The sequence below is a fragment of the Pseudomonas alloputida genome (assembly GCF_021283545.2).
Taxonomy (GTDB): Bacteria; Pseudomonadota; Gammaproteobacteria; order Pseudomonadales; family Pseudomonadaceae; genus Aquipseudomonas; species Aquipseudomonas alloputida.
Genome location: NZ_CP128540.1, coordinates 5,663,718 through 5,777,540, shown reverse-complemented (window position 1 = coordinate 5,777,540; position 113,823 = coordinate 5,663,718). Strand labels below are relative to the sequence as shown.

The window sequence follows — 113,823 nt, the reverse complement described above, 5'->3', positions numbered from 1 at the left end:
CCGGCAACAATCGCTCGGTGTGCCTTTCATCATCCGCGCATTTACCTGCTTGGCTTTGCTGACCACTCCAGTCTAGACTGCGCATGTTCTTGTCGGGGTGCCTTGAAGCAAAGGCTGAGATCGCAGAGGTGCGGATCCCGTTGAACCTGATCAGGTTAGCGCCTGCGTAGGGAACAAGATTGCTCGCCTTCCCGGGGAGCCTCTTGTGCCAGGTCCGGGATTGTCACAGCTGCATACAGCTTCAGGCACCCCCATGTCCGGCACTGCACCCAAAGAGGGTGCGTCCGCGCGTTTCAGGTTCACCCCGACATTCCACTGCTAGGAAGCCGTCAGGAGAGCCTGTGATGACCAAACAAGAAAAAGCGATCAACCTCAGCGAATCGGCACAAGTCGATCAGCAGTCCGTGCAACCGTTCCCGCGTTCGCGCAAGGTGTATGTCGAAGGCTCGCGCCCGGACATCCGTGTCCCCATGCGTGAAATCAGCCTGGATGACACCCCGACCGATTTCGGCGGCGAGTCCAACGCCCCGGTGCTGGTGTATGACACGTCTGGCCCGTACACCGACCCCGACGTGATCATCGACGTGCGCAAAGGCCTGCCCGATGTGCGTTCGGCGTGGATCGAAGCCCGCGGTGACACCGAGCGCCTGGAAGGCCTGAGCTCCGACTTCGGTCAGCAGCGCCTGAACGATGCAGAGCTGGCCAAGCTGCGTTTTGCCCATGTGCGCAACCCGCGCCGGGCCAAGGCCGGCGCCAACGTCTCGCAGATGCACTATGCCCGTCAGGGCATCATCACCGCCGAAATGGAATACGTGGCCATCCGCGAAAACATGAAGCTACAGGAGGCCCGCGCTGCCGGCCTGCTGAATGAGCAACATGCCGGCCACAGCTTCGGTGCCAACATCCCGAAAGAAATCACCCCTGAATTCGTCCGCCAGGAAATCGCCCGTGGCCGCGCGATCATTCCGGCCAACATCAACCACCCGGAAGTAGAGCCGATGATCATCGGCCGCAACTTCCTAGTGAAGATCAACGGCAACATCGGCAACAGCGCCCTGGGTTCCTCGATCGAGGAAGAGGTGGCCAAGCTGACCTGGGGCATCCGCTGGGGCTCGGACACGGTCATGGACCTGTCCACCGGCAAGCACATCCACGAAACCCGCGAGTGGATCATTCGCAACTCGCCGGTGCCGATCGGTACCGTGCCGATCTACCAGGCCCTGGAAAAGGTCAACGGCGTGGCAGAGGACCTGACCTGGGAACTGTTCCGCGACACCCTGATCGAGCAGGCCGAACAGGGCGTGGACTACTTCACCATTCACGCCGGTGTGTTGCTGCGCTATGTGCCCCTGACCGCCAAGCGGGTCACCGGCATCGTCAGCCGCGGTGGCTCGATCATGGCCAAGTGGTGCCTGGCGCACCACAAGGAAAACTTCCTGTACACCCACTTCGACGAAATCTGCGAAATCATGAAGGCCTACGACGTCAGCTTCTCGCTGGGCGACGGCCTGCGCCCTGGCTCGATTGCCGACGCCAACGACGCCGCGCAATTCGGTGAGCTGGAAACCCTCGGCGAGCTGACCAAGATTGCCTGGAAGCACGACGTGCAATGCATGATCGAAGGCCCCGGCCACGTGCCGATGCAATTGATCAAAGAGAACATGGACAAGCAGCTGGAGTGCTGCGACGAGGCGCCGTTCTACACCCTCGGCCCACTGACCACCGACATCGCGCCGGGTTACGACCACATCACCTCGGGCATTGGTGCGGCAATGATCGGCTGGTTCGGTTGCGCCATGCTCTGCTACGTCACGCCGAAGGAGCACCTGGGCCTGCCGAACAAGGACGACGTCAAGACCGGCATCATCACCTACAAGATCGCCGCGCATGCCGCCGACCTTGCCAAGGGCCACCCGGGTGCACAGATTCGCGACAATGCCCTGTCCAAGGCGCGTTTCGAGTTCCGTTGGGAAGACCAGTTCAACCTGGGCCTCGACCCGGACACCGCCCGTGCTTTCCACGACGAGACCCTGCCGAAGGAATCGGCCAAGGTCGCGCACTTCTGCTCAATGTGCGGGCCGAAGTTCTGCTCGATGAAGATCACCCAGGAAGTGCGTGAGTACGCTGCCAAGATCGAGGCCGTGGATGTGACGGTCGAGCAAGGCATGCGTGAGCAGGCCGAGCGGTTCCGCCAGGAAGGCAGCCAGCTGTACCACAAAGTCTAAACCGCAGCACCTTACCCTGTGGGAGCGGGCTTGCCCGCGAAGCAAGCACTGCGGTGCATGGCACCGGCTTTGCCGGTGTTCGCGGGCAAGCCCGCTCCCACAGGGTGGTGTATGCCACTTAACATCACTCCTGCGGACATGACCATGACATCACCCAGCCAGTTCTCTCCCGACCATCCAATCCCCATCCAGCAGCGCATTTTCGGTGCTCGCGACCTGTTTTCACTGTGGTTTTCCCTCGGCATCGGCCTGATGGTGCTGCAGGTCGGCGCCATGCTGGCGCCAGGCCTAGGCCTTGCTGGCGCCGTGCTGGCCATCGCCCTGGGCACCGGTGTCGGTGTGCTGTTGCTGGGTGCGGCGGGGGTTATCGGCAGCGACACCGGCCTGTCCGCCATGGGCACCCTGAAACTCAGCCTGGGCAGCCATGGCGCGCGCTTGCCGGCGCTGCTCAACTTGCTGCAACTGGTGGGTTGGGGCGCTTTCGAGATTATCGTCATGCGCGATGCTGCCAGCTTGCTGGGTGCGCGAGCGTTCGGTGAGGAAAGTGCCTGGAACAGCCCCATGCTCTGGACGCTGTGCTTCGGTGCCCTGGCCACCCTGCTGGCTGTCAGCGGGCCACTGGCCTTCGTGCGCAAGGTACTGCGCGCCTGGGGCATCTGGTTGTTGCTGGGCGCTTGCCTGTGGCTGACCTGGAACCTGTTCGCCAAGGCCGACCTGGCGGAGCTGTGGAACCGTGCCGGGGATGGTTCGATGTCGCTGGCGGTTGGCTTCGATATCGTCATCGCCATGCCGCTGTCCTGGCTGCCGCTGATCGCGGACTACTCGCGCTTTGCCCGCAATGGCAGGCATGTGTTCGGCGGTACGGTAGTGGGCTACTTCATCGGCAACACCTGGCTGATGAGCCTGGGCGTGGCGTACACGCTGGCGTTCGCCGCCAGTGGCGAAGTCAATGCCTTGCTGCTGGCCCTGGCGGGCGCCGGCATGGGGATTCCGCTGCTGCTTATTCTGCTGGACGAGTCGGAAAAGGCCTTCGCCGACATCCACTCGGCGGCGGTTTCCACCGGTGTGCTGCTACCGCTGAAGGTCGAGCACCTGGCGTTGGCCATCGGCGTGTTGTGCACCCTGATCGCCCTGTTGGCGCCACTGGCACAGTACGAAAACTTCCTGTTGCTGATCGGTTCGGTGTTCGCACCGCTGTTCGGCGTGGTGCTGATGGACCACTACGTGGTCCGTCGACGCCGTCTGCCAGCACAGGTCAATGGCTTGCACTGGCAGGCGTTGGTGGCCTGGTTTACCGGAGTGGTGGCCTATCACCTGATTGCCGCCAAGGCGCCCGAACTGGGCGCCACCCTGCCCGCATTGCTGCTGGCAGGCGTGCTGCATGGGCTGCTAAGCCTCAGCCGCGGCCGGGAAACAGTTCAGGCTTGAGTACGCCATTCAGGCGCGGGTAGGGGATCTTCAGTTCCACGTGGCCCATGGAATAGGGCGCGATGGCATAGACCTCATACTTGACCACTACCGCGCCGTACGTCAGGGCGACGTGCGGCGATTTCTTGAACGGCCAGGTCTTGACGAACTCGGCATCCTTGTCCATTCCCACGCTCATCAGCCAGGCACGGTGCGATTCTTCGACGGTTTTCCAGAAGGTGTCTTCCTGGCCGGGCACCAGCATGTCCTGCAGGGTCAGCACCTTGTCCAGTTTGCGTGAATAGTTGATGAAGCCGCGCCCGGGCATGCCGTGGGCGCCACCGCTGTCCAGGTAGCTGGACAACTCGATGATCACCAGTCCGTCATGCTGCTCGCGTACCTTGGCTTGCAAGTAGCTGCTGTTACGTTTGTCGGCACTGGCCAGATATTGCTGTTCGTAGGCCTGCAGGGTGGCTGGTGCGGTGCCATGCTGATTGTCTTCGGTCAGTTGCAGCAGGCGTTTTTCGACGATGCCGTCGAGCTTGGGCAGGGCCGGGAAGTGGATCATGTCGATGTTCACCAGCGGGCAGTCGCTCTCGCTGCAGCCGGGTTTGACATGCTCCCAGGCGTCGCGCTTGACCTCGAGCGGGGCCCGGTAGTTGGGCGTGAACAGGCTCTGGCAGGCGCCCAGAGCGAGTGCCAGCACGGCCACGGAAGTCAGTTTGACAAGTGTCATGATGATCCTTGCAGAACAGGGAAAAGTCGGCCTTTGACCGTCTGCGCGGCCTTCAGTTCGCCACTAAGCTAACAGAGTGAAGGTCTGCTGTCCCGAGTGCGCCAGCGGTTGCTGGAAAGGGGTGAAACCAACAGGCGTGCGGAGTAGGATGGCGCGAAGCAGTATTCGAGGTAATGAGGATTTCCATGTCAGACGCGTTGAACGCTGTGCCCAAGGGCTTCGAAATCATCGAGCGGGCCAATTGCTTCCAGGGCTTTTACAAGCTCGACAAGTTACGCCTGCGCCACGAGCTATTTGCCGGGGGCATGGGGCGCGAGATCAGTCGCGAACTGTTTGTGCGCCACGATGCGGTATGCGTGCTGCCGTACGACCCAGCGCGCGATGAAGTGGTGCTGATCGAACAGTTCCGCGTGGGCGCCCTGGACAAGGTCGCCAACCCCTGGCTGATCGAGATGGTTGCCGGGCTGATCGACAAAGACGAGCAGCCCGAGGAAGTCGCCCATCGCGAGGCTGAAGAAGAAGCCGGCCTGACCTTCAGCGCCCTGTGGCCGATGACCCGCTACTTCCCGTCGCCTGGCGGCAGTGACGAATACGTTCATCTGTTCCTCGGCCGTTGCAGCAGCGAGGGCGCGGGAGGGCTGCATGGCCTGGAGGAAGAGGGCGAAGACATTCGCGTACGCGTGTGGGCGTTCGAGGATGCCCTGCAGGCGGTGCGCGACGGGCGCATCTGCAATGCGGCCACCATCATTGGCCTGCAATGGCTGGCGCTGAACCGTGACGAAGTAAGAGGTATGTGGAAGTGAACCTGCTGCGCGAGCGCTATCGAGTTGACCTGGTCGGGCTGCAGGCAGCCTGCGAGGCCAACTATGCCCGGCTGATGCGCTTGTTGCCCGACATGCGCACCACCCAGAGCTCGCGCCGCATCGGCATGACCCAGGGTGACCAGATGCTTGGCGTGCTGGTGCTCGACGTGGTGCTGGCCTGCCCGTATACCACCACCCTGCATGTGCGCCAGGAACACAGCCTGCCGTGGTTGCCAGTGCCACACCTGGAAGTGCAGGTGTATCACGATGCGCGCATGGCCGAAGTGGTCAGCGCCGAACACACCCGGCGCCTGCGCAGCATCTACCCGTATCCGAACGATGCCATGCACCAGCCGGACGAAAAGGCCCAGCTCAACCTGTTCCTGGGTGAATGGCTCAGCCACTGCCTGGCCTGCGGCCACGAACTGGCAAGTGTTCGCTGAATTGTGACGTGAGTCGGTTGCGGGTGTTTGCTCGTCACCGTCGCACAGCCATAATTCCCGCTGAATCCATTCGAGGAGATGGCCGTTGTCGCCGCCAGACCAATCCCGCCCCGTGCATGTGGTGCAACTGACCGATGCCCACCTGTTCGCCGACCCGGCTGGCAGCATGCTGGGCCTCAAGACCCGAGACAGCCTGCGCCACGTGTTGGCCCAGGTGCGGCGCGAGCAGCCGCTTGTCGACTTGCTGCTGTGCACGGGCGACCTGTCCCAGGATGCCAGCGTGGCATCCTATGAAGCGTTTCGGGAGCTGACCGCACCGTTTGCCGTACCCACTCGCTGGCTGCCGGGCAACCATGACGAGGCTCAGGTGATGGCGCAGGTGGCGCCTGAACTGGTGCAGGCGGTGACTGATATCGGCGCGTGGCGGGTGGTCATGCTCAACACCGCCGTGCAGGGTGCTACCCACGGGTTTCTGCAAGATGACCAGCTGGCCGTACTGGAAGCCGCCTTGAAAGAGGCCGGCGAGCGGCATTGCCTGGTGTGCTTCCACCATCAGCCAGTGGACATCGGCTGCGCCTGGATCGCGCCGATCGGCTTGCGCAATGCCCAGGCGCTGTTCGATATCGTTGAAGGATATCCACAGGTACGGGCTTTGCTATGGGGGCATGTGCATCAGGAATGGGATGAGGTTCGAGAGGGGCGGCGCCTGTTGGCCACGCCGTCGACCTGCATTCAGTTCGCGGCGCGCAGCGAAGACTTCCAGGTGAGCGAAGAGCATCCGGGGTACCGCTGGTTGCGCCTGCATGCCGACGGGCGGCTGGAGACCGGGGTGGAGCGGGCGCTGGATTTCGAGGTGCAGCTCGACTTCGACAGCCCAGGGTATTGAGCAGGCCACGTCAGCCTGCCGGAAATGTATTGCGAAATCCGTGGCACTGCGTCAAAACCCGGCGAACGCGCTACACTGCGCGTCCCTGCGCCCGCATTACCAGGCGCGAAGCCACAGATTCCGGGGGCAGCATGTCGGGTTCCATCCTCTATATCCATGGCTTCAACAGCTCGCCGCTTTCGACCAAGGCGCGTCAGCTGGAGGCAGTCATGCAGCAGCTCGGCCTGGCCGACCAGTTGCGAGTGCCGGCCCTGCACCACCATCCACGGCAAGCCATGGTCCAGCTCGAAGCGGCCATCGCCGAACTGGGTGCGCCACTGCTGGTGGGCAGTTCGCTCGGCGGCTACTATGCCACCCATCTGGCCGAGCGCCATGGCCTCAAGGCCCTGCTGGTCAACCCGGCGGTAACCCCGCACAAGCATTTCGACGGTTACCTGGGCACCCAGCGCAATCATTACAGCGGTGAAACCTGGGAGCTGACCCACGATCACGTGCAGGCCCTGGCCGAGCTGGAAGTCGCGGCCCCGGCCGATGCCGACCGCTATCAAGTGTGGCTGCAGACCGCCGATGAAACCCTGGACTATCGACACGCCGAGCGCTATTACCGTGCTTGTGCCCTGCGTATCCAGGCCGGTGGCGACCACAGCTTCCAGGGCTTCGCCGAGCGCCTGCCGGCACTGCTGGCGTTCGCCGGCATTGCCCGTGGGCAGTATGCGGCGCTCGATTTTTCTGTATTTTGACTTTTTTGCATTCACCAGACTGACGACGAGACCCTATGGCCAATCCCAGCGCTAGCGCCTATAACGCAGACGCCATCGAAGTCCTCTCGGGCCTTGATCCGGTCCGCAAGCGGCCGGGCATGTACACCGATACCAGCCGCCCCAACCACCTGGCCCAGGAAGTCATCGACAACAGTGTCGACGAAGCACTGGCCGGCCACGCGCGTTCGGTGCAGGTCATCCTGCATGCCGACCATTCGCTGGAAGTCAGCGACGACGGCCGCGGCATGCCGGTGGACATCCATCCGGAAGAGGGCGTGTCCGGGGTCGAGCTGATCCTTACCAAGCTGCACGCCGGCGGTAAGTTCTCCAACAAGAACTATCAGTTTTCCGGCGGCTTGCACGGGGTGGGCATCTCGGTGGTCAATGCCTTGTCGACCCAGGTGCGCGTGCGCGTCAAACGTGACGGCAATGAATACCAGATGACCTTTGCCGATGGCTTCAAGGCCAGCGAGCTGGAAGTGGTCGGCTCGGTCGGCAAGCGCAACACCGGCACCAGCGTGTACTTCAGCCCTGACCCGAAGTACTTCGATTCGCCCAAGTTCTCCATCAGCCGCCTCAAGCACGTGCTCAAGGCCAAGGCGGTACTGTGCCCGGGGCTGCTGGTCAGTTTCGAGGACAAGGCCAGCGGCGAAAAGGTGGAATGGCACTATGAGGATGGTCTGCGCTCCTACCTGGTCGACTCGGTCAACGAATTCCAGCGCCTGCCCGACGAGCCGTTCTGTGGCAGCCTGGCGGGTAACAAGGAAGCGGTTGACTGGGCTTTGCTGTGGCTGCCCGAAGGCGGCGACAGCATTCAGGAAAGCTACGTCAACCTGATCCCCACCGCCCAGGGCGGCACCCACGTCAACGGCCTGCGCCAGGGCCTGCTGGATGCCATGCGTGAGTTTTGCGAGTTCCGCAACTTGCTGCCACGCGGGGTAAAGCTGGCGCCGGAAGACGTTTGGGAGCGCATCACCTTCGTACTGTCGATGAAGATGCAGGACCCGCAGTTCTCCGGGCAGACCAAAGAGCGCCTGTCATCACGCGAGGCGGCCGCGTTCGTCTCCGGTGTGGTCAAGGATGCTTTCAGCCTGTGGCTCAACGCCCACCCCGAGCTGGGCATGCAACTGGCAGAACTCGCCATCAGCAACGCCGGTCGCCGCCTCAAGGCCAGCAAGAAGGTCGAGCGCAAGCGCATCACCCAGGGCCCGGCATTGCCCGGCAAGCTGGCCGATTGTGCAGGCCAGGACCCGATGCGTGCCGAGTTGTTCCTCGTCGAGGGTGACTCGGCCGGTGGTTCGGCCAAGCAGGCGCGGGACAAGGAATTCCAGGCCATCCTGCCGCTGCGCGGCAAGATCCTCAACACCTGGGAAGTGGACGGGGGCGAAGTCCTGGCCAGCCAGGAAGTGCACAACATTGCCGTGGCCATTGGCGTCGATCCGGGTGCAACCGACCTTGCGCAGCTGCGCTATGGCAAGATCTGCATCCTCGCCGACGCTGACTCCGATGGTCTGCACATCGCCACATTGCTGTGTGCGCTGTTCGTTCAACACTTCCGGACACTGGTCGAGGCTGGGCATGTTTACGTGGCCATGCCGCCCCTGTACCGCATCGACCTGGGCAAGGAAATCTACTACGCCCTCGACGAAGCCGAGCGTGACGGCATCCTCGACCGCCTGGTGGCCGAGAAGAAGCGCGGCAAGCCGCAGGTAACACGCTTCAAGGGCCTGGGCGAGATGAACCCGCCGCAGTTGCGCGAAACCACCATGGACCCGAACACCCGGCGCCTGGTGCAGCTGACCCTGGACGACGTAGAGGCCACCTGCGAGCTGATGGACAAGCTGCTGGCCAAGAAGCGCGCCGGTGACCGCAAGAGTTGGCTGGAAACCAAAGGCAACCTGGCCGAGGTCATGGTTTGATTCGGCAAGTACTTGCCGTTTGCCTGGCGCTGGTTGCCCTGCCTTGCCTGGCGGGCAACTGGCCAGAGCTGAAGATGACAGCCGAGCACCCGATCGACGGTATGCGCGGTGGCAACCTGTCGGGGCTGGTGGAATGCCGGGGCGGGTTGTGGGGCGTGTCCGATCGTGACGACGACCGTATCTACCGCTTCGATCAGCAGAACCCCACCTGGCGCGCGCAGCCGCTTACCTTCACCCCGCCGGCTGTCCCGGAAAGCGGCCTGCCATGGGGGTTGAAGTCGCGCAACTGGGCGGCATCGTACATTCGCGGTGGCGAGCTGGATTTCGAAGGTATCACCTGTGATCAGGCGGGTAACCTCTATCTGGTCAGCGAGGCGCATGCCGCGGTGCTGCAATTGCCGCTGGAAGGCGAGCCGGACTGGTTGCGGATCGACTCGGCCATGGTGCGCCAGGCCCGGGCAAGCGGCATGCTGCTGAACTTCAATGCCCTGTTCGAAGGTTTGGCGATCAACCCGGCGGGTGACCGCCTGTGGCTGGCTGCCGAGCGTGAGCGCCGTGGCCTGGTGGCCATCGAGCGCCAGCAGTCGGTCTGGACCTGCGGGCGTGGTTGCGTGCTGCTGAGCGAGGCGGGGGTCGAAATGCAACCCGCGCAGATGCCCAATGCCAGGGCCCTGTCGCGCGACTTCGCTGACCTGGCCTGGTTCGAAGGCAAGCTGTTTACCCTCGAACGTAACGCCTACCGGGTGTGCCGACGTGATATCGACAGTGGCAAGGTCGAGCGTTGCTGGTCGTTCGCTGCTGATGCGCTGGTCGAGTCACGGCGCTACGCGCAGCCGTTTGGCCTGGCCGAAGCACTGGTGATCGATGCCAAGGGCGCCTGGATTGGCCTGGACAACAACAACGGCGCCCGTGCCGACGGTGAAACCCGGCCGGTCGTCTGGCGCTTCGACGCACCGGAAGGCGGCTGGAGCGCCAAACCATGAGCCAGGCGCCGGGCAAGCGCGCGGGCAAGTTACTGATGATCGTCGCCTGGGCGGCGGCGCTGTTTCTTGCCACGCGCTTTTTCGGCCAGTGGGAAGACAGCCAGCGTAACCCCAACCGCCAGGTGCAATCCGAGCATGGTCAAGGCTTTATCGAAGTGCGCCTGCTGAGTAATGGCCAGGGCCACTTCGTGGTGGATGGTGCCATCAACGGCCAGGTGGTGCACTTCATGCTCGACACCGGCGCCACCGACGTGGCGATCCCGGAGGCGTTGGCTCATGAACTGAGCCTGGAGCGCGGTAGCCCGGTGCTACTGAGCACCGCCAACGGCCGCACCGAAGGTTACCGCACGCGCCTGACCAGCCTGCAACTGGGCGATATCCGCCTGCAGAACGTACGCGCCATCGTGGTGCCGGGCCTGGATGGGTCCACCGTACTGCTGGGCATGAGTGCCCTGCAACAACTTGAATTTACCCAGCGCGGTGGCACCATGCTGCTGCGCCAGAACCTGAAATAATGACGAGGCCCGCATGAGCGACTCACTGGAACTCAGCCTGGACGGCGTCGAACGCCGCTCGCTGGCTGACTTCACCGAACAGGCCTACCTCAACTACTCCATGTACGTGATCATGGATCGTGCCTTGCCGCATATCGGCGACGGCCTGAAGCCGGTGCAGCGACGCATCGTCTACGCCATGAGCGAGTTGGGGCTCGATGCCGATGCCAAGCACAAGAAGTCGGCACGTACCGTCGGTGACGTGCTCGGCAAGTTCCATCCCCATGGCGATTTGGCCTGCTACGAGGCCATGGTGCTGATGGCGCAGCCGTTCAGCTACCGCTATACCCTGGTCGATGGCCAGGGCAACTGGGGTGCGCCGGATGATCCGAAGTCGTTCGCCGCCATGCGCTACACCGAGGCGCGGCTGTCGCGCTACGCTGAAGTGCTGCTCAGCGAAGTCGGCCAGGGCACCGTGGACTGGGTGCCGAACTTTGATGGCACGTTGCAGGAACCGGCCGTGCTGCCCGCGCGCCTGCCCAACATCCTGCTCAACGGTACCACCGGTATCGCCGTGGGCATGGCCACCGACGTACCGCCGCACAACCTGCGAGAGGTGGCCAGTGCCTGTGTGCGACTGCTCGATGAGCCCAAGGCAACCATCGAGCAGTTGTGCGAGCACATTCAGGGGCCGGATTACCCGACCGAGGCAGAGATCGTCACGCCGCGGGCTGAAATTCTCAAGATGTACGAAAGCGGCCGCGGCTCGATCCGCATGCGTGCCGTGTACCGCGTCGAGGATGGCGATATCGTCGTCACTGCGCTGCCGCACCAGGTCTCCGGGGCCAAAGTGCTGGAGCAGATTGCCGCACAGATGCAGGCCAAGAAGCTGCCGATGGTCGCCGACCTGCGCGACGAGTCGGACCACGAGAACCCGTGCCGTATTGTCATCATCCCGCGATCCAACCGCGTCGATGTCGACGAGCTGATGCAGCACCTGTTCGCTACCACCGACCTGGAAAGCACCTATCGGGTCAACGTGAATATCATCGGCCTGGACGGCCGGCCGCAGTTGAAAAACCTGCGAACCCTATTGGTGGAGTGGCTGGAGTTCCGCACCAATACCGTTCGTCGCCGCCTGCAGCATCGTCTGGATAAGGTCGAGAAGCGTCTGCACCTGTTGGACGGTTTGCTCACTGCATTCCTCAACCTGGATGAAGTGATCCACATCATCCGTACCGAGGAATATCCCAAGCAGGCCCTGATCGAACGTTTCGAGCTGACCGAGATACAGGCCGACTACATCCTCGAGACCCGCCTGCGGCAGTTGGCGCGCCTGGAAGAGATGAAGATCCGCGGTGAGCAGGATGAGTTGCTGAAGGAGCAAGCCAAGCTGCAGGCCTTGCTGGGGAGCGAGGCCAAACTGCGCAAGCTGGTGCGCAGCGAGCTGATCAAGGATGCCGAAACCTATGGCGATGATCGTCGCTCGCCGATCGTAGCGCGTGCCGAAGCCAAGGCGCTGTCGGAAAACGAGCTTATGCCGACCGAGCCCGTCACCGTGGTGCTGTCGGAGAAGGGCTGGGTGCGCTGCGCCAAGGGCCACGATATCGACGCCACTGGCCTTTCCTACAAGGCCGGCGACGGCTTCAAGGCTGCTGCGGCCGGGCGTTCAAACCAGTTTGCCGTGCTTATCGATTCCACCGGTCGCAGCTACTCGCTGGCCGCCCACAGCCTGCCATCGGCGCGTGGCCAGGGCGAGCCGCTGACTGGCCGTCTGACGCCGCCACCGGGGGCGACTTTCGAATGTGTGTTGTTGCCTGACGACGATGCGCTGTACGTGGTGGCTTCGGATGCCGGTTACGGCTTCGTGGTCAAGGGTGAAGACCTGCAGGCCAAGAACAAGGCCGGCAAAGGCCTGCTCAGCTTGCCCAACGGGGCCAAGGTCATGACCCCGCGCCCGGTGGCCGATCGCGAGCAGGACTGGTTGGCGGCGGTGACCACCGAAGGCCGCCTGCTGGTGTTCAAGGTCAGCGACTTGCCACAGCTGGGTAAAGGCAAGGGCAACAAGATCATTGGCGTGCCGGGTGACCGGGTGGCCAGCCGTGAAGAATTTGTTACCGATCTGGCCGTGATTCCCGAAGGCGCGACCCTTGTATTGCAGGCCGGCAAGCGTACCCTGTCTTTGAAGGCGGACGACCTGGAGCACTACAAGGGCGAGCGCGGTCGGCGCGGCAGCAAGCTGCCACGCGGGTTCCAGCGCGTCGATGGGTTGCAGGTGGAAGTGCCGACATAACCGGTTGTAATGTCTGGAACGGCAATTTCAACGCCGTTTCGGGCAGAAATGCTGGAGTCGGACGGTTATTTCGCGGATGATATGCCCCTTGCGGTGCCGGCGTGGCCGTGTGCCCGTTTGAATCTACATGTATCACTGCGGTGTGCCTTGTGGCAGCCGCCTGGATGGGATGATGAAATTTCTGCGCCTTCCATTTGCGCTGTTGATGACTGGCCTGCTGGGCCTTGGCGGGTGCACCATGCATCAGCCGGTTGCCCTGTATCAGCTCGACAGTGGTGATCCTGGCCAGCCGTCGCAGAGTGCGGGCATGGCCGTGGTACTCGGCCCTGTATCGGTGGCCGATTACCTTCAGCGTGAGACATTCCTGCAGCGTCAACCTGATGGCAGCCTGAGCGCGGCGACCGACGGTCGTTGGGCTGGCAGCCTTTCATCGGATATCGACCAGCTGCTGGTGCGTCAACTGGCCTGGCGTCTGGACAGCCAACGCGTAGTACTGGCCCCGGCGACCGCAGGCTTCAGCCCGGACGTGCAAGTGCTGTTGTCGATCACACGCCTGGATTCTGGCAAGAACCAGCCGGCCATCCTGGATGCCCAGTGGCGTCTGCTTGACCGCCGTGGCCATGTGCGTGACAACCGTATCATCCACCTCGAGCAGCAGCACGAGGGCAGTGAGTCGTCGCAGGTGCAGGCTCAGGGCCAACTGTTGCAGAAGCTGGCCGAACAGCTGAGCACGGCGGTGAAGCCGCTGGCCAACCAGCCGGCGATTGCCGAAGAGGCACCGAAAAAGCCCGCTGCACCGACTCAGGTGAAGAAGGGGCCGGAGAAACCCAAAATCCCGATGGCCTCGCCGATTCGCACCGATATGGAAGTTTATCGGTTCTGATCAAACGGCCAGATACGACAAAGCCCGCATTCGCTGCGGGCTTTTTTGTATCTGCCGGTCTTCGTAGGAGCGGGTTTGCGCTATTGGCTGGATCTTGCGCCAGGCAGGTGATCGCAAGGAAACCAGCCTGGCTCAAGACATGCGCTGTAGATGTCGCGTCTACCTGTCAGGCGCGGTGCTCATGCATGCGCGCCAGTTGCCGTTCCAGCATTGACGGGTAGGGCTCCATAAGTCGCTCCACACAGCAGGCGCCTTCGGGGCTGGCGATCGGGCGAATACGCGCACGCTGGCGAATGAGGGCGTCATCGTTGATCTGCCGCTCTACCAGCAACAGGTTACGGCTGTGCTGCGACAGTGCCAGGGCATCCTGGACCTTCTCGGCCATCAACAGGTCAACCAGTTCCAGCCCATGCAGGTCGTTGCCCAAGACCAGGCCTAGCTGCAGTTGCAGGGTAATGCCGCTGTCAGCTACCTCGATCTGCAGGGCGTGGCCCAGGGCGCGCAACAGTTCGCCACAGCAAATGGCGTTGGTCAGGTAGTCCTCGCCACACTCGCGGCTGTGGAACAGCACCAGGGTGCTGCCGTCGTTCAGCGTGTGCGTTTCGCCGTCGTAGAGCGAGGCCGCGTGCTCCAGGCAATCACGGTAGCGCTCGGTCAGCTCGGCCAGGCGTGTGCGTGGCAGGCGACGCAGTTGCTCCTGCGAGCCCAGCTGCACGGCAAGCACAGCGCTGTACTGCGGCTCGTCGGACTCGACCTCTGCGGCGGCTTTGGGGGCAGTGTCGTCGTCCAGCAGGCCGGCGAAGGCTTCGTCGTCATCCTCGTCTTCCAGGGCAACCTTGGCGCGCGGTGCGGCCTTGGGTGCCGGGGCCGCTGCGTGCAGGTCGTCGAACTGCTCGTCGTCGTCTTCCTCGGGCTCCGGCTCCGGGGGCGGAGGCGGGGCCAGGCGTGCATGCAGCTGGCGGGCGATGTCGCCAATCTCGTCCTGGCGGTCGGTGGCCGGGGTATAGGGCTGCGGGTCGCGCAGCCATACCCGCAGTTGCAGCAGTGGCAGGGTGATGAAGCGACCCTGACGCAAGCTGAGGGCCAAGGCCAGGGTAAGCAGGATGGCGGCCAGAATGCCCATGCTCTGCAGGCTGATCAGCATCGGCTGCTGGAACTGGCTCATGTCCAGGCTTATGCGCAGCTGCCCGGCCGTCACGTCCTGGAACGTGATTTTGGTCTGGTACAGGCCTTCGGCCTCGCCCAGCAGGCTATTGCGCGGGCGCTGGCCGGCTTCGGCGAGGATACGGTTATCCACGCTGTAGATTGCCGCATGGGCCACCAGCGGGTTTTTAACCAGGTTGCCCAGTAGCACGTTGAGACTGAGGATGTCGTTGGACACCAGCAGCTCGGTGGCCGATGTTGCAGTCTGGGTGGTCAGGCTCTGGCCCAAGGCATCGGCCTGCTCATGCATGGCCTGCTTGAACTGCAGGCCCATCACGCAGGCGTAGATCACCAGCGCCAGCGCCACCAGGAAAATGTTGGTGCAGGCGATGCGCAGTGCCAGCGGCACACGACGTTGACTCAGGGCGCGATAGATCATCAGGAAGAAATTGTCTGGTTTGACTGGCGTGGGCCGGTTCACAGAGCTCGGCTCTTAATGGCATGAAAGTGGGGGGAGTATAGCGAGCCGGGTTTTGTCGGCAAAGTATCGTTGGCGCCCGATGGTCATGGAAAATCGGTAGAATGCGCATTTTTCATCGAAGTCGGAGCCAGGTTGTGCGCGAAATCGTCCTGATCAACATCACCGGTGAGGACCGTCCCGGTCTCACTGCGGCTATCACCGGCGTCCTGCTGCAGGGCGGTGTGAGTATCCTCGACATCGGCCTGGCGGTCATGCACGGCACCTTGTCGTTTGGCATCCTGGTCGACATCCCGGACAACGAAGTGGCTACCGCGCTGTTGCAAAGCGTGCAGGCCAAAGCCCACGAACTGAACCTGCAGGCCCGTTACACGCCGATTTCCGAGGCGGACTACCAGCATTGGGCCGATGGGCATGGCGAAGCGCGACACATCGTTACCCTGCTCAGCCGCAAGATCACACCCGAGCAGCTGCAGCGGGTGAGTGCGGTGATCAGCCAGTACGGCCTGACCATCGAGCGTATCGAGCGCCTGTCGGCCCGGGTGGCACTGGATGCCGAAATCGACAAGGGCAAGGCAGCCGTCGAGATCTCCGTGCGTGGCGTGCCGAGCGATGCCCAGGCCCTGCGTGCCGACTTCTTTGCCCTGGCTGAAGAGCTGAGCGTCGACATCGCCTTCCAGAAGGACGATCTGTTCCGCCGCAACCGCCGCCTGGCGGTGTTCGACATGGACTCCACGCTGATCGAGGCCGAAGTCATCGACGAACTGGCCAAGGCGGCGGGTGTGGGGGAGCAGGTGGCGGCGATCACCGAGCGCGCCATGCGCGGTGAACTGGACTTCCGCGCCAGCTTCAAAGAGCGCATGGCACTGCTCAAGGGCCTGGATGTGGGGGTGCTGGACGAGATCGGGGCATCGCTGCGCCTGACCGAGGGTGCCGAGAACCTGTTTGCCGAGCTCAAGCGCCTGGGATACAAGACCGCGATTCTGTCCGGTGGCTTTACCTATTTCGCTCGTCAGGTGCAGGCGCGCCTGGGTATCGACTATGTGTTCGCCAACGAACTTGAAGTGGTCGATGGCAAGGTGACGGGCGTGGCTGTTGAGCCGATTGTCGATGCCCAGCGCAAGGCCGATTTGTTGAAGAAGCTGGCCAGCGACGAAGGCTTGCAACTGGAGCAGACCATCGCCGTGGGCGATGGCGCCAATGACCTGCCGATGCTGTCGCTGGCTGGGTTGGGCGTGGCGTTTCGTGCCAAGCCGCTGGTGCGCCAGTCGGCCAAGCAGGCGATTTCCACCTTGGGGCTGGACGGGGTGCTGTACCTGCTGGGCCTGCGTGATCGCGACGCCCGCGGCTGATCCGTGAATCCGGGGCCGCAAGGCGGCCCAACGAAAAAGGCCCTGCATATGCAGGGCCTTTTCATATGGCTCGAATCAAGCCTGCGCAGGCGCCGCCAGCTGCTGCCCCATGCGAACTGCAGAGCCTGCACCCAGGCTCTCAGCCCATTTCACCTGCTCTGGCCCGAACAGCACGATGGCGGTCGAACCCAGCTTGAAGCGGCCTAGTTCGGCACCTTTCTCCAGGTGGATCGGCGTGCGGCTGGCTTCGTCGTAACGGAAGGTCTTCAGCTCACGTTTGGGCGGCGTGACCAGCCCGGCCCATACCGTTTCGATCGAGGCGACGATCATCGCGCCGACCAGTACCACAGCCATTGGCCCACGCTCTGTATCGAACAGGCAGACCACGCGCTCGTTGCGAGCGAACAGCTCGGGAACATTCTCTGCGGTGGTCTGGTTGACCGAGAACAGGCGGCCCGGCACATAGACCATTTCGCGCAGGGTGCCGGCCAGCGGCATGTGCACGCGGTGGTAGTCCTTGGGCGACAGGTAGATGGTGGCAAACTCGCCGCCCATGAACGGCGCGGCCATGGCCGGATCACCGCCCAGCAGCTCTTGCGCGCTGAAACCGTGGCCTTTGGCCTGGAAGATACGGCCGTGCTCGATCGGACCGAGCTGGCTGACCGCACCGTCGGCCGGGCACAGGATGGCGCCCGGGGTTTCGTCCAGCGGACGGGCACCAGGTTTCAGGGCGCGGGTGAAGAACGCATTGAAGTGCTCGTAAGCACTCAGGTCTTCGACCAGAGCCTCGCTCATGTTGACCTGGTAGCGCTTGGCGAACCATGCGGTGAAGGCGTTCTTGAACCAGCGCACGCGGCACTCGGCGATGCAGCCGGCCAGCCGCGACAGCAGGTGGTGCGGCAGCAGGTACTGGCTGATGATGAACAGACGGGATTTCATGCAGGTTCCTTAGACTTCTACAGGCGTGTCCGGGTGGTTGCCCCATTCACTCCACGAGCCGGCGTAGGCCTTGACGCGTGGGTAGCCGAGGGCCTTGGCCACCAGGTAAGTGAAACCGGAGCGGCGGTGGGTCTGGCAGTGGGTGATCACCTCCTTGTCAGGGGTGATGCCCAGTTGCTCGAGGACTTGTTTGATGTCCTGGCGAATGCGCAGGTGGTCGTTGAGATCCATGCCGGCGGTCCACTCGAAGTTGATCGCGCCGGGGATGTGGCCGCCTTTGGCTGCCAGCACTTTTTCGCCGCTGAATTCCTGCGGGCCGCGTGCGTCCCAGATGACCAGGTCATCGGCGCCCAGGCGGCTTTGCAGGTACTCGCGGGTGGCAGTGGGTGCGCTGTCTATGTGCAGGTGCACCGGGGCGTTGCCAATGGCAGGCACTTCGGTGGACAGTTTGTCTGCCGGCCAGGCCTGGATACCGCCATTGAGGTAGTGGTAGTGCTTGTGGCCGATGACATCGAGCAGCCAGATGAAGCGCCCGGCCCAGCCGCCGCCTTCATCGTCGTACACCACATACACGGCATCGGCGCGGTGGCCGAGTTCGCTGAACAGTTTTTCGAGCTCGCCCAGGGCTGGCAGCAGGCCGGGCGCCGGGGGCTGGCCGAGCTGGGTGCGCTTGCCTTCGACAAAGCGCGCGCCGGGGATATGCCCGCTGACATAGCGGTTGGCGCTGCTCAGGTCGACCAGGATCAGTTGCGGCGAATCCAGGCGTGGCAGCAGGTCTGCAGCTTCGATCACCAGGGGCAGGCCGGAAAAGTCGGTCATCCACGGTCTCCAGTGTGGAAAGAGGGGCGATTGTAGCGCAAGGCTCAACCCTTGCGGTTGGTAAACACCGACAAGGCCCGCTCGATGCATTGCGCGGTCTTGCCGAAGGCTTGCACGCTGATATCGGCCAAAGGCCGGCAGCCCTGGTCGGCCACCAGCAGCATCAGCACCTGGTCGTTGGCTGCCAGCGAGCGAAGTAGTACATGTTCGCTGCGGAACAAGGTGCGCAGCGGGGCGGGCAACAGCGCCGAGAACTGGCTGTGGTTTTCCGGTGTGATGCGCAGCTGCCCGGCCTGACTCAGCAGCTTTTGCAGCAGCTTGTTCTGCGATACCTGCAGGGCCAGGGCACCGGCCTCTTTGGGCAGGCCGGCAATTTGCTGCACGCGCAGGTAGTCGCTGGCCTTGTCCAGGCTGAGCAGCATGATGCGTTGCATGCCGCAGGCCAGCAGGGCTTCTTGGGCCTGGGTGGCCAGGTGCACGGCGTTGGTGAACGGGCTGGGTTGGGCCAGCAGGTGCTGGCACAATGTGCGCCAGCGTGCCAGGTCGTCGCTGCTGGGCGGTGGCGGGGCCAGCATGTCCGGGTGAGGGCGGCGTTGGTGCCACGGCCAGATCAAGGCCTCGGCCGGGTGGAACAGGGCGTGCCGGGCGTGGCGGCGGGCGCTGGCGGCCGCCTGCTGGTGCACCTGCTGCTGCACGTCTTCCAGCGAGGTTTGCAGGTACAGCGCGGTCAGTAGTTGCCAGCGCAGCAGGTGCGGGTTGTCCCAGCCGACCTGTGCCGCCAGGGCCAGGTTGTTGGCCAGCAGTACGGTATTGGCCGGCTGGTTGAACCAGCGCCGCAGGCCGGGCTCGGCGTCCATGCGGTGTTGCTGGCTGAGCAGGTCTTCGTCGCGGGCGATATTCAGCACCTGGGCCAGTTGCTCGCGCTCTTCCAGCAGCAGGCGATAACCCTGGGTGACCCACTGGGGCAGGCGCCAATACTCGGCCATGGTCTGGCACAGCGCCATGATGCGCACGCCAAACAGTTCTTCCTCGACGTGGGCGGCGTCTTCACCTTTGTGGATAACCCGCAGCTCCCAGGTGTCGAGCAGCTTGGGGTAGGCCAGTGCCAGTGGCCAGAGTGGCGACAGGAACAGCAGGCTGCCCCAGTGAATCTCTTGCCACAGCCGTGCCAGGCGGCTGGCGAACAGTCCGCTGGCTTGCTGTGCCGCATGCTGGCTGATCATCTGGAACTGGCACAGTACCGGCGGAATTTCCTCCACGGGCAGCGCCGGCAGGCGTTTGAGAAGCTGCTCGCTGCGCTCCAGGCCCAGGCGGTTGAGAGCAACCTCCAGGCTTTCGGCGGGTTCGGCGAGGCTGGCATTGGTGGGGTGATTGGCTTCGCGCATCACTGACAGCACCAGTGCCGGGCTATCCTGCATCAGTTCGGCGATATCGCGCAGCGAGCGGCGGCTATCGTGGATGGCAGCCATGACCCGGTCGTAGCTGTGCTTCGGCACGGGGATGCGAACACTCTCGAGCAGCTTTACCCAGGCCTCTAGCGTACGCGGGGCCTGAGTGGGCACCTTGGTTTCAATTGGCATTTTGACATCAGTCCGAACTGGCTTTTCGCATTGAGTGGCTATAGTCTGGCGCAGTTCTGCCGATAAGTAGAAGAAGAGTTTTAAAGCTCCCGTCTCTTACCCTGACCACGACAGCAAGTGCTTTGAACCTATGGCTAAAATTATCGGCATCATCGTCGTATTCGCGAGCGTGCTCGGCGGCTACGTGCTCTCCCACGGCAAGATCGCAGCGCTGATCCAGCCGTTCGAAGTACTGATCATCGGCGGTGCGGCCTTTGGTGCATTCCTGCAGGCCAACCCTGGCCACATGACCATGCACGTCATCAAGAAGTCGATGAAGATGTTCGGCTCACGCTTCAGCCATGCCTTCTACCTGGAGGTGCTGGGCCTCGTTTACGAAATCCTCAACAAGAGCCGTCGCGAAGGCATGATGGCCATCGAGGCCGACATCGAGGACGCCGCTGCCAGCCCGATCTTCGCCAAGTACCCGACGGTACTGGCCGATGAGCGCATGACCGCGTTCGTCTGCGATTACCTGCGCATCATGTCCACCGGCAACATGGCCCCGCACGAGCTCGAGGGCCTGTTCGACATGGAACTGCTGAGCATGAAGGAAGAGCTGGAGCACCCGTCCCACGCGGTGACCGGCATCGCCGACGGTATGCCGGGGTTCGGTATCGTTGCGGCGGTACTGGGTATCGTGGTGACCATGGCCTCGCTGGGCGATGGCGATCAGGCGGCCATCGGCATGCACGTAGGTGCGGCGCTGGTGGGTACCTTCTTCGGTATTCTGGCGGCTTACGGGTTCTTCGGCCCTTTGGCCAAGTGCCTGGAGCACGATGCCAAGGAAGAACTGAACCTCTACGAATCGATCAAGGCTTCGCTGGTGGCCTCGGCGTCGGGCATGCCACCTTCGCTGGCGGTCGAGTTCGGGCGCAAGGTGCTGTACCCCAAGCACCGCCCAAGCTTCGCCGAACTGGAACAAGCGGTTCGCGGTCGCTGAGTCATGGAGAACAATCAGCCCATCATCGTCAAGCGCGTCAAGCGCTTTGGCGGCGGCCACCATGGTGGCGCCTGGAAAATCGCCTTTGCCGACTTCGCCACGGCGATGATGGCGTTCTTCCTGGTGCTGTGGCTGTTGTCCACGGCCACGCCTGAGCAGAAGATCGCCATTGCCGGCTACTTCCAGGACCCTATTGGTTTCTCCGAGAGTGGCACGCCTTATGTCATCGACCTGGGGGGTTCCCCGGAGATGGCGCCGGACAAAACCATCAATCCGGAAGTGAAGACCGAGCCGACGCAGCAGTCCCCCACTCAGCTGAGCAAGGACCAGGTCGAGACCATGGCCGAGCAGGTCGAGCGCGAGCGTCTGGAGCTGTTGCTGCAGGAACTGCAGAACAAGGTGGAAGAGAACCCGCAGCTGCAGAAGTTCAAGGACCAGATCCTGTTCGAGATCACTCAGGACGGCCTGCGTATCCAGATCATGGATGCCGAGAACCGACCGATGTTCGACATCGGTAGCGCGCGCCTGCAGCCCTACTTCGAAGATATCCTGCTGGCCATGGCTGACACCATCAAGGCGGTGCCGAACAAGGTCAGCATCAGCGGCCATACCGATGCCAAGCCGTATGCCGGCACTGGCGAATACGGTAACTGGGAGCTGTCGGCCAACCGCGCCAACGCCGCGCGGCGTGCCCTGGTGGCGGGGGGTTATCCGGACGGCCAGGTGGCACGGGTGGTGGGGTACGCCTCGTCGTCACTGTTCGACCGCAAGGACCCGTTCAACCCGGTCAACCGCCGTATCGACATCATCGTGCTGACCAAGAAAGCCCAGCGCAATATCGAAGGTGAGCAGGGTGCGCCGGAAACACCGCCAGCTGCGCCAACGGCACCTGCAGCGCCAGCCAGTGGTGCTGCGCCAGGGGCTTCGGCACCGGCTGACCCAGGGGCAACTGAACAGGCACCGATGCAACCGCGCGAGCTGCGCCAGAAGCTGAACATCTTTGAAGATGGCACGCTGAAGATGGATGAAGCCAAGGAACAGTAAGCGGCTTTTGGGGGTGGGCAACTGTGCCACCCACCACCTGAACGCTGGCGCGATCACTGTAGGAGCGGGTTTACCCGCGAAGCCTCCAGCGCGGTGAATGGCACCGGCGTTGCCGGTGTTCGCGGCTAAAGCCGCTACATACGCATCGGTGATTGGGCGCAGGCCGTCGTAGGAGCGGGTTCACCCGCGAAAGGGCCGGACCTGCTGGCCAATTTCCACCCGCCGTTCACCGTTGCAGTCGCCACCGTATTCGCGGGTAAACCCGCTCCTACAAGGGATCGCGGCAACTTTCATTTCGAGCGTTTCAGTAGCTGTCTTCTGCCAGGCTGGCGATGATCGAGCGGTAGCTGTTCATGCGCTGCGGCTTGATGCGCCCCTCTTCCAGTGCCTTGAGCAGCGCGCAGCCCGGTTCGCGGTCATGCTTGCAGTCGCGGAAGCGGCAGGTGCCGAACAGGTCGCGGAACTCGATGAAGCCATCCTCCACGTCGTCGCGGCTGACATGGCCAAGGCCGAACTCGCGAATACCCGGCGAGTCGATCAGGTCCCCGCCATTGGGGAAGTGGTAAAGCCGCGCCGTGGTGGTGGTGTGGGTACCCTGGCCTGACCATTCCGACAAGTCGCCGACGCGGGTGCCAGCGTCTGGCAGCAGGCTGTTGACCAGCGACGACTTGCCCACTCCCGACTGGCCGACGAACACGCTGATATGGCCGTCGAGTTGTTGCTGCAGGCGCTGCATGCCGTCGCCGTGGTGTGCCGAAACTTCCAGCAGCGGGTAGCCCAGTTCGCGGTAGACCTCCAGCAGCGCATGCAGGCCGGGGCCATTCTCGTCGTTGATCAGGTCGGCCTTGTTCAGCAGCAGCAGCGGGCGCAGGCCGGCGTGCTCGGCCGCTACCAGATAGCGGTCGATCAGGTTCGGGTGCGGCTCTGGCGCCGGGGCGAACACGATCACGATCAGGTCGACGTTGGCTGCCACCGGCTTGAGTTGACCATGGTTGTTCGGCCGGCACAGCTCGGTGCTGCGCGGCATCTGCGCCACGATTACGCCGATGCCCTGGTTACCCGCACGCCACACGACACGGTCGCCGGTGACCAGTGCTGGCAGGTTTGCGCGCAAATGGCAGCGGAACACCTGGCCTGCGGTTTCGCCATCCTGCGCTTCAACTTCTACCTGCACGCCGAAGTGCGCGATCACCAGGCCCAGTTGCTCCGGCCCCAGGTCGCCACCTTCCAGTTCCTGCAGTGCATGCTGCTCGCGTTTGGCCGCGCGAGCGGCGCGCTCGCCCTGGATTTTTTCGATCCGCCAGTTTTGGCGGCGATTGAGCTGGCGTTTGGCCATGAAGGTACCGTAAGAGAGGCCCGGCGTGGGGCATTGAAAACGGCAGGCAGTTTAGCACGCCAGCCGCTGGACTATTCTGCTCACCTTTGTGCCGTGAATGGGCGTGCCTTGGCCACTAGGCTAATATGACCGCCTATATGAGGAGCCCCTGCATGCAAAACCCACAGAACCTGATCTGGATCGACCTGGAAATGACCGGCCTGGATCCGGACAGCGACGTCATCATCGAAATGGCCACCATCGTCACCGACAGCGAGCTCAATACCTTGGCCGAAGGGCCGGTGATCGCCATCCACCACAGTGACGAAGTGCTGGCGCGCATGGACGAGTGGAACACCCGCACCCATGGTGCTTCGGGGCTGACCCAGCGCGTACGCGAGAGCAAGGTCAGCATGGCCGAAGCCGAGGCACAGACCATCGCCTTCCTCGAGCAGTGGGTGCCTAAAGGCAAGTCGCCGATCTGCGGCAACAGCATCTGCCAGGATCGTCGTTTCCTCTACCGCCACATGCGCAACCTGGAAAACTACTTCCACTACCGCAACCTGGATGTCTCCACCCTCAAGGAACTGGCCGCGCGCTGGGCGCCGGACGTGCGTGACAGCTTCAAGAAGGGCAATACCCACCTGGCGCTGGACGATATCCGCGAATCGATCGCCGAACTGCGTCACTATCGCGAGCACTTCATCAAGCTGTGAGTCGAAACGGCGCAGATATTGTATCTGCGCCCCCTTTTGGTGCCTTGGGCAACTGGTTAGACTGCGCGCCTTTCCTGCACGGACCCGCACCATGTTGTTGATGCTCTACCTTATCGCCATTACCGCCGAAGCCATGACTGGCGCGCTGTCTGCCGGGCGTCGCGGCATGGACTGGTTTGGCGTGGTGCTGATCGCCTGCGTCACTGCGCTTGGGGGTGGCTCGGTGCGTGATGTGCTGCTCGGGCACTACCCGCTGACCTGGGTGAAGCACCCTGAGTACCTGGTGCTGACCAGTTTTGCGGCGCTGCTGACCATTTTCATTGCGCCAATGATGCGCCGCCTTCGCTCGCTGTTCCTGGTGCTTGATGCCCTGGGGCTGGTGGCGTTTACCCTGATAGGTTGCATGACGGCGCTGGAGATGGGGCAGGGCATGCTGGTGGCGTCGATCAGCGGGGTGATCACTGGGGTGTTTGGCGGGATCCTGCGGGATATCTTCTGCAACGACATCCCGCTGGTGTTCCGCCGTGAGCTGTATGCCAGCGTGTCATTTGCGGCAGCCTGGTTTTATCTGGGTTGCGTGTATTTCAAGGTGCCGGCAGAACAGGCGATGTTGCTCACACTGTTTGGCGGCTTCCTGGTGCGCCTGTTGGCAATCCGCTTCCACTGGGAAATGCCCAAGTTCCACTACAACGACCAGCAGTGACGCAATTTACAAGCGCAACATGGCCCATGTGGGAGCGGGCGTGCCCGCGAACACCGGCGAAGCCGGTGCCATTCCCTGTGTTGCCTGCTTCGCGGGCGCGCCCGCTCCCACAAGGATGGCGCATGCTCTGAGGCTGGTCGCTATTGAGCTCCGTGACGGGCCAGCGCCCACTCCACATGCTCGCGCACCAATTCCGATTCATCGTCACGCCTGGCCTTCAGCGCCTCGATCACCGGAATCGTGGAGGGCGCATTGCCCAACCCCACCGCCAGGTTGCGCAAGAACCGCTCGTACCCCGCCCGCCGCAAAGGCCCGCCCTCGGTCTTGCGCAGGAAGGTGCGTTCATCCCACAGGAACATCGCCGCCAGGTCGGTATTTTCCAGCCCATGCCGTGGCTGGAAATCCTGCTCCTGACTGTGCCTGGCAAAGCGGTTCCAGGGGCAGACGATCTGGCAGTCGTCGCAACCGAACACGCGGTTGCCCATCTTTGCGCGTAACTCGACAGGGATCGCGCCCCTCAGCTCGATGGTCAGGTACGAGATGCAGCGTCGCGCATCCAGCACATAGGGCCCGACAAACGCTTGTGTCGGGCAGATGTCCAGGCAGGCCTGGCAACGCCCGCAGTGCTCGCTGGTGGTGGCTTCGTCCACCGGCAACGGCAGGTCGACGAACAGTTCGGCAAGGAAGAAGTAGCTGCCCGCTTTGCGGTTGAGCAGCAGCGTGTTCTTGCCGATCCAACCCAGCCCGGCCTGTTCGGCCAGGGCTTTTTCCAGTACCGGGGCGCTGTCCACGAAGGCGCGGTAGCCGAACGGGCCGATGGCTTCCTGGATGCGGTCGGCGAGGAACTGCACGCGCTTGCGCACCAGCTTGTGGTAATCCCGGCCAAGCGCGTAGCGTGACACGTAGGCCTTCTCGGGCTGGGCAAGGCGCTGCGCCATCTGCGTGTCGCCGGGCAGGTAGTCCATACGTAGCGAGACCACGCGTACCGTGCCGGGGATCAGTTGGTCGGGATGTGACCTTTTGCTGCCGTGGGCGCCCAGGTATTCCATTTCACCCTGATAACCGGCGTCGAGCCAACGCTGCAGGTGGCGTTCGTGTTCGCCAAGGTCGACCCCGGCGATGCCAACATGGGCAAAACCGAGTTCCTGGCCCCAAATCTTGATCGATTGGGCCAGTTGGGCGAGGTCAGGTGTAGAGGCGGACATGGATGGGCAAGGCAATACGGGCTCAGGTGCGTATAATTCTGCCAGACATTGGAGCCTTTGACCCCATGCCGCAGACCAAACACCCCAGTAATGCCCCACAATTGCTCAGCAGCGTGACGGTTGCCCGCCTGCCGGCACGGCAGGCGCATGCCCACAAAGGCGACTTTGGCCATGTACTGGTGGTCGGGGGCGACCTGGGTACCGGAGGCGCTGTGTTGCTCAGTGCCGAAGCCGCCCTGCGTTGCGGCGCCGGGCTGGTCAGCGTGGCAACCCGGCCCGAGCACGTGTCGGCCAGCCTGGCGCGCCTGCCCGAGGTCATGTGCCTGGGTGTCCGTTCGGCCAACCAACTGATGGGTGTGCTGGAGCGCGCCTCGGTCCTGGTGGTCGGGCCCGGCCTGGGGCAGGCGGCGTGGGGCTGTAGCCTGTTGTCGGCGGTGGCCAACGCCGAGCGGCCGCAAGTGTGGGATGCCGATGCCTTGAATTTGCTGGCGCGAACCCCGCTGGCCCTGCCCAGTGGCAGCATCCTTACTCCGCACCCGGGGGAGGCGGCGCGGCTGCTGGGCATTGCCACTGAGGCCGTACAGGCTGACCGCCCTGGTGCTGCGCGCAAGCTGGCGCGCCGTTATAACAGCGTCTGTGTACTCAAAGGTGCCGGCACCCTGGTGGCAGCCCCGAGCGGGCAGCTGGCGTTGTGCGAGCGCGGGCACCCAGCGATGGCCGGCGCCGGCCTGGGCGATGTGCTGACTGGCGTGCTGGCAGCCCTGTTGGCCCAAGGCCTGGATGCCTGGGGCGCAGCCTGTCTGGGGGTGTGGCTGCACGCCTGTGCCGGCGAGCGCCTTGGGAAAAAAGGTAGAGGCCTGGCGGCCAGTGATCTGGCGCCGGTCATTCGTGAGTTGTTGGAGGAGCATTCTGCGTGTCTGGCTTAAATCTGTTTCTGGCCGATGAAGAGGCCACGGTCAAATTCGGTGCAGCACTGGCTGAGGTGACCGGCGGTCGCGGCGTGATTTTCCTCGAGGGCGACCTGGGCGCGGGTAAAACGACCCTGTCGCGTGGCCTGATCCGCGGTCTGGGCCATACTGGTGCTGTGAAAAGCCCGACGTTCACCGTGGTCGAACCCTATGAAATCGGCGAGGTCCGAGCCTTTCACTTCGACCTGTATCGCCTGGTCGACCCGGAGGAGCTTGAGTTCATGGGCATTCGTGACTATTTCGAGGGCGACCCGCTGTGCCTGTTCGAATGGCCACAAAAGGGTGCGGGCGTTTTGCCAAAGCCTGACCTGACCATTACCATAAGCCCCCAAGCGAGTGGACGCTCGCTGAACCTTTCGCCGCAGGGGGCTCGCGGCGAGGCCTGGTGCGTGGCACTGGCCGAACACTATAAACAGTAAGTGGGGTAGGTATGCGCATACGCGCACTGGTCGCCATCGTTGGGCTGCTGCTGACAACGGTGACCGTTGAGGCTCTGGCCGTCACTCAAGTCAAGAGCATGCGCCTGTGGCGCGCACCGGACAACACGCGGCTGGTCTTCGACCTGTCTGGCCCCGTGCAGCATAGTGTCTTCACCCTGAGCGCACCCGATCGCCTGGTCATCGACATCAATGGCGCAACACTGGCCGCGCCACTGAATGTGGCCACCTCCAACACGCCGATAAGCAGTGTACGTTCGGCTCAGCGTACGCCAACCGACCTTCGGGTTGTGGTCGACCTGAAAAAGTCGGTTACCCCGAAAAGCTTCACCCTGGCGCCCAACGCACAATACGGCAACCGCTTGGTGGTCGACCTGTATGACCAGGAAGCTGACGCTATCGCGGCCAGCGCGCCGCCACCTGCACCGGCCCCGGTACAAACGCCTGCGACCACGCCTGCGGTGCCAGTGACGCCGGCCCAGCCGGCGATCAAGCTACCACCGGTACCCAGTGGCAAGCGTGACATCGTGGTTGCCATCGATGCCGGGCACGGCGGCGAAGACCCTGGCGCTTCCGGCTCGCGTGGCCAGCACGAAAAAGACATCGTGTTGCAGATCGCCAAGGAACTGCAGCGTCAGATCAACAGCGAAAAAGGTTTCCGTGCAGAGCTGACCCGCACCGGCGATTACTTCATCCCGCTGCGCAAGCGTACGGAAATCGCCCGCAAGAAAGGCGCCGACCTGTTCATTTCGATTCACGCCGACGCGGCCCCGTCGCGCGCAGCCTTTGGCGCCTCGGTGTTCGCCCTGTCCGATCGTGGCGCCACCTCCGAGACGGCGCGCTGGCTGGCCGACACGGAAAACCGTTCTGACCTGATCGGTGGTGCGGGTAATGTCAGCCTCGACGACAAGGACCGCATGCTCGCTGGCGTGCTGCTTGATCTGTCGATGACCGCTACGCTCAGCTCCAGCCTCAACGTGGGGCAAAAGGTATTGGGCAACATGGGGCGGGTCACTTCGTTGCACAAGCAGCGCGTGGAACAGGCCGGGTTCATGGTGCTGAAGTCGCCGGATATTCCGTCGATCCTCGTTGAAACCGGGTTCATCTCGAACAACAACGAAGCAGCCAAGCTGGCCTCGTCGAGCCACCAGCAAGCGTTGGCCCGTTCGATCCGCACTGGGGTGCACCAGTACTTCCAGCAGAACCCACCACCTGGCACCTATATCGCCTGGCTGCGTGACACCGGCAAGATCGCCGCCGGCCCGCGTGAACACACCGTACGCCCTGGCGAAACCCTGGCGATGCTCGCCGTGCGTTACCAGGTCAGTGTGGCCAGTCTGCGCAGCATCAACAGCCTGAAGACCGATGAGCTGAAGGTTGGCCAGCGCCTCGATGTACCCGCCACAACCTTGGCCGCGCAATGATGAGTGGCGGTTCGCGAATTCAGCTGCTCAGCCCGCGGCTGGCCAACCAGATTGCCGCCGGCGAGGTTGTCGAGCGGCCGGCGTCTGTGGCCAAGGAACTGCTGGAAAACAGCCTGGACTCCGGTGCCCGGCGCATCGATATCGAAGTCGAGCAGGGCGGCGTCAAACTGCTGAAGGTGCGGGATGATGGCAGCGGCATTTCTGCCGACGACCTGCCGCTGGCCCTGGCTCGACACGCCACCAGCAAGATCCGCGAGCTGGAAGACCTAGAAGGGGTATTGAGCCTGGGCTTCCGTGGCGAGGCCTTGGCCTCGATCAGTTCGGTGGCGCGCCTGACCCTGACCTCGCGTACCGCCAGTGCCAGTGAGGCCTGGCAAGTAGAAACCGAAGGCCGCGACATGACGCCGCGGGTGCAGCCGGCGGCGCACCCGGTCGGTACCTCGGTGGAAGTGCGCGATTTGTTCTTCAATACCCCGGCCAGGCGCAAGTTCCTCAAAGCCGAGAAAACCGAATTCGATCACTTGCAGGAAGTGATCCGGCGGCTGGCGCTGGCCCGTTTCGATGTCGGCTTCCACCTGCGCCACAATGGCAAGAGCATCCTCAGCCTGCACGAGGCCCACGACGAAATCGCCCGTGCACGGCGGGTGGGTGCCATCTGCGGCCCGGGCTTCATGGAGCAGGCACTGCCGATCGACGTCGAGCGCAACGGTCTGCGCCTTTGGGGCTGGGTCGGCCTGCCGACGTTCTCGCGCAGCCAGGCAGACCTGCAGTACTTCTTCGTCAATGGTCGGGCAGTGCGCGACAAACTGGTCGCCCATGCCGTGCGTCAGGCCTACCGGGACGTGCTGTTCAACGGCCGCCACCCCACGTTCGTGCTGTTCCTGGAACTGGAGCCCAACGGCGTCGATGTGAACGTGCACCCAACCAAGCATGAAGTACGGTTCCGCGAAGGGCGCTCGGTGCATGACTTCCTGTATGGCACCTTGCACCGTGCCTTGGCCGATGTACGTCCGGAAGACCAGCTGGCCGCACCTGCTGCCGTACCTGAGCTGGTTCGCCCCACCGGCCAGCAGGCCGGTGAGTTCGGGCCCCAGGGTGAAATGCGCCTGGCCTCGCCGGTGCTTGAACAGCCTCGAGCCCCGCAACAGTCGTTTTCCAATGGTGGCAGCGGCGCCGGTTACCAGTATCAATACACCCCACGTCCCTCGCAGCCGCTGCCGGCCGCAGAGGCACAGGCGGTGTATCGCGAGTTCTATAAGCCGCTGGAAACAGGTGCTGCGCCTGCGACGGCACTGCCCGAAAGCCAGGGCGACATTCCCCCGCTAGGCTATGCCCTGGCGCAGCTCAAGGGTATCTACATCCTGGCCGAGAATGCTGTTGGCCTGGTGCTGGTGGACATGCACGCCGCCCACGAGCGGATAATGTACGAGCGCCTCAAGGTGGCCATGGCCAGCGAGGGCCTGAGCGGCCAGCCGCTGCTGGTGCCGGAGACCCTGGCCCTCAGCCAGCGTGAAGCCGACTGTGCCGAAGAGCATGCACAGTGGTTTCAGCGCCTGGGCTTCGAATTGCAGCGCCTGGGCCCCGAGACCCTGGCGATTCGCCAGATCCCGGCCTTGCTCAAGCAGGCTGAAGCCAACCGCCTGGTGCAGGACGTGCTTGCCGACCTTATGGAGTACGGCACCAGTGATCGCATTCAGGCGCACCTCAATGAGCTGCTCGGCACCATGGCTTGCCACGGTGCCGTGCGCGCCAACCGGCGTCTGGCAATTCCCGAGATGAACGCCCTGCTGCGCGACATGGAAAACACCGAGCGCAGCGGCCAGTGCAACCATGGTCGTCCTACCTGGACCCAGATGGGGCTGGACGATCTGGACAAACTTTTCCTGCGCGGTCGATGAAATGAGCGGCAAGCCCCCTGCAATATTCCTGATGGGTCCGACGGCGGCCGGCAAGACCGACCTTGCCATCGAACTGACCACAGTGCTGCCGTGTGAACTGATCAGCGTCGATTCGGCACTTGTCTACCGTGGCATGGATATCGGTTCGGCCAAGCCGTCGAAAGAAGTCCTCGCTGCCCACCCGCACCGGCTGATCGACATTCTCGACCCGGCCCAGAGCTATTCCGCCGCGCAGTTCCGTGCCGACGCGCTGGAGGCCATGGCCGAGATCACCGCGCGCGGCAAGATCCCGCTGTTGGTCGGCGGCACCATGCTCTATTACAAGGCGTTGATCGATGGCCTGGCCGACATGCCGGCCGCCGATGCGACGGTGCGCGCCGAGCTGGAAGCGCAGGCTGAAGCCCTGGGCCTGGCCGAGCTGCACCGCCAGTTGGCCGAAGTCGACCCGGAGTCCGCGGCACGTATCCACCCCAATGACCCGCAGCGGCTGATCCGGGCATTGGAGGTATACCGGGTGAGCGGCGAGAGCATGACAGCTCATCGTCGGCGTCAATTCGCGGAAAGTCGCGGCGCAGACGCAGGCGCCGGCGGACATTTGCCCTATACTGTCGCCAGTTTGGCGATTGCTCCTACAGATCGTCACATTTTGCATCAGCGAATTGCGTTACGATTTTCGCAGATGCTGGAACAGGGCTTCGTTGACGAGGTCCGATCGCTGCGAGCCAGAAGTGACTTGCACGCCGGGCTGCCGTCTATACGGGCAGTGGGGTATCGGCAAGTCTGGGATTACCTGGATGGCAAGCTGACTGAGAATGAGATGCGTGAACGCGGTATCATCGCTACCCGGCAGCTGGCCAAACGGCAGTTCACCTGGTTGCGTGGCTGGCCTGAAGTGCACTGGCTTGACAGCCTGGCCTGCGACAATCTGTCCCGCACCTTGAAATACCTTGGGGCCATCTCCATATTGAGCTGAGTCCCTGCTGATTGCCGTCTATTCTTGCGAAGGGGCGGCCTAATTTATCGATTTTATTGATTTTCTATTATTTATCCTTACAGGAGTGCGGCATATGTCAAAAGGGCATTCGCTACAAGACCCTTACTTGAACACCTTGAGAAAAGAAAAGGTCCCGGTATCCATTTACCTGGTCAACGGTATCAAACTGCAGGGCTCGATCGAATCGTTCGACCAGTTCGTGGTATTGCTGAAGAACACCGTCAGCCAGATGGTCTACAAGCACGCCATCTCGACCGTAGTTCCGGCCCGTCCGGTCCGCCTGCCAAGCCCGACCGACAGCGAGCACGGCGACAGCGAGCCAGGCAACGCCTGATAGGAGCCTGCATTGTTCTTTGAGCGCCACGGTGGTGGTGAGCGGGCGTTGCTCGTTCACTTGGAAGGTCAGAACCCTGAGGCGCGCGAAGACCCGCAGGAGTTTCAGGAGTTGGCATTGTCGGCCGGTGCCGACATCGTCTCGCTGGTCACGGTGACAAGGCATCAGCCTTCCGCCAAATACCTGATTGGCAGTGGCAAGGTCGAAGAGCTGCACGACCTGGTCCATGCCGAACAGGTAGACCTGGTGATTTTCAATCACACCCTCACGCCCAGTCAGGAGCGCAACCTTGAACGTGTGTTCGAGTGTCGTGTGCTCGACCGTACCGGGCTGATCCTCGATATCTTCGCCCAACGGGCGCGTACCCATGAAGGCAAGCTGCAGGTCGAACTGGCCCAGCTGGAGCACATGAGCACGCGGCTGGTGCGCGGCTGGACTCACCTTGAGCGACAAAAAGGTGGTATCGGCCTGCGCGGCCCGGGTGAAACCCAGCTGGAAACCGACCGCCGCCTGTTGCGGGTGCGTATACGCCAGATCAAGTCGCGCCTGGAGAAAGTGCGCAGCCAGCGTGAGCAGGCGCGTCGCGGGCGCAAGCGCGCGGATATCCCCTCGGTGTCGCTGGTGGGTTATACCAACGCCGGCAAGTCCACGCTGTTCAACGCCCTGACCGAATCCGAGGTGTATGCCGCGGACCAGTTGTTCGCCACCCTCGACCCGACCCTGCGCCGGCTCGAGCTCAACGACCTGGGGCCGATCGTGCTGGCCGACACCGTAGGCTTCATTCGCCACCTGCCGCACAAGCTGGTCGAGGCATTTCGGGCTACGCTCGAAGAGTCGAGCAACTCCGACCTGCTGCTGCATGTGATCGACGCCCATGAGCCAGAGCGCATGGAGCAGATCGAGCAGGTGCTGGCGGTGTTGGGCGAGATTGGTGCCGAGGGGTTGCCGATCCTGGAGGTGTACAACAAACTCGACTTGCTCGAAGATGTCGAGCCACAGATCCAGCGCAATGCCGATGGCAAGCCGGAACGGGTCTGGGTATCGGCACGCGATGGGCGTGGCCTGGAGCTGGTTGGCCAGGCGGTTGCCGAGTTGCTGGGGGATGATCTGTTTGTCGGTACCCTGTGCCTGGAGCAGCGTTTTGCCCGCTTGCGCGCGCAATTCTTTGCCTTGGGTGCCGTGCAGAGTGAAGAGCATGATGAAGAAGGGCGCAGCCTGCTGAGCGTGCGACTGCCCATGGTCGAACTGAATCGCCTGGTCAGCCGCGAAGGCATGGAGCCGCAAGTGTTTGTCCAGCAACACACTTTGCAATAAATGCTCGTCGAGGTCGCCGGGCAGCAGTGACAGGCATTCTGTAGCATTGGACGGCGCGCCGTGGGCGCGTCTTTGCTTTATCAGATGGAGAGCGCTATGGCTTGGAACGAGCCGGGTGGCAACTCGAACAATCAGGATCCCTGGGGCGGCCGCCGCGGTGGCGGTGGCGGCGGTGGTGACAAGAAAGGTCCACCGGATCTGGACGAGGCCTTCCGCAAACTGCAGGACAGCCTGAATGGCATGTTCGGCGGCAGCAAGAAACGTGGCGGCGGTGATCGCAATGTCGGCAAGGGCGGTGGCCTGGGCCTGCTGGGCATCGGCCTGGCGGTGCTGGCTGCAATCTGGCTGTACAGCGCCGTGTATGTGGTCGACGAGCAGGAGCAGGCGGTTGTGCTGCGCTTCGGCAAGTACTATGAGACGGTCGGTCCCGGCCTGAACATCTACTTCCCGCCGATTGATCGCAAGTACATGGAAAACGTCACGCGTGAGCGTGCCTACACCAAGCAGGGCCAGATGCTGACCGAAGACGAGAACATCGTCGAGGTGCCGCTGACCGTCCAGTACAAGATCAGCAACCTGCAGGACTTCGTGCTCAACGTCGACCAGCCTGAGGTGAGCTTGCAGCACGCGACCGACAGCGCCCTGCGCCACGTGGTGGGTTCCACTTCGATGGACCAGGTGTTGACCGAGGGTCGTGAGCAGATGGCCGTGGATATCCGCGAACGCCTGCAGCGCTTCCTCGACAACTACCGCACCGGTATCACCGTTACCCAGGTCAACGTACAGAGCGCGGCGGCCCCGCGTGAAGTGCAGGAAGCCTTCGACGACGTGATCCGCGCCCGCGAAGACGAGCAGCGTGCCCGCAACCAGGCCGAGTCCTATGCCAATGGCGTGGTGCCGGAAGCCCGTGGTCAGGCCCAGCGCATCATCGAGGATGCCAATGGTTACCGCGACGAAGTCATTGCCCGCGCCAAGGGTGAGGCAGACCGCTTCACCAAGCTGCTTGCCGAGTACCGCAAGGCACCTGACGTAACCCGTGAGCGTCTGTATCTGGAGACCATGCAAGAGGTCTACAGCAACTCGAGCAAGGTCATGGTGGCAACCAGGGACGGGCAGAGCAACCTGCTCTACCTGCCGCTGGACAAGATGGTCGAGGGCAGCCGCAAGCCGTCCGTGCCAACCACCAGCGCGTCGCCATCGGCTAACGATGCGGCCGCTCGTGCCGCGCAGGACATGCAACAGCAACAGCAGCCGCTGCGTACTAGGGAGAGCCGCTGATGAGCAATAGATCGCTGATCGCCCTGATCGCCGCCGTGGTCCTGGCCATTGTGGCCTGGAACAGCTTCTACATCGTGTCCCAGACCGAGCGGGCGGTACTGCTGCGTTTCGGTAAAGTGGTCCAGGCGGATGTTCAGCCAGGCCTGCACGTGAAGATTCCGTACGTGAACCAGGTGCGCAGGTTCGACGCCCGGCTGATGACACTCGACGCGCCTACCCAGCGGTTCCTGACCCTGGAAAAGAAAGCGGTGATGGTCGACGCCTACGCCAAGTGGCGCGTCAAGGACGCTGAACGCTTCTACACCGCCACGTCCGGCATGAAGCAGATCGCCGACGAGCGTCTGTCGCGTCGTCTGGAAAGTGGCCTGCGCGACCAGTTCGGTAAACGTACCCTGCACGAAGTGGTTTCCGGTGAACGTGATGCACTGATGGCTGACATCACTGCATCGCTGAATCGCATGGCGAGCAAGGAACTGGGCATCGAGGTGGTCGACGTGCGCGTCAAGGCCATCGACCTGCCGAAGGAAGTCAACCGCAGCGTGTTCGACCGCATGAGCACCGAGCGTGAGCGTGAAGCCCGCGAGCACCGTGCCAAGGGTAACGAGCTGGCTGAGGGTATCCGTGCCGATGCCGACCGTCAGCGCCGTGTGCTGCTGGCCGAGGCTTATCGCGAAGCAGAAGAAACCCGTGGTGATGGCGATGCCCAAGCGGCCGCTATCTATGCCAAGGCTTACAGCCAGGACGCTGATTTCTATGCGTTCCACCGTAGCCTGCAGGCATACCGCGAGAGCTTCTCGAGCAAGAGCGACGTGATGGTCCTGGACCCGAAGAACGAATTCTTCCGTTACCTGGACAAGAGCAGACCGTGATGCTCAGGCCCTGATTTTCATGCAGCGGCACCCCGCCTGGCAGCTAATGCACCAGGCGGGGTGCATCCTGAATGAAAAGGGGTGTATGATGAGGCAGCCGGGAAATTTCCCGGCTTTTTTGCGTCTGCAAGGTTGATTGGCTCAGCGCCGGTTGACGGTTTGGTCAGCTCGCAAGGCAATTTGAGGGTGTCGGGTACGGTGGCTGCGCTGGGATCAGTGCTGCCCGCTGCTGTGCGCGATACCGGCTTTTCTGACGGTTTGCCTGCTGGCAAGCCGCCCGGACCAGAGGGGAAATGGCGTAATGGCAACGGTAGACCGCTGGCTGCTGCCAGATGGCATCGAGGAAGTACTGCCACCTGAGGCTGCGCGCATCGAGATCGCGCGCCGCCAGGTGTTGGACCTGTTCCAGAGTTGGGGCTACGAACTGGTCGTCACCCCGCATATCGAGTACCTGGAGTCGCTGCTTACCGGCGCCGGCCAGGACCTGGATCAGCGCACCTTCAAGGTAGTGGACCCGCAGTCCGGCCGCCTGATGGGCTTCCGCGCCGACTTCACCCCGCAGGTAGCGCGTATCGATGCGCACACACTGCGCCGTGAAGGCCCGAGCCGGCTGTGCTATGCCGGCAGCGTGCTGCACGCTCAGCCACGTGCCTTGTCCACCTCGCGCAGCCCGATCCAGCTGGGTGCCGAACTGTACGGCGATGCCAGCCCTACCAGCGATGTCGAAGTCATCAGCCTGATGCTCGCCACGCTGCAACTGGCCGATGTGCCGGATGTTCACATGGACCTGGGCCATGTCGGCATCTACCGCGGCCTGGCCCGTGCCGCCGGTCTGTCCGGCGCGGTCGAACAGCAGCTGTTCGACGCCATGCAACGCAAGGCTGTCGATGAAGTGCAGGCGCTGACGGCCGACCTGCCGAAAGACCTGGGCAGCATGCTGCGCGCCCTGGTCGAGCTGTGTGGTGGTCGGGAAGTACTGGCTGAAGCCCGCGTGCGCCTCGGTCGCGCCCCGGCCAGCGTGCTGGCGGCGCTGGATGACCTGCTGGCGATCGCTGATCGCCTGGCGTCGCGCTACCCGGACCTGCCGCTGTACTTCGACCTCGGCGAGCTGCGTGGTTACCACTACCACACGGGCGTGGTGTTCGCCGTGTTCGTGCCAGGCGAAGGCCAATCGATCGCCCAGGGCGGTCGCTACGACGATATCGGCGCCGACTTTGGCCGGGCGCGCCCGGCCACTGGTTTCTCCACGGATTTGAAGACCCTGGTCACACTGGGGCGAGCGGAGGTCGTATTGCCAACTGGCGGCATCTGGATGCCGGACAGTGGCGATGCGGCCCTCTGGCAGCAAGTCTGCCAGTTGCGCAACGAGGGCCAGCGTGTGGTTCAGGCTCTGCCTGGCCAGCCGTTGAGTGCTGCTCTCGAGGCGGATTGTGATCGGCAATTGATTCAGCAAGACGGGCGCTGGCAGGTTCTGCCGCTGGCCCAGTGAGTTTCTGCGTCGGCAACAGGCCGGCAACCAAGTTTGCGTGAATGAGGACCAATGTAATGGGTAAGAATGTCGTCGTCCTGGGCACCCAGTGGGGTGATGAGGGCAAAGGCAAGATCGTCGATCTGCTGACCGAACATGCTGCCGCCGTAGTGCGCTACCAGGGTGGCCACAATGCGGGTCACACCCTGGTGATCAACGGTGAAAAGACCGTTCTGCACCTGATTCCGTCCGGCATCCTGCGTGAAGGCGTGCAGTGCCTGATCGGTAACGGCGTGGTCGTTGCCCCGGATGCACTGATGCGTGAAATCACCAAGCTGGAAGAGAAAGGCGTACCGGTGCGCGAGCGCCTGCGCATTTCCCCGGCTGCGCCGCTGATCCTGTCGTACCATGTGGCCCTGGATCAGGCCCGCGAAAAAGCCCGTGGCGAAGCCAAGATCGGCACCACCGGCCGTGGTATCGGCCCAGCTTACGAAGACAAGGTGGCACGTCGCGGCCTGCGCGTGGGTGATCTGTTCCACCGCGAGCGTTTCGCTGCCAAGCTGGGTGAGCTGCTGGATTACCACAACTTCCAGCTGGTGAACTACTACAAAGAGCCAGCCATCGACTTCCAGCAGACGCTGGACGAGTGCATGGCTTACGCCGAACAGCTCAAGCCGATGATGCTCGACGTCACCGCCGAGCTGCACAACCTGCGTCGCGCCGGCAAGGACATCATGTTCGAAGGCGCCCAGGGCTCGCTGCTGGACATCGACCACGGCACCTACCCGTACGTCACCAGCTCCAACACCACTGCCGGTGGTATTTCCACCGGTTCCGGCGTCGGCCCGATGTACCTCGACTACATCCTCGGTATCACCAAGGCCTACACCACTCGCGTGGGTTCCGGTCCGTTCCCGACCGAACTGTTCGACGAGACCGGTGCTACCTTGGCCAAGCGTGGCCACGAGTTCGGTTCCACCACCGGCCGTGCCCGTCGTTGCGGCTGGTTCGATGCCGTGATCCTGCGTCGCGCCATCGACGTCAACAGCATCTCGGGCATCTGCCTGACCAAGCTGGACGTACTGGACGGCCTGGAAACCATCAACATCTGCGTTGGCTACAAGAACGAGAACGGTGCCGTCATCGACGCGCCTTCCGATGCCGACAGCTACATTGGCCTTGAGCCGGTGTACGAAGAGATGCCAGGCTGGAGCGAGTCGACTCTGGGTGTGAAAACCCTGGAAGAGCTGCCGCAAGCTGCGCGTGACTACATCAAGCGCATCGAAGAGCTGGTTGGCGCGCCGATCGACATCATTTCGACCGGCCCGGACCGCAACGAGACCATCGTGCTGCGTCACCCGTTCGCCTGATCTGCCTTCCAGGCTGATCTGACGCCGCGGCCCTGAGAAGGGCCGCGGCGTTTTCATTTGTGGGCATGTCTGTGCTGGCCAATATCCACCGGTAATCCACCGTTGCCGCCGCTACCGTATTCGCGGGTAAACCCGCTCCTATGTGGGCACACAACGATGGTTGGGCGCAGGCCGTTGTAGGAGCGGGTTTACCCGCGAATGGGCCTGCACACGAAACCCCATTGCTAGACCTTGGCGCATTTCCCCGCTGCCTGCGGCACAACCCTTGCTGTAAGAAGTTTCTGTAGATGCCATCAAAATAGTGGCGCCAGAAAACACGAGGGTTACACCGTGTCTGCCATCCTCTCACTGTTACGAAGCCGCCTCTTGCGGCCTGTGTTTGTTGCCCTTGGTATCGCTCTTTTGGTGCAGGTGCTGGTTGCCGTTGCGCTCACCCGAAGCACGGTCACCGCCCTGGAGGCCGACCTTGGCGAACGGCTGGGTAATGACAGCCGCCAACTCGCAAGCGATCTGGAGCAAGCCGGGCAAGATGTGCGCTCTGGGCTCGACGGCCTGTCCAGCAGTACCCGCCAGCGCCTGAGCGCAGGGTTGTCGGAGCGCCTGCAAAGCGAGCAGCAGCAACTACGCAGCACCCTGGAAAAGAACCTCAAGGATTCCGCCAACGACATGGCCGAGCTGCTGGCTTCGGTTGCGCCGCGGGCGATCTGGGACAACGACGTGCCGGTGCTCTCGGATTTCGCACGACGCGCTCAGCGCAACCCGAACGTGCTGTTCGTGATCTATGACGATGCCCAGGGCCAGCACCTGACTCGCTACCTGAACCGGCAGAACCCGATCAACCAGACGCTCATCGAGAAGGGCCAGGGCGAACGAGCGCTGGACAAGGTGCTCGATGCCGCGCGTCGTGATCCGTTGGTGTACTTCGTCGAAGCCTCTATCAACCCCAATGGCGCCGAGATCGGCAAAGTCCTGATGGGGGTTTCTACAGCCGGCATTGACCAGGAGCTCAAGGCGCTCGACCAGCGCTTCAGTGCCCTGATCGCCAGTGGCGAGCAACTGGTTGGCGATAGCCTGGGCGCGGCGGCTGCCGACAGTGGCAAGGCCCTGCGCGAGCGCCTGGAAGTTGCGCAGGCCAGCGCCACCGCGATGCAGGCCAACACTGCACAGACCGTGCGCGATGCGGCTGCCGAGCTGCGCTGGCGGATTGGCCTGGGCCTGGTGGTGGTGGGCCTGGGTGTGCTGCTGGTGGTCGCTTTGGTGTTAGGCCGCCGGGTGCTCAGCAAACTGCGCCTGCTGATCGCAGCGCTCAACGACCTTGCCGCTGGCGAAGGCGACCTGACCAAGCGCGTGACCCTCGACAGCCGCGACGAGATCGGCGACATGGCGTCGGCGGTCAATCGCTTTGTCGACAAGCTGCAGCCCATCGTCCGCGAGGCCGGCGAGGTGGCCCAGCGTACCGGCGTCGAGATCGGCGCCATGGCCCAGCGCAATGCCGGTGCCGATGCCGCGGCGGCGTTGCAGCGTGACGAAGTGGCCGCCAGCCTGCGCGACCTGTCGAGCATGGCTGACGAGGCTCAGGCTGAAAGCCATGCCATGCAGGCGGCGTTGCAGCAGGTGGTGGACATTCGCCAGGCGACGGATGAGAACAGCCGTTCCTCGACGCAACTGGCGAGCCTGATTGAGAACCTTGCCGGGCAGGTTGAAACGGGCTCTCAGGTGATCGAGCGCCTGGCCAAGCAGAGCGAACAGATTGAAGTGGTGCTGACTGTCATCCATGGCATTGCCGAGCAGACCAATCTGCTGGCCCTCAACGCTGCAATCGAAGCCGCGCGCGCTGGTGAAACTGGCCGCGGATTCGCTGTAGTGGCCGATGAGGTGCGGGCGCTGGCGAGCAAGACGCAAAGCTCTACCGGCGACATTCAGGCGCACATTACCGCGCTGCAAAAAGGTGCCAAGGAAGCAGTGGCCACCATCAGTCAGGCTGGACTCAAGGCGAGTGAAGGGTTGTTGGTGCTGCGTGACAACGAGCGTCGCCAGCAGTCGGTGCAGGCTGCGGTGGAGCAGGTGCACGCGGCCATTGGTTTGGCGACTCGCGCTGCCGAACAGCAGGCCCATGGCGCTCAGGCGGTGCGGGGGCGGGTGGAGAACATCCATGCCCAGGCCGAACGCTCGGCTGAGGTGGTGATGCAGACCACGGCCAGTAGCAAGGTGCTGGATGATCTGGCGGCTCAGCTGCGCGCCAGCCTGGGCCAGTTCCGGGCCTGAAGCCTGCGCGGTCCTTTGTGGGCCTTGTGTCGCGAAAGGGCTGCATAGCAGCCCCAGGTTTGTTGCATACACGCGGAAATTGCCGGGGCCGCTATGCGGCCCTTTCGCGACACAAGGCCGCTCCCACACCTGAGCGGTGTTGCTATGCTGTCGGCGACACATGACAAAAGGAGTTGCTCATGTCCGCCCGACTAATCGCTGCCCAGGCCGACCTGAATTTCCTGCACAGTGACAGCGTACGGCTCACTGACCCGATGACCGCCCTGCAAGCCTACTGCGCCATGACCTCGGACGTCCCCGGCTGGCTGGCCCGGGCCTTCCGCATTCGCGACTTTATCTCACGCCGTTTCAATGTCGCCGATATCCACGGCTTCACTCGCGGCGATCCAATGCATGTGCCAGCCGTCGGTGAGCGCCTGGACTTCTTCACTGTCGAGACCATCAGCGACCAGCAGCTGGTGCTGACTTCGCGCGACACGCACTTGGCGGTGATGGTCTGCATGGATGTGTACGGGCAAAGCTTAAGCGTGACCACATCGGTGCTGTGCCTCAATACTTTTGGCCGGTTGTACATGCTGCCGGTCGGCATGGTGCATGGCCTGATCGTAAGGAAAATGCTGGAGAAGCTTTAAGCAGCATCGAAACTGACCAAATCGTCATCATCGTCGAATCTGTAGGAGATTTCCCAAATATTCCTTGATAGGGCGTTTGCTGTTGCAAGGGCTGACATAGGGGTTAGTGTTGTATTGAGCCTGAAGGCGGTCGGTACCGGCCGCCGTTTTACTTCGGGAGCAACCTCAGGATGACGATGTCTGAACATCGTCGTTATCAGCCGAACCTTTACCAGGGAGAGGTAAGCATGGCTTTCGATGCTTATGTTCATATCGCGGAAATCACTGGCGAAGCACTGGATAAGCAGTACGCCAACTGGATCGAAATCATCGGCTACAAGTTCGGTGCCAACCAGAGCACCTCTGCCACCGCAAGCTCCGCGGGCGGCGCATCATCAGGCCGCACCACACTCACCAACTTCACCTTCACTAAGTACCTGGACAGTGCCAGCTGCAAGCTGCTGGAGGCGAGCTGTGCCGGGCAGCACCTGAAGGAAGTGAAGCTCGTGCTGTGTCGTGCGGGTGGCGACAAGCTCAAGTACTACGAAGTCGTCCTGGAAGAAGTGATCATTGCCGATTACGCCCAAAGCGCCAGCGCTGGGGTGCCAGTGGAAGTCGTGCAGCTGAACTACGGGCGCATCAAGACAATCTACACGCGGCAGAAACGCCTCGACGGCAGCGCTGGCGGCAACGTCACGGGCGGATGGGACCGCATCAACAACAAGAAGTATGCGTGAGGTACTACCATGTCCGAGGCGCGCAGCTTCATTAATCCGCATGCGCAGTCGTATGAGTCGCTGAAGGCCGATACGCCCATGAACGCGAATCAGCGGGCCAAGTTTGATGTGCTGAATGCGCATGTCGTCAACACTGTTGTATTCCCTGGCGAGCTGATAATTGTGGGTGACCCAAGCACGCCGTCCTGTACTGCTCATGAGGCATTTCTCATGGGTAAGGCGTTAGGTATACACCTTGACATCGAATTGAACGGCGGTGGGTTTGACGGTTTCCTTCTGGAGAATTTTGAGCTGCTGCAGAGCTTACTGGCCCGTGCTTCCATCGGGGCTGGTACTGCTAGTGACGCTTGGAGTAAGCATCTTGAAGCTATCAAGAAAACGTTAGAGGAGATAGAGCAGCTACATCGAGATTATTTGCTTAAAGGTACGTTGAAAGCTCGTGATGAATTCTACTCGAAGCGCACAGCGCTGTTTTTAAAGTTGGAGGCGCAGCTTGATAGTATGGCTACGTATGGGGTGGGGCTGCGCAATGGGGGTAAAATCAAGCATGCGCTGGATATATCCACCAAAAGATTTCTTCACGGTGGTGAGATTAAAGGGTATGCAGAAAAAATATCTGGCGTAGCGAAGGCGGCTAATTGGATAAAAAAAGGGACGTATTTAGGGATGGCGCTTGATGTGGCGTCAACCGAACTGTCAATTCGTAACGCTTGCGTGCTTGGGCGGGAGGAGGAGTGCAGAAAGGCTGAGTATGTCGAGAGGACTTCGCTAGTTGCGAGCTTGGGGCTAGGAGGAATGGGTGGACATGTCGGGGGCCTATTGGGGCCAATAGCATGTGTTGCTGTAGGTATTCCCACCGGTGGAACGGCAACTTTCGCATGTGCGGTATTGGGGGGAGCGGCTGGAGGTATTGCTGGCGGTGAGTTTGGTGAGGTATTGGGAGAAAGCGTGGGGGAGATTTTGTATGAGGCAGTGCGATGAGTAACTTGCACCTGGCAGTGCTTGGTGTGTTTGTAATTATCTCGCCGTTTTTGATGTTTGGTGTGTGGGTATTCGTTGCGTATCGATATCTGGATCGTATCGAATCAATCTTGTCAAATAGCCGAATGGTGGCTGTGAACAGAGAAATATATTCTCATGCTGGGCTGCTTGGGAAAGTCATGCGGCTAGGATCAATTTCTGCAATGCTGTCTATGAAATATTTTAGCGTTCGAAAGGGCCTATTAGATCGCAATGATGTTGCTAAGGCTCCCGCCGACCTGCAAAGGCTGTTAGTGCGCTTGTGGACTGTACAAATTTTGCTGATTGCACTGATTGTTCTTTTTTTTCTTTGGATAGAGTACTTGAGGTAAGCCCTGGTCAAACAGAATGCAACCCATTGTTTTCTAAACACTCAAGCAGCCACCAGCTGAAACCCCAGTTTCCGGGCTTTGCGAAGCAAAGCCCGGACCTGCCGGTCTTGGCTTCTGGTTCGGAATTCCTCAAGACCTTGTTCAGCATAAGCCTGCTTCTTGGTGAACCGGCTGTACACCAGACGTACCAACTGATGCGCAGTGACTTATGAGAGCGCGAAAATGAGTACCGAAGCATTGACGATAATCGGATCTATCCTGCTCGCTTGTATGGCAATCAGCGTGTGTGTGATGATTTACTTAGCTTGTCGATCTATAGAAGCTATCGAAAAAGCTTTAGCGAAATGCAAGTATATTCAGAATAATAGGGAAAACTTTTCAGCGGCTGGCCTTGCTGGAAAACTAATGCGTACTTGCCTGGCAGCAAATATGCTCATGATTCCAGGGTTGTTTATTCGAAAAGGTGTGGCAGATATTTCAGATCTCGAGGGTTTCCCAAGGTCTATGAAAAGAGTTTTGTTACCCTCTTGGGTGGGGCTTGTAGTATCTACGACCTTGTTCTTTGCTTTCAACTGGCTAGTGAGAGTTTTAAAGTGAACTTGTGATGAAGTCTAGGCACTCAGGCTTGTGCCCAGGCCACATGGCGGCCTGGGCAAGCTTTCAAGCCTTGTTCAAATACATCCGCGTAGTCAGCAAATACACCGGCAACCCCGACACCACAATCAACAACGCCGCATACGGCGCCGCCGCCGCGAACTCGACGTTGGCTGTGTGTGCCCACACCTCGGTGGCCAGGGTGGTCATGCCGGTCGGGCTGAGCAGCAGGGTAGCCGTCAGCTCTTTCATGGCATCCAGGAACACCAGCGCAAAGGCTGCCGCCATGGCCGGGAAGATGATCGGCAAGGTCACCCGGCAGAACGCGGCAAAGCTGCTCGCGCCAAGGGTGCGCGCGGCTTCTTCCAGCGTCGGCGAAGCCTTGTTCAGCGCGGTGCGCACCGGTGATTGCGCCAACGGCAGGAACAGCAGCGCATAGGCCAACAGCAGCAAGGCCGTGGTCTGGTACAGCGCCGGCACGTAGTGCAGGGCGAAGAACACCAACGTCAGGGCAATCACCAGGCCGGGCAGGGCGTGCAGCAGATAGGGCAGACGCTCGGCCCAAATCGCCAGGCGGCCTTTGTAGCGCACCACCAGGAAGCTGATAGGCAGAGCCAGCAGCACACAGAAGCCGGCACCGCCCAGCGACACCGACAGCGAGGTGAACAACGCCTTCGAGATGGCCGCCACCGGGAATGCCGCCGACGAACCCACGCTCAGCCAGTAACCGAGCATCGCCAGCGGAATGCCGCTGCCCAGCACCGCCAGGCCCACGCAGAACAGTTGCGCCAGCACCGCCCAGCCGCGCAGCCGCACCGGTTGCGCACGCCGCGCTACGCCCTGGCCGATGCGTACATGGCGGGCTTTGCCGCGCACCCGCAGTTCCAGCCACAGCATTGCCAGGCACATCGCCAGCAGCACGGCAGACAGCATGGCCGCGTTGGCGTTGCTGAACTCCAGTTCGAACTGCTGGTAGATCGCCGTGGTAAAGGTTTGCAGGCCGAGGATCGACAATGCGCCAAACTCCACCAGCATATGCAGGGCAATCAGTAGCGCACCGCCGAGCATCGACGGCCACAGCAGCGGCAGGGTGACTTTGCTGAACACGCCCCAGCGGCTGCAACCCAGGGTGCGTGCTGACTCCTCCAGCGAGGTGTCGAGGTTGCGCAGGGTCGCGGCAACGGGCAGGAACACCAGCGGGTATTTGGACAGGGCCATGACCATGATCGCGCCGCCCAGGCCTTCAAAGTCCGAACTTAGCGACACCCAGGTGAAGCTGCTGACGAACGACGGCACGGCGAATGGCAGGCACAGCACCACGCCCCACAACCGGCGGCCGGCCAGGTTGCTGCGCTCCAGCAGCCAGGCCAGTGCCAGGCCGACCACCATGCAGGTCAGCGTCACCCCGACCATCAGCAGCAGGGTATTGCGCATCAGCCCCCAGACAAAGGGCCGCCACAGCAGGTGCAAGGCTTCGCGCCAGCCGGCTTCCCAGGCTTTGATGGCGACATAAGCCAGTGGCAGCAAGCTCATTGCCACTAGGAACAGCACAGGCAGCACTACCCAGATGGAAGGGCGCTTGCGGCTCGGTACGAAGCGTACCGGCACCGGTTCGGACAGGGCGGCAGTCATCAGAGCAGGCCGACCTCACGCTCAAGTTCGATGGCTTCCTCGGCATTGCCCAGGTCAGCTGGCGAGATCTTCGGCGGGCGCAGCTCGTCGAACGGTTTCAGGCCGCGGTCAGAAACCATGCCCTTGTGCAGTGGGTACTCGGCGGTGGTCTGGGTGATCACGCGCTGGCCTTCTTCGCTGGCCATCCAGTTGAGCAGGGCCTGGGCTTCTTTCGGGTGTTTGCTGGCCTTGACCACGCCTGCGCCGGAGATAGTGACCAGGTTGCCAGCATCGCCGTCGGCCAGGTAGTAGAGCTTGGTGTCCAGCTTGCCGCGTTCGCGTTCAAGTGCGTACCAGTAGTAGTTGTTAACCAGTACTGCAGCCACTTCACCTTTTTCCACAGCTTTGAGGGCGACCATGTTGTTGGTGTAGGTCTTGCCGAAGGCTTTCAGGCCGGTCAACCATTCTTCAGTGGCTTCGCGCCCGTGCATCTTCAGAATGGCCACGGCCTGCTCCTGGAACGCACCGCTGGTAGGGACGTAGCCGACGCGCCCTTCCCACTCAGGGTTGGCGAAGTCCATCACCGTGGTCGGCAGGTCTTTCTCGTCGACTTTCTTCGGGTTGTACACCACGATGCGCGTACGGGCGGTGATACCCATCCAGGTGCCGTTGGCGCCAACGTACTCCTTGGGCATCATGTTCAGCGTGGCGTCGTCAATATTGGCCAGCAGGCCCAGCTCGCCCAGGTTGTTCAGGGGCGGGGACTCTTCGGTGTAGATGATGTCGGCCGGCGAACGATCACCTTCCTCGATGATCTGGCTGGCCAGCTGGTTGCTGCTGCCTTTGCGGATGTCGATGTGAATGCCGGTCTTGGCCTCATAGGCCTTGGCAATGGCTTCGCCAATTTCCTTGTGCTGACCGTTGTACATGGTCAGCGTGACCGGTGCGTCTGCCATGGCGGCCGGAGCGCCGATGACCAGGCTCAGCACTGCGGCGGCCAGGGTACGCATCAGCGGTTGCGGGCGGATCGTCATGCGGGTACTTCCTCGCTTACGGCTACATATTTGGAAACAATGGTAAACGAAATTGTTTCTCAAGTGGCCGTGTGACGAGAAATTCATGGTCAGACCATGGTGCAAGGGGGGGAGGGGGCACATAAATCGCAGGCAAGAAAAAACCCACTAGCAAGCTAGTGGGTTTTTGTATGGTGCCCAGGAGAAGACTCGAACTTCCACGACCTTGCGGTCACTGATACCTGAAACCAGCGCGTCTACCAATTCCGCCACCTGGGCAAAGCTTTACATCATCTGCAGAAGGCGACTATCGTTCGCTTTCACACAGTAGTAACAGATCCTTGGTCATCTGTTACTTGAAAATATTTGGTGCCCAGGAGAAGACTCGAACTTCCACGACCTTGCGGTCACTGATACCTGAAACCAGCGCGTCTACCAATTCCGCCACCTGGGCACACATTCGAGGTTACTTGATGCTTTACAGCGTCGTTCATCTCTACTACAACTTCGGGGTTGTCCGTCGTTGTGGTGCGCACTATACGGACGCTCCCCAAGGCTGTAAAGCCCCCAATCGAAAAAAAATTCAAAAAATTCAACTTGTTGATTCCACAAGCCTATTTCTGCTGTTTATGCACTGCAGCGGGGGCTGTCCAAGGCAGACATTTCCGGTTTCAATACGCCTATGCCAGAATTCCTATCTATATACCCCAAGGTGAACCCCTTCTGATGGCCGATTGGCAATCCCTCGATCCCGAGGCCGCTCGCGAAGCGGAAAAATACGACAACCCCATTCCCAGCCGTGAGCTGATCCTGCAGCGTCTCGCCGACCGAGGCGAACCTGCTGCCCGCGAGGAGCTGGCAAAAGAGTTCGGTCTGTATGAAGAAGACCAGATCGAAGCCCTGCGCCGCCGCCTGCGTGCCATGGAGCGCGATGGCCAGCTTATCTATACCCGGCGCGGCACTTATGCCCCGGTAGACAAGCTGGACCTGATCTGTGGTCGCGTCTCCGGCCACCGCGACGGCTTCGGCTTCCTTATTCCCGATGACGGCAGCGAAGACCTGTTCCTCAGCCCGTCGCAGATGCGACTGGTGTTCGACGGCGACCGCGGCTTGGCCCGCGTCTCCGGTGTCGACCGCCGTGGCCGCCGTGAAGGCGTGCTGGTCGAAGTCATCTCCCGTGCCCACGAAAGCGTGGTCGGCCGCTATTTCGAAGAAGGCGGCATCGGCTACGTGACCCCGGACAACCCGAAGATCCAGCAGGAAGTGCTGGTGACCGCCGGGCGCAACGGCGGTGCCAAGATCGGCCAGTTCGTCGAGATCAAGATCACCCACTGGCCGACTCCGCGCTTCCAGCCGCAAGGCGATGTGGTCGAAGTCATCGGCAACTACATGGCGCCGGGCATGGAAATCGACGTTGCCCTGCGCAGCTACGACATTCCGCACGTCTGGCCCAATGATGTGGTCAAGGAAGCACGCAAGTTCCGCTCCGAAGTCGAGGAGAAGGACAAAGAGAAGCGTGTCGACCTGCGTCATCTGCCGTTCGTCACCATCGACGGTGAAGACGCCCGCGACTTCGACGATGCCGTTTATTGCGAACCGCTGGGCAAGCTGCGTCTGTTCTCCGGTGGCTGGCGCCTGTACGTGGCCATCGCTGACGTCTCCAGCTATGTGCGTCTGGGCTCTGCCCTGGATGTCGAAGCCCAGCAGCGCGGTAACTCGGTGTACTTCCCCGAGCGCGTGGTGCCGATGCTCCCCGAAGAGCTGTCCAACGGCCTGTGCTCGCTGAACCCGCATGTCGACCGGTTGGCCATGGTCTGTGAAATGACCATGAACAAAGCCGGCCAGATGGTCGACTATCAGTTCTACGAAGGCGTGATCCACTCCCATGCCCGTCTGACCTACAACAAGGTCAGCAGCATGCTCGAGCACTCGCGTACCCGTGAGGGCAAGGCGCTGCGCGAAGAGTACAAGGAGGTCGTGCCGGACCTGAAGAACCTGTACAACCTGTACAAGGTGCTGGTGGAGGCGCGCCACACCCGGGGTGCCATCGACTTCGAGACCCAGGAAACCCGCATCATCTTCGGCGAGGAGCGCAAGATCGCCGAAATCCGCCCGACCGTGCGCAACGACGCCCACAAGCTGATCGAGGAATGCATGCTGGCGGCCAACGTGGCCACCGCCGAGTTCCTGCAGAAGCACGGCGTACCGGCCCTGTACCGCGTGCACGACGGCCCGCCGCCGGAGCGCCTGGAAAAACTGCGCGCCTTCCTCGGCGAGTTGGGCCTTAGCCTGCACAAGGGCAAGGACCCGTCGCCGAAGGACTACCAGGCCCTGCTGGCGAGCATCGCCGGTCGCCCGGACTTCCACCTGATCCAGACGGTGATGCTGCGCTCGCTGAGCCAGGCCGTGTACAGCACCGAGAACAACGGCCACTTCGGCCTGAACTACGAGGCGTACACCCACTTCACCTCGCCGATCCGTCGTTACCCGGACCTGCTGGTGCATCGCGCCATCCGCAGCATCATCCGCTCCAAGGTCGATACCCCGCACGTCAAGCGTGCCGGCGCCATGAGCATTCCCAAGGCGCGTATCTACCCGTACGACGAGAACACCCTGGAGCAACTCGGCGAGCAGTGCTCGATGACCGAGCGCCGGGCCGACGAAGCCACCCGTGACGTGGTCAACTGGCTCAAGTGCGAGTTCATGAAAGACCGCGTGGGCGAGACCTTCCCGGGTGTGATCACTGCGGTGACCGGTTTCGGCCTGTTCGTCGAACTGACCGATATCTATGTAGAGGGCTTGGTGCACGTCAGTGCGTTGCCGGGTGACTACTACCACTTCGACCCGGTACACCATCGCCTGGCCGGCGAGCGCACCGGTCGCAGCTTCCGCTTGGGCGACACCATCGAAGTCAAGGTCATGCGTGTTGATCTGGATGAGCGCAAGATCGACTTCGAAGTGTCGGAAAAGACCCTCGCCGCACCGATCGGCCGCAAGCAGCGTGGCGCCGCACCGGTTGCTGAAAAAGCCGAGCAGCAGCCGGCAACCGAAGCGAAAGCCACGCCCAAGCCGCGCAGCCGCAAAAGCGAAGCGTCCGAAGCGTACTTCCCCAAGGATGCTGTGCAGCGTAACGCAGAAGTGCGTAAAAGCCGCGAGATGAAAAAAGCGCTGATGACCGACGCGCGCAGCAGTGCTGGCAGCAAATCGGAGAAAGGTGGCAAGCCGTCCGGCAAACCGACCAAGCACCGTAAAGGCCCGCCGAAGTCCGGCGCTCCACGCAAAAACAAGAGCAATTCATGAGTCAGCTGGAAAAAATCTACGGCGTACACGCCGTGCAGGCATTGCTGCAGCACCATCCAAAGCGGGTCAAGCAGATCTGGCTGTCGGAAGGGCGCAGCGAGCCACGCCTCGAAACCTTGCTGGCGCTGGCCGCGGAAAACCGCGTGCCGGTCGGCCAGGCCGAGCGCCGTGAGATGGATGCCTGGGTCGAAGGCGTGCACCAAGGCGTTGTAGCCGAGGTCAGTCCGAGCCAGGTGTGGGGCGAGCTGATGCTCGAAGAGCTGCTTGAGCGCACAGAAACGCCGCCGCTGATCCTGGTGCTGGACGGCGTGACCGACCCGCACAACCTCGGCGCTTGTCTGCGTACCGCGGATGCGGCCGGTGCCACGGCAGTGATCGTGCCCAAGGACAAATCCGCAACGTTGACGCCGGTTGTGCGAAAGGTGGCTTGTGGGGCGGCCGAAGTCATTCCGCTGGTGGCTGTGACCAACCTGGCGCGTACGCTTGAGAAGTTGCAGCAGCGTGGCCTGTGGGTAGTGGGTACCGCTGGCGAGGCCGAGCAGGAGATCTACCAGCAAGACCTGACCGGGCCACTGGTGATGATCATGGGGGCGGAAGGCAAGGGCATGCGCCGGCTCACCCGTGAGCATTGCGACTTCCTGGTCAAGTTGCCGATGGCGGGTAGCGTCAGCAGCCTTAACGTGTCGGTGGCGACCGGGGTTTGTCTGTTCGAAGCCGTGCGTCAGCGGCAGGTCAAGCGCTGACTCTCAGCCTGTTCCGGCCTCTTCGCGGGTGAACCCGCTCCTACAGGGTGATTGCGTTCCCCTGTAGGAGCGGGTTCACCCGCGAAAGGGCCCGCAGCCTGTAAATATGTTTCAGGCTGTTCAAATATTCACCAATCACCTTGCTTGTGCGCCCCGGCTTCTCTACAATTGCGCCCCTTGCCGAGCTGGCAGGCGCTCATGTGCCTCCCCTCCGTGCAAGACATACAGTGTCATTCACTCCTTGTCTGACCAGATTCACTGGCAGACTACTAACCCGTAAGGAGCATTCATGCGTCATTACGAAATCATCTTCCTGGTTCACCCGGACCAGAGCGAACAAGTCGGCGGCATGGTTGAGCGTTACACCAAGCTGATCGAAGAAGATGGTGGCAAGATCCACCGCCTGGAAGACTGGGGCCGTCGTCAACTGGCCTACGCAATCAACAATGTTCACAAGGCTCACTACGTGATGCTGAACGTTGAGTGCACCGGCAAGGCCCTGGCCGAGCTGGAAGACAACTTCCGCTACAACGATGCCGTTATCCGTAACCTGGTCATCCGTCGCGACGAAGCCGTTACCGGCCAGTCCGAGATGCTGAAGGCTGAAGAGAACCGCAGCGAGCGCCGTGAGCGTCGCGAGCGTCCTGAGCATGCTGACTCCGCCGAAGGCGACGACAGCAATGACAGCGACTCCAGCGATAACGCTGACGAGTAATCCACGGACCTTTAGAGGAGCCTATTAAATGGCACGTTTCTTCCGTCGTCGTAAATTCTGCCGCTTCACTGCTGAAGACGTGAAAGAGATCGACTTCAAAGATCTCAACACCCTGAAAGCTTACGTATCCGAAACCGGCAAGATCGTTCCAAGCCGTATCACCGGTACCAAAGCTCGTTATCAGCGTCAGCTGGCTACCGCTATCAAGCGCGCCCGCTTCCTGGCCCTGCTGCCCTACACCGACAGCCACGGCCGCTGAGACCGGGTCGTCGACAAGCAGTAAGGGATTAGCATGCGAGCGTTAGCAAGTTTCATCATGCGCGGTCGTGTGCAGGCCACCCTCGTGGTGGTCATCAGCGCGGTACTGCCGCTGCTGTTCTGGTTGAGTGCCGCTGCCGGCAGCCTCGTGCTGCTGCGGCGTGGGTTCAAGGATGCTACATCGGTCATCGCCGGCGGCTTGCTGGCCGGGCTGGCCGTGTGGGTCATGGGTGATCCCATCACCTTTCTGGTGATTGCGGGTGCCTTGGCCCTGGCCGCCATGTTGCGTGCCGAGCACCCCTGGAGCCGGGTGTTGCTCGCCAGTGCCGTGTTCGCCGTGGCTTTCAGCCTCGTGCTTGATCTGGCGCTGGCGCAAACCTTCGATGTGCTGGCCAAGGCGTTTGCCGAAGCCATGCCGAAAATCGAAGGGCAACCGGTGCTCTCCGGTGAGCTGATCCGCCCTGTGCTGGTCGCTTCCACAGCAGTGACGGTGCAATTGTTCAGTGTGCTGGCGTTGATGCTGGCGCGCTATTGGCAGGCAGCGTTGTACAACCCTGGAGGCTTCGGTCGCGAGTTTCGCGAACTGAAGTTGCCGAAACAGACCATGGCGGTCTTGGTGGCAGTGATGGTGGTGGCGCCGTTTATCGGCCCGCAGTTCATCATCCTGGCATCGGCTTCCAGCCTGGTACTGGTGCTGGCCGGCATCGCCTTGATGCACGGGCTGGTGGCACAGGGCCGACTGGCCGGTTTCTGGCTGGTGGGGATGTACGTGACGCTACCGCTGATCATGCAGCTGATTTATCCGTTGCTGATGGTTTTGGCCATTGTCGACAGCCTGATTGATTTTCGCGGTCGCAAGTCCCCTCCGGGGAAAGACTCCGCGAACGGTGAAGGTTAAAAGTTAAGAGGTTTTACCAAATGGAACTGATCCTGCTGGAAAAAGTCGCTAACCTGGGCAACCTGGGCGACAAAGTAAAAGTTAAGGCTGGTTACGGCCGTAACTTCCTGCTGCCATTCGGCAAGGCCACCGTTGCCAACGCCGCCAACCTGGCTGCGTTCGAAGAGCGTCGTGCCGAGCTGGAAAAAGCAGCCGCTGACAAGAAAGCTTCGGCTGAAAGCCGCGCTGCCCAACTGGCCGAGCTGGAAGTGACCATCACTGCCACCGCTGGCGACGAAGGCAAGCTGTTCGGTTCGATCGGCACCCACGACATCGCTGACGCCCTGACCGCCTCCGGCGTTGAAGTGGCCAAGGCTGAAGTTCGTCTGCCGAACGGCACCATCCGTCAGGTTGGCGAATACGACGTAGCCGTGCACCTGCACAGCGACGTTGAAGCCACCGTACGCGTGGTCGTCGTAGCTGCCTAAGCTGCGCTAACTGGCTGGCTCCTTGCGAGTCAGGCGGTTAACATCGGGCACGGTCCTGTTTTCGACAGGCCGTGCCCTTTGTCTTTTTCATCCTCCAGAATTCTTTCGTGGCCATGAACGAGATCACCACCTCCGAACAGCTTGACCTGCAAACCGCAGCCCTGAAGGTACCGCCGCATTCCATCGAGGCCGAACAGGCCGTGCTCGGTGGCCTGATGCTGGACAACAATGCCTGGGAGCGGGTGCTGGACCAGGTGTCGGACGGCGACTTCTACCGGCATGACCACCGGCTGATCTTCCGCGCTGTGCACAAGTTGGCCGACGCCAACCAGCCATTCGACGTGGTGACCCTGCACGAGCAGTTGGACAAGGAAGGCCTGTCCTCGCAAGTCGGCGGCTTGGCTTACCTGGCCGAGCTGGCCAAGAACACCCCTTCGGTGGCCAACATCAAGGCCTACGCCGCGATCATTCGTGAGCGGGCCACGTTGCGCCAGCTGATCAGCATCAGTACCGACATCGCCGACAACGCGTTCAACCCGCAGGGGCGCAACGCTGCCGAGATTCTCGACGATGCCGAACGGCAGATCTTCCAGATCGCCGAGGCGCGGCCTAAAACCGGCGGCCCGGTGGGCGTCAACGAGCTGTTGACCATGGCCATCGACCGCATCGATACGCTGTTCAACTCCGACAGTGACATCACCGGTATCTCCACCGGTTACACCGACCTGGACGAGAAGACCAGCGGGCTGCAGGCAGCCGACCTGATCATCGTCGCGGGTCGTCCGTCGATGGGTAAGACCACCTTCGCCATGAACCTGGTGGAAAACGCCGTTCTGCGTACCGACAAGGCGGTGCTGGTGTTCTCCCTCGAGATGCCAGGTGAGTCGCTGATCATGCGTATGCTTTCGTCCCTGGGGCGTATCGACCAGACCAAGGTCCGTTCCGGCCAGCTGGACGACGACGACTGGCCGCGCCTGACCTCGGCAGTGAACCTGCTCAACGACCGAAAATTGTTCATCGACGATACGGCGGGTATCAGCCCCTCGGAAATGCGCGCGCGTACCCGCCGCCTGGCCCGTGAGCATGGCGAAATCGCCATGATCATGGTCGACTACCTGCAGCTGATGCAGATTCCGGGGTCGGCCGGTGACAACCGTACCAACGAAATTTCCGAGATTTCCCGCTCGCTCAAGGCCCTGGCCAAAGAATTCAACTGCCCGGTCATTGCCCTTTCGCAGCTGAACCGCTCGCTGGAACAGCGCCCGAACAAACGCCCGGTGAACTCCGACTTGCGTGAATCCGGTGCAATCGAGCAGGACGCCGACGTGATCATGTTCGTGTACCGCGACGAGGTGTACCACCCCGAGACCGAGCACAAGGGCGTGGCGGAAATCATCATCGGCAAACAGCGTAACGGCCCCATCGGCTTCGTGCGTTTGGCGTTTATCGGCAAGTACACCCGGTTCGAGAACTTGGCGCCGGGGATGTACAACTTTGATGATGATGAATAACTAATTGCGTTAGCAGGGGCCCTTGTAGGGGCTGCTTTGCAGCCCATCGCGACGCAAGGCCCACATTCGTTTCAACTCGGCCAAGGCGGGCAACGGGCAACCATGGCCTTGCAGTTTTGGCACGTTGCAACAAATGTGGGAGCGGCCTTGCGTCGCGATGCGCCGCGCGGGCGGCGCTCGATTTCACAGGCGCTGAAACTGCTGTGTCGTACACCTGGCGCCCTCACCAAGCCCACCAAACCAACCACCTGACGCCCCCCCCAACTGTCGCTCTCCTCACCAATCCCCACGAATCCAGTCGGATTTGGTCAAAATTTGTGCTATATTCCGCGCCCGCGATTTCCCTGCACACCAGAACCGGTCACTGACATGCAAGCAGCCAAACCACTCTACGACTATCCCAAGTACTGGGCCGAATGCTTCGGACCAGCACCTTTCCTGCCAATGAGCAGGGAGGAGATGGATCTGCTCGGCTGGGATTCCTGCGACATCATCATCGTGACCGGTGATGCCTACGTCGACCATCCGTCGTTCGGCATGGCCATCATTGGCCGTCTGCTGGAAGCCCAAGGCTTCCGCGTGGGCATCATCGCCCAGCCGAACTGGCAGTCGAAAGACGACTTCATGAAGCTCGGCGAACCGAACCTGTTCTTCGGTGTGGCCGCCGGCAACATGGACTCGATGATCAACCGCTACACCGCGGACAAGAAGATCCGTTCCGACGATGCCTACACCCCTGGTGGCCTGGCCGGCAGCCGTCCGGACCGTGCCAGCCTGGTGTATAGCCAGCGCTGCAAGGAGGCCTACAAGCATGTGCCGATCGTGCTCGGCGGCATCGAGGCTTCGCTGCGCCGCATCGCCCACTACGACTACTGGCAGGACAAGGTTCGTCACTCGATCCTGATCGATGCCAGCGCCGACATCCTGCTGTTCGGCAACGCCGAGCGTGCGGTGGTCGAGGTGGCCCAGCGCCTGTCCAACGGGGAGAAGATCGAGACCATCACCGACGTGCGCGGCACCGCCTTCGTGCGCCGCGATACCCCGCAGGGCTGGTACGAGATCGACTCCACCCGTATCGACCGCCCGGGGCGCGTTGACAAGATCATCAACCCGTACGTGAACACCCAGGACACCCAGGCCTGCGCCATCGAGCAGGCCAAGGGCGACCAGGAAGACCCGAACGAAGCCAAGGTGGTGCAGATTCTCGACAGCCCGGCCGTGACCCGGGAAAAGTCGGTGATCCGCCTGCCATCGTTCGAAAAGGTGCGTAACGACCCGGTGCTCTATGCCCATGCCAACCGCGTGCTGCACCTGGAGACCAACCCGGGCAATGCTCGCGCGCTGGTGCAGAAGCACGGTGAAGTGGATGTGTGGTTCAACCCGCCACCCATCCCCATGAGCACCGAGGAAATGGACTACGTGTTCGGCATGCCATACGCCCGTGTGCCGCACCCGGCCTATGGCAAGGAGCGCATCCCGGCCTACGAGATGATCCGTTTCTCGGTGAACATCATGCGTGGCTGCTTCGGTGGCTGTACCTTCTGCTCGATCACCGAGCACGAAGGCCGCATCATCCAGAACCGCTCGCACGAGTCGATCCTGCACGAAATCGAAGAGATGCGTGACAAGGTGCCGGGCTTCACCGGCGTGGTCTCGGACCTTGGCGGGCCGACTGCCAACATGTACCGCATCGCCTGCAAAAGCCCCGAAATCGAGAAGTACTGCCGCAAGCCGTCGTGCGTATTCCCGGGTATCTGCGAAAACCTCAATACCGACCACAGCTCGTTGATCGAGCTTTACCGCAAGGCCCGTGCCTTGCCGGGTGTGAAAAAGATCCTGATTGCTTCCGGCCTGCGCTACGACCTGGCGGTGGAATCGCCGGAGTACGTCAAGGAACTGGTCACCCACCACGTTGGCGGCTACCTGAAGATTGCCCCGGAGCACACCGAGCGTGGCCCCCTGGACAAGATGATGAAGCCGGGTATCGGCACCTACGACCGCTTCAAGCGCATGTTCGAGAAGTTCTCGAAAGAAGCGGGCAAGGAGCAGTACCTGATCCCGTACTTCATTGCCGCGCACCCCGGTACCACCGACGAAGACATGATGAACCTGGCCCTGTGGCTGAAGGGCAACGGCTTCCGCGCCGACCAGGTACAGGCGTTCTACCCGTCGCCAATGGCCTCGGCCACGGCCATGTACCACTCAGGCAAGAACCCGCTGCGCAAGGTGACCTACAAGAGCGAAGGGGTGGAGATCGTCAAGAGCGACGAGCAACGCCGTCTGCACAAGGCGTTCTTGCGCTACCACGACCCGAAGGGCTGGCCGATGCTGCGTGAAGCGCTGCAGCGTATGGGCCGAGCCGACCTGATCGGGCCGGGCAAGCACCAACTGATCCCGCTGCACCAGCCGCAGACCGATACTTATCAGAGCGCGCGCCGGAAGAACTCGACCCCGGCGGGGAGCCACAAGGTGGGCAAGGACCAGAAGATCCTGACCCAGCACACCGGCCTGCCGCCGCGTGGCAGCGATGGCAGCAAGCCGTGGGACAAGCGCGAAAAGGCCAAGGCCGAGGCGTTTGCGCGTAACCAGCAGGCTGCCAAGGAGCGCAAAGAGGCGAGCAAGGGTGGCAAGGGCAACAAGAAGCCGCGTCAGCCTGTCATTCCGCGTTAACTGATCGACTATTGGGGCTGCTTTGCAGCCCATCGCGACACAAGGCCGCTCCCCCATTGCCTTTGTGGGAGCGGCCTTGTGTCGCGAAAGGACCGCGAAGCGGTCCCAAAAGTCTCAGCTTCAGTCAGGCTGCTTGTCGACCCACTTAGGCGCGACCGGCGCCACAAAGCTGTCCATCCCTTCCAGCAGCTCGTCCGGCTGCTGCCCCAGCAGCAACATCGCCCGGTGTTGCGGGCGCACGAAACCTTCTTCGACGATATGGTCGAGGAACCCGCCCAGCTTGTCGTAGAAACCGTTCACATCCAGTAGCCCGAGCGGCTTGGCGTGATAGCCCAGCTGCCCCCAGGTCCACACTTCGAACAGTTCCTCCAGCGTACCCAGCCCACCCGGCAAGGCAATGAATGCATCGCTCAGCTCGGCCATGCGGGCCTTGCGCGCATGCATGCCATCCACCACTTCCAGGCGGGTCAGGCCCTTGTGGCCGACTTCAGCGTCCAGCAGGCTCTGCGGGATGATCCCGACCACTTCGCCACCGGCCGCCATGGCCGCGTCGGCCACCACACCCATCAAGCCGACCGCGCCACCGCCATACACCAGGGTCAAGCCGCGGCGGGCAATGGCCTGGCCCAGCGCGACGGCTGCTTCACGGTAGGCAGGGTTGGCGCCCATGCTGGCGCCGCAGAACACACAAACGGAACGTACGGGCATTGCTCATCTCCTGTCACTGAGGCGCACAGGTTACGGCGCATGCCGGTCACTTCCAAGGCCGGTTCATTCTGGCCGGGAGAATTCGCAGATGGCTCCTGTGGCCCCGTGGGCGTAGGCGGCGAGCAGGCTATTGAGGAAGTTGGAGATGGGCATTTGGTATTGCTCCTAAATGAGAGGTTGTCTCATCGTCCAATAAAAGGGCATGATGTGCCCTTAGATTTGTTGTATACAATCCATTGAACAATTCTACTGGCTGGCCTCTTGACGCCCCCTTGACCCATATCAGCAAGGGGCTGAACGGTTTCAGGCAGTCTCGCAATTGATAAAACCCTGCCAAGGAGATTCATGATGTTTGCGAAAGCTGTAGCGGTATCCCTGCTGACCCTCGCCAGCGCTTCTGTCTTCGCCGCCGAGTGCTCGGTCACTGTCGACTCGACTGACCAGATGTCCTACACCAGCAAGGAATTCACTGTCGACAAGAGCTGCAAGGAATTCACCGTCAAACTGACCCACTCTGGCAACCTGCCGAAGAACGTCATGGGCCACAACCTGGTGATCAGCAAGACTGCCGACATGCAGGCCATTGCCACCGAAGGCATGAGTCAGGGTCTGGATAAGGACTATCTGAAGGCTGACAACGCCGCGATCATCGCCCACACCAAGATGATCGGCGCGCCTGAGAAAGAAACCGAAGTGAAGTTCGACACTTCCAAGCTGGAAGCCGGTGGTGACTACAGCTTCTTCTGCACCTTCCCGGGCCACATCTCGATGATGAAAGGCAAGGTCATCGTCAAGTAATCAAAGGCTGACGGCGAACCCTGCAGGAGCGGGTTCACCCGCGAATGCGTCGGTGGGTTCACCCTCGTATTCGCGGGTGAACCCGCTCCTGCAGGCCACTTATCAAGGAGCGAACGGCAGTTCGCGCTTGTGCTGGGTCTTGCGGTAGGTGGCGACGATGATGTCGAACGCTGCCTGGTCAACCGGCTGCCCATGCAGGAAGGCATCGATCTGCGCGTAGGTCACGCCATGTGACGCCTCGTCCGGCTTGCCCGGCTCCAGGTCTTCCAGGTCGGCCGTTGGCACCTTTTCCACCAGTGACTCCGGCGCACCGAAGCTGCGCGCAATCGCCCGCACCTGATTCTTCACCAGCCCACTCAACGGCGCGAGGTCGCAGGCACCATCACCAAACTTGGTAAAGAAGCCCATTACTGCCTCGGCCGCGTGGTCGGTACCGATCACCAGACCTGCGCGGGCGCCAGCGATGGTGTACTGGGCGACCATCCGGGTGCGTGCCTTGACGTTGCCCACCACGAAGTCCACCAACGTCGGCGAGCCGTTCTTCAACGCCGCCACTTCAGCTGCCAATGCACGCACTGCCGGGGCGATATCCACCGTGTGAACTTCATCTGCCTTGATAACTTCCAGGCATGCCTGGGCGTCATGCTCGTCATGCTGTACCTGGTACGGCAGGCGCACGGCAATGAAGGTGTAGGCCTTGTCGCCGGTCTCGGCGCGCAGCTCGTTGATGGCGCGCTGGGCGAGCAGGGCGGCAGTCAGTGAGTCGACGCCACCGCTGATGCCCAGCACCAAGGTCTTGAGTCGAGCATTGGCCAGACAGTCCTTGATGAACGCCACCCGTCGGGCGACTTCGGCCTCGAGCGCTGCCGCGTCGGCGAACGGCGGCTGTACCTTCAGCGCCTGGGCAATCTCTTGCTGAACCGCTTGCATGGGTTACTCCTTGCTGGGGACTTTGAATACGTGACGCATGTAGGCGACGAAGTTCTCGTCGCGGCACTGGGTCTTGGCGGCTTCGTCAGAGATCTTGGCCACCGGCGCGCCGTTGCAGTCGGTCATTTTAAGCACGATGTTCATGGGGGCCACACCTGGGATGTCGCAGGTCAGGTTGGTGCCGATGCCAAAGCTGACGTTGATGCGTCCGCGCAGGGCGCGGAAAATTTCCAGCGAGCGGGTCAGGTTGAGGCCGTCGGAAAACACCAGCGTCTTGGTCATCGGGTCGATACCCAGTTTCTGGTAATGGGCAATGGCCTTCTCCGCCCAGGCTACCGGCTCGCCCGAATCATGGCGCAGGCCGTCGAACAGCTTGGCGAAGTACAGGTCGAAATCGCCGAGGAAGGCATCCATGGTGATGCAGTCGGTCAGGGCGATGCCGAGCAGGCCGCGGTACTCGCGTACCCAGCAGTCCAGCGCAGCGATCTGGCTGTCGATCAGCCGTGGGCCGAGCTGCTGGTGGGCCATGATCCACTCGTGGGCCATGGTGCCCAGCGGCTTGATATCCAGTTTCCATGCCAGGTCGACGTTGCTGGTGCCGACAAAACGGCCGGGGAAGTCGTCGCGCAGCACCCTTGCCACTTCCTCCTGCACGCGGCTGGAAAAGCGCCGGCGGGTGCCGAAGTCGGCCACCTGCAGTTCGGCCAGCTCGTCGTCGCTGGCATGCGCACGCAGCCAGTCGAACTTGCGGTACAACTGGTCCCGCGCCTCGGCCAGGCGCATGTGCGGGTGCAGATTGCGGTTGCGTACTTCGCTGATGATGGCCAGCAGCGGCACTTCGAACAGGATCACATGCAGCCACGGACCTTTCAGGCGCAGGAACAGCTGATCATTTTCGATGCCGACGTGCACGTAACGCAGATTGAAGCGGAACAGGCGCAGAAAGCGTAAAAAGTCGGGCTTGAGGAAGCTGATGCGTTCGAGGAAGGCCAGCTGGCCATCGTCCAGGGTGAGGTCGGCAAGCCGTTCGAGCTGATTGCGAATTTCGCCGAGGTAGGGGCGCAGGTCCTCACCGTTGCGGCAGCGGAATTCCCATTCGACGTCGGCGTCCGGGTAGTTGTGCAGCACACCCTGCATCATGGTGAGTTTGTAGAAGTCGGTGTCGAGCAGGTTGTGCACGATGCGCTCGGCGAATGCGCTTTCGCTCATCAAGGGGGCTCCGGAAGCGGCGATTGGCGGACATTGTGCCAGCCTTTTCCACCTTGTGTGGCTGTTCCGGCCTCTTCGCGGGCAAGCCCGCTCCTACACGGTGCGGGGACTTGCTCCTATTGTGGGAGCTGGCGTACCCGTGAAGAGGCCGAAACAGCCAAAACAGAGGTGTTTTTCCGTGCACCAGCTAGCCTTGAAACGGTGCCGCCTGTAGCAGTCGCGCACCAGCGGTGTGCAGTTCGGTGACGTCTGCTGTTACAGGGCGGTTGCACGTAAACACTTGCCAGGGTTGCAATGATGGCACTCGACGGTTGCTCCTTGTCTGTACGTGTGGTGGCGCCTGCCGCGTGGCAGACGGTTGCACGCTCAATAAAGAAAAGGCCGCCCGTCGCCTACCGGCACCCTTCACAGTGTGTTTTCCCGGAAGACAAAACCGATGGCACGGCCCTTGCTCTGAGTACCGGGCTGAGAAGTTGTAGTGCCAACCAAAAAAACTCTAGGAGCACCACCTCATGTCGCAGACGTTTTACAAGAAAGGTTTCCTGGCTCTGGCCGTAGCTACGGCACTGGGTGTTTCTTCGTATGTTCAGGCCGACGTCAAGATCGGTGTAGCGGGCCCCATGACTGGGGCAAACGCAGCGTTTGGCGAGCAGTACATGAAAGGTGCGCAGGCAGCGGCTGACAAGATCAACGCCGCTGGTGGCGTGAATGGCGAGAAAATCGTCCTGGTCAAAGGCGATGACGCCTGTGAACCGAAGCAAGCCGTGGCCGTGGCCAACCGCCTGGTCGATCAGGACAAGGTGATTGGCGTGGTGGGCCACTTCTGTTCCTCCAACACGATCCCGGCGTCCGAGGTATATGACGAGGCGGGCGTGATCGCCATCACCCCAGGCTCCACCAACCCACAGGTCACTGAGCGCGGCCTGAGTGCCATGTTCCGCATGTGCGGCCGTGACGACCAGCAGGGTATCGTCGCTGGCGACTACATCGTCGACGTGCTCAAGGGCAAGAAGGTTGCGGTGTTGCACGACAAGGACACCTACGGCCAGGGCCTGGCTGACGCGACCAAGGCGCAGCTGGAAAAACGCGGCGTGAAGCCTGTGCTGTACGAAGGCCTGACCCGTGGCGAGAAAGACTTCAGCGCGGTGGTCACCAAGATCCGCTCTACCGGTGCCGACGTGGTCTACTTCGGCGGCCTGCACCCGGAAGCCGGCCCGCTGGTACGCCAGCTGCGCGAGCAAGGCCTGAAGGACGTCAAGTTCATGTCCGATGATGGCATCGTCACCGACGAACTGGTGTCTACCGCCGGCGGCGCGCAATACGTTGACGGCGTGTACATGACCTTCGGTGCCGACCCGCGCCTGCTGCCAGACAGCAAGGCGGTGGTGGAGGAGTTCCGCAAGGCCGGCACCGAACCTGAGGGCTACACCCTGTACGCCTACGCTTCGCTGCAGGCTCTGGCTGCCGCTTTCAATGGCGCGAAGTCGAACAAGGGCGAGGACGCTGCCAAGTGGCTCAAGGCCAACCCGGTGCAGACCGTCATGGGTGAGAAGAAGTGGGACAGCAAGGGCGACCTGACCGTCTCCGACTACGTGGTCTACCAGTGGGACAAGACCGGTAAATACCACCAGCTGGAAAAACAAAAATAACAACGGCCCGCGGCCCGGGCGGTTGCTCGGGCCCAAGCCCCGCGGTACCTGTCTTTATTCGTAGATCTGCACAGTTCTGCGCTGCGAGGGCCCCGCACAGGTGGCCCGCGCCGTGGTCGGCGCTCGTGCAATCTCAATCAGGTGAGATTGCGTTATGGATGGTATTTTCCTGCAGCAACTGGTCAACGGCCTGACCCTCGGGTCGGTCTATGGCCTGATCGCCATCGGCTACACAATGGTCTATGGCATTATCGGCATGATCAACTTCGCGCACGGCGAGGTGTACATGATCTCCGCTTACCTCGCGGCGATCAGCCTGGCATTGCTGGCTTACTTCGGTGTCGAATCGTTCCCCCTGCTGATGCTGGGCACCTTGTTGTTCACCATCGTCGTCACCGGCGTTTATGGTTTCACCATCGAGCGCATCGCCTACAAACCGCTGCGTAACTCCACCCGCCTGGCACCGCTGATCAGTGCCATCGGCATTTCGCTGATCCTGCAGAACTACGCACAGATCAGCCAGGGCGCCCGCCAGCAAGGCGTGCCAACCCTGCTGGAAGGCGCCATGCGTGTCGAAGTCGGGTCCGGCTTCGTGCAACTGACTTATACCAAGATCTTCATCCTGGTGGCGGCCTTTGTCGGCATGGGCCTGCTGACCTACGTGATCAAGTACACCAAGCTCGGCCGCATGTGCCGTGCTACCCAGCAAGACCGCAAGATGGCCTCGATCCTGGGTATCAACACCGACCGGGTAATCTCCTACGTGTTCGTCATCGGTGCAGTGATGGCCGCCCTGGCCGGCGTGCTCATCACCATGAACTACGGCACCTTCGACTTCTACGCCGGCTTCATCATCGGTATCAAGGCGTTCACTGCCGCAGTGCTCGGGGGTATCGGCTCGCTGCCGGGTGCCATGCTCGGCGGGATCATCCTGGGAATTTCCGAGTCGCTGTTCTCAGGCCTGATCAACTCCGACTACAAGGATGTGTTCAGCTTCTCGCTGCTGGTGATGATCCTTATCTTCCGCCCACAAGGCCTGCTGGGTCGCCCGCTCGTGGCTAAGGTGTGAACATGTCCGTTGCCAAAACTGCCTCTATTAGCGAAACCAAGGGTTTCGACCTTAAACGCAGCCTGCTGGAGACCATTGTCGCTGGCCTGCTGGCACTTATCGTGTTTGGTCCGGTCGTTGGTGTGGTGCTCGACGGCTACACCTTCAATGCCGAGCCGCGCCGCGTGGCCTGGCTGGTCGGCGGTGTGATGGTGGGGCGCTTCCTGCTCAGCCTGTTCCTGCAGACTGCCCCCGGGCAGCGCATGCTCCTGGGCTTCGACAGCGGTGGCTCGGGCGTGCATGTGACCGCACCGGACTACAAGTCGCGCCTGCGTTACATCATCCCCGCGCTGATCGTGATTGCCATCGTTTTCCCGATCTTCGCCAACAAGTACCTGCTGACCGTGGTCATCCTCGGCCTGATCTACGTATTGCTGGGCCTTGGCCTGAACATCGTGGTCGGCCTGGCCGGCCTGCTCGACCTGGGTTACGTGGCGTTCTATGCCATCGGTGCCTACGGCCTGGCGCTGGGTTACCAGTACCTGGGGCTGGGCTTCTGGAGCGTGCTGCCGCTGGCGGCCATCGCTGCGGCGCTGGCGGGGTGCATCCTCGGCTTCCCGGTGTTGCGCATGCACGGTGACTACCTGGCGATCGTGACGCTGGGCTTTGGCGAGATCATTCGCCTGGTGCTGAACAACTGGCTATCGTTCACCGGTGGCCCCAACGGCATGCCGGCACCTTCACCCACCTTCTTCGGCCTTGAGTTCGGCCGCCGGGCCAAGGATGGCGGGGTGCCGATCCACGAGTTCTTCGGCTTCGAGTACAACGCCAGCCTCAAGTTCGTGTTCATCTACGCGGTGCTGTTCATGGTCGTGCTGGCAGTGCTGTACATCAAGCATCGCCTGACTCGCATGCCGGTCGGCCGGGCCTGGGAAGCGCTGCGCGAAGACGAGATTGCCTGCCGTTCGATGGGCCTGAACCACGTGCTGGTCAAGCTGTCGGCCTTTACCCTGGGCGCCTCGACTGCCGGTCTGGCCGGGGTGTTCTTCGCCACCTACCAGGGCTTCGTCAACCCGTCGTCGTTCACATTTTTCGAGTCGGCGCTGATCCTCGCCATCGTCGTGCTGGGTGGCATGGGCTCGACCGTGGGTGTGGTCATCGCGGCGTTCGTGCTGACCGTGGCGCCGGAACTGCTGCGCAGCTTCTCCGAGTACCGGGTGCTGCTGTTCGGCGTGCTGATGGTGCTGATGATGATCTGGCGACCGCGTGGGCTGATCCGTATCAGCCGTACCGGTGTGACCCCACGTAAAGGAGTGGCGCCATGAGCGACGATATCATTCTCTCGGTCGACAACCTGATGATGCAGTTCGGTGGCATCAAGGCGCTCAGCGACGTCAGCCTGAAGGTCCGGCGCAACCAGATATTTGCCCTGATCGGCCCCAACGGCGCCGGCAAGACCACGGTATTCAACTGCCTGACCGGCTTTTACAAGGCCAGTGGCGGACGTATCGAACTGAACGTGCGCGGCAGCCACACCAACGTCATCCAGCTGCTCGGCGAGCGCTTCCAGGCGGCCGACTTCGTGTCGCCTGCGCGCTTTGCCAACCGTATGTACTACAAGATGTTCGGTGGTACCCACCTGGTCAACCGCGCCGGCCTGGCGCGCACCTTCCAGAACATTCGCCTGTTCAAGGAAATGTCGGTGGTGGAGAACCTGCTGGTGGCCCAGCACATGTGGGTCAACCGCAACTTGCTGGCCGGGGTGCTCAACACCAAGGCCTACCGCAAGGCCGAAAGCGATGCGCTGGACCACGCCTTCTACTGGCTGGAAGTAGTGGACCTGGTCGATTGCGCCAACCGCCTGGCCGGCGAGCTGTCGTACGGCCAGCAGCGGCGTCTGGAAATCGCCCGGGCCATGTGCACGCGGCCGAAGATCATCTGCCTGGACGAACCGGCGGCAGGCCTTAACCCGCAGGAAACCGAGGCACTCAGCCGCATGATCCGTGTGCTGCGTGACGAGCACGACATCACTGTGGTGTTGATCGAGCACGACATGGGCATGGTCATGAGCATCTCCGACCATATCGTGGTGCTGGACCACGGCAACGTGATTGCCGAAGGTGCGCCGCAGGACATCCGCCACAACCCGACGGTTATTGCCGCCTACCTGGGTGCAGACGAAGAGGAACTGGTATGAGTGCACCCATTCTCGAGCTGAAAGACTTGGACGTGTTCTATGGGCCGATCCAGGCACTGAAGAAAGTCTCGATGCACATTAACGAGGGCGAGACGGTAAGCCTGATCGGCGCCAACGGTGCCGGCAAGTCGACCCTGCTGATGTCGATTTTCGGCCAGCCGCGGGCGGCATCCGGGCATATCGTGTACCGCGGCACCGACATCACCCGCAAATCCTCGCACTACATCGCCTCCAACGGCATTGCCCAGTCGCCGGAGGGGCGCCGGGTGTTTCCCGACATGACCGTCGAGGAAAACCTGATGATGGGTACCATCCCCATCGGCGACAAGCATGCCGACGAAGACATGCAGCGTATGTACGAGCTGTTCCCGCGGTTGAAGGAGCGGCGTAACCAGCGGGCCATGACCATGTCGGGTGGCGAGCAGCAAATGCTGGCGATTGCCCGGGCGCTGATGAGCCGGCCGAAATTGCTGTTGCTGGACGAGCCCTCGCTGGGTCTGGCACCGATCGTGGTCAAGCAGATTTTCTCGACCCTGCGAGAACTGGCCAAGACCGGGATGACTATCTTCCTGGTGGAGCAGAACGCCAACCATGCGCTGAAACTGTCGGACCGGGCCTATGTGATGGTCAACGGGCAGATTCGCATGACCGGGACCGGGCAGGAACTGTTGGTCAATGAGGAAGTGCGTAACGCTTATCTGGGCGGGCACTGAGTTGTGTTAAGGGGCTGCAGTGCAGCCCCCTTCTCAATGTGGAAAACTTGTCGTTCCCTTCTCCCGAAACACACCCATATTCCTTCGCAAGCCATTGTTTCCACAGGCCAACTCTTTTCCACGGATAGTGTGGAGCCGCCTGTGGAAAACATGGTGGCATATCGCTCAAGGCCTTGAGTATCAAGCCCTGTAGCGATTTGATCATTTTTTGTTCATATCCCCGTTGTGGATGATTTTCCCAAGCTTTCAACATCTCTGCGTGTGCTTCAAGTGCAGTGCCAATCCTGTGGATAACTCTGTGTAAAAACCTTGGACAGACCGCTGCAGGCGGCATGTTTGAAAGCCTTGCGCCATCACCGACAAGATATCCACAGACCACAATCCGCTGAAAGGGTTCCGTACAGTGGACAAGTTGCCCCCAATCCGTGGGGAAAGCCTTGTGGATAACATGCGCATACCTGGCGGCGAGCCCTCTGCTGCAAGGGTTTCGCGAGTATGAACAAAAAATGAACAGCCCCTGAGCGGCTTGCTGCCTGCGCCGTGCGCGGGCATGCTGCAAAGCTGCCATGACAACCTACCGTGAGGAACACAGCATGACGTCCACCGTATTCATCACTGGCGCGACTTCCGGTTTCGGCGAGGCCACCGCCCGCCGCTTCGCAGAAGCCGGCTGGAAGCTGGTACTCACTGGGCGCCGCAAAGAGCGCCTGGATGCCCTGTGCGCTGAACTGTCGGCCAAGACCGAAGTGCATGGCCTGGTGCTGGACGTGCGTGACCGCAAGGCCATGGAGCAGGCTATTGCCAATCTGCCGGCCGGCTTTGAAAAGATTCGCGGTCTGGTCAACAACGCCGGCTTGGCGCTGGGTGTGGATGCTGCGCAGAACTGCAGCCTGGATGACTGGGAAACCATGGTCGACACCAACATCAAGGGCCTGATGTACACCACTCGCCTGCTGCTGCCACGGCTCATCGCCCATGGCCGCGGCGCGTCGATCCTGAACGTCGGGTCGGTGGCGGGCAACTATCCGTACCCGGGCAGCAACGTGTATGGCGGCACCAAGGCCTTCGTCGGCCAGTTCTCGCTGAGCCTGCGTTGCGACCTGCGCGGTACCGGCGTGCGTGTGAGCAACATCGAGCCGGGCCTGTGCGAGAGCGAGTTCTCGCTGGTGCGCTTCGGGGGTGACCAGGCCAAGTACGATGCTACCTACGCGGGTGCGGAGCCGATCCAGCCACAGGATATTGCCGAGACCATCTTCTGGATCCTCAACCAGCCGGCGCACATCAACATCAACAGCCTGGAACTGATGCCGGTGAGCCAGGACTGGGCAGGGTTCTCGATCGACCGATCAAAAGGCTAAGCATACGCCGCGAACCGGAAAGACCCGGTTCGCGAAACAACCGCATCGCTCAGTTGATATAGCTAAAGCCGGTTCTGCCTTCAGGGATGATGCCTAACGCTTGAAGGACATCGTTGATGGCGTCATGCCGGCCCATGTCCTCGGCCGTTGCCTCGCAATTGATGACACGGCGCAGGCTTAGCAGGTAGCTGAGTTTGCCATGGGAGTGCTCGTCATAGCGGTGGCCGTGATCGATTATCTTCTGTGCCGCTCGGTTGATCTGCTCTTCGACAAATGCCTTGAAGGCTTCTGCTTCCATGTTGGTTACTCCTGAACGTTCGAGAAAGGGGCACCAACATAGGGGTGGGGAGATGCTTCCGGCAGAGGGAAACGCTCACCCCTGACAGATTCCTTGTATGGATTAGATGTTCGCCTGATTCAGCCCTTCCAGGCAGGTAGCCAAGTGATAAGGCGTGGTCGATGGCATGTCATCCCTGCTCACCGCGCCGTCACCCCCTCGGCACTCATACCAGCCGGCGTCACGCAGGAACCGCGCTGAAAGGGCGCCCAACTGCCCCGCGAGCTTTGCTTCACTGCCTTCACGCAATGTAAGCGCCCGCAGGTACTCGGCCTGCGCCCAGATACGCTGGGAGGCATCAAGCACCCGGCCATCCACATTCAGCAAGGCCAGTACGGCCGCATCCTTCACCCCGAATTGCTCGGCAAAGGCGAAAGCCCGGTCTATTGACGCATGCAGCGGGGTGTCACGCAGCAGCGGGGAGGTATGCAGCAGATAGAACCACTCGAACTGGTGCCCAGGCTCGAACCAGTTATCCACAGCCCCGCGTGGCTTTTCCAGCATCAGGCCATGGGCCGGTTCAATGAAATGCGCCTCGAGTGCCTGACACAATTGCAGCAGCGACTGGCGGACATGTTCGTCGTCACGCACAGCCAGTACCTGCAGGAACGCTTCGGCCAGGTGCATCTGCGGATTCTGCAGCGGGCCACTGCCGAGGTCGGCCCAGTCTTCGCCCAGGCAGGCTTCGTACAGGCCATCGTCACGGGCGAACTGCTGGTCGATGATGTCCAGCGCGGCATTCAACGTGGACTCCACCAGGTTTTCGCGCACTTTGCCCCAGTAGTGCGCGCAGGCGAACACGATGAAGGCGTGGGTATACAGGTCCTTGCGCCGGTCCAGCGGCTTGCCTTGGGCGTCGATGCTGTAGAACCAGCCCCCGTGCTCGGCATCGTGGAAGTGCTTTTGCAGCGAGCGAAACAGGGCTGCGGCGCGTTCGGCGGCGCCCGGCTGGCCGATACGGCTGCTGAACACGTACAGCTGGCGTGCACAGGCCATGGCCCGGTAGCGCTGCACCGGCAACGGTTGGTGCTGGGCGTCCAGCGCTTCGTAGGGCAGGGCCATGTCGGCGTTCCAGCCCGGGCCTTGCCACAGCGGCACGATGCGTTCGGCGAAGTGCTGGTTGAAGCGGGCCAGTTCGGGCAGGGTGGGGCGGGGGTCGGACATTTGGGCGCTCGTCGCTGTCGGGCAGGGCGCCATGGTAGCAGAAGTGGGGTTTTCAGTAGCCTGGGTTGCCGAGCCCCTGCCAATGCCGCGCCCCGACAAAGATGAAGCGCAATTGCTGGGTGATCTTTTCCTGCGGCGTCAGGGCCTGTGGATAACCCGCTTCCGGGTTGTCGATAAGCTCGGGCAGGGTGGCGAACACGGTCTTCACCACCAGGTCGGCCATCACCGCAAGCGCGGCGCTGTCCAGGTGTTGCCAGCGCTTCATCCGTGCAAGGTCGGTGGCAAGGTCGTCGCTGATATCCTGGCGCAGGCGGGCAATGGCCTGGCGCACGGCCTGTGCACCGCCGTACTGCTCGCGGGCCAGGAACAGGAACTGCGCGCGGTGGGCGGCTACCACGTCGAGGAAGATGCGCACCGAGGCGTCGGTGATGCCGCCCAGTTCGAATTCGTTCTGGCGCACCAGGCGGATGGTCTGGCGGAAGGTGGTGTCGATTTCGGCGACAAGGGCCAGGCCCAGAGCGTCCATGTCGGAGAAATGCCGATAGAAGCCGGTCGGCACGATGCCAGCTGTCTTCGCCACTTCGCGCAGGCTGATACTGCCGAAACCACGGCCACTCTCCATGAGCAGGCAGGCGGCATCGAGCAGGGCCTGGCGGGTCTGTAGCTTCTGTTCGGCGCGCGGCAGCATGATGCGGGCTTCTGTAACGGTCAGGCTGGGCACTCTAGATAAAAAAACAAAGCCCGGTCAATGGACCGGGCCTGGAGGGGAGCAAGCGTTGTGACAGAAGTTGTTCTTTTCGGCCATGGCGATCAGCTCACACGGCTGAGTTCAACCAGGCGATCCGAGCCACCTTCAGCGACACGGCCAGCTTGTTCGATCAGACGATCGGAGCCGCCTTCGGCAACACGGCCAGCTTGTTCGATCAGACGATCCGAGCCACCTTCGGCAACACGGCCAGAACGTTCGATCAGACGATCGGAGCCACCTTCAGCAACGCGGCCAGAACGTTCGATCAGACGATCGGAGCCACCTTCAGCAACACGGCCAGAACGTTCGATCAGGCGATCGGAGCCACCTTCAGCAACGCGGCCAGAACGTTCGATCAGGCGATCGGAGCCACCTTCAGCAACGCGGCCAGAACGTTCGATCAGGCGATCGGAGCCACCTTCGGCAACACGGCCAGAACGTTCGATCAGGCGATCGGAGCCGCCTTCAGCTACGGTGTTCAGCGGCTGGGCGATTTCGGCAGCGCTGGAGCGCGCTTCTGACGTCAGGTGTTGCTCGGACGCCGGCAGGGCGAAAGCGTTGGCGGCCAGAAGGGACAGGGTCAGGGTCAGCAGATGGAGTTTCATGATTTCGGTGCTCCTCTCGGGGGCTGGAAAGTGGGTACGAAGCCAATGCTACGCCGCGTAACGCCAGAGAGAAGTTCATACGGGTAATGGTAACAATCGACCATATTGATAGAGGATTGCAGTGCCTCTATTCCGGACCTTGCAGCCATGCAGGCAACCACCGGCCCCTGTTGGCGGTGGGTAACATGTGCAGTCTGGCGCGACACATTCCTGAGCAAAGGGCCAGGAAAAACTTCGCTATCATGGCGCCATTGATAAAACCTCACGGGTTTTCATCAGTCGGAGTTATTGAGGCCATCGCAGCGCCTGTTTTCTGTCATGCCGCAAGGAGAATTACGCAATGACGCGTCCCGCCAGAATCCTCGTCTGGACCCTCGCCAGCCTGCTTACCGTGCTGGCGATCCTGGTGGTAGTGATTGCCACCTTCGACTGGAACCGCGTCAAGCCACTGCTCAACGAGAAGGTCTCTGAAGCCTTGCATCGGCCCTTCGCGATCAACGGCAACCTCGCCGTGCACTGGCGTACCGAGCCCGAAGAGGGCGGGTGGCGTGCCTGGGTGCCTTGGCCGCACTTCATTGCCGAAGACCTGACGCTGGGCAACCCCGAGTGGCTCAAGGAGCCGAAGATGGTCGGCCTTGAGCGTGTGGAGTTTCGCCTGGCGCCGCTGCCGCTGATGTTCCAGCAGATCAGCATACCCCGCATCAACCTCACCAAGCCCACTGCCAGCCTCACTCGCCTGGCCGATGGCCGCGCCAACTGGGTCTTCGACTTCGGCCCCAAGGATGAAAACGCCGAACCTTCCAAATGGCAGCTGGACATCGGCGCCATCGGCTTTGACCAGGGCAACGTCAGCTTCGACGACCAGACCCTGAAAACCAGCATGAAGGTGCAGATCGACCCGCTTGGCAAGCCAATCCCGTTCAGTGAGATTGTCGGCAAGGCCAGCGCCGAGAAGGCCGGCGGTGCTCAGGACTATGCCTTCGGCCTCAAGGCCCAGGGCCGCTACAAAGGCCAGCCAGTGTCCGGCACCGGCAAGATCGGTGGCCTGCTGGCCCTGCAGGACGCCAGCCAGCCGTTCCCGCTGCAGGCCGACGTGCGCATCGCCGACACCCATGTGGTGCTCGCCGGCACCCTCACCGACCCGCGCAACCTTGGTGCCCTCGACCTGCGCCTGCGTTTGTCGGGTGCCAGCCTGGGCAACCTCTACCCATTGACCGGCGTCACCTTGCCTGACACCCCGGCCTATTCCACCGACGGCCACCTACGCGCCAACCTGCAGGCGGCGCAAGGGGCGTCGTTCAATTACCAGGGCTTCAACGGCAAGATCGGCGACAGCGATATACATGGGGACCTGGCCTTCGTTGCCAGCCAGCCACGGCCTAAACTGTCCGGCAACCTGGTATCGAACCAGTTGCTGTTCAAGGACCTGGCGCCGCTGATCGGTGCCGACTCCAATGCCGAACAGAAGGCCCGTGGCGGTGCCAGCAAGCAGCCGGCAGGCAAGGTGCTGCCAGTGGAGGCGTTTCGCACCGAGCGTTGGCGGGCAATGGACGCTGATGTCACCTTTGCTGGCAAGCGCATCGTGCACAGCGCGCAACTGCCGTTCACTGACCTGTCGGCCCATGTGGTGCTCGAAGACGGCCTGTTACGCCTGGAGCCCCTGCGCTTTGGCGTGGCCGGCGGCAGCCTGGCCTCCAACATCCGCCTGGACGGGCGCAGCGTGCCCTTGCAGGGGCGCGCGAAGTTGACTGCGCGTGGCTTCAAGCTCAAGCAACTGTTCCCTACCTTCGCGCCAATGCAGACCAGCTTTGGTGAGCTCAATGGCGACGCCGACATCAGCGGCCGTGGCAACTCGGTAGCCGCCTTGCTGGGTACAGCCAATGGCGACTTGCGCATGCTGATCAACGATGGCGCCATCAGCCGCAGCCTGATGGAAATTGCAGGCTTGAACGTGGGCAACTATGTGGTCGGCAAGCTGTTTGGTGATGAGGACGTGAAAATCAACTGTGCGGCGGCCGATGTGGGCATCAAGGATGGCCTGGCGACTACGCGGCTGTTCATCTTCGATACCGAGAACGCGATCATCTACATCGACGGCACGGCGAACTTCGCTTCCGAGCAACTGGATTTGAACATCACCCCTGAATCGAAAGGGCTGCGGTTGTTCTCGCTGCGTTCCCCCCTGTATGTGCGCGGACCGTTCGCCAAGCCGAACGCCGGTGTGCAGGCATTGCCGCTGGCGTTGCGTGGCGCAGGGATGGTTGCGCTGGGGGTGGTGGCAGGGCCGGCGGCGGGGTTGCTGGCGCTGATTGCGCCCAGCAGCGGGGATGACCCGAACCAGTGCACACCGTTGTTGCAGCAGATGAAGGCAGGCAAGGCGCCGACGGCGGTGAAAGCACGGAAATAGCAAGGGGCCGCAAAAGCGGCCCCTTGAGGGTGTCAGAAATCAAAGGCCTTGCAACAGGTCGGACATATCGTCCGCGTGCTCCTCTTCCTGCGCCAGGATGTCTTCGAAGATACGACGGGTAGTCGGGTCTTTATCCCCGATGTATTGAATGATCTCGCGGTAGCTGTCGATGGCAATGCGCTCTGCCACCAGGTCTTCCAGCACCATCTCTTTGAGCGAATTGCCGGCCACGTACTGGGCATGCGAGTGCTTGGTCAGGTTGTCGGGGTTGAAGTCCGGCTCCCCGCCCAGTTGCACGATGCGTTCGGCCAATTTGTCGGCATGTTCGGCTTCCTGGTTGGCATGTTCCAGAAACTCCTCGGCAGCCACACTGGCTTTGATGCCGCTGGCCATGAAGTAGTGGCGCTTGTAGCGCAGCACACAGACCAGCTCGGTGGCCAGCGATTCATTAAGCAGGCGCAGGATCTGTTCACGGTCGGCGTGGTAACCCTCGGTCACTGCGCCTTGCTCCACATGCTGGCGTGCACGCTCGCGCAGGGTTTTCACATCGGTCAGTTCAACATTGCTCATGGTTATCTCCAGCAGGGGTCAGGGTCGGGTCGGAACACAGGCTTACGCGCCATGCAGGGCGTCGCTGTCCTCCTGGCGTTGCTTGCAGGTCTTGAAGCCTTTGGCATCCACATGGCCGGTGGCATCGAAGCGCACGTAATAGGGCTGCTGCTTGCCATCGTGGTTGAGGATGTAGTCGTTGCAGGTGCCCCCGTGTGGCAGGTCGATCACGCTCGACGGGCTGCCGCCAATGGCGATGACCTTCTGCATGGTCATACCGTTCTCCACCTGCTTGACCAGCGGCTCATCGCGGTAGGTGACGTAATCCACCGGGTTTTCCGGGCGGCTGCCGCAGGCGGCCAGGGTGGCGCTTGCCAGAAGGATTGCCAGGGTCTGCTTGTACATGGTCCCGCTCCTTGCAAAGGGTCTGTGTGGTTTTGAACCACAGCGCGCGCCAGGAGTTCGATTGCGATGGTCATGATGGCCGCTGTAGTGTTGGCCCGTCGTACACGCAAAGGAGCTGCGGCAATGCAGCAGGATTTGGCAACGCGATACCCGCTGGTGCTGGTGCCAGGCATGCTCGGGTTTGTCCGGATGGTGCTCTACCCCTACTGGTTCGGCATTGTGCCGGCCTTGCGCAAGGGCGGGGCGCAGGTGTTTCCGGTGCAGGTTTCGCCGCTGCATTCCAGCGAGGTACGTGGCGAGCAGTTGCTGGCGATCATTGACGACATCTGCCAACGTACTGGCGTCGACAAGGTCAACCTCATCGGCCACAGCCAGGGCGCCCTGAGCGCGCGTTACGCAGCGGCCAAACGGCCGGGGCGGGTGGCATCGGTCACGTCGGTGGCGGGGCCCAACCATGGTTCTGAGCTGGCCGACCACCTGGAACGCACGGCACCGGGCAATTCACCCCAGGGGCGCATCCTCAAGGCTGTGCTGCATGGGTTTGCCGTGCTGCTGGTGTGGCTGGAAACCGGCTGGCGTCGTGACCCGCTGCCGGTAGATGTGCACGCCTCGCACCAGTCGCTGACCAGCGCCGGGGTGGCGCTGTTCAACCAGGCTTATCCACAGGGCCTGCCGCAAACCTGGGGTGGGGAAGGGGCCTATGAGGTCAATGGCGTACGCTATTACTCCTGGTCCGGCACCTTGCAGCCCGGCCTGACAGACCAGGGGCGCAACCGCTTCGACGGCAGCAGCCGCTTCTGCCGCCTGTTCGCACGCAGTTTCATCAAGGAAAAGGGCCATTGCGACGGCATGGTCGGGCGTTTCAGTTCGCACCTGGGGCAGGTGATCGGCGACGATTACCCGCTCGATCACCTGGACATCGTCAACCAGTCGCTCGGTGCCGTGGGCGAAGGCGCGGAGCCTGTGCGGCTGTTCACCGAACATGCAGCCCGGCTCAAGGCGGCGGGGCTTTAGCTCAAGTGCCTTGGCGGCGGATCGGCGTGGTCCAGCGTTCGGCCAGCACTACGCCGGCCAAGGTCAGCAAGCCGCCGACCAGGTGGTAACTGGCCAGTTGTTCGTCGAGCACCACGGCGGCGATCAGCGCGGTGACCAGCGGCAGCAAGTTGAAGAACAGTGTGGTGCGGCTGGGCCCCAGGCGGTGCACGGCCTGCATCCACACCAGCGGCGCGATCATCGAAGCCAGTACGCAGGCATACAGGACCAGGCCGATGTTGTGGCTGTTCAGGCCGGTCTTGTCTGACAGCAGGAACAGCGGCAGCAACACGACGATGGCCACCAGCACCTGCAGGTACAGCAGCTGCATTGGCGGCAGGCGCAGCTGCCATTTCTTCAGCAGGAAGCTGTACAGCGCATAGGCCAAGGTTGCCACCAGCATCAACAGGTCGCCGCTGTTCAGCCCTTGCTGCAGCAGGCTGGCGGGGTGGCCGGCACTGACCACTTCAAGCACGCCGAAGAATGACACCACCGCGCCCAGCAGGGCACCGTAGCTCAGGCGCTGGCCAAGCCAGGCGATGGACAGCGCCAGTGACATCAGCGGCATCAGCGAGAGGATGATGCCCATGTTGGTGGCACTGGTGATGCCGGCGGCGAAGTAGGCCAGGCTCTGGTACATCGCCATGCCCAGCACGCCGAGCACGAACACCTTGGCCAGGTGCGGGCGGATGGCTGCACGGTTGCGCCACACGGCGGGCAGCAGGAACGGCGTGAACAGCAAGGCGGCCAGCAACCAGCGGTAGAAGCCGATCTCCGCAGGGTGGATGGCACCGGCGGACATCTTGGTGACCACGGTGTTGCCGGCCCAGATGAGGATGGCGGTGAGGGGGAACAGGTAGTTCATGCAGCAGGGTACTCGCTGGGGGCTGGAATGGGGCTGCTTTGCAGCCCTTCGCGGGTGAACCCGCTCCTACGGGGGATACACAGGCCTGGAGGCTGGCGCAGATCCTGTGGGAGCGGGGAGCCCGCGAAGGCCTGCAAGGCAGGTCCTCGATAGGCCTGTATTATCGAGTGTCTGTCTACAAGCCTATACTTCTATCCAGACAACCGACCCTGCAAAGCAGACAGCATGCCGCGTAAATACCTCGATATCCCCCAGTTCACCCAACTGCCGGCCCCGGTGTACTTCCGCCACGACGAGTTCGTTGCCGACACCCACAGCGCCGTGCATCAACACGCCTGGGGCCAGCTGAACTACACCGCCCACGGTGTGATGCAACTGGATGTGGCCGGCCAGCGCTTCCTGTCGCCGCCGCACTACGCCGTCTGGGTGCCGCCCGACACCGAGCACGGCTGCTACAACCCCCAGGCCATCGTCTACCGTTCTATCTATCTCGACCGCAGCCTGTGCGCAGCGCTGCCACCGCACCCGTGCAGCCTGATGATCAGTGACATCCTCAAGGCCATCCTCGGTGACTTCGCCCGGCGCAATCTCAAGGTGGCCGAGGACGAGCGTGACCAGCGCCTGGTACAGGTACTGCTTGACCAGTTGCTGCTGGCGCCCACCCTGGCCTGCTACCTGCCGTTTGCCCACAGCGATGGCTTGCGCCAGGTGCTCGACGCGCTCAGCGCCGAGCCGGGGGACAACCGCCCGCTGGCCGACTGGGCCGCACGCGTACACGTCAGCGAACGCACCCTGGCCCGCCAGTTTCTGCGCGAACTGGGCATCAGCTTTGGCGAATGGCGCCTGCGCCTGCGTTTTCTGCGTGCCATCGAAGCGCTGGAAGCCGGCCTGCCGATTCAGGCCATTGCCTTCGACCTTGGCTACAGCAGCGCTTCGGCGTTCATCGCCATGTTCCAGCGCCAGGCCCGGTGTACGCCCGAGCAGTACCGCCGGCAGGCGCGGACGGGGCGCTGAACATTCTTGGCTACACTCAGCTCGATCACCGTGCATCGGGCGCGGAGCCAAGGAGACCACTCCATGAAAGTGCTGCAAATCCCGTTACTGGCGCTGGCGGTGTTGTTCAGTGCCCAAGGTTTCGCTGCCAATACCGCGCAGCAGGAAAAGATGAAAACCTGCAACGCCGACGCCACCGCCAAGGCCCTCAAGGGCGATGAACGCAAAGCGTTCATGAGCACCTGCCTGAAAAAGGATGTGCCCCAAACCCAGCAAGAAAAAATGAAGACCTGCAATGCTGACGCCACCACCAAAGCCCTGAAGGGGGATGAGCGCAAGGCCTTCATGAGCGATTGCCTGAAGAAGAAATGACCTGCGCCTATGCCTGCGCCGCCAAGGCTGGCAGACTGCGGCATTCCCGCTGTCTGCCGTCGAGGCTGTATGACCTTTACCCCCCGTCAGATCACCCTGGCCAGCCTGATCATCGTCATGGCCGGGCTGCTGCTGGCTTTGCCCCTGAAGTTGCTGCCCAGCCTGCTGGCCGGTCTGCTGGTGTTCGAACTGGTCAACATGCTGACCCCGCGCCTGCAACCGCTGCTTGCTGGCCAACGCGCGCGCTGGCTGGCCGTGGCGTTGCTCGGCACGCTGGTGGTCAGCACCCTGACACTGCTGATTGCCGGTGCCTTCAGCTTCCTGCTGCACGAGGCGGAAAACCCCGGCGCCTCGCTGGACAAGTTCATGGCCTTGGTCGAGCGAGCCCGCAGCCAGTTGCCCCCTTTCATCGAGGGCTACCTGCCTGCCAGTGCCGCAGAGTTCAAGGTGGCCATCGGCGACTGGATCAAGAGCCACCTGAGCGATTTGCAGCTGGTGGGCAAGGGTATGGCGCACATGTTCGTGACGATGCTCATCGGCATGATCCTCGGTGCCATCATCGCTTTGCAGCGCATTCCCGATATTTCCCGGCGCAAGCCCCTGGCGGCGGCGCTGTTCGAACGTCTTAGCCTGCTGGTGAAAGCGTTTCGCAACATCGTGTTCGCGCAAATCAAGATCTCGCTGCTCAACACGATCTTCACCGGCATTTTCCTGGCCGTGGTGATGCCACTGTTCGACGTACACCTGCCGCTGACCAAGACGCTGATCGTGCTGACCTTCCTGCTGGGTTTGCTGCCGGTGATCGGCAACCTGATGTCCAACACCTTGATCACCATCGTCGGCCTGTCGCTGTCGATCTGGGTGGCGGCAGCGGCGCTGGGTTACCTGGTCGTCATCCACAAGATCGAGTACTTCCTCAACGCGCGGATCGTGGGTGGGCAGATCAGTGCCAAGGCGTGGGAATTGCTGCTGGCGATGCTGGTATTCGAGGCGGCGTTCGGGCTGCCTGGTGTCGTGGCGGGGCCCATCTACTATGCCTATCTGAAGAGTGAGCTGAAGCGGGCGGAGCTGGTCTGATCATGTAGTGGCCTGTACCGGCCCTTTCGCGGGTACAGGCTAAACGACAAATCAGGCCGCGCCGTAACGCTTGCGCGCCTCGATGGCCAGCCCGCTACCAATGCTGCCAAAGATATTGCCTTCCACATGCCGTGCATTCGGCAGCATCGCCGAAACACTGTTGCGCAGCGCCGGAATGCCGCTGGAGCCACCGGTGAAGAACACCGTATCGACCTGGCCTTCGCTTACCCCAGCTTTGGCCAGCAGTTCGGTCACGCTACCGCGCACGCGCTCCAGCAGGCCTTCGATCGCCTCTTCGAACAGCGTGCGGGTCAGTTCCGCAGTCAGCTCGGGCTCGACGCGGCGCAGGTCGATGTGGCGGCTGTCATGCTCGGTCAGCTCGATCTTGCTGGCTTCCACTTCCATCGCCAGCCAGTGCCCGGCGCGCTGTTCGATCAATTTGAACAGGCGATCGATGCCGAAGCTGTCCTCGATGTCATAGCGCATGCTGCCCAGCGCCAACTGTGACTTCTGCGAATACAAGGCGTTGATGGTGTGCCAGGTGGCCAGGTTGAGGTGGTAGCTGGTCGGCATCAGCGCACCGCTCTTCATGCGGCTGCCATAGCCAAACAACGGCATCACGCCCTGAAGGCTCAGTTGCTTGTCGAAGTCGGTACCGCCAATGTGCACACCGCCGGTGGCGAGGATGTCGCTTTGGCGCTCGGCGACCAGATGGCGCTCGGGCGACAGGCGGATCAGGGTGAAGTCCGAGGTACCACCGCCGATGTCGACGATCAGTACCAGCTCTTCGCGGCTGATGCTCGACTCATAGTCGAAGGCCGCGGCAATCGGCTCGTACTGGAACGACACGTCCTTGAAGCCGATTTTGCGCGCCACTTCGGCCAAGGTGTCCTCGGCCTCCTGGTCGGCAGCCGGGTCTTCGTCGACGAAGAACACCGGGCGGCCCAGCACCACCTGGTCGAATTCACGGCCAGCGGCCGCCTCAGCGCGCTTCTTGAGCTCGCCGATGAACATGCCCAGCAGGTCCTTGAACGGCAAGGCGCTGCCCAGCACGCTGGTGTCGTGCTTGATCAGCTTCGAGCCCAGCAGGCTTTTCAGCGAGCGCATCAGGCGGCCTTCGTAGCCTTCCAGGTACTCGTGCAGCGCCAGGCGGCCATACACCGGGCGCCGCTCTTCGATATTGAAGAACACCACCGAGGGCAAGGTGATCTTGCCGTCTTCCAGGGCAATCAGCGACTCGACGCCAGGCCGATGCCAACCGACTGTGGAGTTGGAGGTGCCAAAGTCGATGCCCAGGGCGCGGGCCGGGGATACGTCAGACATGGGAAATGGGCTTCCGGAGGCAAAACGGCCGCGCAGTGTATGCCAGTTGGCTACAGAATCAAGACCAGTCGTCTGCCTTGAGGCAAACCCAAGTCGGTCTTGAAAGGCTATGCTTGACCCCTATCTTCAGTTGCAACATGCACATTCACATTGGTGATCCATAAATGGACTTCAAAGACTATTACAAGATACTCGGCGTAGAGCCCACTGCGGACGAAAAGGCGATCAAGGCCGCGTACCGCAAACTGGCGCGCAAGTATCACCCCGATGTCAGTAAGGAGCGCGACGCCGAGGAGAAATTCAAGGAGGCCAACGAGGCCTATGAGGTGCTGGGCGACGCGCAGAAACGTGCCGAGTTCGATGAAATCCGCAAGTACGGCGGCCAGCATGGCCGGCCGTTCCAGGCACCACCGGGTTGGGAAAGCCGCGGTGGCGGCGGCGGCTTCGAAGGCGGCGACTTCTCCGACTTCTTCAGCTCGATCTTCGGTGGGCGCAGTGCGGGTGGCAACCCCTTCGGTGGCGCCCGGCAGCAGCAACGCAGTGCTGGCAGGCGGGGGCAGGACGTGGAGCTTGAACTGGCAGTGTTCCTTGAAGAGACCCTGAGCAAGGAGTCCAAGCAGATCAGCTTCCAGGTGCCGCAAACCAATGCCATGGGCCAGCGCACCGGCTTCACCACCAAAACCTTGAACGTGAGGATTCCGGCTGGGGTGACCGACGGCGAGCGCATCCGCCTCAAGGGCCAGGGCGCGCCCGGCAGCGGTGGCGGGGCCAACGGTGACCTGTTCCTGACCATCCGCATGGCACCGCACCCGCTGTTCGATGTCGAAGGTCATGACCTGATCATCACTGTGCCGTTGGCACCGTGGGAGGCGGCCCTGGGCGCCAAGGTGGCGGTTCCGACCCTGGATGGCAAGATCAACCTGACCATCCGTCCTGACAGCCAGAGCGGCCAGCGCCTGCGTGTACCGGGCAAGGGCCTGGCGAACAAACAGGGAGAGCGCGGCAACCTTTATGCGCAGCTCAAGGTGGTCATGCCGCCCGCGTCGGACGAATCTGCCCGCGAACTCTGGACCAAGCTTTCCGAGAAAGCTGCGTTCAACCCGAGGACACAATGGAGTAAGTGATCATGAGCAGCACCCTGATCGTTCAACTGGACATGCGTACCCTGTGTCAGGAAGCCGATGTCACGGCTGAATGCGTGATCGAAATCGTCGAGCACGGCATTGTCGAACCTTCCGGGCGAACGCCGGAGGACTGGCTGTTTGACGATCAGGCGCCGTTGGTGACCAAACGAGCGGTGAAGCTGCACCAGGAGCTGGAACTGGAGTGGGAAGGGGTGGCGCTGGCGCTGGAGCTGTTGCAGGAAGTGCAGCAGTTGCGCAGTGAGAACAGCATGCTGAAGCAGCGGCTGGGCCGGTTTATCCAGTTGTAGGCCGGCCGTGCCGGCATCTGTGGGAGCGGCCTTGTGTCGCGATGGGCTGCTTTGCAGCCCCAGATCTTTGCTCCACCGCAAAATTGCCGGGGCTGCTTTGCAGCCCTTTCGCGATGCTCACACGATGGACCGCATTTCAGGTCGGTTCGGCGCCCGGGTTCAGCACCAGTTGCATGAAGGTCAGATCAAGCCAGCGGCCAAACTTAACCCCCACCTGCGGCATCTGGCCGGTCACCACGAAGCCCAGCCGCTCATGCAGGCGCACCGAAGCTGCATTGCCACGCTCGATCGCTGCCACCATCACATGCTTGCCACATCCGCGCGCGCGTTCGACCAGCGCCGCCATCAACACCGGCCCGAGCCCTTTGCCACGCTGGTCGCTGCGCACGTACACCGAGTGCTCAACGGTCAGGCGAAAGCCCTCGAAAGGTCGCCAGTCGCCAAACGAGGCATACCCCAGCACGCCGGTTTCATCGACCGCCACCAGAATCGGGTAGCCCTGCTGCGCACGCGCTTCAAACCAGGCCTGGCGGTTGTCGAGGTCCACCGGGGTTTCGTTCCAGATCGCCGTGGTGTTGAGCACCGCGTCGTTGTAGATGTCGAGTATGCCTGGCACGTCGGTGTGCAGGGCATCGCGAATTTCGTAGCTCATGACAGCGTCTCGCAAGGTCGTTGCTCGCAGATTAAATGGTTACCAGCCCGCGTACACCTTCGGCTTGCATGTTTTCGCCGCGACCGCGCTGGATGATTTCGCCACGGGCCATGACCAGGTACTGGTCAGCCAGCGCCTCGGCAAAGTCGTAGAACTGCTCCACCAGCAAAATCGCCATGTCGCCACGCTCGGCCAGGCGGCGGATGACCGCGCCGATTTCCTTGATCACCGAGGGCTGGATGCCTTCGGTCGGCTCGTCGAGAATCAGCAGGCGCGGGCGGCTGGCGAGGGCGCGGCCGATGGCCAGCTGTTGCTGCTGGCCGCCAGACAGGTCGCCACCGCGGCGCTGTTTCATCTGCTCCAGCACAGGGAACAGTTCGTAGATGAAGGCCGGGACCTCGCGGGCTTCACGGGCGGGGAAGCGCGACAGGCCCATCAGCAGATTTTCCTCGACGGTCAGGCGCGGGAAGATCTCGCGGCCCTGGGGCACGTAGGCGATGCCGGCCTGCACCCGTTGCTGCGGTTTGAGCGCGGTGATCGGCTTGCCTTCCCATTCGATGCTGCCGTCGCGGGCGGGCACCAGGCCCATCAGGCAGCGCAGCAAGGTGGTCTTGCCCACGCCGTTGCGGCCCAGCAGGCAGGTCACTTCGCCGATCTTGGCTTCGAAGGACAGGCCGCGCAGGATGTGGCTGCCGCCGTAGTACTGGTGCAGGGTGTCGATCTTGAGCATGTGAGAGTTCCTGAAAGGGATGCTGTGCCTGTGCCGGCCTCTTCGCGGGTAAACCCGCTCCTACGACGGGAACCGCCCCATGGCATTACGCCCACTGTAGGAACGGGGTTACCCGCGAAGAGGCCGGCACAGGCGCCAAAAATTCAAATCCGGTCAGCGGCCCAGATACACCTCGACCACCCGCTCATCTGCCTGCACCTGCTCCAGCGAGCCTTCCGCCAGCACACTCCCCTGGTGCAGCACGGTCACATGGTCGGCAATGCTGCCGACGAAGCCCATGTCATGCTCCACCACCATCAGCGAATGCTTGCCAGCCAGGCCCTTGAACAGCTCGGCGGTAAATTCGGTCTCGGCATCGGTCATGCCGGCCACCGGTTCATCGAGCAGCAGCAGTTGCGGCTCCTGCACCAGCAGCATGCCGATCTCCAGAAACTGCTTCTGCCCATGCGACAGCAAGCCGGCCTGGCGCTGGGCCAGCGGCAGCAGGCGCAAGGTGGTCAGCACGTCCTCGATGCGCTGGCGCTGGTCACCGCTCAGGCGCGCGGCCAGGCTGGCCCACACCGACTTGTCGGTCTTCAGCGCCAGCTCCAGGTTCTCGAACACGGTCAGCGCTTCGAACACTGTGGGCTTCTGGAACTTGCGGCCAATGCCGGCCTGGGCGATCTGGTATTCGCTCATGCGGGTCAGGTCGAGGGTGTCGCCGAAGTAAGCCGTGCCGCTGTCGGGGCGGGTCTTGCCGGTGATTACGTCCATCATCGTGGTCTTGCCGGCGCCGTTGGGGCCGATGATGCAGCGCAGCTCGCCCACCCCGATGTACAGGTTCAGCGTGTTGAGCGCCTTGAAACCATCGAAGCTGACGCTGATGTCTTCCAGGCTCAGCACCGTACCGTGGCGGGTATCCAGGCCGGCCTTGCGGCTTTGGCCCAGGCCGATGGCATCGCGCCCGGCGCCGAGGTTGTCGAATACCGGTTCCAGCATGAACTCCGGGTGGACTGGGGGCACGCCTCTCATGGCTGGCTCCTTTTCTTCAACAGGCCGACCACGCCCTTGGGCAGGTACAGGGTAACGAGGATGAACAACGCGCCGAGGAAGAACAGCCAGAACTCGGGGAAGGCCACGGTGAACCAGCTTTTCATGCCGTTGACCAGGCCGGCACCGAGCAGCGGACCGATCAGCGTGCCGCGCCCGCCCAAGGCTACCCAGACGGCGGCTTCGATCGAGTTGGTCGGCGACATCTCGCTGGGGTTGATGATGCCCACCTGCGGCACGTACAGGGCACCGGCCAGGCCGCACAGCACGGCGCTCAGTACCCACACCAGCAGCTTGAAGCCGCGCGGGTCGTAGCCACAGAACATCATGCGGTTTTCAGCGTCACGCACGGCGGTGAGCAGGCGGCCGAACTTGCTGCGGGTCAGGCGCCAGCACAGGTACAGGCTGGCCAGCAGCAGGGCCACGGTCAGCAGGAACAACACCGCGCGGGTGCCCTGGGCTGCAATGTCGAAGCCGAGGATGGTGCGGAAGCTGGTGAAGCCGTTGTTGCCGCCGAAGCCGGTTTCGTTGCGGAAGAACAGCAGCATGCCGGCAAAGGTCAGGGCCTGGGTCATGATCGAGAAGTACACGCCCTTGATCCGCGAGCGGAAGGCGAACCAGCCGAACACCAGCGCCAGCAGCCCGGGTGCCAGCACCACCAGGCACAGGGCCCAGGCGAAATGCTGGGTACCGGCCCAGTACCAGGGCAGCTCGGTCCACGACAGGAAGGTCATGAACCCAGGCAAGCCGTCGCCGGCGGCCTGTCGCATCAGGTACATGCCCATGGCATAGCCGCCCAGGGCGAAGAACAGGCCATGGCCCAGTGACAGCAGCCCGGCATAGCCCCAGACCAGGTCCAGGGCCAGGGCGACGATGGCGTAACAGAGAATCTTGCCGACCAGGGTCAGGGTGTAGGCCGACACGTGCAGGGCATGATCTGCCGGCAGCAGTGAGCACAGTGGCAAAGCCACCAGCAGCAGGACGACGACGGCACCGATGGCAAGGGTCAGGCGTGGGCCGGCCTTTTGCGTAGCAGTGACAAGCAGTGGCTGGTTCATCAGTCGATTACCCGTCCCTTGAGGGCGAACAGGCCTTGCGGGCGTTTCTGGATGAACAGAATGATCAACGCAAGGATGAGGATCTTGCCGAGTACGGCACCGATCTGCGGCTCCAGCAGCTTGTTGGCGATGCCCAGGCCGAACGCGGCCCAGAGGCTACCGGCCAGCTGCCCGACGCCGCCGAGCACCACCACCAGGAACGAATCGATGATGTAGCTCTGGCCCAGGTCCGGGCCGACGTTGCCCACCTGGCTTAAAGCCACGCCACCGAGCCCTGCGATGCCCGAGCCAAGGCCAAAGGCGAGCATGTCGACGCGCCCGGTGGACACGCCGCAGCAGGCGGCCATGTTGCGGTTCTGGGTGACTGCGCGCACGTTCAGACCCAACCGGGTACGGTTGAGCAGCAGCCAGGTAAGCAGCACCACGGCCAGGGCGAAGCCGATGATGACCAGGCGGTTGTACGGCAGCACCAGGTTGGGTAGCAGCTGGATGCCGCCAGACAGCCAGGCCGGGTTGCTCACCTCGACGTTCTGCGCGCCGAACAGCAGGCGGATGGCCTGGATCAGGATCAGGCTGATGCCCCAGGTGGCCAGCAGGGTTTCCAGTGGGCGGCCGTACAGGTGGCGGATCACCGTGCGCTCCAGCGCCATGCCTACCCCGGCACTGACGGCGAAGGCCACCGGCAGGGCAATCAGCGGGTAGAACTCGATGGCGCCTGGGGCGAAGCGCTGCAGCAGTACCTGGACCATGTAGGTGCTGTAGGCGCCGAGCATCAACATCTCGCCATGGGCCATGTTGATCACCCCGAGCAGGCCGAAGGTGATCGCAAGGCCCAGCGCTGCCAGCAGCAGGACCGAACCCAGCGACAGGCCGCTGAAGGCCTGGCCGAGCAGTTCGCCTAGCAGCAGTTTGCGCTTGACCTGGGCCAGGCTCGTTTCGGCGGCTGTGCGCACGCCCGGGTCTAGTTCTGCATCGGGCTGCAGCAGGGCTTCGAGGCGGGTGCGGGCCAGCGGGTCGCCGGTTTCACCCAGCAGGCGCACGGCGGCCAGGCGTACCGCAGGCTCGCTGGCGCCCAGCTGCAGGTTGGCCAGGGCCAGACCGAGGGCGGCCTGTACGGCGGCGTCCGGCTCGGCGGCGAAGCGCCGGTCGAGGAAGGCCATTTGCGCGGGTTGTGCGCTTTTCTGTAGTTGCTGGGCTGCGGCCAGGCGGGTTTCGCTGTTGTCGCTGAGCAACTGGTGGCTGGCCAGGGCGTTGTCGATCAGGCCGCGCAGGCGGTTGTTCAGGCGCACCTTGCGCTTGTCATTGGTGGCGATGCGGCCTTGGCGCAGGTTTTCCAGCAGCGGCAGGCGCGCGGCATCGGGTTGTGCTGCCCAGCCTTCGAGCAGGCCGGCCTGCTCGGCGGGCTTGGCGGTGAGAAAGAATTCGCCCTCGCTGGCGTGGGTTGCCAGGGGGATTAGCAGCAGGAGGGTGAGCAGGAGTCTGAGCATGCGGGCAATCCTGGAAATCGGTGTTGGATTCTTCGCGGGTGAGCCCGCTCCTACACAGAGACGGTGCAAGGTTTGAAACCTGCGCGGTCCTTGTAGGAGCGGGTTCACCCGCGAATGGGCTGCAAAGCAGCCCCATGCACTCAGTTACCTTTCACGGCGTAATCTGGCCGCTTGTCATTGCCCGGAATGAACGGGCTCCATGGCTGCGCCCGCAGCGGCTGCTCGGTTTCCCACACCACGCTGAACTGGCCGTCATCCTGAATCTCGCCGATCATCACCGGCTTGTGCAGGTGGTGGTTGGTCTTGTCCATGGTCAGGGTGAAGCCCGACGGCGCCTCGAAGCTCTGCCCGGCCAGTGCTTCGCGGACCTTGTCAACGTCAGTGGACTTGGCTTTCTCGACAGCCTGGGCCCACATGTGGATGCCCACGTAGGTGGCTTCCATGGGGTCGTTGGTCACGGCCTTGTCGGCACCTGGCAGGCCCTTGGCCTTGGCGTAGGCCTTCCAGTCGGCGACAAACTTCTGGTTGACCGGGTTATCCACCGATTCGAAGTAGTTCCACGCCGCCAGGTGGCCCACCAGCGGTTTGGTGTCGATGCCGCGCAGTTCCTCCTCGCCCACCGAGAAGGCCACCACCGGCACGTCGGTGGCCTTCAGGCCCTGGTTGGCCAGTTCCTTGTAGAACGGCACGTTGGAGTCACCATTGACTGTGGAAATGACCGCGGTCTTGCCGCCGGCGGAGAACTTTTTGATGCTGGCGACAATGGTCTGGTAATCAGCGTGGCCAAACGGCGTGTACACCTCTTCGATGTCCTTGTCGGCCACGCCTTTGCTGTGCAGGAATGCGCGCAGGATCTTGTTGGTGGTGCGTGGGTAGACGTAGTCGGTGCCCAGCAGGAAGAAGCGCTTGGCGCTGCCGCCGTCCTCGCTCATCAGGTATTCCACGGCCGGGATGGCTTGCTGGTTCGGGGCGGCGCCTGTGTAGAACACGTTCGGCGACATCTCTTCGCCCTCATACTGCACCGGGTAGAACAGCAGGCCGTTGAGTTCTTCGAACACCGGCAGAACAGACTTGCGCGACACGGATGTCCAGCAGCCGAACACCACGGCCACTTTGTCCTGGGTCAGCAGTTGACGGCTCTTTTCAGCGAACAGCGGCCAGTTGGACGCCGGGTCGACCACCACCGGTTCCAGCATCTTGCCGTTCACGCCACCCTTGGCGTTGATCTGCTCGATGGTCATCAGCGCCATGTCCTTGAGCGATGTCTCGGAAATGGCCATGGTCCCGGAAAGCGAATGCAGGATACCGACCTTGATGGTCTCGGCGGCCTGGATACTCCAGCTCAGGCCCATCGCCGCGATCGATGCGCTGAGGGTAAGGGCCTTGATCAGACTGCGACGCTTCATGTGCTCTCTCCGCTGAGTTTTTTATGGTGTTGGGCAAGCGGGGAGGGCGTTGCAAGGGCTGTGCCTAGTGGCGAAAGGTACGGTTTAGAGGGGCTGTGCGAGGTCTTGGGGCGTTGGTTGGATCCAGGTTGGTGCCTGATGGATTTGTGTGCACAGGATTGGGGCCGCGGTGCGGCCCATCGCGACACAAGGGCGCTCCCACATCGGACGGCGTACACCGTGCCTTCGTGGGAACAGCCCCCGAGGCCATCAGCCGTTACGCACGGCCGTGCGGGGATGGCGCCTGCTGCGTACGAGCTGGTAGGTCACCGCCAGCACGACAAACCAGATCGGTGTCACCACCAGTGCTGAACGGGTATCCGCCTCCAGGCTCAGCAACACCAGGATGAACGCAAAGAACGACAGGCACACGTAGCACATGAAGCGCCCGCCCGGCATCTTGTAGTTCGATGCCTGGTGCAGCGCCGCGCGGTCTTTGCGGTACTTCAGGTATGACAGCAGGATCAGCGTCCACACGAACATGAACAGTACCGCCGACACGGTGGTGACCAGGGTGAATGCCTCGACCACGTTCGGCACCAGGTAGATCAGCACCGCACCGAGCAACAGGCAGGTGCACGAGAAATACAGGCCGTTGGCCGGCACCGAACGGCTCGACAGCTTCTCGAAAGCCTTGGGCGCGTCACCTTCCTGCGACAGGCCGTAGAGCATGCGGCTGGTGGAGAACACGCCGCTGTTGGCCGACGAAGCCGCCGAGGTCAGCACCACGAAGTTGATGATGCTTGCCGCCGCCGGCAAGCCTGCCAGCACGAACAACTCAACGAACGGGCTTTTTCCGGGCACCACATCGCGCCACGGGGTCACGGCCATGATCGCGATCAGCGCCAGCACATAGAACACGATGATACGGATCGGGATCGAGTTGATCGCCCGCGGCAGGGTGCGTTCCGGGTTCTTCGCTTCGGCGGCGGTGGTACCCACCAGCTCGATGCCGACGAAGGCGAACACGGCGATCTGGAAACCGGCGAAGAAGCCCATCAGGCCATGGGGGAACATGCCGCCGTCATTCCACAGGTTGGCCAGCTGGGCGGTGCGCCCGCTGGGCGAGGTGAAGCCGGTGATGACCATGTACAGGCCGGTAGCGACCAGGCCGAGGATGGCAACGATCTTGACCAGGGCGAACCAGAACTCCAGTTCGCCGAACATTTTCACGGTGACCAGGTTCAGCGACAGCAGCAGCCCTACGCAGGTCAGCGCCGGTATCCACTGCGGCAGGTCGGGGAACCAGAACTGGGTGTAGGCGGCGATCGCGACCACGTCGGCAATGCCGGTGACCACCCAGCAGAACCAGTAGGTCCAGCCAGTAAAGTAGCCGGCCCAGGGGCCGAGCAGGTCGGCGGAAAAGTCGATGAACGACTTGTAGTTCAGGTTCGACAGCAGCAGTTCGCCCATGGCGCGCATGACGAAGAACAGCATGAAGCCGATAATCATGTAGACGAAGATGATCGATGGCCCGGCCAGGCTGATGGTCTTGCCTGAGCCCATGAACAGACCGGTACCGATCGCGCCGCCGATGGCGATCAGCTGGATGTGGCGGTTGGTCAGGTTGCGTTGCAGGTGCGGTTCATCTGTCGCTATGGGTGAGGTTTGCGTCATAGGCTGCAGTCTTCTTGTCAGAGGTAGCCGGCTAGGCTAACACGCGCGTTCCAGATCGGGGCGCGACAGATCGACTCTGCATTTTCGGCTCAGCATTTCGCCTGTACCGGCCTCTTCGCGGGTAAACCCGCTCCTACAACGCGGTCCCTCGTAGGAGATTCTATGGCCGGAGGCAAATTTTCAGTAAAAACGCCATCGGCCTCTCTCAGCAACCTCGAGGTACGAGTCAGCGTGCCAGAGAATTTCTCCCCAGCATTGGATACTGCCCGTCAGTTTGGGCGGGCTGCGTTGCAGCCCCAGCCTCAGCTGGCCGGCTTGGCACCTCCGGTATATATCTCGGGCTTCCAGTCGGCCTGATGCCTCATCAGGCCGAAGGCCAGCCGAGCCAAGCGACGTGCAAGGATCACCAAGGCTTGAGTGGTTTTCTTCCCCCGGGCTTGGTGATGGGCGTAATACTGCTTCCAGGTCGCGGTTCGACTGCCGCTCATCGAGGCGTTGTACAGGAGTCTACGGACCTCCGAGTCTCCGCGCTTGCTCAACTTCCCTCTGCCTGCCCATTTACCGGATTGGGAAACCGTTACATCCATGCCTAGATAAGCGACAAAGGCGTCGCTGTTCTTGAACTCGCCGCGCATGAAGGACATCACCAGGCCGGCAGCCGTTAAGAAACCAACACCCGGAAGCCTCTGAACACGGCGCATCTGATCGGAAAGCCCCGCCTTCTTGATCACCGCACGCAGCTGTTTTTCCAGCGAAAGCTCTATGCGTTCGAGCACTTCCTCAACACGTTTGAGTTCTGAGGCAAACAATTTGTCGCCCGACAAGCTCATCCGCAGCATGCCGCGCACTGCTACAAGTTTGGCGCGGCGGCGCAGCAGCACCTGGATCTCACGATGCCCGGCTGGTGGCGGAGTCCAAGCCTTCAAAGAGCCCCGCTCGTTGCTCAGGAAGCGGGCGAGCAAAGCGGCATCATGGGCATCTGTTTTTGCCCGTATAGCAACACTTTCCCGGTACTTACTCAGCCTCAGCCCATCGATAACGTATACCGCGAAGCCCGCAGCATGGGCTTGCTCCGCCATTTCCATGTGATAGGTACTGGTCGCTTCGATGGCCAGCGCTGAGCCTTTGGGCAGCGTCTTGAGCCAGGCTTTGATTGCTTTCGGAGTGTTAGGGATGGCGAAGGATTTGGTATTCGGAGCGGCTTGAATCACCAGTTCATCTTTGGAGGTGTCCACGCCAGCTTCGATTGGGATTGCGGACATTGCCATGAATAGCTGCTCCTTGTAGCGTAGTGTGACTTGAAGGGCACACCCTGGCGCAGGCTTGCTTCTATTGTCGCTTGCTCGCGAGGCATTCCTTATCGGCGCTTGGGTGTTGAAAGGAGGAGGGGTGATTTCTCCTACGGTCTGTACTGCGCGAACAGTCAGAAGCGAGTTATGGCCCTCCTCCTCCCTTCAAGTCCTACCATACAAGCGGGTTTACCCGCGAAGAGGCCAGCACAGGCAACACAAGGCTCAAGCGCTGGCCAAGACCCGGCGGCGCCTCACCACCAAACTATCCACCCCCCACATCACCACCATCGACACCCCCACCAGCGGGAACATCACCCCCAGCACCAGCATCACGGCCACTGCCGCCTTCCAGCGTGGCAGGTCATGACGCAAAGGCGGTACGCCCAGGCCGCCTTCAGGACGGCGCTTCCACCACATCACCAGCCCGCTCACCGAACCCAGCAGAATCATCAGGCACACCAGCAGGATGATGATCTGGTTCAGCGCCCCGAACATCTTGCCCTCATGCAGCATCACCCCCAGCTCGGTGGCGCGGGCAACCGGGCTGTAGTCGTGCCAGCGCACATCGGCCAGAACCTTGCCGGTGTATTGGTCGACATGCAGGGTGGCGTCGTTGCGCGGGTCGTCGGCGAACACGGCAATGGTGAACACGCCGTCTGCCGTGGTGGGCAGGGTAATGCTGTAGCCCAGCTCGACCTGACGCGAAGTGGCAATGTCTTCGACTTGCTGCACGCTCACCTGGGGCGCTGCGGGCATGTCCGACATCATGTGGTGCCCGGCGTGCTCGGCGTGTGCACCGGACTGTGGCATCGGCGTGTTTTCCATGGCCCAGGGCACGGTCTGGCGGTGTGCGCTGTTCAGCTCACGCGCCTGCTGGTCCGACTTGGGCACGTCGTTCCACATGGCTGCCGGGAAGCGGTTCCACAAATCAGCGTACTGCTTGCCCCACAAGCCGGTCCAGGTCATGCCGCTGACCAGCATCAACAACAGCAAGGCCGAACCCCAGAAACCGGTTACCGCGTGCAGGTCTCGCCAGAACAGCCGGCCGCGCGCCGACAGCCGCGGCCAAAGCACGCCAGCGCCACTGCGCCCGCGCGGCCACCACAGGTACAGGCCCGATACCACCAGCACGATGCCCCAGCCCGCAGCCAGTTCCACCAGCCGGTCACCGACCGTGCCGACCATCAGCTCGCCATGCAGGGCGCGGGCGATGGCCTGCAGGTTCTGCTTGCCGTCCTGTTCGCCGAGGACCTTGCCGCTGTATGGGTCGACGAACACGTTCAGTTCGCGCCCGCCGTCATGCACCACGAACTGCGCACTGCGCGCGGCGTTCAGTGGCGGCAAGTACTGGGCGATGTGGCCCTTTGGGTAGGCTTGGCGCACTTCAGCCAGCATCGTGTCTGCGCCCTGCCGGTGCTGGCCGGCCTCGACCACCATCAGGTCGCGGTACAGCAGCGGGTCGAGCTGGGGCTTGAACAAGTAGATGATCCCGGTGATTGCCAACAGGATCATGAACGGGGCCACGAACAGCCCCGCATAAAAATGCCAACGCCAGGCCAGGTTATAGAAAGAGACGCGTGTTCCTCTCATGGGAACCTCCTTTTTTGACCAGCTGAAAGGCGCAACCGAAGCTGCGCCCGTTGTTGTCAGAAGCTGAAGTCGACCTTGGTCCAGAAGGTCCTGCCTGGCTCATTGACCGGCTGTGGATCTGTAGCCGGGTAGCCGAACCCGGCGTTCCCGGCCAGGTTCAAGTGCTCGGCGTAGGTTTTGTCGAACAGGTTGTCGACCCCTGCGCTGAGCTTGAGGTTGTTGTTCACCTTGTAGGCGCCGTTCAGGGAGAACACGCCGAAGCCGGCGCTCTTGTCGTAGTCCTTGCCGACGACGTTCCCTTGGTTTTCGGCAATGCGGTTTTGCGCCGCCACCAGCCGCCACAGTGCGCCGACGCTCCACACGTCGCGGCTGTAGGTCAGGCCCAGGCGGCTTTCCAGGGGAGGCATTTGAGGTAGCGCCTTGCCGTCACTGCTGTTCTTGCCCCAAGCGTAGGCAAGCGTGGCGTCGGCCTTCCAGTTGTCAGTCAGCTGGTAGGCGGCGCCCAGTTCGCCACCCATGATGCGGGCGTCGATGTTTTGCGCCTGGGAGGTGCTCATGCCCATCATGCCGGTGCGGTAGTCGAACAGGATGTAGTCGCGAATCTGCCCGACATAGCCCGAAGCCCAGGCCTCCAGGCGCTCGGTGCGGTACTGGATGCCGAAGTCGAGCTGGGTGGTTTTCTCTGGCTTGATGCCGTCGAAGGCATTGGCTGCCCCGGGTGGTGCCAGCTTGGGTGAAAACAGCTCCCAGTAGTCGGGGAAGCGCTGGGCATGGCCGAGACCGATGTAGGTGGTGGCCGGAATGGCTGCCAGGTCGTGCTCGTAGCGGATGAAACCGCTCGGCAAGGTGTCGGCACGGGTGTCGCCTTCGGTGGCGCTGGTTGTGCGGAAGTCACGCGCCGAGGCGCGGTCCAGGCGGGCGCCGGTAATCAAGCGGTCCTCACCGCTGACGTACCAGGTCAGTTCGCTGAAGGCGCCGTAGTTGTGGAAGTCGGCGTCCTTGGTCCAGGCCTTGCCCTTGTGTGCGTCCACACCCATACCGCCACGCTGGCGATGTTCGTTGGTTTGCGCGTCGATGCCGCTGATCAGTTGCACGTCGGCCCAGCGCCAGGTGGCTTTGATGCGTGCGCCCATGGTGCGGCGGTCGACGTTGCTGACCATCGGCATGCCCATCATGCCGCTACCCGACGGCGTGCGCAGGCTGTAGTTGTCCATCACATGGTCGGCGTAGTTGTAGTAGACCTGCGCCTCGACCTTGTCGAGCACCTCGCCGAGGTTGGACTTTTCAAAGCGCAGGCCCAGGCTTTCGCGCTTGAACTGCGAGCCGTCCATGCCGCGCCCGGCGTAGCGGGCTTCGCCGTCACCCTTGCCGGCAGTCAGTTCCAGCAAGGTGTCCTGGTCGGGTGTCCAGCCGAGGGCGACATCGCCGTTCCACTTTTCCCAGCGCGACGGCACGGTGTCTTTGTTGCCGTCGTGGTAGTCGTCCGAGCGTGACTGGTTGCCGACGAAGCGGGCATAGCCCTGACTGTTGCCGGCCGCGGCATCCAGCACCTTGTCGAAGCGGCCGTTGGAGCCGGCCAGCAGGCTTGCGTTGACGCGGCTGCCGAGGGTGCCGAATTTCTCAGGTTCGCGCTCGAAGAGGATGGTGCCGGCCGAGCCGCCGGGCCCCCAGATGACGCTCTGCGGGCCTTTGATCACGGTCAGGCGGTCGTAGGTTTCTGGCGAGATATAGGACGTGGGTGCGTCCATGCGATTGGGGCAGGCTCCAAGCATCAAGCCGCCGTTGGTGAGGATGTTCAGGCGCGAGCCGAACATGCCGCGCAATACCGGGTCGCCGTTGGTACCGCCAGCACGGATTGCCGAGAAGCCGGGGATGGTCTTCAGGTAGTCGGCGCCGTCGCTGGCCGGCACTGGCTGGCGCGGGTCTTTCGGGTTGGTGACCACAGTCAGCGGCGAACTCGGGGCCACGGCGGTGATCACCGTCGGGCTCAACTCGGGTGCGTCGTGCACATGGTCTTCATGGCCAGGGCCGGCGGCCAGGGCCATGGGCGCGAGCAGCGAGCCGCACAGGGCGGCGATGGTCCCACGCAGGGACAAGGCAAAAACAGGGGTGCAGCCGGACATAATGATTCCAGTCGATCAGTCATGAGTTAGCGCGAAGCCTCCTGGCTTCGTGCGCAAAATGTTGTTTCAGACGTTGATCGAAGAAGGCGGGGCGCGGCTGCGCGCACCAGGGAATACAGCCTGCCGGGCATGGCCCTGGTGCGTTGGCGCAAGCAGGTGGGTGGTGGGGGCGATGCTGCCGGCGCTGAGCGGGCTGAGGGCCTGGGGCAGGGCCGGGCAGTTGAACAACAGGCTGCAGTAACCGCACTTTTCCCACATCACATGCAACTGGCCATCGCCGCCGTGGCCGTGATGGGCGTCGCCGCCATGCTGATGGGCAGCCGCCATCGGCATGTCCATCGGCATGTTCATGCCCGCGTGGTGGTCCATCGGCATCGACTGGGATATCAGCGGGCCGATGAAGATCATCCACATGGCGAACAGGCTCAGCCATCCGCCACCGGCGCGCCTGAGGTCAGGGCGGGTGGTACGGCCGATGCTGTGGCGCGGCAGGCTCATGGCGCGTGCCTGTCAGCAGGTATCAGTGCGCGTGTTCGTGGGCTTGCGGTTGGTCCGCAGGCGCCTGCTTCTGTACGGCCACTTCGACGGTGATGTCGCCGGCCTTTTCGAAGTGCAGGGTCAACGGGAAGCGTTTGCCGTCGCTGAGCAGGCTGCGGTCCTTGGGCTGCATCAGCATCACATGGTAGGCACCGGGGGCAAAGGTCAGGTCCTTGCCGGCAGGCACTACCACGCTGGGCACCTGTTGCATCTTCATGGCGCCAGTGGCGCTCATGGCATGCTCGTGAAGTTGCGCGTCATCGCTGATGGGGCTGTCGACGCTGAGCAGGCGGTCATCAGCCTGGCCATTGTTGTGCACCACGAAATACGCGGCGACGTTAGGCGCGTTGGGTGGCAACTGCAGCGACCACGGGTGGGCAATGTGCAGGTCACCCACGCTGTATTCGTGGGCATTGGCAAAGGCGCCAGGCAGCAGCAGGGCGGCCATGACGAGGGCGTGCTTGAGCATGGTGAATCTCCGTTTCCGTTCTGGTTCAGGCAGACAGCATGATGAACTCAGGCTAGTGGAGAGGCACGAGGGTTTAGCCCAGGCCAGAGCTGGCGGGGCGTGGGTGTGTACTTGGCAGGTGGCGGCAGCAGCCCGCTGAGCAGTGTCGGCGGGTTGTGCAACTGTGGCGGGTAGCCGGGCAGGGCCAGCAGCGGCACGGCACCGGAGCAGCACCAGCAGTTCATCATGCCGACGCTGTCGTCACTTTGCGGGCCGAGGTCGATCTTGGCCAGGGCCTGAACGTCGACGTTGGCCTTGTTGGCCATGCTGGAACAGAAAGCCCCCCACAGCAGCTGCTCGGCCGTGCCCTTGGGCGCAGCAGAAGACAGCGGCATGGCCAGCAGGTTGAACAGCACTGCAAGGCAGGCTATCCAGGCAATGTGCCGACGTGGGGGCATGGAGAGATCCGGTCAGGAATCGTGGTGGCTATTGTACGGCGGAGTATAGGTAAAAATGCCGGGGTGCGGTGAAGTGACGCAGGTGGTCTGGTAATGGGGGCTGCTGTGCAGCCCATCGCGACACAAGGCCGCTCCCACAGAATTGCGGCAGCCTCGAATACTGCGCTGTCCTGTGGGGCCTTGTGTCGCGATAGGGGCGCAAAGCGCCCCCGACACTCTCAAATCTTGTTGCGGCCCATCAACCCGCGCACGGTCTCTTGCAGGTCAGCCGGCAACACCACCACCTTGGCATTGCTGCTCCCCGCGAGGTTCTCCATCGCGCCCACATAGCGTTCGCCCAATAGGTACATGGCCGGTACGGTCTCGTTGCCCACCGCTTCCTTCACCAGCGAAATCGAGCGCGCCGAGGCCTCGGCCAGGCTGATCTGTGCCTCGGCATCCAGCCTGGCCGCCTGCAGGCGCGCCTCTGCTTCGAGGATCGCCGCCTGCTTGGCCCCTTCGGCGCGGGTAACGTCGGCCTTGCGCTCACGTTCGGCCGCGGCCTGGCGTTCCATGGCCAGTTGCATGTTTTCCGAGGGTTTGATGTCTTGAATCTCCACCGAGCGCACGGTCACGCCCCAGTCTTCGGTCTGCTCGGACATTGCATCGCGCAGGCGGGCCTTGATCTGCTCGCGGCTGGACAGCGCCTCGTCGAGGTCCATTGCACCGACGATGGCGCGCAGCGAGGTCATGGTCAGGCTGGTGACGGCGAACGAGAAGTCCTGCACACCATACGAGGCTTTCTGCGGGTCGACTACCTTGGCGAAACACAGGGCGTTGGCGACGATTACCGCGTTGTCCTTGGTGATGATTTCCTGCTGCTGCACATCGAGGATGATGTCCTTGGTCGGCAGGCGGTAGGCGACCACGTCCATGTAGGGGATGACAATGTTCAGGCCCGGCTTGAGGGTGCTGTGGTAGCGACCCAGGCGTTCGACGATCCACTCCTCGCCCTGGGGCACGATGCGCACCCCCTTGAACACGGTGATCAGGACGAACAGGGCGATGGCGCCGACGACGATGAGGCTGGTCATGCTGCAAAATTCCTTTTAATGCGGATTCAGGCCCGGATAACGCGGGCGGTGTTCCCCTCGATGGCGGTCAGGCGTACCCGCTCGCCGGCGGCGATCTGGCTATCGGCGACGCAGGTCCACTCTTCGTTGCCGAGGATCGGCTTCTGGAAGCGTACGCGGCCTTTCTGGAACTCCGACACGGGAGCGGTCAGCAGGCCCACTTCGCCGATCACGCTGTCGGCGGTCCAGCGCACATCCGGCTGCTTGCGCCGGAACACTTTGAACCACAGCACGGTGGTGGCCGACGACAGCAGTACCCACAGCAGGACCTGCATGTCCAGTTGCAGGCTGGGTGCGGCGAGCGAGATAAGCGAGACCAGCACGGCGCCGATGCCGAACCAGAGTATGAAGAACGTCGGGAGGACCAGTTCAAGCAGGATCAGCGCAATGCCGAAGACCAGCCAGATCCACCATTGCATTTCCATATGGGTGAAACCTTCCGGGGGAGGGGCGTCGAGTTTAAGGCAGCAGATCGGCAACGGGCCACTGGGTTGGTTGGAAGAAAAGTCTGAAATCCTTGTAGGAGTGCCTTTGTGTTGTGAAAGGGCAGCGCCTAAAGGGCGAGCGCTGTGGCCAGATCCGTCAGTGAGTCGAATGCCCTGTCCACCTCCGGCAGCGTCGGACGTTTCAGGACAAGCACCGGCACGCCAAGCTCCCGCGCCACTTCCAGCTTCGGCTCGGTCGCCACACTGCCGCTGTTCTTGCTGATCAGCACATCGATGTGGCGGCGCTGGAACAACGCCCGTTCATCCTCGATATGGAACGGCCCACGTGCGCCAATCACTTCACAGCGCTCGTTGCCAGGGCACGCCTCCAGCGCACGCAAGGTCCAGAACTGCTCCGGCGGAATCTCGTCCAGGTGCTGCAGCGGCTCGCGTCCTAGCGTGAACAGTGGCCTGCGGAACGGCTTCAGTGCTTCGATCAACCCTGCCCAATCCTCGACTTCTCGCCAGTCGTCCCCTGCTTGCGCCTGCCAGGCGGGACGACGCAAGGCCCAGCACGGGATGCCGGCGTTGCGTGCGGCGCTGGCGGCATTGCGGCTGATTTGCGCGGCATAGGGGTGGGTGGCGTCGATCAGCAGGGTGATGCCCGCTTCGCGCAGGTAACGGGTCAGGCCCTCGACACCGCCATAGCCCCCGACCCGCACCTGGCATTGCAAGCCCTGGGGCACGCGGCCGATACCGGCCAGGCTGTAGACATGTCGAGGCCCGAGTTGGCGGGCCATCGCCAGGGCTTCAGTGACCCCTCCCAGCAACAGGATGCGCGCAGTCATTGCACACCCGCCTGGCCGACGATGCCGCCTTGGCGGTCGATGGCGAACACTTCCACGTGCACCTGCGCCGGCACGACGCTACGGGCGAAGGCCAGGGCGTGGGCACACACCGCGTCACCCAGGGCAATGCCGGCCGCATGAGCCAGGGCGAGCGCTTGCTGGCTGGTGTTGGCGCCGCTGATGGCAGCCTGCAACGCCTCGTCAGCGCCAATGTCTGCGGCCCAACCTGCCAGTTGCGGCAAGTCGATGCTGGAGTGACGGCTGTGCAGGTCCATGTGCCCGGCGGCCAGTTTGCTGATCTTGCCGAAGCCGCCGCACAGGGTCAGGCGCGGCACCGGTACCTTGCGCAGGTGCTTGAGCACCGCGCCGACGAAATCGCCCATTTCGATCAGGGCGATTTCCGGCAGACCGTAGACGCGGCGCATGGTGTCTTCGCTGGCATTGCCGGTGCACGCGGCTATGTGCGTGTAGCCATTGGTGTGGGCCACGTCGATGCCTTGGTGGATCGAGGCAATGTAGGCCGCGCAGGAGAACGGCCGCACGATGCCGCTGGTGCCGAGGATCGACAGCCCACCGAGAATGCCCAGACGCGGGTTCATGGTTTTCAGGGCCAGCTGCTCGCCACCTTGCACATTGACCGTGACCTCGAAGCCGCCAAGGTAGCCACACGCGTCGGCCAGGTGTTGCAGGTGTTCACTGATCATGCGCCGAGGCACCGGGTTGATGGCCGGTTCACCCACAGCCAGCACCAGCCCCGGCCGGGTCACCGTGCCCACGCCGCTGCCGGCGACAAAACCAATGCCAGGTTCCACCAGCAGGCGCACCTGGCTATAGACCAGGGCACCGTGGGTCACGTCCGGGTCGTCACCTGCATCCTTGAGGGTGCCGGCTTCGGCGCACTCGCCGATCAGGCGGCAGAATTCCAGGCGCATCTGCACGACCTTGCCTTTGGGCAGGGTGATGTCCACCGCATCGTTACGCTGCCCGGTGAGCAGCAGCTTGGCCGCTGCCAGGCTGGTGGCGGTGGCGCAGCTGCCGGTGGTAAGGCCGCTGCGCAGAGGCGCGGGCTGTTCGCGGGTTTCTTCACGCATCGGCGGGTTTCAGTACTTCGAGAAGGGTGATCGGCAGCGCCTGGCGCCAAGTGTCGAATGCACCCAAGGGCTGGGCATGCGCGACATGGATGCGGGTCAGCTCACCACCGTGCTGTTCGCGAAAATGTGCCAGGGCCAGTTCGCTTTGCAGGGTGACGGCGTTGGCCACCAGGCGGCCGCCGGGGCGCAGGCTTGCCCAGCACAGGTCCAGTACACCTGTGCGGGTAACGCCGCCTCCGATGAAGATCGCATCCGGTTGTTCCAGGCCTTGCAGCGCCGCTGGCGCCTTGCCGCGAACCAGTTGCAGGCCGGGTACACCCAGTGCATCGCGATTGTGCTCGATCAAACCCTGGCGGCCTTCGTCGGCCTCGATGGCCAGGGCGCGGCATGCCGGGTGGGCGCGCATCCATTCGATGCCGATCGAGCCGCAGCCCGCGCCCACATCCCACAACAGTTCGCCAGGCTGCGGTGCCAGGCGCGCCAGGGTGATGGCGCGGACATCACGCTTGGTCAACTGGCCATCGTGCCGGTATGCGGCGTCTGGCAGCCCGGCCAGCCGGTGCAGGCGGGGGGCATCCGGTGTAGCCAGGCATTCGATGGCGACCAGGTTGAGCGCCGCGATACCGGTGTGCGGCCAGTCCTGGGCGGTGCCGGCCAGTGCACGTTCGTCCACGCCCCCCAAGTGCTCGAACACCTGCAGGCGGCTTGGGCCGAAGCCTTGCCCGCGCAGCTGCGCGGCAATTGCCGCCGGGCTGTCGCCATCGTTGCTCAGCACCAGCAGGCGCATGCCGCTGTGCAAGTGGGCATTGAGCGCTGCCAGGGGGCGGGCCACCAGCGACACCACCTGCAGGTCCTGCAGCGGCCAGCCCAGGCGGGCAGCGGCCAGGGCGCAGGAAGAGGGCAGCGACAACACGCGCATTTCTGCAGCAGGCACCTGGCGTGCCAGGCTGGCGCCGACGCCGTAGAACATAGGGTCACCGCTGGCCAGCACGCACACCGGCTCGCCGCGAAGGGCCAGCACTGGGGCCAGCGAGAACGGGCTGGGCCAGGCCAACTGTTCAGCGGTCACGCAACGTGGCAGCAAGGCCAGCTGGCGCGGGCTGCCGAAGACCCGGCCAGCGCCCAGCAGGGCGCGCCGGGCCTGTTTGCCCAGGCCGCTGAAGCCGTCTTCGCCGATGCCTACTACTGTCAGCCAGGGTGTCATGTATTTCAATCCGCCATTTTTGGGGCCGCTTCGCGCCCCTTCGCGGGCAAGCCCGCTCCTACAGGTACAGTGCAGCATGTGCAGCCTGCAGTGATCCTGTGGGAGCGGGCGAGCCCGTGAAGAAGGCGACGCGGTCCTGAATTTCTACTTGATCGCCGAGGATGCTCGACCACCGGCTTTTCATGCCGCCGGACAAAGCAGGCATAATACCGCGCCTTCTACACTCAAGCGCACTTTCACAGATTGCCGGACACCCCATTGACCCAGGCCGAAGCCCCCACTGTCATCCCTCGTCCCTCGGCCTGCCCGGGGTTGTGGCGCATCGTCAGTGCCCGTGATGGCGGTATCTGCCGCATCAAGCTGCCGGGTGGCCTGCTGCTGGCCGAGCAGGCTGAAGCCGTGGCGGCGGCGGCGGAGCGTTTTGCTGGCGGCGTGATCGAGGCCACCAACCGTGGCAACCTGCAGATTCGTGGCATTGGCAGCGAGCATCGCGCTTTGGTCGAGGCACTGCTCGCAGCCGGCCTGGGACCACGCGATGCCGCGGGTGACGATGTGCGCAACGTGATGCTCAGCCCACTGGCCGGGCATGACCCGCTCATGCTGCTGGACGCCAGGCCGCTGGCCGGGCAGATCCTCGACCTGTTGGAAGGCACCCCGCGCTTTCACCAGCTGTCGGCCAAGTTCGCTGTGCAGCTGGATGCAGGCGAGCGCCTGGCGATGCTCGAACACCCCCATGACCTGTGGCTGTCGTCCCTGCACCTGGACCAGCAGACCTGGCTGGCGTTTGGCCTGGCAGGGTGCCCGGCAGAGGGCCAGGCGCTCGGTGCGGTGCCGCTGACGCAGGGCCTGATGCTGGTGCGCGCCGTGCTGGAGCGCTTCCTCGATCTGGCATCCCCGACGCAGACGCGCATGCGCCAGCTGCTTGATGTGTACCCGACAGCCGATTTTGTCGCTGGGCTCGGCCTGGATATCCGCCGCGATGCTGCCGTGCTCACCTGGCGGCGTGAACAGCACCGCGCCTCGTGGTTGGGCAGGTTGCCCCAGGCGCAGGGTGTTGCCCTTGGCGTTGCCCCGCCCCAAGGCCGCCTGACCCCCGCGATGCTGCGTGGCGCCGCACGTATTGCCCGTGAACTGGGCGATGCCAGCATGCGCCTTAGTCCCTGGCAAAGCCTGGTGCTGAGCAACCTGCAAGCGCAGCACATCGATCAGGCCCTGGCCGAGCTGTCTGCGCTGGGGTTGTTGTGCCACGACCGTGAACCCCTGGCGCGTATCAGCGCCTGCACCGGTGCCAGCGGCTGCGCCAAGGCCCTTGCCGAGACCAAGGCTGACGCCGTTGTCCTGGCCGCGCTGCTGGGCCCTGGCGTGCCGGCCAGCGTGCACCTGTCCGGCTGCCCCCGTTCCTGCGCCGTGGCCCATGTTGCCCCGGCCACTTTGCTGGCCCGTTCGCCGGGCCGTTACGACCTGTACCTGCGTGATGCGCGCCAGCCGGGTTTCGGTGCCCTGCGCGCCACCGACCTTACCTTGAATGAAGCAGGCGCCATGCTCGACCTGCCGACGGAGCACCTTGATGATTGACTACATCCGCGATGGTCAGGAGATCTATCGCAACTCCTTCCGGATCATCCGTGAGGAAGCCCGACTCGAGCGGATCCCCGCAGACCTTGAAAAGCTCGCCGTGCGCGTGATCCACGCCTGTGGCATGGTCGACGCCATCGATGGCCTGCAGTTCTCAGACGGTGCCGGCCGGGCCGGGCGTGAGGCGCTGCTCAACGGCGCGCCGATCCTTTGCGATGCGCACATGGTGGCCGAAGGGATCACCCGGGCCCGCTTGCCAGCTGACAACAAAGTCATCTGCACCCTGCGTGACCCCAGCGTGCCGGGCCTGGCCAAAGACGCCGGCAACACACGCTCCGCCGTAGCCCTGGAACTGTGGCGCCCTTACCTGGAGGGCAGCGTGGTGGTCATCGGCAATGCCCCTACTGCGCTGTTCTACCTGTTGGAAATGCTCGACGCCGGTGCGCCCAAGCCGGCGCTGATCCTCGGTTTCCCGGTCGGTTTCGTCGGCGCTGCCGAGTCCAAGGCCATGCTCGCCGCCGACAGCCGTGGCGTGCCGTTCGTGATCATGCAAGGCCGCCTGGGCGGCAGCGCGATGGCCGCCGCGGCGGTCAACGCCCTGGCCACGGAGGTGGAATGATGGCCCCGCGCGGACGACTGCTTGGCCTGGGCGTGGGCCCTGGCGATCCTGAACTGATTACCCTCAAGGCCCTGCGCCTGTTGCGTGAGGCACCGGTGGTCGGCTACTTCGTGGCCAAGGGCAAGCGTGGCAATGCCTTCGGCATTATCGAGGCGCACCTGCAGCCCGAGCAGACCTTGCTGCCGCTGGTCTACCCGGTCACCACCGAAGTGCTGCCGGCGCCGCTCTCCTATGAGCAAGTGATCAGCGACTTCTACGACGAAGCTAGCGTACAGGTGGCCGAGCACCTGGATGCCGGCCGCGACGTGGCGGTGATTTGCGAAGGCGACCCGTTCTTCTATGGCTCCTACATGTACTTGCATGACCGCCTGGCGCAGCGCTATGACGCCGAAGTGATTCCGGGTGTCTGCTCCATGCTCGGTGGCGCTTCGGTGCTGGGGGCACCGCTGGTGTACCGTAACCAGAGCCTGTCGGTGTTGTCCGGCGTGTTGCCCGCTCAAGAGCTCAAGCGCCGTCTGGCCGACGCCGATGCAGCGGTGATCATGAAACTTGGGCGCAACTTCCCCAAGGTGCGCGAAGTGCTGGCCGAACTGGGCCTGGACAGGCGTGCACTGTATGTGGAACGGGCGACCATGGCCAACCAGAAGATCGTGCCGCTGGACCAGGTCGACCCGCAGTCGTCGCCCTACTTCTCGTTGATCATCGTGCCGGGGGAAAAATGGCAGGGCTGAACATGCACAAGGCACCAGCCATCGTCATTCTCGGCCCGGGCAGCCTGGCGACGGCGCAGCGTATCCAGGCCTGTTATCCACAGGCCACGATCCATGGCCTCGAGGGGCGTGTCGAGGGTGCGGACCAGTCGTACGCGTCGTTTGGCGATACCCTTCGCGGGTTGTACCAGCAAGACACGCCGATCATCGCGTTGTGCGCCGCGGGTATCGTCATCCGCAGCCTGGCCAGCCTGCTCAGCGAGAAGGGCAGCGAGCCGCCGGTACTGGCCGTGGCCGAGGATGGTAGCGCGGTAGTGCCGTTGCTCGGCGGCCTCGGCGGGGTGAACGTGATGGCGCGCGAAATCGCTGACGCGCTGGGCGTTTCCGCCGCCATCACCACCAGTGGCGAGCTGCGCTTCGGTACTTGCCTGCTGAACCCGCCGCAGGGCTATGCATTGGCCGACATCGAGCAAGGCAAGCGCTTTGTATCCGACTTGCTGGCGGGTGAGTCTGTGCGCATCGAAGGTAACGCCCCGTGGCTGCAGCTGGCGCAGTTGCCCGCCAGCGAAGCGGCGCAGCGCACCATCCATGTGGGGCATCAGGCGCGCCCGGCCAACCGCGACGAGCTGCTGATCTACCCGCGCCTGGTGGTGGTGGGCGTTGCAGGTGGCAATCTGCACAGTATTCGCGCAGCACTGCAGCAGGCCGGCATCGCCGAGCCCTCGGTAGCCTGCGTGCTGGCAGACGAGCGAACCATGGCCGACAGCGCGTTGCACGAAGCTGCGCAGGCCCTGGGTGTCCCTTTGCGCTTCGCCACCTGCCCAGGCGATGTGGCCAGCATGGTCGCTGCGGCGGTGCCCGATAGCGAGTTGATAGCGCTTGGAGAAGTCGTGGTCGCGGTGGCGTCTGCCCCGGTCGACGTAGCGCAGGTCGGCCGCCGTCGCGGTCGCCTGGCGGTCATCGGCCTTGGCCCTGGTGCGGCGGAACTGATGGTGCCGGCGGTCAAGGCCGAACTTGCGCAGGCCGAAGATGTGCTCGGTTACGAAACTTACGTGCGCATGGCTGGCCCGTTCCGCGGCGACCAGGTGCTGCACTGCACCGACAACCGCGAAGAGATGCAGCGCGCCCGACATGCCTTCGAACTGGCGGCCCAAGGCCGTTCGGTGGCGGTGGTGTCGTCAGGCGACCCGGGCGTTTTCGCCATGGCCGCTGCGGTGCTCGAAGCATTGCACGAATCCAGCGACCCCACCTGGCATCGCGTTGACCTGCAGATCTTGCCGGGGGTATCCGCCTCGCTGGCAACCGCCGCCCAGGCAGGTGCACCGCTGGGGCATGACTTCTGCGTGATGTCGCTGTCGGACAACCTCAAGCCCTGGTCGATCATTGAAAAGCGCCTGGACCTGGCTGCCCAGGCCGACCTGGTGCTGGCCTTCTACAACCCGATCTCCAAGGCCAGGCCGCACCAGCTCGGTGTGGCCCTGGAGGTTGTGCGCCGACATCGTGACGGGAACACGCCTGTAGTCCTTGGCCGTGACATCGGTAGGCCGGGGCAGACGCTGAAGGTAGTCACCTTGGCCGAACTGCTGCCAGAAATGGTCGACATGCGCACCATGGTGCTGGTTGGATCGTCCACTACCTGCACTTTCGACCGCGCAGCTGGCGGGGTTTGGGTCTATACCCCGCGCTGGTATGGCGCAAAGCCGTAAGCGGCGGCAGCGCGGGCAGATGAGGAACTGCTTCGTGGCAGATTGAGGTAAAGGTCACAGGTAGGTTTTCGGCTGGAGCTATTTGGCTCCAACCGTACCCTTCCTGGAGACCTTTCCCATGACGACCGATAAAGAGAAGCTGCAGCTTCAGGTTCTGCCGGACAAGAATCTGTTCGTGTTCCCCGACCAAATGAGTGAGCTAAACCGCGATGCTGCAAAGGCTTGTCATGCCTTGGCTACGCAAGGTGCCAACAGGCAGCATGACCCTATGCGTGAAACGCAGCTTTGGTTCAAGCACTACATCTACCTGATGTCCAAATTGGGCTGGGCGTCAACCAATGTCGACGTACAGCAGCTCACTGAACGCAATATGCACCTTGAGATCAGCAACCTGCTGGGCAAGGGCCTGCAGGCAGCATATGGCGCTTTCACTGGCGATGTAGCAATGGCCCTGGACAATCTCGGCAAAACGGTTGTTTCAGCCTTGGCCGCCAGTACCAAAAACGTCGAGTTGCTCAATCGCAAGTCGGTGGAAGATGACCGAACCGAGCTGAGCCTGGTCAAGTGCGAGCAAACCGGCGAAGGGCAGGTGGCGATGCTGGTCAGTGCGATCCAGACCGACGCCAAGCCTGACAAGTCTGCCAACTATCTTCTGGCCAAATGGGAAAGCAGTGGCACCTCCAATTTTGCCTGTGGTGCGGTGTTGAATTTCGATAGCCGCCGATACGACAAAGTTCGCGCCATTGTAGAAACCAAACTTGACGACAATGCCCTGCAGGTCCTGCTGGCACTGGAACTCTGACCATGAAGTTGGCCTGTCGACACGGCGTCGACGGGCCTGGAGGGCATACTGATGCAAGCCAATTACACTTTGTGGTTGAACGGCAATAGCCTGGTATTGATCGACAACAATGTCAGTGCTTCACGAGCAGAAGCACTGTTGGATGTTCAGCTGGCAGCCTACCTGACCGCTAACAAGGGGCACGCCATTCAGGAAGCTGATTGGCACAAGGACTATCTGCGAATTCAGGGTAACTTCGGCTGCACTGTCGCGACCTTGCATTCCGGCGCCGTGCCTGCCGCAACCGCAGTGGCCTGTGAACCGTGGAACATGCTGCGGGCCAAGCTCTTGGCAGGTGTGCCCAGCGCCCTGCAGGGGGCGGTAGCCACATGCCTCGACGCCTACTCCGCCCAACCAGACGATGCCATGGAACAGTTGTTATGGGCGGAATGTGTTCGGCCCCCGGACGATAAAGGCGTGAGCCATGTTCGTATGGAGTTGCGCCTGATACTGGCCGATTCAGGCGTCATCAGTACCGAGTTGGGCTTTAGCACAGCAGAGCATCTGGCGATGGATTGGCTGTGGCAGCCGCTGAATCTTTCAAGTGCCCAGGCCACTCAGCAGTTCGATGCCAATTATTTCACCCATGAAAAAGTGATCAGTTCGATAAGTCCGGGCTTGCATGACGCTATCAAGGTCAAGCAATTGCAGTACCGCAGCCAGGTCAAACTTGCCACTACCTCAGGAGTCGAAAATGAGTGAGTTCAATCAAGGTGCCGCCAGTGGCAAACTCGTCCACAGCAGCCTGCTGTCATTCTTGCCAGGTGTTAGTCGCGAAGCCCGTGACGACATCCTGTTGGCCAATGCGTTTGCCCAGCAAGTTGCCTGGGGGGACTTCAACGAAGGCCTGGAGCCGGACTGGTTCAGGAACTACTGGCGTAACCTTGCGTTTCTGGGCTTTGATGGCAAGCTCGCGCCCACGGCGACTCGACCGGGGCCGGACAGGGCCAGCCTTGCCGATCAGGCGCTTGCCCAGATTCGCCAGAAAGGCTCCGCCGGCCATTATCAATCTGCCCAGTCGTCGCTTCAGGCGCTGCGCAATGACAGCCAGGCACTGACCGCGTTTGAATCCAGGGCAGTCTCCAAAGCGGTCGGGCGCTTTCAGTTGCTGCCTTGCTCACAACAGTCGAGCGGCTTCATCGACATGGTGTTGGTGCACATGGAAATGTCGATGAAAAAGACCTCCAAGGGCTTCTTGTTCATGCAGTTGAACAGTGAAGTAAAACTCCTGGACATGCGTGTCGAAGTGATCCACTTCAACTTGCAGGGGTTCCGCGAAGACTACCGCAAGCGGGCCCAGGCCAGTGTCGACAAGCAAAATGGCAAGGCTATCCTTGAGCTGCAGTTGTAGGCTCTGCACCCTAGGGCAGCAGGTAACCGCGAATCCCGGTAAAGATGATCTGTGCTGCCAGGGCGCAGACGAATAGGCCCATCAGGCGGCTGACGATTTGCAAACCCTGGTCGCCGAGCAGGCGCTCGATACCGTGCGATAGATACAGCACCAGGCCTACGGTAAAGCTGGCCAGGGCAATGCTGACGATGGCCAGCAGTTTTTCATCCCAGTGCGGCTGGCTCACCCCCATCACCAGCAGGGCACCGATGGTGCCGGGGCCAACGGTCAGCGGAATGGTCAGCGGTACGATGGTCACATCCTGCTGAACGTTGTCTGCCTGTACCGCCGGCTTGCCCTGGGCCATGCCCAGGGCCGAAATGAACAGCACGCTGCCAGCACCGATGCGGAAGGCATCGGCGGTGATGCCGAAAATTCCGAAGATCGCCCGCCCGAACAGGTACAGCAACACGCTGGCGACCAAGGCTGCGAACGCGACCTTCCAGGCCAGTTGCTTGCGCTCCTTGCTGGAGTGGCCACGGGTCAGGCTGATGAAACACGACAGCACGAAGAACGGGCTGTAGAGCACGAGCATTTTCAGGTAGACGCTGAACAACTCATGGAGCATGAGCAGTGTTCCTTGGGTTTATGCCGGCGCGGCCTTGTGTCGCGAGGCCGCTCCTGCAAGAGCATTGGATATCGGTCAGGACGTATGTGCCGGGTCCACCTTGGCTTCCCGGTGATTGGCCCAGTATTGAATCAGCTCACGCAACTGCGACAACTCCACCGGTTTGGCCATGTGTCCGTCCATGCCTGCCAGCCGCGCGCGCTCCTTGTGTTCGGCCAGTATGTGCGCTGTCAGTGCCACCACCGGCGTGCGCTGGCGCTGGTTTTCAGCTTCCCAGGCCCGCAACTGCTGGGTGGCCGAGAAACCGTCCAGTATCGGCATCTCGCAGTCCATCAACACCAGGTCATAATGCTGCGCTTTCATCGCCTGCAAGGCCTCTTCGCCATTGCAGGCGGTATCGGGCTTGAGGTTGAGCTTGCCGAGCATGCTGCGGATCACCTTGGTCGAGATGCTGTTGTCTTCGGCGACCAGCACGCGGAAGTCGCCTGGCAGGTCCAGCGCCTGCGGGATGCCAGGCAGGCTGGCAGGCATCGCCTGTTCGCGGCCGCGCTGGGCCAGCTCCTCGGCCAGGGTGGTCTTCAACGTATAACCGGCCACCGGCTTGGCCAGTATTCGCTTGACCCCGGCGTTGCGCGCGATGACTTTGCTCGGCGCATTGCTGATGCCGGTGAGCATCACCACCAAAATGTCGTGGTTCAGGCTCGGGTCTTCCTTGATCTTGGCGGCCAGCTGCATGCCGGTCATGCCGGGCATGTTCTGGTCCAGCAGCACCGCGTCGAAGTAGTCGCGCAGGTGCGCCTTGGTGCGCAAAAGGGCCAGAGCCTCCTTGCCTGACGGCACCGCGCTGACGTTCATGCCCCAGGCACTGCACTGCTGTACAAGCACCTTGCGGCACGTGTCGTTGTCGTCGACCACCAGCACGCGGGCATCGCGCAGCGGGCTGTCGAGGTCCGCTGGTGGCTGTTCCAGGCGCGAAGGGTCCAGCGGCAAGGTCAGCCACAAGGTGTTGCCCATGCCGGTGCTGCTCTTGATGCCGAACTCGCCCTGCATCAGACCGATCAGCTGTTTGGCAATGACCAGCCCCAGATGGCCGCCCAGCTTGTTGCTGGAAAGGAAATGGTGGCTGTGCAACTCGGCCTGCAGCAAGGCTTCACGGTCGGCGGCGGGCAACGGCTCGCCGCTGTCCTGCACGGCGATACGCAGGCGTGGCACCTCGCCGCGTTGATCCAGCGCCACCACCAGCAGGATCTCGCCCTGGTCGGTGTTTTTCAGGGCGTTTTCCAGCAGGCTCGACAAGGCCTGGCGCAGACGCGTCGGGTCTCCGCTGATGACCCGCGGTACTTGTGGCTGGGTGAAGCTGATCAGCTCGATGTTCTGTTGCTCGGCCTTGGCGCGGAAGATGTTCAGGCAATCCTCGATCAGCGCGTTAAGGTCGAACTGCACGTCATCCAGCTCGATCTGCCGGGATTCCAGCTTGGAAATGTCCAGAATTTCGTTGATCAGCGTCAGCAGCTCGTTGCCCGCGCTGTGGATGGTCTGCACATAATCACGTTGCTTCACCGACAGCGGTGTGCCCAGCAGCAGTTCAGTCATGCCGAGCACGCCGTTCATCGGGGTGCGGATTTCGTGGCTGATCTTGGCCAGAAACTCGGCTTTGGCGTTGATTTCCGCATCGCTGGCGGCCAGTGCACGGCTGGCGCTGAAACGCTTCTCGCTTATGCGCCGCAGCCGTTCACTGACCGCCAGGTTGAGGAGCAGGCCACTGACCACGGTCAGGCCCAGCAGGATACACAGCAGCCAGGGTGTCGAGGTGCGTGTCAGGCCCAGCAGGGCTGGCAGCAGTACCAGGCCTCCGAGGTTGAACACCACCATGGCCAGGCTGAACAGGCGTCCGGGCGCATAACCCTTGTACCAGTGGTAGCTGCTGACCAGCAGCATGCTCACGCTGCCCAGCGCCATCAGGGCGTAGGTCATCAGGTTCAGTGGCAGGGTATCGACGAACAGCAGCACCAGGCCACTGAGCCCGACAATCAGCATCTCACCCTGCAGCAGGCGGTTAAGCCGGGGCGAATTGCACGGCGAAAAGAAATGTTGAGTGAAATACAACCCGGACAGGCCGGCCAGGACCAGCGTCAGATAGGCGGCAGGCGTTTGCGCACTGTGCCACACATGCCACCAAGGGCCGCTGAGGTTCAGCAGGATCAGGCCGCTGAGCAGCATCAGGCCGTGGTACAGCGCCAGGATCAGGGTGGTGCTGGAGCGGGTGTAGAGGAAGCGGATCAGGTTGTGCATGATCAGCATGATCAGGCCGCCGAACAGCATGCCGAACAGCAGCGGCTGGCGTTGATCCGAGGCTGCCTCGGCCGCAGGCTCAAGGCTGATGGCCGGACGCAGCTGGTGCTCTGAGACCAGGCGCAGGTAGATGTCCAGCGGTTGCCTGCTGTTGGGCAGGGGCAATACATGGTCGCTGCCACGCAGGGTCGGGCTGGCATTGCCGGCCTGGCGCCCGTGGTGCAGCTGACGCAGAAGTTGTTCGCCTTCGAGGGCGTAGAGGTCCAGGCCAGAAAGGTCCGGGGCAAATACCCGCAGCAGCTGCTCCTGGTCACCTGGTGCCAGACGATAGTGCAGCCACAAGGCCTGTCCAGCCGGGGCAGCATCAAGGTCGGCGAGAGGCAGTGGGCTGAACTGGTTGCGATAGCGCTCGGAGCGCACATCGCTCAGTTGCAGGTTGGCCTGTTCGTCGAGCAGAACGGTCCAGCCACCGTCATGTTCGGCCGCAGCCGGAAACATGCAGAGCAGGGTCAGCAAGCTGACGATCAGAGCTGAGGCAATCCGAAGCCGACGCACTACGAAATCCCTTCTTGGCCGATGTGCCGGGTACTCACTATGCGCGGCGCGCCAAGTCGAAGGCAAGGCCCATTCCGGGCCCTGTCGACGAGCCGGATGCCGCAGGCTGAAACCGCTACGGCATACCGGTAGTACTTACTGCTGGTGCTCACCGCGCTCGCGGGCGATGGCCCGATAGCCGATGTCGGAACGGTAGAAGCTGCCGTTCCAGCTGACTTCCTTGGCCAGGCGATAAGCCTGCTGCTGCGCGTCGGCAACGGTGCTGCCCATGGCGGTGGCACACAGCACGCGCCCGCCGTTGGTGGTTACCTTGCCATCCTTGAGCGCAGTACCGGCATGGAATACCTTGCCTTCGATCTTGGCGGCAGCGTCCAGGCCGTTGATCACGTCGCCCTTGGCGTAGTCGCCCGGGTAACCGCCCGCTGCCAGGACCACGCCCAGGCTCGGGCGCGGGTCCCACTGTGCTTCGACCTTGTCCAGTGCCTTGGCGAATGCGGCTTCCACCAGCAGGACCAGGCTCGACTCCAGGCGCAGCATGACCGGCTGGGTTTCCGGGTCGCCGAAGCGGCAGTTGAACTCGATGACCTTGGGGTTGCCCGCCTTGTCGATCATCAGGCCGGCGTAGAGGAAGCCGGTGTAGACGTTGCCTTCCTCGGCCATGCCGCGCACGGTTGGCCAGATCACCTGGTCCATCACGCGCTGGTGCACGTCGGCGGTAACGACCGGGGCAGGGGAGTAGGCGCCCATGCCGCCCGTGTTCGGGCCGGTATCCTGGTCGCCGACGCGCTTGTGGTCCTGGCTGGTGGCCATGGGCAGCACATTGTGGCCGTCGACCATGACGATGAAGCTGGCTTCCTCGCCGTCGAGAAACTCTTCGATCACGACACGCGAACCTGCTTCACCGAAGGCGTTGCCAGCCAGCATGTCACGCACGGCGGCTTCGGCTTCTTCCAGCGTCATGGCGACGATTACGCCCTTGCCCGCAGCCAGGCCGTCGGCCTTGATCACAATCGGCGCGCCCTTTTCCTGCAGGTAGGCCAGCGCTGGCTCGATCTCGGTGAAATTCTGGTAGTCGGCGGTCGGGATCTTGTGACGCGCCAGGAAATCCTTGGTGAAGGCCTTGGAGCCTTCCAGCTGGGCCGCGCCCTTGGTTGGGCCGAAGCAGTCCAGGCCGCGGCTGCGGAACAGGTCGACCACACCGATAACCAGCGGTGCTTCCGGGCCGACGATGGTCAGGTCGACGTTTTTCTCGGCGAAGTCGGCCAATTGCTCCAGGGCGCACACGTCGATGGCGACGTTCTCGCACTTGGCTTCAATGGCGGTACCGGCGTTGCCCGGGGCAACGAAGACTTTCTCGACGCGTGGGTCCTGGGCGACTTTCCAGGCCAGGGCGTGCTCACGGCCACCGCTGCCGATGATCAAAACTTTCATGTCAAAACCTCGATTCAAGTGATCCCGTGGCTTGCGCCGAACACTGTGGGAGCGGGCTTGCCCGCGAATGCGGCGGTGAATCCACCATCGTATTCGCGGGCAAGCCCGCTCCCACAGGATCTCGACTTGCCTCGGGATCCGCGTAATTAGTGGCGGAAGTGGCGCATGCCAGTGAAGACCATCGCGATGCCGGCCTCGTCGGCAGCAGCGATGACTTCAGCATCACGCATCGAACCACCCGGCTGGATCACGGCGCTGATACCCACTTTAGCTGCATTGTCGATGCCGTCACGGAACGGGAAGAATGCATCCGACGCCATGACCGCGCCCTGCACCTGCAGGCCAGCGTGCTCAGCCTTGATTGCAGCGATGCGGGCGGAGTTGACGCGGCTCATCTGGCCGGCGCCGACGCCGATGGTCTGGCGCTGCTTGGCGTAGACAATGGCGTTGGACTTGACGAACTTGGCCACTTTCCAGGCGAATACCAGGTCGTGGATCTCTTGCTCGGTCGGGGCACGCTTGGTGACGATCTTCAGGTCATCGGCGGTGATCATGCCGATATCGCGGCTTTGCACCAGCAGGCCGCCATTGACGCGCTTGAAGTCCCAACCGGCAGCGCGCTCGGCTGGCCACTCGCCGCACTCCAGCAGGCGTACGTTCTGTTTGGCAGCCACCACGTCGCGGGCGGCCTGGGAGATTTTCGGGGCGATGATCACTTCGACGAACTGGCGGTCGACAATGGCCTTGGCGGTTTCGCCATCCAGTTCACGGTTGAATGCGATGATGCCGCCGAACGCCGATTCGGTGTCGGTCGCGTAGGCCAGGTCGTAGGCTTTGCGGATGCCGCCTTCGTCTTCCGGTACTACTGCCACGCCGCACGGGTTGGCGTGCTTGACGATGACGCAGGCCGGCTTGACGAAGCTCTTTACGCATTCCAGCGCGGCGTCAGTATCGGCCACGTTGTTGAATGACAGTTCCTTGCCTTGCAGCTGGACAGCGGTGGAAATGCTGGCTTCGCCTTTCTTGGCTTCTACATAGAACGCCGCGCTCTGGTGCGGGTTCTCGCCATAACGCATTTCCTGTGCCTTGACGAACTGGCTGTTGAAGGTGCGCGGGAATTCGCTGCGCGCCTCGGTGCTCAGGGTGTCCTTGGCCTGGTCGATGGTGCCCATGTAGTTGGCGATCATGCCGTCGTAGGCGGCAGTGTGCTCGAACGCCTTGAGCATCAGGTCGAAGCGCTGGGCATAGGTCAGGCCACCGGCCTTGAGGCCTTCGACGATGCCGGCGTAGTCGCTGGCGTTGACCACGATGGCCACGTCCTTGTGGTTCTTGGCTGCCGAACGGACCATGGTCGGGCCGCCGATGTCGATGTTCTCGATGGCGGTCGGCAGGTCACAGCCAGGCTTGGAAATGGTGGCTTCGAACGGGTACAGGTTGACCGCAACCAGGTCGATCGGCTTGATGCCGTGCTCGTTCATGATGGCGTCGTCGGTGCCACGACGGCCGAGGATACCGCCGTGGATCTTCGGGTGCAGGGTTTTGACCCGGCCATCCATCATTTCGGCGAAGCCGGTGTAGTCGGCCACTTCCACCGCGTTTACGCCGTTGTCCTTGAGCAGCTTGTAGGTGCCGCCGGTGGACAGGATCTCGACACCGAGCTGCTGCAGCTCACGGGCGAATTCGAGGATACCGGTCTTGTCGGAGACGCTGATCAGGGCGCGGCGGACTGGCAGGCGGGTAGTCTGGTCGGTCATTTCGGGTTCCAATAACGCGGTGGAGTCAGCAAAAAAGGCGCCTCTGTTCAGGGAGTCGCCTTTTCTGGATGGGATTCTGGCTTACAACAAGTCGTACTGCTTGAGCTTC

105 protein-coding genes, 2 tRNA genes, 2 pseudogenes and 1 riboswitch (1 of these 110 cut by a window edge) are annotated in these 113,823 nt (G+C 62.4%); of the genes and pseudogenes, 63 read left to right on the top strand and 46 right to left on the bottom strand.

The annotated features are described in order from the left end of the window. Nucleotides 1-83: 83 nt before the first annotated feature. Nucleotides 84-190, top strand: a riboswitch (TPP riboswitch). Nucleotides 191-344: 154 nt separating this feature from the next. Beyond that, on the top strand, nt 345-2,225 hold the full coding sequence (gene thiC, locus LU682_RS26825) for a phosphomethylpyrimidine synthase ThiC (protein ID WP_010955502.1): 1,881 nt from the start codon (nt 345-347) through the stop codon (nt 2,223-2,225). A 144-nt stretch (nt 2,226-2,369) separates the two neighbouring features. Then, nucleotides 2,370-3,653 carry a putative hydroxymethylpyrimidine transporter CytX gene (gene cytX / locus LU682_RS26820; RefSeq protein ID WP_010955501.1) on the top strand — a complete coding sequence of 428 codons (1,284 nt, stop codon included), beginning with the start codon at nt 2,370-2,372 and terminating at the stop codon, nt 3,651-3,653. On the opposite strand, the gene LU682_RS26815 is transcribed toward cytX, so the two are convergent. Beyond that, on the bottom strand, nt 3,622-4,368 hold the full coding sequence (locus LU682_RS26815; protein ID WP_003249476.1) for an RsiV family protein: 747 nt from the start codon (nt 4,366-4,368) through the stop codon (nt 3,622-3,624). The two genes, cytX and LU682_RS26815, sit on opposite strands and share 32 nt — an antisense overlap. Before the next feature lie 185 nt (nt 4,369-4,553). On the opposite strand from LU682_RS26815, the gene LU682_RS26810 reads away from it, so the two are divergent. The 9 genes from LU682_RS26810 (at nt 4,554) to LU682_RS26770 (ending at nt 13,833) form a co-directional block, all read left to right on the top strand. Beyond that, nucleotides 4,554-5,171: an NUDIX domain-containing protein gene (locus tag LU682_RS26810; RefSeq protein WP_003249478.1), complete on the top strand. Its 618-nt coding sequence runs from the start codon at nt 4,554-4,556 to the stop codon at nt 5,169-5,171. Further along, the gene (locus LU682_RS26805; RefSeq protein WP_003249480.1) at nt 5,162-5,614 is read left to right on the top strand and encodes a DUF1249 domain-containing protein; all 453 of its coding nucleotides are present in this window, start codon (nt 5,162-5,164) and stop codon (nt 5,612-5,614) included. Before LU682_RS26810 ends, LU682_RS26805 begins: the two co-directional genes overlap by 10 nt. Before the next feature lie 85 nt (nt 5,615-5,699). Then, nucleotides 5,700-6,500, top strand: a complete 801-nt coding sequence (gene cpdA, locus LU682_RS26800; protein WP_010955499.1) for a 3',5'-cyclic-AMP phosphodiesterase — start codon at nt 5,700-5,702, stop codon at nt 6,498-6,500. A gap of 131 nt (nt 6,501-6,631) precedes the next feature. Further along, nucleotides 6,632-7,240 carry a YqiA/YcfP family alpha/beta fold hydrolase gene (locus LU682_RS26795; protein ID WP_003249484.1) on the top strand — a complete coding sequence of 203 codons (609 nt, stop codon included), beginning with the start codon at nt 6,632-6,634 and terminating at the stop codon, nt 7,238-7,240. Nucleotides 7,241-7,275: 35 nt separating this feature from the next. Next, on the top strand, nt 7,276-9,180 hold the full coding sequence (gene parE, locus LU682_RS26790; protein ID WP_010955497.1) for a DNA topoisomerase IV subunit B: 1,905 nt from the start codon (nt 7,276-7,278) through the stop codon (nt 9,178-9,180). After that, nucleotides 9,177-10,163: an esterase-like activity of phytase family protein gene (locus LU682_RS26785; RefSeq protein WP_049587466.1), complete on the top strand. Its 987-nt coding sequence runs from the start codon at nt 9,177-9,179 to the stop codon at nt 10,161-10,163. The genes parE and LU682_RS26785 overlap by 4 nt, the downstream gene beginning before the upstream one ends. Beyond that, nucleotides 10,160-10,678, top strand: a complete 519-nt coding sequence (locus LU682_RS26780; RefSeq protein WP_010955495.1) for a retropepsin-like aspartic protease family protein — start codon at nt 10,160-10,162, stop codon at nt 10,676-10,678. Before LU682_RS26785 ends, LU682_RS26780 begins: the two co-directional genes overlap by 4 nt. 13 nt (nt 10,679-10,691) lie before the next feature. Beyond that, nucleotides 10,692-12,950 carry a DNA topoisomerase IV subunit A gene (gene parC / locus LU682_RS26775; protein WP_060494784.1) on the top strand — a complete coding sequence of 753 codons (2,259 nt, stop codon included), beginning with the start codon at nt 10,692-10,694 and terminating at the stop codon, nt 12,948-12,950. Between the two features lie 172 nt (nt 12,951-13,122). Then, complete coding sequence (locus LU682_RS26770) at nt 13,123-13,833, top strand: PqiC family protein (protein WP_019437569.1); 711 nt, start codon at nt 13,123-13,125, stop codon at nt 13,831-13,833. A gap of 166 nt (nt 13,834-13,999) precedes the next feature. Here LU682_RS26770 and LU682_RS26765 read toward each other — a convergent pair whose 3' ends face one another. Then, nucleotides 14,000-15,457, bottom strand: coding sequence for an AhpA/YtjB family protein (locus tag LU682_RS26765; RefSeq protein ID WP_010955492.1), 1,458 nt, complete (start codon nt 15,455-15,457; stop codon nt 14,000-14,002). A 134-nt stretch (nt 15,458-15,591) separates the two neighbouring features. Here LU682_RS26765 and serB point away from each other — a divergent pair, with 134 nt between their 5' ends. Beyond that, a complete protein-coding gene (gene serB / locus LU682_RS26760) occupies nt 15,592-16,806 on the top strand; it encodes a phosphoserine phosphatase SerB (RefSeq protein WP_019437570.1) in 1,215 nt (404 codons plus the stop codon). A 75-nt stretch (nt 16,807-16,881) separates the two neighbouring features. On the opposite strand, the gene asd is transcribed toward serB, so the two are convergent. Genes asd through LU682_RS26745 form a run of 3 tightly spaced genes read right to left on the bottom strand, consistent with a single transcriptional unit; the run spans nt 16,882 to nt 20,144 of the window. Then, nucleotides 16,882-17,745 carry an archaetidylserine decarboxylase gene (asd, locus tag LU682_RS26755; RefSeq protein WP_010955490.1) on the bottom strand — a complete coding sequence of 288 codons (864 nt, stop codon included), beginning with the start codon at nt 17,743-17,745 and terminating at the stop codon, nt 16,882-16,884. 9 nt (nt 17,746-17,754) lie between these two features. After that, on the bottom strand, nt 17,755-18,564 hold the full coding sequence (locus LU682_RS26750; RefSeq protein WP_010955489.1) for a rhodanese-like domain-containing protein: 810 nt from the start codon (nt 18,562-18,564) through the stop codon (nt 17,755-17,757). Nucleotides 18,565-18,608: 44 nt separating this feature from the next. Continuing rightward, complete coding sequence (locus LU682_RS26745) at nt 18,609-20,144, bottom strand: HDOD domain-containing protein (protein ID WP_010955488.1); 1,536 nt, start codon at nt 20,142-20,144, stop codon at nt 18,609-18,611. Between the two features lie 130 nt (nt 20,145-20,274). Between LU682_RS26745 and motA the strand changes: the two genes are divergently transcribed. Continuing rightward, the gene (gene motA, locus LU682_RS26740) at nt 20,275-21,126 is read left to right on the top strand and encodes a flagellar motor stator protein MotA (protein ID WP_003249507.1); all 852 of its coding nucleotides are present in this window, start codon (nt 20,275-20,277) and stop codon (nt 21,124-21,126) included. A gap of 3 nt (nt 21,127-21,129) precedes the next feature. After that, nucleotides 21,130-22,170, top strand: a complete 1,041-nt coding sequence (gene motB / locus LU682_RS26735; protein ID WP_010955487.1) for a flagellar motor protein MotB — start codon at nt 21,130-21,132, stop codon at nt 22,168-22,170. 304 nt (nt 22,171-22,474) lie between these two features. On the opposite strand, the gene rsgA is transcribed toward motB, so the two are convergent. Further along, on the bottom strand, nt 22,475-23,506 hold the full coding sequence (rsgA, locus tag LU682_RS26730) for a small ribosomal subunit biogenesis GTPase RsgA (RefSeq protein WP_003249512.1): 1,032 nt from the start codon (nt 23,504-23,506) through the stop codon (nt 22,475-22,477). A gap of 152 nt (nt 23,507-23,658) precedes the next feature. On the opposite strand from rsgA, the gene orn reads away from it, so the two are divergent. Together orn and LU682_RS26720 are read left to right on the top strand one after the other, a co-directional pair. Next, nucleotides 23,659-24,201, top strand: coding sequence for an oligoribonuclease (orn, locus tag LU682_RS26725; protein WP_003249514.1), 543 nt, complete (start codon nt 23,659-23,661; stop codon nt 24,199-24,201). Between the two features lie 91 nt (nt 24,202-24,292). After that, nucleotides 24,293-24,904, top strand: a complete 612-nt coding sequence (locus LU682_RS26720; RefSeq protein ID WP_003249516.1) for a trimeric intracellular cation channel family protein — start codon at nt 24,293-24,295, stop codon at nt 24,902-24,904. A gap of 140 nt (nt 24,905-25,044) precedes the next feature. Here LU682_RS26720 and queG read toward each other — a convergent pair whose 3' ends face one another. After that, entirely contained in the window at nt 25,045-26,109 is a 1,065-nt protein-coding gene (queG, locus tag LU682_RS26715; protein WP_010955486.1) for a tRNA epoxyqueuosine(34) reductase QueG, read from the bottom strand. Nucleotides 26,110-26,174: 65 nt separating this feature from the next. Between queG and LU682_RS26710 the strand changes: the two genes are divergently transcribed. From LU682_RS26710 to LU682_RS26635, 17 genes and pseudogenes are all read left to right on the top strand, one after another. Continuing rightward, complete coding sequence (locus LU682_RS26710) at nt 26,175-27,035, top strand: NAD(P)H-hydrate dehydratase (protein WP_003249520.1); 861 nt, start codon at nt 26,175-26,177, stop codon at nt 27,033-27,035. Then, nucleotides 27,023-27,496: a tRNA (adenosine(37)-N6)-threonylcarbamoyltransferase complex ATPase subunit type 1 TsaE gene (gene tsaE / locus LU682_RS26705; protein ID WP_003249523.1), complete on the top strand. Its 474-nt coding sequence runs from the start codon at nt 27,023-27,025 to the stop codon at nt 27,494-27,496. Before LU682_RS26710 ends, tsaE begins: the two co-directional genes overlap by 13 nt. An 11-nt stretch (nt 27,497-27,507) precedes the next feature. Then, entirely contained in the window at nt 27,508-28,938 is a 1,431-nt protein-coding gene (locus LU682_RS26700; RefSeq protein WP_010955485.1) for an N-acetylmuramoyl-L-alanine amidase, read from the top strand. Then, nucleotides 28,938-30,836 carry a DNA mismatch repair endonuclease MutL gene (mutL, locus tag LU682_RS26695; RefSeq protein ID WP_010955484.1) on the top strand — a complete coding sequence of 633 codons (1,899 nt, stop codon included), beginning with the start codon at nt 28,938-28,940 and terminating at the stop codon, nt 30,834-30,836. Before LU682_RS26700 ends, mutL begins: the two co-directional genes overlap by 1 nt. Before the next feature lies 1 nt (nt 30,837). Further along, entirely contained in the window at nt 30,838-31,809 is a 972-nt protein-coding gene (gene miaA, locus LU682_RS26690; protein WP_010955483.1) for a tRNA (adenosine(37)-N6)-dimethylallyltransferase MiaA, read from the top strand. Between the two features lie 94 nt (nt 31,810-31,903). After that, the gene (gene hfq / locus LU682_RS26685; RefSeq protein WP_003249532.1) at nt 31,904-32,164 is read left to right on the top strand and encodes an RNA chaperone Hfq; all 261 of its coding nucleotides are present in this window, start codon (nt 31,904-31,906) and stop codon (nt 32,162-32,164) included. Between the two features lie 12 nt (nt 32,165-32,176). Beyond that, on the top strand, nt 32,177-33,478 hold the full coding sequence (hflX, locus tag LU682_RS26680) for a ribosome rescue GTPase HflX (RefSeq protein ID WP_003249534.1): 1,302 nt from the start codon (nt 32,177-32,179) through the stop codon (nt 33,476-33,478). 96 nt (nt 33,479-33,574) lie between these two features. Continuing rightward, nucleotides 33,575-34,756, top strand: coding sequence for an FtsH protease activity modulator HflK (gene hflK, locus LU682_RS26675; protein ID WP_232856804.1), 1,182 nt, complete (start codon nt 33,575-33,577; stop codon nt 34,754-34,756). Then, nucleotides 34,756-35,625: a protease modulator HflC gene (hflC, locus tag LU682_RS26670; protein WP_003249538.1), complete on the top strand. Its 870-nt coding sequence runs from the start codon at nt 34,756-34,758 to the stop codon at nt 35,623-35,625. Before hflK ends, hflC begins: the two co-directional genes overlap by 1 nt. 301 nt (nt 35,626-35,926) lie before the next feature. Beyond that, nucleotides 35,927-37,114, top strand: coding sequence for an ATP phosphoribosyltransferase regulatory subunit (locus LU682_RS26665; protein ID WP_010955481.1), 1,188 nt, complete (start codon nt 35,927-35,929; stop codon nt 37,112-37,114). A 56-nt stretch (nt 37,115-37,170) separates the two neighbouring features. After that, nucleotides 37,171-38,463: an adenylosuccinate synthase gene (locus tag LU682_RS26660; protein ID WP_003249542.1), complete on the top strand. Its 1,293-nt coding sequence runs from the start codon at nt 37,171-37,173 to the stop codon at nt 38,461-38,463. A 666-nt stretch (nt 38,464-39,129) separates the two neighbouring features. After that, nucleotides 39,130-39,822: pseudogene (locus tag LU682_RS30115) on the top strand (methyl-accepting chemotaxis protein); the annotation flags it as partial. Nucleotides 39,823-39,843: 21 nt separating this feature from the next. Continuing rightward, on the top strand, nt 39,844-40,728 hold the full coding sequence (locus LU682_RS30110) for a methyl-accepting chemotaxis protein (protein WP_371044508.1): 885 nt from the start codon (nt 39,844-39,846) through the stop codon (nt 40,726-40,728). Nucleotides 40,729-40,907: 179 nt separating this feature from the next. Further along, the gene (locus tag LU682_RS26650) at nt 40,908-41,360 is read left to right on the top strand and encodes a DUF2867 domain-containing protein (protein ID WP_049587459.1); all 453 of its coding nucleotides are present in this window, start codon (nt 40,908-40,910) and stop codon (nt 41,358-41,360) included. A gap of 227 nt (nt 41,361-41,587) precedes the next feature. Further along, nucleotides 41,588-42,076: an Hcp family type VI secretion system effector gene (locus LU682_RS26645; protein ID WP_049587457.1), complete on the top strand. Its 489-nt coding sequence runs from the start codon at nt 41,588-41,590 to the stop codon at nt 42,074-42,076. A 9-nt stretch (nt 42,077-42,085) separates the two neighbouring features. After that, a complete protein-coding gene (locus LU682_RS26640) occupies nt 42,086-43,057 on the top strand; it encodes a hypothetical protein (RefSeq protein WP_010955477.1) in 972 nt (323 codons plus the stop codon). Beyond that, nucleotides 43,054-43,428: a hypothetical protein gene (locus LU682_RS26635; RefSeq protein ID WP_049587455.1), complete on the top strand. Its 375-nt coding sequence runs from the start codon at nt 43,054-43,056 to the stop codon at nt 43,426-43,428. The genes LU682_RS26640 and LU682_RS26635 overlap by 4 nt, the downstream gene beginning before the upstream one ends. A gap of 41 nt (nt 43,429-43,469) precedes the next feature. On the opposite strand, the pseudogene LU682_RS26630 reads toward LU682_RS26635, so the two are convergent. Next, nucleotides 43,470-43,631, bottom strand: a pseudogene (locus tag LU682_RS26630) (IS110 family transposase); the annotation flags it as partial. Nucleotides 43,632-43,650: 19 nt separating this feature from the next. Between LU682_RS26630 and LU682_RS26625 the strand changes: the two are divergent. Next, a complete protein-coding gene (locus LU682_RS26625) occupies nt 43,651-44,025 on the top strand; it encodes a hypothetical protein (protein ID WP_126404391.1) in 375 nt (124 codons plus the stop codon). 63 nt (nt 44,026-44,088) lie between these two features. On the opposite strand, the gene LU682_RS26620 is transcribed toward LU682_RS26625, so the two are convergent. From LU682_RS26620 to LU682_RS26605, 4 genes are all read right to left on the bottom strand, one after another. Further along, on the bottom strand, nt 44,089-45,654 hold the full coding sequence (locus LU682_RS26620) for an ABC transporter permease (RefSeq protein ID WP_010955475.1): 1,566 nt from the start codon (nt 45,652-45,654) through the stop codon (nt 44,089-44,091). Continuing rightward, the gene (locus tag LU682_RS26615) at nt 45,654-46,667 is read right to left on the bottom strand and encodes an extracellular solute-binding protein (protein WP_060488930.1); all 1,014 of its coding nucleotides are present in this window, start codon (nt 46,665-46,667) and stop codon (nt 45,654-45,656) included. The genes LU682_RS26620 and LU682_RS26615 overlap by 1 nt, the downstream gene beginning before the upstream one ends. A 171-nt stretch (nt 46,668-46,838) precedes the next feature. Beyond that, nucleotides 46,839-46,925, bottom strand: a tRNA-Leu gene (locus tag LU682_RS26610). 88 nt (nt 46,926-47,013) lie between these two features. Next, a tRNA-Leu gene (locus tag LU682_RS26605) sits at nt 47,014-47,100 on the bottom strand. Nucleotides 47,101-47,372: 272 nt separating this feature from the next. Between LU682_RS26605 and rnr the strand changes: the two genes are divergently transcribed. The 8 genes from rnr (at nt 47,373) to LU682_RS26565 (ending at nt 57,208) form a co-directional block, all read left to right on the top strand. Beyond that, nucleotides 47,373-49,946 (top strand): ribonuclease R, encoded by a 2,574-nt coding sequence (gene rnr / locus LU682_RS26600; RefSeq protein ID WP_010955474.1) that lies wholly within the window; start codon nt 47,373-47,375, stop codon nt 49,944-49,946. Beyond that, a complete protein-coding gene (rlmB, locus tag LU682_RS26595) occupies nt 49,943-50,689 on the top strand; it encodes a 23S rRNA (guanosine(2251)-2'-O)-methyltransferase RlmB (protein WP_010955473.1) in 747 nt (248 codons plus the stop codon). The genes rnr and rlmB overlap by 4 nt, the downstream gene beginning before the upstream one ends. A 289-nt stretch (nt 50,690-50,978) precedes the next feature. Further along, on the top strand, nt 50,979-51,404 hold the full coding sequence (rpsF, locus tag LU682_RS26590; protein ID WP_003249557.1) for a 30S ribosomal protein S6: 426 nt from the start codon (nt 50,979-50,981) through the stop codon (nt 51,402-51,404). A gap of 28 nt (nt 51,405-51,432) precedes the next feature. Beyond that, nucleotides 51,433-51,663, top strand: a complete 231-nt coding sequence (gene rpsR / locus LU682_RS26585) for a 30S ribosomal protein S18 (protein ID WP_003249563.1) — start codon at nt 51,433-51,435, stop codon at nt 51,661-51,663. A gap of 33 nt (nt 51,664-51,696) precedes the next feature. Next, nucleotides 51,697-52,560 (top strand): hypothetical protein, encoded by an 864-nt coding sequence (locus tag LU682_RS26580; protein ID WP_003249565.1) that lies wholly within the window; start codon nt 51,697-51,699, stop codon nt 52,558-52,560. Between the two features lie 20 nt (nt 52,561-52,580). Continuing rightward, on the top strand, nt 52,581-53,027 hold the full coding sequence (rplI, locus tag LU682_RS26575; RefSeq protein ID WP_003249568.1) for a 50S ribosomal protein L9: 447 nt from the start codon (nt 52,581-52,583) through the stop codon (nt 53,025-53,027). A gap of 113 nt (nt 53,028-53,140) precedes the next feature. Next, nucleotides 53,141-54,538 (top strand): replicative DNA helicase, encoded by a 1,398-nt coding sequence (dnaB, locus tag LU682_RS26570; RefSeq protein WP_010955472.1) that lies wholly within the window; start codon nt 53,141-53,143, stop codon nt 54,536-54,538. Between the two features lie 369 nt (nt 54,539-54,907). Beyond that, nucleotides 54,908-57,208 (top strand): YgiQ family radical SAM protein, encoded by a 2,301-nt coding sequence (locus tag LU682_RS26565; protein WP_010955471.1) that lies wholly within the window; start codon nt 54,908-54,910, stop codon nt 57,206-57,208. A gap of 120 nt (nt 57,209-57,328) precedes the next feature. Here the strand turns inward: LU682_RS26565 and LU682_RS26560 are convergent, their stop codons facing one another. Beyond that, entirely contained in the window at nt 57,329-57,916 is a 588-nt protein-coding gene (locus tag LU682_RS26560; protein WP_010955470.1) for a cytokinin riboside 5'-monophosphate phosphoribohydrolase, read from the bottom strand. 348 nt (nt 57,917-58,264) lie between these two features. Between LU682_RS26560 and azu the strand changes: the two genes are divergently transcribed. After that, nucleotides 58,265-58,714 carry an azurin gene (azu, locus tag LU682_RS26555; RefSeq protein ID WP_003249580.1) on the top strand — a complete coding sequence of 150 codons (450 nt, stop codon included), beginning with the start codon at nt 58,265-58,267 and terminating at the stop codon, nt 58,712-58,714. 102 nt (nt 58,715-58,816) lie between these two features. Here azu and nadE read toward each other — a convergent pair whose 3' ends face one another. Then, nucleotides 58,817-59,644 (bottom strand): NAD(+) synthase, encoded by an 828-nt coding sequence (nadE, locus tag LU682_RS26550; RefSeq protein WP_010955469.1) that lies wholly within the window; start codon nt 59,642-59,644, stop codon nt 58,817-58,819. Nucleotides 59,645-59,647: 3 nt separating this feature from the next. Beyond that, nucleotides 59,648-60,853, bottom strand: coding sequence for a nicotinate phosphoribosyltransferase (gene pncB / locus LU682_RS26545; RefSeq protein ID WP_049586710.1), 1,206 nt, complete (start codon nt 60,851-60,853; stop codon nt 59,648-59,650). 512 nt (nt 60,854-61,365) lie between these two features. Here pncB and LU682_RS26540 point away from each other — a divergent pair. The 6 genes from LU682_RS26540 to LU682_RS26515 all read left to right on the top strand — a co-directional run bounded on the left by LU682_RS26540 (nt 61,366) and on the right by LU682_RS26515 (nt 67,818). After that, nucleotides 61,366-62,502, top strand: a complete 1,137-nt coding sequence (locus tag LU682_RS26540) for a branched-chain amino acid ABC transporter substrate-binding protein (RefSeq protein WP_003249588.1) — start codon at nt 61,366-61,368, stop codon at nt 62,500-62,502. 154 nt (nt 62,503-62,656) lie between these two features. Beyond that, the gene (locus tag LU682_RS26535) at nt 62,657-63,571 is read left to right on the top strand and encodes an ABC transporter permease subunit (RefSeq protein ID WP_003249590.1); all 915 of its coding nucleotides are present in this window, start codon (nt 62,657-62,659) and stop codon (nt 63,569-63,571) included. Nucleotides 63,572-63,573: 2 nt separating this feature from the next. Next, a complete protein-coding gene (livM, locus tag LU682_RS26530) occupies nt 63,574-64,875 on the top strand; it encodes a high-affinity branched-chain amino acid ABC transporter permease LivM (RefSeq protein WP_049586711.1) in 1,302 nt (433 codons plus the stop codon). After that, nucleotides 64,872-65,747, top strand: a complete 876-nt coding sequence (locus LU682_RS26525; RefSeq protein ID WP_010955466.1) for an ATP-binding cassette domain-containing protein — start codon at nt 64,872-64,874, stop codon at nt 65,745-65,747. The genes livM and LU682_RS26525 overlap by 4 nt, the downstream gene beginning before the upstream one ends. Beyond that, nucleotides 65,744-66,460, top strand: a complete 717-nt coding sequence (locus LU682_RS26520; RefSeq protein ID WP_004576969.1) for an ABC transporter ATP-binding protein — start codon at nt 65,744-65,746, stop codon at nt 66,458-66,460. Before LU682_RS26525 ends, LU682_RS26520 begins: the two co-directional genes overlap by 4 nt. Before the next feature lie 593 nt (nt 66,461-67,053). Then, nucleotides 67,054-67,818, top strand: a complete 765-nt coding sequence (locus tag LU682_RS26515) for an SDR family oxidoreductase (protein ID WP_003249597.1) — start codon at nt 67,054-67,056, stop codon at nt 67,816-67,818. A 49-nt stretch (nt 67,819-67,867) separates the two neighbouring features. Here LU682_RS26515 and LU682_RS26510 read toward each other — a convergent pair whose 3' ends face one another. The 4 genes from LU682_RS26510 to LU682_RS26495 form a co-directional block, all read right to left on the bottom strand. Further along, nucleotides 67,868-68,116 (bottom strand): hypothetical protein, encoded by a 249-nt coding sequence (locus tag LU682_RS26510; RefSeq protein WP_010955465.1) that lies wholly within the window; start codon nt 68,114-68,116, stop codon nt 67,868-67,870. A gap of 102 nt (nt 68,117-68,218) precedes the next feature. Then, a complete protein-coding gene (locus LU682_RS26505; protein WP_232856806.1) occupies nt 68,219-69,319 on the bottom strand; it encodes an AGE family epimerase/isomerase in 1,101 nt (366 codons plus the stop codon). Between the two features lie 52 nt (nt 69,320-69,371). Beyond that, nucleotides 69,372-70,007 (bottom strand): TetR family transcriptional regulator, encoded by a 636-nt coding sequence (locus tag LU682_RS26500; protein WP_003249603.1) that lies wholly within the window; start codon nt 70,005-70,007, stop codon nt 69,372-69,374. A gap of 122 nt (nt 70,008-70,129) precedes the next feature. Beyond that, nucleotides 70,130-70,672 (bottom strand): phage infection protein, encoded by a 543-nt coding sequence (locus tag LU682_RS26495; RefSeq protein ID WP_232893478.1) that lies wholly within the window; start codon nt 70,670-70,672, stop codon nt 70,130-70,132. Between the two features lie 340 nt (nt 70,673-71,012). Here LU682_RS26495 and LU682_RS26490 point away from each other — a divergent pair, with 340 nt between their 5' ends. Further along, a complete protein-coding gene (locus LU682_RS26490; protein WP_010955462.1) occupies nt 71,013-73,079 on the top strand; it encodes an AsmA family protein in 2,067 nt (688 codons plus the stop codon). Nucleotides 73,080-73,118: 39 nt separating this feature from the next. Here LU682_RS26490 and LU682_RS26485 read toward each other — a convergent pair whose 3' ends face one another. Together LU682_RS26485 and osmE are read right to left on the bottom strand one after the other, a co-directional pair. Next, nucleotides 73,119-73,649, bottom strand: a complete 531-nt coding sequence (locus LU682_RS26485; protein ID WP_004576962.1) for a ferritin-like domain-containing protein — start codon at nt 73,647-73,649, stop codon at nt 73,119-73,121. A gap of 42 nt (nt 73,650-73,691) precedes the next feature. Beyond that, a complete protein-coding gene (gene osmE, locus LU682_RS26480; RefSeq protein WP_003249613.1) occupies nt 73,692-74,033 on the bottom strand; it encodes an osmotically-inducible lipoprotein OsmE in 342 nt (113 codons plus the stop codon). A gap of 123 nt (nt 74,034-74,156) precedes the next feature. On the opposite strand from osmE, the gene LU682_RS26475 reads away from it, so the two are divergent. Then, nucleotides 74,157-75,047 carry an esterase/lipase family protein gene (locus LU682_RS26475; RefSeq protein ID WP_060488934.1) on the top strand — a complete coding sequence of 297 codons (891 nt, stop codon included), beginning with the start codon at nt 74,157-74,159 and terminating at the stop codon, nt 75,045-75,047. A 1-nt stretch (nt 75,048) separates the two neighbouring features. On the opposite strand, the gene LU682_RS26470 is transcribed toward LU682_RS26475, so the two are convergent. Further along, nucleotides 75,049-75,930 carry a DMT family transporter gene (locus LU682_RS26470; protein ID WP_010955459.1) on the bottom strand — a complete coding sequence of 294 codons (882 nt, stop codon included), beginning with the start codon at nt 75,928-75,930 and terminating at the stop codon, nt 75,049-75,051. A 225-nt stretch (nt 75,931-76,155) separates the two neighbouring features. On the opposite strand from LU682_RS26470, the gene LU682_RS26465 reads away from it, so the two are divergent. The 3 genes from LU682_RS26465 to LU682_RS26455 all read left to right on the top strand — a co-directional run bounded on the left by LU682_RS26465 (nt 76,156) and on the right by LU682_RS26455 (nt 78,372). Beyond that, nucleotides 76,156-76,944 (top strand): AraC family transcriptional regulator, encoded by a 789-nt coding sequence (locus LU682_RS26465; RefSeq protein ID WP_010955458.1) that lies wholly within the window; start codon nt 76,156-76,158, stop codon nt 76,942-76,944. A gap of 63 nt (nt 76,945-77,007) precedes the next feature. After that, nucleotides 77,008-77,295 carry a PsiF family protein gene (locus LU682_RS26460; RefSeq protein ID WP_014592571.1) on the top strand — a complete coding sequence of 96 codons (288 nt, stop codon included), beginning with the start codon at nt 77,008-77,010 and terminating at the stop codon, nt 77,293-77,295. A gap of 69 nt (nt 77,296-77,364) precedes the next feature. Further along, nucleotides 77,365-78,372, top strand: coding sequence for an AI-2E family transporter (locus LU682_RS26455; RefSeq protein WP_014592570.1), 1,008 nt, complete (start codon nt 77,365-77,367; stop codon nt 78,370-78,372). Nucleotides 78,373-78,423: 51 nt separating this feature from the next. On the opposite strand, the gene LU682_RS26450 is transcribed toward LU682_RS26455, so the two are convergent. Beyond that, the gene (locus LU682_RS26450) at nt 78,424-79,695 is read right to left on the bottom strand and encodes an Hsp70 family protein (RefSeq protein ID WP_010955455.1); all 1,272 of its coding nucleotides are present in this window, start codon (nt 79,693-79,695) and stop codon (nt 78,424-78,426) included. Nucleotides 79,696-79,859: 164 nt separating this feature from the next. On the opposite strand from LU682_RS26450, the gene cbpA reads away from it, so the two are divergent. Together cbpA and LU682_RS26440 are read left to right on the top strand one after the other, a co-directional pair. Next, nucleotides 79,860-80,819, top strand: coding sequence for a curved DNA-binding protein (gene cbpA, locus LU682_RS26445; RefSeq protein WP_010955454.1), 960 nt, complete (start codon nt 79,860-79,862; stop codon nt 80,817-80,819). A 2-nt stretch (nt 80,820-80,821) separates the two neighbouring features. Continuing rightward, the gene (locus LU682_RS26440; protein ID WP_010955453.1) at nt 80,822-81,127 is read left to right on the top strand and encodes a chaperone modulator CbpM; all 306 of its coding nucleotides are present in this window, start codon (nt 80,822-80,824) and stop codon (nt 81,125-81,127) included. A gap of 136 nt (nt 81,128-81,263) precedes the next feature. Here LU682_RS26440 and LU682_RS26435 read toward each other — a convergent pair whose 3' ends face one another. The 18 genes from LU682_RS26435 to LU682_RS26350 form a co-directional block, all read right to left on the bottom strand. Then, nucleotides 81,264-81,779, bottom strand: a complete 516-nt coding sequence (locus tag LU682_RS26435; protein WP_010955452.1) for a GNAT family N-acetyltransferase — start codon at nt 81,777-81,779, stop codon at nt 81,264-81,266. 31 nt (nt 81,780-81,810) lie between these two features. Next, nucleotides 81,811-82,509 (bottom strand): urea ABC transporter ATP-binding subunit UrtE, encoded by a 699-nt coding sequence (gene urtE, locus LU682_RS26430; protein WP_010955451.1) that lies wholly within the window; start codon nt 82,507-82,509, stop codon nt 81,811-81,813. Nucleotides 82,510-82,662: 153 nt separating this feature from the next. Continuing rightward, on the bottom strand, nt 82,663-83,520 hold the full coding sequence (gene urtD, locus LU682_RS26425; RefSeq protein WP_010955450.1) for an urea ABC transporter ATP-binding protein UrtD: 858 nt from the start codon (nt 83,518-83,520) through the stop codon (nt 82,663-82,665). Further along, nucleotides 83,517-84,596, bottom strand: coding sequence for an urea ABC transporter permease subunit UrtC (urtC, locus tag LU682_RS26420; protein WP_010955449.1), 1,080 nt, complete (start codon nt 84,594-84,596; stop codon nt 83,517-83,519). The genes urtD and urtC overlap by 4 nt, the downstream gene beginning before the upstream one ends. Further along, the gene (urtB, locus tag LU682_RS26415; protein ID WP_049586719.1) at nt 84,596-86,083 is read right to left on the bottom strand and encodes an urea ABC transporter permease subunit UrtB; all 1,488 of its coding nucleotides are present in this window, start codon (nt 86,081-86,083) and stop codon (nt 84,596-84,598) included. Before urtB ends, urtC begins: the two co-directional genes overlap by 1 nt. A 140-nt stretch (nt 86,084-86,223) precedes the next feature. Beyond that, the gene (gene urtA / locus LU682_RS26410; RefSeq protein WP_003249642.1) at nt 86,224-87,489 is read right to left on the bottom strand and encodes an urea ABC transporter substrate-binding protein; all 1,266 of its coding nucleotides are present in this window, start codon (nt 87,487-87,489) and stop codon (nt 86,224-86,226) included. Between the two features lie 249 nt (nt 87,490-87,738). Continuing rightward, the gene (gene cycA / locus LU682_RS26405) at nt 87,739-89,145 is read right to left on the bottom strand and encodes a D-serine/D-alanine/glycine transporter (RefSeq protein WP_010955447.1); all 1,407 of its coding nucleotides are present in this window, start codon (nt 89,143-89,145) and stop codon (nt 87,739-87,741) included. Between the two features lie 302 nt (nt 89,146-89,447). After that, nucleotides 89,448-90,413, bottom strand: coding sequence for an IS110-like element ISPpu10 family transposase (locus tag LU682_RS26400; protein ID WP_010951808.1), 966 nt, complete (start codon nt 90,411-90,413; stop codon nt 89,448-89,450). A 246-nt stretch (nt 90,414-90,659) separates the two neighbouring features. Continuing rightward, nucleotides 90,660-92,027 (bottom strand): PepSY-associated TM helix domain-containing protein, encoded by a 1,368-nt coding sequence (locus LU682_RS26395; protein WP_010955446.1) that lies wholly within the window; start codon nt 92,025-92,027, stop codon nt 90,660-90,662. Between the two features lie 56 nt (nt 92,028-92,083). Continuing rightward, nucleotides 92,084-94,150, bottom strand: coding sequence for a TonB-dependent copper receptor (locus LU682_RS26390; protein WP_010955445.1), 2,067 nt, complete (start codon nt 94,148-94,150; stop codon nt 92,084-92,086). Nucleotides 94,151-94,216: 66 nt separating this feature from the next. Continuing rightward, on the bottom strand, nt 94,217-94,648 hold the full coding sequence (locus LU682_RS26385) for a DUF2946 domain-containing protein (protein ID WP_010955444.1): 432 nt from the start codon (nt 94,646-94,648) through the stop codon (nt 94,217-94,219). 22 nt (nt 94,649-94,670) lie between these two features. Further along, nucleotides 94,671-95,156 carry a copper chaperone PCu(A)C gene (locus tag LU682_RS26380; protein WP_003249653.1) on the bottom strand — a complete coding sequence of 162 codons (486 nt, stop codon included), beginning with the start codon at nt 95,154-95,156 and terminating at the stop codon, nt 94,671-94,673. A gap of 47 nt (nt 95,157-95,203) precedes the next feature. Beyond that, nucleotides 95,204-95,593 carry a DUF2946 domain-containing protein gene (locus LU682_RS26375; RefSeq protein ID WP_010955443.1) on the bottom strand — a complete coding sequence of 130 codons (390 nt, stop codon included), beginning with the start codon at nt 95,591-95,593 and terminating at the stop codon, nt 95,204-95,206. 218 nt (nt 95,594-95,811) lie between these two features. Next, nucleotides 95,812-96,666: an SPFH domain-containing protein gene (locus tag LU682_RS26370; RefSeq protein WP_010955442.1), complete on the bottom strand. Its 855-nt coding sequence runs from the start codon at nt 96,664-96,666 to the stop codon at nt 95,812-95,814. A gap of 26 nt (nt 96,667-96,692) precedes the next feature. Then, a complete protein-coding gene (locus LU682_RS26365; protein WP_049586722.1) occupies nt 96,693-97,130 on the bottom strand; it encodes an NfeD family protein in 438 nt (145 codons plus the stop codon). A 128-nt stretch (nt 97,131-97,258) separates the two neighbouring features. After that, nucleotides 97,259-97,978: a cobalt-precorrin-6A reductase gene (locus tag LU682_RS26360; RefSeq protein WP_010955440.1), complete on the bottom strand. Its 720-nt coding sequence runs from the start codon at nt 97,976-97,978 to the stop codon at nt 97,259-97,261. Further along, nucleotides 97,975-99,069: a cobalt-precorrin-5B (C(1))-methyltransferase gene (locus LU682_RS26355; protein WP_010955439.1), complete on the bottom strand. Its 1,095-nt coding sequence runs from the start codon at nt 99,067-99,069 to the stop codon at nt 97,975-97,977. Before LU682_RS26355 ends, LU682_RS26360 begins: the two co-directional genes overlap by 4 nt. After that, on the bottom strand, nt 99,062-100,273 hold the full coding sequence (locus LU682_RS26350; RefSeq protein WP_010955438.1) for a bifunctional cobalt-precorrin-7 (C(5))-methyltransferase/cobalt-precorrin-6B (C(15))-methyltransferase: 1,212 nt from the start codon (nt 100,271-100,273) through the stop codon (nt 99,062-99,064). Before LU682_RS26350 ends, LU682_RS26355 begins: the two co-directional genes overlap by 8 nt. Before the next feature lie 243 nt (nt 100,274-100,516). Between LU682_RS26350 and cobG the strand changes: the two genes are divergently transcribed. The 7 genes from cobG to LU682_RS26315 all read left to right on the top strand — a co-directional run bounded on the left by cobG (nt 100,517) and on the right by LU682_RS26315 (nt 107,075). Beyond that, entirely contained in the window at nt 100,517-101,848 is a 1,332-nt protein-coding gene (gene cobG, locus LU682_RS26345; protein ID WP_289644732.1) for a precorrin-3B synthase, read from the top strand. Further along, nucleotides 101,841-102,467: a precorrin-8X methylmutase gene (locus tag LU682_RS26340; RefSeq protein ID WP_003249670.1), complete on the top strand. Its 627-nt coding sequence runs from the start codon at nt 101,841-101,843 to the stop codon at nt 102,465-102,467. Before cobG ends, LU682_RS26340 begins: the two co-directional genes overlap by 8 nt. Continuing rightward, nucleotides 102,467-103,198 (top strand): precorrin-2 C(20)-methyltransferase, encoded by a 732-nt coding sequence (locus LU682_RS26335; RefSeq protein WP_049586741.1) that lies wholly within the window; start codon nt 102,467-102,469, stop codon nt 103,196-103,198. The genes LU682_RS26340 and LU682_RS26335 overlap by 1 nt, the downstream gene beginning before the upstream one ends. Next, nucleotides 103,186-104,883: a precorrin-3B C(17)-methyltransferase gene (gene cobJ / locus LU682_RS26330; protein ID WP_010955435.1), complete on the top strand. Its 1,698-nt coding sequence runs from the start codon at nt 103,186-103,188 to the stop codon at nt 104,881-104,883. The genes LU682_RS26335 and cobJ overlap by 13 nt, the downstream gene beginning before the upstream one ends. A gap of 118 nt (nt 104,884-105,001) precedes the next feature. Beyond that, nucleotides 105,002-105,685 (top strand): hypothetical protein, encoded by a 684-nt coding sequence (locus LU682_RS26325; RefSeq protein ID WP_049586726.1) that lies wholly within the window; start codon nt 105,002-105,004, stop codon nt 105,683-105,685. A gap of 51 nt (nt 105,686-105,736) precedes the next feature. Continuing rightward, nucleotides 105,737-106,426: a hypothetical protein gene (locus tag LU682_RS26320; protein ID WP_049586728.1), complete on the top strand. Its 690-nt coding sequence runs from the start codon at nt 105,737-105,739 to the stop codon at nt 106,424-106,426. Next, a complete protein-coding gene (locus tag LU682_RS26315) occupies nt 106,419-107,075 on the top strand; it encodes a hypothetical protein (protein WP_049586731.1) in 657 nt (218 codons plus the stop codon). The genes LU682_RS26320 and LU682_RS26315 overlap by 8 nt, the downstream gene beginning before the upstream one ends. 10 nt (nt 107,076-107,085) lie before the next feature. On the opposite strand, the gene LU682_RS26310 is transcribed toward LU682_RS26315, so the two are convergent. The 5 genes from LU682_RS26310 to fis all read right to left on the bottom strand — a co-directional run. Then, a complete protein-coding gene (locus LU682_RS26310; RefSeq protein WP_010955434.1) occupies nt 107,086-107,682 on the bottom strand; it encodes a MarC family protein in 597 nt (198 codons plus the stop codon). A 75-nt stretch (nt 107,683-107,757) separates the two neighbouring features. Continuing rightward, on the bottom strand, nt 107,758-110,529 hold the full coding sequence (locus LU682_RS26305) for a hybrid sensor histidine kinase/response regulator (RefSeq protein WP_232857373.1): 2,772 nt from the start codon (nt 110,527-110,529) through the stop codon (nt 107,758-107,760). Nucleotides 110,530-110,664: 135 nt separating this feature from the next. Beyond that, a complete protein-coding gene (purD, locus tag LU682_RS26300; protein WP_003249685.1) occupies nt 110,665-111,960 on the bottom strand; it encodes a phosphoribosylamine--glycine ligase in 1,296 nt (431 codons plus the stop codon). A 146-nt stretch (nt 111,961-112,106) separates the two neighbouring features. Further along, nucleotides 112,107-113,714, bottom strand: a complete 1,608-nt coding sequence (purH, locus tag LU682_RS26295) for a bifunctional phosphoribosylaminoimidazolecarboxamide formyltransferase/IMP cyclohydrolase (protein WP_003249687.1) — start codon at nt 113,712-113,714, stop codon at nt 112,107-112,109. A gap of 81 nt (nt 113,715-113,795) precedes the next feature. Further along, a protein-coding gene (gene fis, locus LU682_RS26290) for a DNA-binding transcriptional regulator Fis (protein WP_003249693.1) crosses the window boundary here: on the bottom strand, nt 113,796-113,823 show its end. It continues 293 nt past the right edge of the window; 28 of the gene's 321 nt are visible here — the last part of the coding sequence; its start codon lies off the right edge, out of view — the gene reads right to left on this strand; its stop codon occupies nt 113,796-113,798.

Coding starts and splice junctions, on each gene's coding strand:
- thiC (WP_010955502.1), top strand. CDS start 345: ATGACCAAACAAGAAAAAGCGATCAACCTCAGCGAATCGGCACAAGTC.
- cytX (WP_010955501.1), top strand. CDS start 2,370: ATGACATCACCCAGCCAGTTCTCTCCCGACCATCCAATCCCCATCCAG.
- LU682_RS26815 (WP_003249476.1), bottom strand. CDS start 4,368: ATGACACTTGTCAAACTGACTTCCGTGGCCGTGCTGGCACTCGCTCTG.
- LU682_RS26810 (WP_003249478.1), top strand. CDS start 4,554: ATGTCAGACGCGTTGAACGCTGTGCCCAAGGGCTTCGAAATCATCGAG.
- LU682_RS26795 (WP_003249484.1), top strand. CDS start 6,632: ATGTCGGGTTCCATCCTCTATATCCATGGCTTCAACAGCTCGCCGCTT.
- parE (WP_010955497.1), top strand. CDS start 7,276: ATGGCCAATCCCAGCGCTAGCGCCTATAACGCAGACGCCATCGAAGTC.
- LU682_RS26780 (WP_010955495.1), top strand. CDS start 10,160: ATGAGCCAGGCGCCGGGCAAGCGCGCGGGCAAGTTACTGATGATCGTC.
- parC (WP_060494784.1), top strand. CDS start 10,692: ATGAGCGACTCACTGGAACTCAGCCTGGACGGCGTCGAACGCCGCTCG.
- LU682_RS26770 (WP_019437569.1), top strand. CDS start 13,123: ATGAAATTTCTGCGCCTTCCATTTGCGCTGTTGATGACTGGCCTGCTG.
- asd (WP_010955490.1), bottom strand. CDS start 17,745: ATGAAATCCCGTCTGTTCATCATCAGCCAGTACCTGCTGCCGCACCAC.
- LU682_RS26750 (WP_010955489.1), bottom strand. CDS start 18,564: ATGACCGACTTTTCCGGCCTGCCCCTGGTGATCGAAGCTGCAGACCTG.
- LU682_RS26745 (WP_010955488.1), bottom strand. CDS start 20,144: ATGCCAATTGAAACCAAGGTGCCCACTCAGGCCCCGCGTACGCTAGAG.
- motA (WP_003249507.1), top strand. CDS start 20,275: ATGGCTAAAATTATCGGCATCATCGTCGTATTCGCGAGCGTGCTCGGC.
- motB (WP_010955487.1), top strand. CDS start 21,130: ATGGAGAACAATCAGCCCATCATCGTCAAGCGCGTCAAGCGCTTTGGC.
- rsgA (WP_003249512.1), bottom strand. CDS start 23,506: ATGGCCAAACGCCAGCTCAATCGCCGCCAAAACTGGCGGATCGAAAAA.
- orn (WP_003249514.1), top strand. CDS start 23,659: ATGCAAAACCCACAGAACCTGATCTGGATCGACCTGGAAATGACCGGC.
- LU682_RS26720 (WP_003249516.1), top strand. CDS start 24,293: ATGTTGTTGATGCTCTACCTTATCGCCATTACCGCCGAAGCCATGACT.
- queG (WP_010955486.1), bottom strand. CDS start 26,109: ATGTCCGCCTCTACACCTGACCTCGCCCAACTGGCCCAATCGATCAAG.
- LU682_RS26710 (WP_003249520.1), top strand. CDS start 26,175: ATGCCGCAGACCAAACACCCCAGTAATGCCCCACAATTGCTCAGCAGC.
- LU682_RS26700 (WP_010955485.1), top strand. CDS start 27,508: ATGCGCATACGCGCACTGGTCGCCATCGTTGGGCTGCTGCTGACAACG.
- mutL (WP_010955484.1), top strand. CDS start 28,938: ATGAGTGGCGGTTCGCGAATTCAGCTGCTCAGCCCGCGGCTGGCCAAC.
- miaA (WP_010955483.1), top strand. CDS start 30,838: ATGAGCGGCAAGCCCCCTGCAATATTCCTGATGGGTCCGACGGCGGCC.
- hfq (WP_003249532.1), top strand. CDS start 31,904: ATGTCAAAAGGGCATTCGCTACAAGACCCTTACTTGAACACCTTGAGA.
- hflK (WP_232856804.1), top strand. CDS start 33,575: ATGGCTTGGAACGAGCCGGGTGGCAACTCGAACAATCAGGATCCCTGG.
- hflC (WP_003249538.1), top strand. CDS start 34,756: ATGAGCAATAGATCGCTGATCGCCCTGATCGCCGCCGTGGTCCTGGCC.
- LU682_RS26665 (WP_010955481.1), top strand. CDS start 35,927: ATGGCAACGGTAGACCGCTGGCTGCTGCCAGATGGCATCGAGGAAGTA.
- LU682_RS26660 (WP_003249542.1), top strand. CDS start 37,171: ATGGGTAAGAATGTCGTCGTCCTGGGCACCCAGTGGGGTGATGAGGGC.
- LU682_RS30110 (WP_371044508.1), top strand. CDS start 39,844: ATGGCGTCGGCGGTCAATCGCTTTGTCGACAAGCTGCAGCCCATCGTC.
- LU682_RS26650 (WP_049587459.1), top strand. CDS start 40,908: ATGTCCGCCCGACTAATCGCTGCCCAGGCCGACCTGAATTTCCTGCAC.
- LU682_RS26645 (WP_049587457.1), top strand. CDS start 41,588: ATGGCTTTCGATGCTTATGTTCATATCGCGGAAATCACTGGCGAAGCA.
- LU682_RS26640 (WP_010955477.1), top strand. CDS start 42,086: ATGTCCGAGGCGCGCAGCTTCATTAATCCGCATGCGCAGTCGTATGAG.
- LU682_RS26635 (WP_049587455.1), top strand. CDS start 43,054: ATGAGTAACTTGCACCTGGCAGTGCTTGGTGTGTTTGTAATTATCTCG.
- LU682_RS26625 (WP_126404391.1), top strand. CDS start 43,651: ATGAGTACCGAAGCATTGACGATAATCGGATCTATCCTGCTCGCTTGT.
- LU682_RS26620 (WP_010955475.1), bottom strand. CDS start 45,654: ATGACTGCCGCCCTGTCCGAACCGGTGCCGGTACGCTTCGTACCGAGC.
- LU682_RS26615 (WP_060488930.1), bottom strand. CDS start 46,667: ATGACGATCCGCCCGCAACCGCTGATGCGTACCCTGGCCGCCGCAGTG.
- rnr (WP_010955474.1), top strand. CDS start 47,373: ATGGCCGATTGGCAATCCCTCGATCCCGAGGCCGCTCGCGAAGCGGAA.
- rlmB (WP_010955473.1), top strand. CDS start 49,943: ATGAGTCAGCTGGAAAAAATCTACGGCGTACACGCCGTGCAGGCATTG.
- rpsF (WP_003249557.1), top strand. CDS start 50,979: ATGCGTCATTACGAAATCATCTTCCTGGTTCACCCGGACCAGAGCGAA.
- rpsR (WP_003249563.1), top strand. CDS start 51,433: ATGGCACGTTTCTTCCGTCGTCGTAAATTCTGCCGCTTCACTGCTGAA.
- LU682_RS26580 (WP_003249565.1), top strand. CDS start 51,697: ATGCGAGCGTTAGCAAGTTTCATCATGCGCGGTCGTGTGCAGGCCACC.
- rplI (WP_003249568.1), top strand. CDS start 52,581: ATGGAACTGATCCTGCTGGAAAAAGTCGCTAACCTGGGCAACCTGGGC.
- dnaB (WP_010955472.1), top strand. CDS start 53,141: ATGAACGAGATCACCACCTCCGAACAGCTTGACCTGCAAACCGCAGCC.
- LU682_RS26565 (WP_010955471.1), top strand. CDS start 54,908: ATGCAAGCAGCCAAACCACTCTACGACTATCCCAAGTACTGGGCCGAA.
- LU682_RS26560 (WP_010955470.1), bottom strand. CDS start 57,916: ATGCCCGTACGTTCCGTTTGTGTGTTCTGCGGCGCCAGCATGGGCGCC.
- azu (WP_003249580.1), top strand. CDS start 58,265: ATGTTTGCGAAAGCTGTAGCGGTATCCCTGCTGACCCTCGCCAGCGCT.
- nadE (WP_010955469.1), bottom strand. CDS start 59,644: ATGCAAGCGGTTCAGCAAGAGATTGCCCAGGCGCTGAAGGTACAGCCG.
- pncB (WP_049586710.1), bottom strand. CDS start 60,853: ATGAGCGAAAGCGCATTCGCCGAGCGCATCGTGCACAACCTGCTCGAC.
- LU682_RS26540 (WP_003249588.1), top strand. CDS start 61,366: ATGTCGCAGACGTTTTACAAGAAAGGTTTCCTGGCTCTGGCCGTAGCT.
- LU682_RS26535 (WP_003249590.1), top strand. CDS start 62,657: ATGGATGGTATTTTCCTGCAGCAACTGGTCAACGGCCTGACCCTCGGG.
- livM (WP_049586711.1), top strand. CDS start 63,574: ATGTCCGTTGCCAAAACTGCCTCTATTAGCGAAACCAAGGGTTTCGAC.
- LU682_RS26525 (WP_010955466.1), top strand. CDS start 64,872: ATGAGCGACGATATCATTCTCTCGGTCGACAACCTGATGATGCAGTTC.
- LU682_RS26520 (WP_004576969.1), top strand. CDS start 65,744: ATGAGTGCACCCATTCTCGAGCTGAAAGACTTGGACGTGTTCTATGGG.
- LU682_RS26515 (WP_003249597.1), top strand. CDS start 67,054: ATGACGTCCACCGTATTCATCACTGGCGCGACTTCCGGTTTCGGCGAG.
- LU682_RS26510 (WP_010955465.1), bottom strand. CDS start 68,116: ATGGAAGCAGAAGCCTTCAAGGCATTTGTCGAAGAGCAGATCAACCGA.
- LU682_RS26505 (WP_232856806.1), bottom strand. CDS start 69,319: ATGTCCGACCCCCGCCCCACCCTGCCCGAACTGGCCCGCTTCAACCAG.
- LU682_RS26500 (WP_003249603.1), bottom strand. CDS start 70,007: ATGCTGCCGCGCGCCGAACAGAAGCTACAGACCCGCCAGGCCCTGCTC.
- LU682_RS26495 (WP_232893478.1), bottom strand. CDS start 70,672: ATGAAACTCCATCTGCTGACCCTGACCCTGTCCCTTCTGGCCGCCAAC.
- LU682_RS26490 (WP_010955462.1), top strand. CDS start 71,013: ATGACGCGTCCCGCCAGAATCCTCGTCTGGACCCTCGCCAGCCTGCTT.
- LU682_RS26485 (WP_004576962.1), bottom strand. CDS start 73,649: ATGAGCAATGTTGAACTGACCGATGTGAAAACCCTGCGCGAGCGTGCA.
- osmE (WP_003249613.1), bottom strand. CDS start 74,033: ATGTACAAGCAGACCCTGGCAATCCTTCTGGCAAGCGCCACCCTGGCC.
- LU682_RS26475 (WP_060488934.1), top strand. CDS start 74,157: ATGCAGCAGGATTTGGCAACGCGATACCCGCTGGTGCTGGTGCCAGGC.
- LU682_RS26470 (WP_010955459.1), bottom strand. CDS start 75,930: ATGAACTACCTGTTCCCCCTCACCGCCATCCTCATCTGGGCCGGCAAC.
- LU682_RS26465 (WP_010955458.1), top strand. CDS start 76,156: ATGCCGCGTAAATACCTCGATATCCCCCAGTTCACCCAACTGCCGGCC.
- LU682_RS26460 (WP_014592571.1), top strand. CDS start 77,008: ATGAAAGTGCTGCAAATCCCGTTACTGGCGCTGGCGGTGTTGTTCAGT.
- LU682_RS26455 (WP_014592570.1), top strand. CDS start 77,365: ATGACCTTTACCCCCCGTCAGATCACCCTGGCCAGCCTGATCATCGTC.
- LU682_RS26450 (WP_010955455.1), bottom strand. CDS start 79,695: ATGTCTGACGTATCCCCGGCCCGCGCCCTGGGCATCGACTTTGGCACC.
- cbpA (WP_010955454.1), top strand. CDS start 79,860: ATGGACTTCAAAGACTATTACAAGATACTCGGCGTAGAGCCCACTGCG.
- LU682_RS26440 (WP_010955453.1), top strand. CDS start 80,822: ATGAGCAGCACCCTGATCGTTCAACTGGACATGCGTACCCTGTGTCAG.
- LU682_RS26435 (WP_010955452.1), bottom strand. CDS start 81,779: ATGAGCTACGAAATTCGCGATGCCCTGCACACCGACGTGCCAGGCATA.
- urtE (WP_010955451.1), bottom strand. CDS start 82,509: ATGCTCAAGATCGACACCCTGCACCAGTACTACGGCGGCAGCCACATC.
- urtD (WP_010955450.1), bottom strand. CDS start 83,520: ATGAGAGGCGTGCCCCCAGTCCACCCGGAGTTCATGCTGGAACCGGTA.
- urtC (WP_010955449.1), bottom strand. CDS start 84,596: ATGAACCAGCCACTGCTTGTCACTGCTACGCAAAAGGCCGGCCCACGC.
- urtB (WP_049586719.1), bottom strand. CDS start 86,083: ATGCTCAGACTCCTGCTCACCCTCCTGCTGCTAATCCCCCTGGCAACC.
- urtA (WP_003249642.1), bottom strand. CDS start 87,489: ATGAAGCGTCGCAGTCTGATCAAGGCCCTTACCCTCAGCGCATCGATC.
- cycA (WP_010955447.1), bottom strand. CDS start 89,145: ATGACGCAAACCTCACCCATAGCGACAGATGAACCGCACCTGCAACGC.
- LU682_RS26400 (WP_010951808.1), bottom strand. CDS start 90,413: ATGGCAATGTCCGCAATCCCAATCGAAGCTGGCGTGGACACCTCCAAA.
- LU682_RS26395 (WP_010955446.1), bottom strand. CDS start 92,027: ATGAGAGGAACACGCGTCTCTTTCTATAACCTGGCCTGGCGTTGGCAT.
- LU682_RS26390 (WP_010955445.1), bottom strand. CDS start 94,150: ATGTCCGGCTGCACCCCTGTTTTTGCCTTGTCCCTGCGTGGGACCATC.
- LU682_RS26385 (WP_010955444.1), bottom strand. CDS start 94,648: ATGAGCCTGCCGCGCCACAGCATCGGCCGTACCACCCGCCCTGACCTC.
- LU682_RS26380 (WP_003249653.1), bottom strand. CDS start 95,156: ATGCTCAAGCACGCCCTCGTCATGGCCGCCCTGCTGCTGCCTGGCGCC.
- LU682_RS26375 (WP_010955443.1), bottom strand. CDS start 95,593: ATGCCCCCACGTCGGCACATTGCCTGGATAGCCTGCCTTGCAGTGCTG.
- LU682_RS26370 (WP_010955442.1), bottom strand. CDS start 96,666: ATGACCAGCCTCATCGTCGTCGGCGCCATCGCCCTGTTCGTCCTGATC.
- LU682_RS26365 (WP_049586722.1), bottom strand. CDS start 97,130: ATGGAAATGCAATGGTGGATCTGGCTGGTCTTCGGCATTGCGCTGATC.
- LU682_RS26360 (WP_010955440.1), bottom strand. CDS start 97,978: ATGACTGCGCGCATCCTGTTGCTGGGAGGGGTCACTGAAGCCCTGGCG.
- LU682_RS26355 (WP_010955439.1), bottom strand. CDS start 99,069: ATGCGTGAAGAAACCCGCGAACAGCCCGCGCCTCTGCGCAGCGGCCTT.
- LU682_RS26350 (WP_010955438.1), bottom strand. CDS start 100,273: ATGACACCCTGGCTGACAGTAGTAGGCATCGGCGAAGACGGCTTCAGC.
- LU682_RS26340 (WP_003249670.1), top strand. CDS start 101,841: ATGATTGACTACATCCGCGATGGTCAGGAGATCTATCGCAACTCCTTC.
- LU682_RS26335 (WP_049586741.1), top strand. CDS start 102,467: ATGGCCCCGCGCGGACGACTGCTTGGCCTGGGCGTGGGCCCTGGCGAT.
- cobJ (WP_010955435.1), top strand. CDS start 103,186: ATGGCAGGGCTGAACATGCACAAGGCACCAGCCATCGTCATTCTCGGC.
- LU682_RS26325 (WP_049586726.1), top strand. CDS start 105,002: ATGACGACCGATAAAGAGAAGCTGCAGCTTCAGGTTCTGCCGGACAAG.
- LU682_RS26320 (WP_049586728.1), top strand. CDS start 105,737: ATGCAAGCCAATTACACTTTGTGGTTGAACGGCAATAGCCTGGTATTG.
- LU682_RS26315 (WP_049586731.1), top strand. CDS start 106,419: ATGAGTGAGTTCAATCAAGGTGCCGCCAGTGGCAAACTCGTCCACAGC.
- LU682_RS26310 (WP_010955434.1), bottom strand. CDS start 107,682: ATGCTCCATGAGTTGTTCAGCGTCTACCTGAAAATGCTCGTGCTCTAC.
- purD (WP_003249685.1), bottom strand. CDS start 111,960: ATGAAAGTTTTGATCATCGGCAGCGGTGGCCGTGAGCACGCCCTGGCC.
- purH (WP_003249687.1), bottom strand. CDS start 113,714: ATGACCGACCAGACTACCCGCCTGCCAGTCCGCCGCGCCCTGATCAGC.